The sequence below is a fragment of the Micromonospora sp. NPDC049529 genome (assembly GCF_055586685.1).
In genome coordinates this window covers 1-115,343 of sequence record NZ_JBVJHT010000007.1, presented here as the reverse complement: position 1 = coordinate 115,343, position 115,343 = coordinate 1, and the positions used below count along the sequence as shown (strand labels likewise).

At 71.4% G+C, this 115,343-nt stretch carries 97 protein-coding genes, 1 tRNA gene and 2 pseudogenes (1 of these 100 running past the window's edge); 44 read left to right on the top strand and 56 right to left on the bottom strand.

Translation table 11 applies throughout. The annotated features are described in order from the left end of the window. The 4 genes from ACZ6QQ_RS13920 to ACZ6QQ_RS13905 all read right to left on the bottom strand — a co-directional run. Window positions 1-939 carry the 5' portion of an ABC transporter permease gene (locus ACZ6QQ_RS13920; protein WP_465876425.1) on the bottom strand. The gene continues 387 nt to the left of window position 1, outside the view, so the window shows 939 of its 1,326 coding nt (coding positions 1-939); it begins with the start codon at window positions 937-939; its stop codon lies off the left edge, out of view. Next, window positions 936-1,670, bottom strand: coding sequence for an ABC transporter ATP-binding protein (locus tag ACZ6QQ_RS13915; protein ID WP_465876423.1), 735 nt, complete (start codon window positions 1,668-1,670; stop codon window positions 936-938). The genes ACZ6QQ_RS13920 and ACZ6QQ_RS13915 overlap by 4 nt, the downstream gene beginning before the upstream one ends. Next, window positions 1,667-2,560 (bottom strand): efflux RND transporter periplasmic adaptor subunit, encoded by an 894-nt coding sequence (locus tag ACZ6QQ_RS13910; RefSeq protein WP_465876422.1) that lies wholly within the window; start codon window positions 2,558-2,560, stop codon window positions 1,667-1,669. Before ACZ6QQ_RS13910 ends, ACZ6QQ_RS13915 begins: the two co-directional genes overlap by 4 nt. A 447-nt stretch (window positions 2,561-3,007) precedes the next feature. Beyond that, window positions 3,008-3,877, bottom strand: coding sequence for an SDR family NAD(P)-dependent oxidoreductase (locus tag ACZ6QQ_RS13905; protein ID WP_465876420.1), 870 nt, complete (start codon window positions 3,875-3,877; stop codon window positions 3,008-3,010). Between the two features lie 134 nt (window positions 3,878-4,011). Here ACZ6QQ_RS13905 and ACZ6QQ_RS13900 point away from each other — a divergent pair, with 134 nt between their 5' ends. The 3 genes from ACZ6QQ_RS13900 to ACZ6QQ_RS13890 all read left to right on the top strand — a co-directional run bounded on the left by ACZ6QQ_RS13900 (window position 4,012) and on the right by ACZ6QQ_RS13890 (window position 6,713). After that, the gene (locus ACZ6QQ_RS13900) at window positions 4,012-4,578 is read left to right on the top strand and encodes a TetR/AcrR family transcriptional regulator (RefSeq protein WP_465876418.1); all 567 of its coding nucleotides are present in this window, start codon (window positions 4,012-4,014) and stop codon (window positions 4,576-4,578) included. A gap of 105 nt (window positions 4,579-4,683) precedes the next feature. Further along, window positions 4,684-5,484, top strand: a complete 801-nt coding sequence (locus ACZ6QQ_RS13895; protein ID WP_465876417.1) for a class I SAM-dependent methyltransferase — start codon at window positions 4,684-4,686, stop codon at window positions 5,482-5,484. Window positions 5,485-5,549: 65 nt separating this feature from the next. Next, window positions 5,550-6,713, top strand: coding sequence for an NADH-quinone oxidoreductase subunit D (locus ACZ6QQ_RS13890; RefSeq protein ID WP_465876415.1), 1,164 nt, complete (start codon window positions 5,550-5,552; stop codon window positions 6,711-6,713). A gap of 14 nt (window positions 6,714-6,727) precedes the next feature. Here the strand turns inward: ACZ6QQ_RS13890 and ACZ6QQ_RS13885 are convergent, their stop codons facing one another. The 4 genes from ACZ6QQ_RS13885 to ACZ6QQ_RS13870 all read right to left on the bottom strand — a co-directional run bounded on the left by ACZ6QQ_RS13885 (window position 6,728) and on the right by ACZ6QQ_RS13870 (window position 11,733). Continuing rightward, complete coding sequence (locus ACZ6QQ_RS13885) at window positions 6,728-8,689, bottom strand: hypothetical protein (RefSeq protein ID WP_465876413.1); 1,962 nt, start codon at window positions 8,687-8,689, stop codon at window positions 6,728-6,730. A 126-nt stretch (window positions 8,690-8,815) separates the two neighbouring features. Beyond that, window positions 8,816-9,820: a glycine betaine ABC transporter substrate-binding protein gene (locus ACZ6QQ_RS13880; RefSeq protein ID WP_465876412.1), complete on the bottom strand. Its 1,005-nt coding sequence runs from the start codon at window positions 9,818-9,820 to the stop codon at window positions 8,816-8,818. A 504-nt stretch (window positions 9,821-10,324) separates the two neighbouring features. Continuing rightward, window positions 10,325-11,047 carry an ABC transporter permease gene (locus ACZ6QQ_RS13875; RefSeq protein WP_465876410.1) on the bottom strand — a complete coding sequence of 241 codons (723 nt, stop codon included), beginning with the start codon at window positions 11,045-11,047 and terminating at the stop codon, window positions 10,325-10,327. After that, on the bottom strand, window positions 11,044-11,733 hold the full coding sequence (locus ACZ6QQ_RS13870; protein ID WP_465876409.1) for an ABC transporter permease: 690 nt from the start codon (window positions 11,731-11,733) through the stop codon (window positions 11,044-11,046). Before ACZ6QQ_RS13870 ends, ACZ6QQ_RS13875 begins: the two co-directional genes overlap by 4 nt. A gap of 110 nt (window positions 11,734-11,843) precedes the next feature. Here ACZ6QQ_RS13870 and ACZ6QQ_RS13865 point away from each other — a divergent pair, with 110 nt between their 5' ends. Then, entirely contained in the window at window positions 11,844-12,806 is a 963-nt protein-coding gene (locus tag ACZ6QQ_RS13865; protein WP_465876793.1) for an ABC transporter ATP-binding protein, read from the top strand. A 171-nt stretch (window positions 12,807-12,977) separates the two neighbouring features. Here the strand turns inward: ACZ6QQ_RS13865 and ACZ6QQ_RS13860 are convergent, their stop codons facing one another. The 7 genes from ACZ6QQ_RS13860 to folP form a co-directional block, all read right to left on the bottom strand. Continuing rightward, window positions 12,978-13,460: a hypothetical protein gene (locus ACZ6QQ_RS13860; protein ID WP_465876407.1), complete on the bottom strand. Its 483-nt coding sequence runs from the start codon at window positions 13,458-13,460 to the stop codon at window positions 12,978-12,980. Window positions 13,461-13,625: 165 nt separating this feature from the next. After that, window positions 13,626-13,940: a hypothetical protein gene (locus ACZ6QQ_RS13855; RefSeq protein ID WP_465876406.1), complete on the bottom strand. Its 315-nt coding sequence runs from the start codon at window positions 13,938-13,940 to the stop codon at window positions 13,626-13,628. A gap of 76 nt (window positions 13,941-14,016) precedes the next feature. Next, window positions 14,017-15,429, bottom strand: coding sequence for an ABC transporter permease (locus ACZ6QQ_RS13850; RefSeq protein ID WP_465876404.1), 1,413 nt, complete (start codon window positions 15,427-15,429; stop codon window positions 14,017-14,019). 183 nt (window positions 15,430-15,612) lie between these two features. Then, window positions 15,613-16,080: a DUF3180 domain-containing protein gene (locus ACZ6QQ_RS13845; protein WP_465876792.1), complete on the bottom strand. Its 468-nt coding sequence runs from the start codon at window positions 16,078-16,080 to the stop codon at window positions 15,613-15,615. A gap of 239 nt (window positions 16,081-16,319) precedes the next feature. After that, on the bottom strand, window positions 16,320-16,844 hold the full coding sequence (gene folK / locus ACZ6QQ_RS13840) for a 2-amino-4-hydroxy-6-hydroxymethyldihydropteridine diphosphokinase (RefSeq protein WP_465876403.1): 525 nt from the start codon (window positions 16,842-16,844) through the stop codon (window positions 16,320-16,322). A 3-nt stretch (window positions 16,845-16,847) separates the two neighbouring features. Next, a complete protein-coding gene (gene folB / locus ACZ6QQ_RS13835) occupies window positions 16,848-17,207 on the bottom strand; it encodes a dihydroneopterin aldolase (protein ID WP_465876402.1) in 360 nt (119 codons plus the stop codon). Beyond that, window positions 17,204-18,067 carry a dihydropteroate synthase gene (gene folP, locus ACZ6QQ_RS13830; protein ID WP_465876791.1) on the bottom strand — a complete coding sequence of 288 codons (864 nt, stop codon included), beginning with the start codon at window positions 18,065-18,067 and terminating at the stop codon, window positions 17,204-17,206. Before folP ends, folB begins: the two co-directional genes overlap by 4 nt. A 483-nt stretch (window positions 18,068-18,550) precedes the next feature. On the opposite strand from folP, the gene ACZ6QQ_RS13825 reads away from it, so the two are divergent. The 7 genes from ACZ6QQ_RS13825 to ACZ6QQ_RS13795 all read left to right on the top strand — a co-directional run bounded on the left by ACZ6QQ_RS13825 (window position 18,551) and on the right by ACZ6QQ_RS13795 (window position 27,336). Continuing rightward, window positions 18,551-18,865 carry a hypothetical protein gene (locus ACZ6QQ_RS13825; RefSeq protein ID WP_465876400.1) on the top strand — a complete coding sequence of 105 codons (315 nt, stop codon included), beginning with the start codon at window positions 18,551-18,553 and terminating at the stop codon, window positions 18,863-18,865. 16 nt (window positions 18,866-18,881) lie between these two features. Continuing rightward, a complete protein-coding gene (locus ACZ6QQ_RS13820; RefSeq protein WP_329106283.1) occupies window positions 18,882-19,244 on the top strand; it encodes a hypothetical protein in 363 nt (120 codons plus the stop codon). 127 nt (window positions 19,245-19,371) lie between these two features. Then, the gene (locus ACZ6QQ_RS13815; protein ID WP_465876399.1) at window positions 19,372-22,992 is read left to right on the top strand and encodes an ATP-binding protein; all 3,621 of its coding nucleotides are present in this window, start codon (window positions 19,372-19,374) and stop codon (window positions 22,990-22,992) included. 1 nt (window position 22,993) lies between these two features. Beyond that, a complete protein-coding gene (locus tag ACZ6QQ_RS13810) occupies window positions 22,994-24,955 on the top strand; it encodes an MFS transporter (RefSeq protein WP_465876397.1) in 1,962 nt (653 codons plus the stop codon). 3 nt (window positions 24,956-24,958) lie between these two features. Then, window positions 24,959-25,507 carry a hypothetical protein gene (locus ACZ6QQ_RS13805; RefSeq protein WP_465876396.1) on the top strand — a complete coding sequence of 183 codons (549 nt, stop codon included), beginning with the start codon at window positions 24,959-24,961 and terminating at the stop codon, window positions 25,505-25,507. Window positions 25,508-25,526: 19 nt separating this feature from the next. Further along, entirely contained in the window at window positions 25,527-26,681 is a 1,155-nt protein-coding gene (locus ACZ6QQ_RS13800) for a peptidoglycan DD-metalloendopeptidase family protein (RefSeq protein WP_465876394.1), read from the top strand. A gap of 37 nt (window positions 26,682-26,718) precedes the next feature. Next, window positions 26,719-27,336 carry a hypothetical protein gene (locus tag ACZ6QQ_RS13795; RefSeq protein WP_465876392.1) on the top strand — a complete coding sequence of 206 codons (618 nt, stop codon included), beginning with the start codon at window positions 26,719-26,721 and terminating at the stop codon, window positions 27,334-27,336. A 7-nt stretch (window positions 27,337-27,343) separates the two neighbouring features. On the opposite strand, the gene ACZ6QQ_RS13790 is transcribed toward ACZ6QQ_RS13795, so the two are convergent. After that, window positions 27,344-27,910, bottom strand: a complete 567-nt coding sequence (locus ACZ6QQ_RS13790) for an Rv0361 family membrane protein (RefSeq protein WP_465876390.1) — start codon at window positions 27,908-27,910, stop codon at window positions 27,344-27,346. 218 nt (window positions 27,911-28,128) lie between these two features. Between ACZ6QQ_RS13790 and ACZ6QQ_RS13785 the strand changes: the two genes are divergently transcribed. Together ACZ6QQ_RS13785 and ACZ6QQ_RS13780 are read left to right on the top strand one after the other, a co-directional pair. Then, complete coding sequence (locus ACZ6QQ_RS13785; protein ID WP_465876389.1) at window positions 28,129-30,096, top strand: FtsK/SpoIIIE domain-containing protein; 1,968 nt, start codon at window positions 28,129-28,131, stop codon at window positions 30,094-30,096. Continuing rightward, window positions 30,093-30,390: pseudogene (locus tag ACZ6QQ_RS13780) on the top strand (hypothetical protein); the annotation flags it as partial. The gene ACZ6QQ_RS13785 and the pseudogene ACZ6QQ_RS13780, both read left to right, overlap by 4 nt. A 169-nt stretch (window positions 30,391-30,559) precedes the next feature. Here ACZ6QQ_RS13780 and folE read toward each other — a convergent pair. From folE to ACZ6QQ_RS13760, 4 genes are all read right to left on the bottom strand, one after another. Continuing rightward, complete coding sequence (gene folE, locus ACZ6QQ_RS13775; protein ID WP_465876789.1) at window positions 30,560-31,228, bottom strand: GTP cyclohydrolase I FolE; 669 nt, start codon at window positions 31,226-31,228, stop codon at window positions 30,560-30,562. A gap of 29 nt (window positions 31,229-31,257) precedes the next feature. Next, window positions 31,258-33,285, bottom strand: a complete 2,028-nt coding sequence (gene ftsH, locus ACZ6QQ_RS13770) for an ATP-dependent zinc metalloprotease FtsH (protein ID WP_465876388.1) — start codon at window positions 33,283-33,285, stop codon at window positions 31,258-31,260. A gap of 486 nt (window positions 33,286-33,771) precedes the next feature. Next, on the bottom strand, window positions 33,772-34,347 hold the full coding sequence (hpt, locus tag ACZ6QQ_RS13765) for a hypoxanthine phosphoribosyltransferase (protein ID WP_465876386.1): 576 nt from the start codon (window positions 34,345-34,347) through the stop codon (window positions 33,772-33,774). A gap of 98 nt (window positions 34,348-34,445) precedes the next feature. Next, window positions 34,446-34,580, bottom strand: a complete 135-nt coding sequence (locus ACZ6QQ_RS13760) for a hypothetical protein (RefSeq protein ID WP_465876384.1) — start codon at window positions 34,578-34,580, stop codon at window positions 34,446-34,448. Between the two features lie 153 nt (window positions 34,581-34,733). Here ACZ6QQ_RS13760 and ACZ6QQ_RS13755 point away from each other — a divergent pair, with 153 nt between their 5' ends. Further along, complete coding sequence (locus ACZ6QQ_RS13755; protein ID WP_465876382.1) at window positions 34,734-35,687, top strand: GlxA family transcriptional regulator; 954 nt, start codon at window positions 34,734-34,736, stop codon at window positions 35,685-35,687. 30 nt (window positions 35,688-35,717) lie between these two features. Here ACZ6QQ_RS13755 and ACZ6QQ_RS13750 read toward each other — a convergent pair whose 3' ends face one another. The 4 genes from ACZ6QQ_RS13750 to dacB all read right to left on the bottom strand — a co-directional run bounded on the left by ACZ6QQ_RS13750 (window position 35,718) and on the right by dacB (window position 41,220). Then, entirely contained in the window at window positions 35,718-37,370 is a 1,653-nt protein-coding gene (locus ACZ6QQ_RS13750; protein WP_465876380.1) for a gamma-glutamyltransferase family protein, read from the bottom strand. Window positions 37,371-37,379: 9 nt separating this feature from the next. Continuing rightward, the gene (gene tilS / locus ACZ6QQ_RS13745; RefSeq protein ID WP_465876379.1) at window positions 37,380-38,378 is read right to left on the bottom strand and encodes a tRNA lysidine(34) synthetase TilS; all 999 of its coding nucleotides are present in this window, start codon (window positions 38,376-38,378) and stop codon (window positions 37,380-37,382) included. A 10-nt stretch (window positions 38,379-38,388) separates the two neighbouring features. Then, window positions 38,389-39,459 (bottom strand): zinc-dependent metalloprotease, encoded by a 1,071-nt coding sequence (locus ACZ6QQ_RS13740; protein ID WP_465876377.1) that lies wholly within the window; start codon window positions 39,457-39,459, stop codon window positions 38,389-38,391. Between the two features lie 75 nt (window positions 39,460-39,534). Beyond that, complete coding sequence (gene dacB / locus ACZ6QQ_RS13735) at window positions 39,535-41,220, bottom strand: D-alanyl-D-alanine carboxypeptidase/D-alanyl-D-alanine endopeptidase (RefSeq protein ID WP_465876788.1); 1,686 nt, start codon at window positions 41,218-41,220, stop codon at window positions 39,535-39,537. A gap of 608 nt (window positions 41,221-41,828) precedes the next feature. Here dacB and ACZ6QQ_RS13730 point away from each other — a divergent pair. Continuing rightward, complete coding sequence (locus ACZ6QQ_RS13730; RefSeq protein WP_326561590.1) at window positions 41,829-42,338, top strand: inorganic diphosphatase; 510 nt, start codon at window positions 41,829-41,831, stop codon at window positions 42,336-42,338. Window positions 42,339-42,400: 62 nt separating this feature from the next. Here ACZ6QQ_RS13730 and eccD read toward each other — a convergent pair whose 3' ends face one another. Beyond that, the gene (gene eccD, locus ACZ6QQ_RS13725; protein WP_465876376.1) at window positions 42,401-43,828 is read right to left on the bottom strand and encodes a type VII secretion integral membrane protein EccD; all 1,428 of its coding nucleotides are present in this window, start codon (window positions 43,826-43,828) and stop codon (window positions 42,401-42,403) included. Between the two features lie 113 nt (window positions 43,829-43,941). Here eccD and eccCa point away from each other — a divergent pair, with 113 nt between their 5' ends. The 3 genes from eccCa to ACZ6QQ_RS13710 all read left to right on the top strand — a co-directional run bounded on the left by eccCa (window position 43,942) and on the right by ACZ6QQ_RS13710 (window position 50,036). Continuing rightward, window positions 43,942-47,952, top strand: a complete 4,011-nt coding sequence (gene eccCa, locus ACZ6QQ_RS13720; protein WP_465876374.1) for a type VII secretion protein EccCa — start codon at window positions 43,942-43,944, stop codon at window positions 47,950-47,952. A 153-nt stretch (window positions 47,953-48,105) separates the two neighbouring features. Continuing rightward, window positions 48,106-49,461: a type VII secretion-associated serine protease mycosin gene (mycP, locus tag ACZ6QQ_RS13715; protein ID WP_465876787.1), complete on the top strand. Its 1,356-nt coding sequence runs from the start codon at window positions 48,106-48,108 to the stop codon at window positions 49,459-49,461. A 35-nt stretch (window positions 49,462-49,496) separates the two neighbouring features. Next, the gene (locus ACZ6QQ_RS13710) at window positions 49,497-50,036 is read left to right on the top strand and encodes a GNAT family N-acetyltransferase (RefSeq protein WP_465876372.1); all 540 of its coding nucleotides are present in this window, start codon (window positions 49,497-49,499) and stop codon (window positions 50,034-50,036) included. Window positions 50,037-50,064: 28 nt separating this feature from the next. On the opposite strand, the gene ACZ6QQ_RS13705 is transcribed toward ACZ6QQ_RS13710, so the two are convergent. The 5 genes from ACZ6QQ_RS13705 to ACZ6QQ_RS13685 form a co-directional block, all read right to left on the bottom strand. Beyond that, entirely contained in the window at window positions 50,065-51,243 is a 1,179-nt protein-coding gene (locus tag ACZ6QQ_RS13705) for a MarP family serine protease (protein WP_465876371.1), read from the bottom strand. Window positions 51,244-51,316: 73 nt separating this feature from the next. After that, window positions 51,317-52,036 carry an NUDIX hydrolase gene (locus ACZ6QQ_RS13700; RefSeq protein WP_465876370.1) on the bottom strand — a complete coding sequence of 240 codons (720 nt, stop codon included), beginning with the start codon at window positions 52,034-52,036 and terminating at the stop codon, window positions 51,317-51,319. After that, on the bottom strand, window positions 52,033-52,635 hold the full coding sequence (locus tag ACZ6QQ_RS13695; protein WP_465876368.1) for a TlpA family protein disulfide reductase: 603 nt from the start codon (window positions 52,633-52,635) through the stop codon (window positions 52,033-52,035). Before ACZ6QQ_RS13695 ends, ACZ6QQ_RS13700 begins: the two co-directional genes overlap by 4 nt. Further along, entirely contained in the window at window positions 52,632-53,438 is an 807-nt protein-coding gene (gene nth, locus ACZ6QQ_RS13690) for an endonuclease III (RefSeq protein WP_465876367.1), read from the bottom strand. The genes ACZ6QQ_RS13695 and nth overlap by 4 nt, the downstream gene beginning before the upstream one ends. 24 nt (window positions 53,439-53,462) lie before the next feature. Then, window positions 53,463-54,662 carry a CapA family protein gene (locus ACZ6QQ_RS13685; protein WP_465876366.1) on the bottom strand — a complete coding sequence of 400 codons (1,200 nt, stop codon included), beginning with the start codon at window positions 54,660-54,662 and terminating at the stop codon, window positions 53,463-53,465. A 326-nt stretch (window positions 54,663-54,988) separates the two neighbouring features. Between ACZ6QQ_RS13685 and ACZ6QQ_RS13680 the strand changes: the two genes are divergently transcribed. The 9 genes from ACZ6QQ_RS13680 (at window position 54,989) to ACZ6QQ_RS13640 (ending at window position 64,962) form a co-directional block, all read left to right on the top strand. Then, on the top strand, window positions 54,989-55,666 hold the full coding sequence (locus tag ACZ6QQ_RS13680) for a Crp/Fnr family transcriptional regulator (protein ID WP_326561599.1): 678 nt from the start codon (window positions 54,989-54,991) through the stop codon (window positions 55,664-55,666). 109 nt (window positions 55,667-55,775) lie between these two features. Then, entirely contained in the window at window positions 55,776-56,525 is a 750-nt protein-coding gene (locus ACZ6QQ_RS13675; RefSeq protein ID WP_465876364.1) for a metallophosphoesterase family protein, read from the top strand. 61 nt (window positions 56,526-56,586) lie between these two features. Beyond that, window positions 56,587-57,240, top strand: a complete 654-nt coding sequence (locus ACZ6QQ_RS13670) for a TetR/AcrR family transcriptional regulator (RefSeq protein ID WP_465876363.1) — start codon at window positions 56,587-56,589, stop codon at window positions 57,238-57,240. Beyond that, on the top strand, window positions 57,228-58,094 hold the full coding sequence (locus tag ACZ6QQ_RS13665) for a TIGR03084 family metal-binding protein (protein ID WP_465876362.1): 867 nt from the start codon (window positions 57,228-57,230) through the stop codon (window positions 58,092-58,094). The genes ACZ6QQ_RS13670 and ACZ6QQ_RS13665 overlap by 13 nt, the downstream gene beginning before the upstream one ends. Further along, window positions 58,091-59,827 carry an acyclic terpene utilization AtuA family protein gene (locus ACZ6QQ_RS13660; RefSeq protein WP_465876360.1) on the top strand — a complete coding sequence of 579 codons (1,737 nt, stop codon included), beginning with the start codon at window positions 58,091-58,093 and terminating at the stop codon, window positions 59,825-59,827. The genes ACZ6QQ_RS13665 and ACZ6QQ_RS13660 overlap by 4 nt, the downstream gene beginning before the upstream one ends. 86 nt (window positions 59,828-59,913) lie before the next feature. Beyond that, window positions 59,914-60,078, top strand: coding sequence for a hypothetical protein (locus ACZ6QQ_RS13655; RefSeq protein WP_465876358.1), 165 nt, complete (start codon window positions 59,914-59,916; stop codon window positions 60,076-60,078). Between the two features lie 64 nt (window positions 60,079-60,142). Continuing rightward, window positions 60,143-61,708 (top strand): acyl-CoA carboxylase subunit beta, encoded by a 1,566-nt coding sequence (locus ACZ6QQ_RS13650; protein WP_465876786.1) that lies wholly within the window; start codon window positions 60,143-60,145, stop codon window positions 61,706-61,708. Between the two features lie 10 nt (window positions 61,709-61,718). Next, window positions 61,719-63,776 carry an acetyl/propionyl/methylcrotonyl-CoA carboxylase subunit alpha gene (locus tag ACZ6QQ_RS13645; protein WP_465876357.1) on the top strand — a complete coding sequence of 686 codons (2,058 nt, stop codon included), beginning with the start codon at window positions 61,719-61,721 and terminating at the stop codon, window positions 63,774-63,776. Between the two features lie 22 nt (window positions 63,777-63,798). Beyond that, the gene (locus ACZ6QQ_RS13640; protein ID WP_465876356.1) at window positions 63,799-64,962 is read left to right on the top strand and encodes an acyl-CoA dehydrogenase family protein; all 1,164 of its coding nucleotides are present in this window, start codon (window positions 63,799-63,801) and stop codon (window positions 64,960-64,962) included. Between the two features lie 13 nt (window positions 64,963-64,975). On the opposite strand, the gene ACZ6QQ_RS13635 is transcribed toward ACZ6QQ_RS13640, so the two are convergent. Together ACZ6QQ_RS13635 and ACZ6QQ_RS13630 are read right to left on the bottom strand one after the other, a co-directional pair. After that, the gene (locus tag ACZ6QQ_RS13635; RefSeq protein WP_465876355.1) at window positions 64,976-66,115 is read right to left on the bottom strand and encodes a hypothetical protein; all 1,140 of its coding nucleotides are present in this window, start codon (window positions 66,113-66,115) and stop codon (window positions 64,976-64,978) included. Beyond that, window positions 66,112-67,095, bottom strand: a complete 984-nt coding sequence (locus ACZ6QQ_RS13630) for a transporter substrate-binding domain-containing protein (RefSeq protein WP_465876354.1) — start codon at window positions 67,093-67,095, stop codon at window positions 66,112-66,114. Before ACZ6QQ_RS13630 ends, ACZ6QQ_RS13635 begins: the two co-directional genes overlap by 4 nt. Window positions 67,096-67,398: 303 nt before the next feature. Between ACZ6QQ_RS13630 and ACZ6QQ_RS13625 the strand changes: the two genes are divergently transcribed. From ACZ6QQ_RS13625 to ACZ6QQ_RS13615, 3 genes are all read left to right on the top strand, one after another. Then, window positions 67,399-67,878: a hypothetical protein gene (locus tag ACZ6QQ_RS13625; protein ID WP_465876352.1), complete on the top strand. Its 480-nt coding sequence runs from the start codon at window positions 67,399-67,401 to the stop codon at window positions 67,876-67,878. A gap of 73 nt (window positions 67,879-67,951) precedes the next feature. After that, entirely contained in the window at window positions 67,952-68,476 is a 525-nt protein-coding gene (locus ACZ6QQ_RS13620) for a helix-turn-helix domain-containing protein (protein ID WP_465876350.1), read from the top strand. A 12-nt stretch (window positions 68,477-68,488) separates the two neighbouring features. Continuing rightward, on the top strand, window positions 68,489-69,079 hold the full coding sequence (locus ACZ6QQ_RS13615; RefSeq protein ID WP_465876348.1) for a PIN domain-containing protein: 591 nt from the start codon (window positions 68,489-68,491) through the stop codon (window positions 69,077-69,079). 17 nt (window positions 69,080-69,096) lie between these two features. Here the strand turns inward: ACZ6QQ_RS13615 and ACZ6QQ_RS13610 are convergent, their stop codons facing one another. The 5 genes from ACZ6QQ_RS13610 to ACZ6QQ_RS13590 all read right to left on the bottom strand — a co-directional run bounded on the left by ACZ6QQ_RS13610 (window position 69,097) and on the right by ACZ6QQ_RS13590 (window position 74,205). Beyond that, window positions 69,097-69,501, bottom strand: coding sequence for a hypothetical protein (locus ACZ6QQ_RS13610; protein ID WP_465876346.1), 405 nt, complete (start codon window positions 69,499-69,501; stop codon window positions 69,097-69,099). Window positions 69,502-69,726: 225 nt separating this feature from the next. After that, window positions 69,727-72,255 (bottom strand): alkaline phosphatase D family protein, encoded by a 2,529-nt coding sequence (locus ACZ6QQ_RS13605; RefSeq protein WP_465876344.1) that lies wholly within the window; start codon window positions 72,253-72,255, stop codon window positions 69,727-69,729. A 295-nt stretch (window positions 72,256-72,550) separates the two neighbouring features. Continuing rightward, on the bottom strand, window positions 72,551-73,345 hold the full coding sequence (locus ACZ6QQ_RS13600) for a hypothetical protein (protein ID WP_465876343.1): 795 nt from the start codon (window positions 73,343-73,345) through the stop codon (window positions 72,551-72,553). 47 nt (window positions 73,346-73,392) lie between these two features. Continuing rightward, window positions 73,393-73,659: a hypothetical protein gene (locus ACZ6QQ_RS13595; protein ID WP_465876341.1), complete on the bottom strand. Its 267-nt coding sequence runs from the start codon at window positions 73,657-73,659 to the stop codon at window positions 73,393-73,395. Between the two features lie 324 nt (window positions 73,660-73,983). Then, the gene (locus ACZ6QQ_RS13590) at window positions 73,984-74,205 is read right to left on the bottom strand and encodes a winged helix-turn-helix domain-containing protein (RefSeq protein WP_465876340.1); all 222 of its coding nucleotides are present in this window, start codon (window positions 74,203-74,205) and stop codon (window positions 73,984-73,986) included. 368 nt (window positions 74,206-74,573) lie between these two features. Here ACZ6QQ_RS13590 and ACZ6QQ_RS13585 point away from each other — a divergent pair, with 368 nt between their 5' ends. From ACZ6QQ_RS13585 to ACZ6QQ_RS13575, 3 genes are read left to right on the top strand one after another with little or no spacing between them, the layout of a single operon-like run. After that, a complete protein-coding gene (locus ACZ6QQ_RS13585; RefSeq protein WP_465876785.1) occupies window positions 74,574-74,906 on the top strand; it encodes a DivIVA domain-containing protein in 333 nt (110 codons plus the stop codon). After that, entirely contained in the window at window positions 74,903-75,166 is a 264-nt protein-coding gene (locus ACZ6QQ_RS13580; protein ID WP_465876338.1) for a hypothetical protein, read from the top strand. Before ACZ6QQ_RS13585 ends, ACZ6QQ_RS13580 begins: the two co-directional genes overlap by 4 nt. After that, entirely contained in the window at window positions 75,163-77,127 is a 1,965-nt protein-coding gene (locus ACZ6QQ_RS13575) for a hypothetical protein (protein ID WP_465876336.1), read from the top strand. Before ACZ6QQ_RS13580 ends, ACZ6QQ_RS13575 begins: the two co-directional genes overlap by 4 nt. Window positions 77,128-77,148: 21 nt before the next feature. Here ACZ6QQ_RS13575 and ACZ6QQ_RS13570 read toward each other — a convergent pair whose 3' ends face one another. The 9 genes and pseudogenes from ACZ6QQ_RS13570 to ACZ6QQ_RS13530 all read right to left on the bottom strand — a co-directional run bounded on the left by ACZ6QQ_RS13570 (window position 77,149) and on the right by ACZ6QQ_RS13530 (window position 89,923). Further along, window positions 77,149-78,831, bottom strand: coding sequence for a hypothetical protein (locus tag ACZ6QQ_RS13570; RefSeq protein ID WP_465876334.1), 1,683 nt, complete (start codon window positions 78,829-78,831; stop codon window positions 77,149-77,151). Window positions 78,832-78,985: 154 nt separating this feature from the next. Beyond that, entirely contained in the window at window positions 78,986-80,800 is a 1,815-nt protein-coding gene (locus ACZ6QQ_RS13565; RefSeq protein WP_465876333.1) for a pentapeptide repeat-containing protein, read from the bottom strand. A 155-nt stretch (window positions 80,801-80,955) separates the two neighbouring features. After that, window positions 80,956-81,930, bottom strand: a complete 975-nt coding sequence (locus ACZ6QQ_RS13560) for a GNAT family N-acetyltransferase (RefSeq protein ID WP_465876332.1) — start codon at window positions 81,928-81,930, stop codon at window positions 80,956-80,958. A gap of 66 nt (window positions 81,931-81,996) precedes the next feature. Continuing rightward, entirely contained in the window at window positions 81,997-83,748 is a 1,752-nt protein-coding gene (locus ACZ6QQ_RS13555; protein WP_465876330.1) for a serine/threonine-protein kinase, read from the bottom strand. Between the two features lie 30 nt (window positions 83,749-83,778). Then, window positions 83,779-84,246 (bottom strand): hypothetical protein, encoded by a 468-nt coding sequence (locus ACZ6QQ_RS13550; RefSeq protein WP_465876328.1) that lies wholly within the window; start codon window positions 84,244-84,246, stop codon window positions 83,779-83,781. A 291-nt stretch (window positions 84,247-84,537) separates the two neighbouring features. Next, window positions 84,538-88,263 (bottom strand): annotated as a pseudogene (locus ACZ6QQ_RS13545) (adenylate/guanylate cyclase domain-containing protein); the annotation flags it as partial. After that, window positions 88,260-89,153: an MBL fold metallo-hydrolase gene (locus ACZ6QQ_RS13540; RefSeq protein WP_465876327.1), complete on the bottom strand. Its 894-nt coding sequence runs from the start codon at window positions 89,151-89,153 to the stop codon at window positions 88,260-88,262. The pseudogene ACZ6QQ_RS13545 and the gene ACZ6QQ_RS13540, both read right to left, overlap by 4 nt. Window positions 89,154-89,309: 156 nt before the next feature. Continuing rightward, a complete protein-coding gene (locus ACZ6QQ_RS13535) occupies window positions 89,310-89,771 on the bottom strand; it encodes a RidA family protein (protein WP_465876325.1) in 462 nt (153 codons plus the stop codon). Continuing rightward, a complete protein-coding gene (locus ACZ6QQ_RS13530; protein WP_326561638.1) occupies window positions 89,768-89,923 on the bottom strand; it encodes a DUF4177 domain-containing protein in 156 nt (51 codons plus the stop codon). The genes ACZ6QQ_RS13535 and ACZ6QQ_RS13530 overlap by 4 nt, the downstream gene beginning before the upstream one ends. 989 nt (window positions 89,924-90,912) lie before the next feature. On the opposite strand from ACZ6QQ_RS13530, the gene ACZ6QQ_RS13525 reads away from it, so the two are divergent. The 3 genes from ACZ6QQ_RS13525 to bagB are packed head-to-tail and all read left to right on the top strand — an operon-like array spanning window position 90,913 to window position 93,729. Further along, the gene (locus ACZ6QQ_RS13525) at window positions 90,913-91,509 is read left to right on the top strand and encodes an Rv0361 family membrane protein (RefSeq protein WP_465876784.1); all 597 of its coding nucleotides are present in this window, start codon (window positions 90,913-90,915) and stop codon (window positions 91,507-91,509) included. 39 nt (window positions 91,510-91,548) lie between these two features. After that, entirely contained in the window at window positions 91,549-92,523 is a 975-nt protein-coding gene (bagA, locus tag ACZ6QQ_RS13520) for an ATPase BagA (protein WP_465876324.1), read from the top strand. A gap of 57 nt (window positions 92,524-92,580) precedes the next feature. Beyond that, window positions 92,581-93,729, top strand: coding sequence for an ATPase BagB (gene bagB, locus ACZ6QQ_RS13515; protein WP_465876322.1), 1,149 nt, complete (start codon window positions 92,581-92,583; stop codon window positions 93,727-93,729). On the opposite strand, the gene ACZ6QQ_RS13510 is transcribed toward bagB, so the two are convergent. Then, window positions 93,716-94,012: a WhiB family transcriptional regulator gene (locus ACZ6QQ_RS13510; protein WP_326561641.1), complete on the bottom strand. Its 297-nt coding sequence runs from the start codon at window positions 94,010-94,012 to the stop codon at window positions 93,716-93,718. The genes bagB and ACZ6QQ_RS13510 overlap by 14 nt on opposite strands. 408 nt (window positions 94,013-94,420) lie before the next feature. Between ACZ6QQ_RS13510 and ACZ6QQ_RS13505 the strand changes: the two genes are divergently transcribed. Continuing rightward, window positions 94,421-96,853: a penicillin-binding protein gene (locus ACZ6QQ_RS13505; protein WP_465876783.1), complete on the top strand. Its 2,433-nt coding sequence runs from the start codon at window positions 94,421-94,423 to the stop codon at window positions 96,851-96,853. 137 nt (window positions 96,854-96,990) lie between these two features. Here ACZ6QQ_RS13505 and ACZ6QQ_RS13500 read toward each other — a convergent pair whose 3' ends face one another. Then, entirely contained in the window at window positions 96,991-97,446 is a 456-nt protein-coding gene (locus ACZ6QQ_RS13500; protein ID WP_465876321.1) for a GatB/YqeY domain-containing protein, read from the bottom strand. A gap of 25 nt (window positions 97,447-97,471) precedes the next feature. On the opposite strand from ACZ6QQ_RS13500, the gene ACZ6QQ_RS13495 reads away from it, so the two are divergent. Together ACZ6QQ_RS13495 and ACZ6QQ_RS13490 are read left to right on the top strand one after the other, a co-directional pair. Next, a complete protein-coding gene (locus ACZ6QQ_RS13495; RefSeq protein WP_465876319.1) occupies window positions 97,472-98,365 on the top strand; it encodes a metallophosphoesterase in 894 nt (297 codons plus the stop codon). Window positions 98,366-98,523: 158 nt separating this feature from the next. Next, a tRNA-Pro gene (locus ACZ6QQ_RS13490) sits at window positions 98,524-98,597 on the top strand. Between the two features lie 120 nt (window positions 98,598-98,717). Here ACZ6QQ_RS13490 and ACZ6QQ_RS13485 read toward each other — a convergent pair. Next, window positions 98,718-100,295, bottom strand: a complete 1,578-nt coding sequence (locus ACZ6QQ_RS13485; RefSeq protein WP_465876317.1) for an ArnT family glycosyltransferase — start codon at window positions 100,293-100,295, stop codon at window positions 98,718-98,720. A gap of 516 nt (window positions 100,296-100,811) precedes the next feature. Here ACZ6QQ_RS13485 and ACZ6QQ_RS13480 point away from each other — a divergent pair. After that, window positions 100,812-102,239 (top strand): GGDEF domain-containing protein, encoded by a 1,428-nt coding sequence (locus ACZ6QQ_RS13480; protein ID WP_465876782.1) that lies wholly within the window; start codon window positions 100,812-100,814, stop codon window positions 102,237-102,239. A 122-nt stretch (window positions 102,240-102,361) separates the two neighbouring features. Here ACZ6QQ_RS13480 and ACZ6QQ_RS13475 read toward each other — a convergent pair whose 3' ends face one another. Both ACZ6QQ_RS13475 and ACZ6QQ_RS13470 read right to left on the bottom strand, forming a co-directional pair. Next, complete coding sequence (locus ACZ6QQ_RS13475; protein ID WP_465876316.1) at window positions 102,362-103,429, bottom strand: aspartate-semialdehyde dehydrogenase; 1,068 nt, start codon at window positions 103,427-103,429, stop codon at window positions 102,362-102,364. Between the two features lie 6 nt (window positions 103,430-103,435). Beyond that, window positions 103,436-104,701, bottom strand: coding sequence for an aspartate kinase (locus ACZ6QQ_RS13470; protein ID WP_329106171.1), 1,266 nt, complete (start codon window positions 104,699-104,701; stop codon window positions 103,436-103,438). Window positions 104,702-105,009: 308 nt separating this feature from the next. Between ACZ6QQ_RS13470 and ACZ6QQ_RS13465 the strand changes: the two genes are divergently transcribed. The 3 genes from ACZ6QQ_RS13465 (at window position 105,010) to leuA (ending at window position 108,636) form a co-directional block, all read left to right on the top strand. Next, window positions 105,010-105,912 (top strand): hypothetical protein, encoded by a 903-nt coding sequence (locus ACZ6QQ_RS13465; protein WP_465876314.1) that lies wholly within the window; start codon window positions 105,010-105,012, stop codon window positions 105,910-105,912. Window positions 105,913-105,997: 85 nt separating this feature from the next. Then, on the top strand, window positions 105,998-106,543 hold the full coding sequence (locus ACZ6QQ_RS13460; RefSeq protein WP_465876313.1) for a nitroreductase family protein: 546 nt from the start codon (window positions 105,998-106,000) through the stop codon (window positions 106,541-106,543). A 344-nt stretch (window positions 106,544-106,887) separates the two neighbouring features. Continuing rightward, a complete protein-coding gene (gene leuA, locus ACZ6QQ_RS13455; RefSeq protein WP_465876311.1) occupies window positions 106,888-108,636 on the top strand; it encodes a 2-isopropylmalate synthase in 1,749 nt (582 codons plus the stop codon). A 68-nt stretch (window positions 108,637-108,704) separates the two neighbouring features. Here the strand turns inward: leuA and ACZ6QQ_RS13450 are convergent, their stop codons facing one another. Beyond that, on the bottom strand, window positions 108,705-110,219 hold the full coding sequence (locus ACZ6QQ_RS13450; protein ID WP_465876309.1) for an MFS transporter: 1,515 nt from the start codon (window positions 110,217-110,219) through the stop codon (window positions 108,705-108,707). A gap of 136 nt (window positions 110,220-110,355) precedes the next feature. On the opposite strand from ACZ6QQ_RS13450, the gene ACZ6QQ_RS13445 reads away from it, so the two are divergent. Next, window positions 110,356-110,982 carry an HNH endonuclease family protein gene (locus ACZ6QQ_RS13445; protein ID WP_465876307.1) on the top strand — a complete coding sequence of 209 codons (627 nt, stop codon included), beginning with the start codon at window positions 110,356-110,358 and terminating at the stop codon, window positions 110,980-110,982. 56 nt (window positions 110,983-111,038) lie between these two features. Here the strand turns inward: ACZ6QQ_RS13445 and ACZ6QQ_RS13440 are convergent, their stop codons facing one another. From ACZ6QQ_RS13440 to ACZ6QQ_RS13425, 4 genes are all read right to left on the bottom strand, one after another. Continuing rightward, window positions 111,039-112,172 (bottom strand): ABC transporter ATP-binding protein, encoded by a 1,134-nt coding sequence (locus ACZ6QQ_RS13440; RefSeq protein ID WP_465876306.1) that lies wholly within the window; start codon window positions 112,170-112,172, stop codon window positions 111,039-111,041. After that, complete coding sequence (locus ACZ6QQ_RS13435; RefSeq protein ID WP_465876305.1) at window positions 112,169-113,152, bottom strand: ABC transporter ATP-binding protein; 984 nt, start codon at window positions 113,150-113,152, stop codon at window positions 112,169-112,171. The genes ACZ6QQ_RS13440 and ACZ6QQ_RS13435 overlap by 4 nt, the downstream gene beginning before the upstream one ends. Window positions 113,153-113,219: 67 nt before the next feature. Then, window positions 113,220-114,176, bottom strand: a complete 957-nt coding sequence (locus ACZ6QQ_RS13430; protein ID WP_465876781.1) for an ABC transporter permease — start codon at window positions 114,174-114,176, stop codon at window positions 113,220-113,222. A 32-nt stretch (window positions 114,177-114,208) separates the two neighbouring features. After that, window positions 114,209-115,216 carry an ABC transporter permease gene (locus tag ACZ6QQ_RS13425; RefSeq protein ID WP_465876303.1) on the bottom strand — a complete coding sequence of 336 codons (1,008 nt, stop codon included), beginning with the start codon at window positions 115,214-115,216 and terminating at the stop codon, window positions 114,209-114,211. Window positions 115,217-115,343 lie beyond the last annotated feature (127 nt).

Here is a 115,343-nt window from a genome sequence, read left to right as displayed (position 1 = left end):
GATCCAGCGCATCAGCGCCAGTTCCTTGGCGATCTCCTTGCGGGCCTGGATCGTCTCGGCATGGATCTGCTCGGCGGGCATCCCGGTGGCCACCAGCCGGACCCGGAGCAACTGTTCGGCGTCGAGCGCCGTCGGTGCCAGCATGATCTGCAAGCCGGGCCCGAAGTTCCCGCTGCCGGTCGGCGTCGGCAACCAGTTGCCCAGTTCGTCCGCGCGACCGTACGCGGCCGGCTGTGGGTTGCCGTCGTCGACCACACCGATGATCCGGGGAGTCGGGTTGGCGGTCGCCCCGGTGATCCGCATCTCGGCCGGCACCCGGTTGCGGCTGAAGCCCTTGGCGGCTTCGAGGTTGACCACGAGCCCCGGCGACATCGACGGTGCGGTGGAGAACTCCAGCCAGTCACCGGCAACGAAGCGGAACGGCCGGAACTGGCGGATGTCGCCGGTCAGCGCGTTCAGGCTCAGCTCGATCGCGGCACCGGGGACCGGCGCGGGGCCGTTCTGTCCGTCCATCGGCACCGGCCAGCAGTTGCCGTTCTGGTCGCACTGCATCGAGTAGCTCGTAGCGCCGTAGCCGCCCGGCTGGTCGAACGGGGCTCCACCGGGGTTGATCGGGGTCACGTCCGGCTCGCCGATGATCGCCTGGAGGTTGATGATCGCGACCGCGTCCGGCCGACCATCGAGCGTGTCCCGGCTGACCTTGATCGCACTCGGCGAGCCTTGCAGGTACATCTGCCGGGTGCCGTCCTTGCCGGCGTGCAGTTCGAGGTCGGCCAACCGGGCGCTCTTGGCGGTCTCGGCACCGACCTGGACCACCACCACCGCCAGTACGCCGAGGAAGAGGCTGACCATCGAGAGCAGGGTGCGGGTCTTGCGGGCCCGGATGCCCTGACCACCGATGATCAGCGCGGACCGGAACCGCCCGGACAGCCGGATCACCGGTACACCGCCGGGACGGGCTCGACGGTGTCCGCCGCCGGTCTGGTGTCGACGGCCGGTTCGAGCAGGCCCTCGTTGAGGCGCAGAACCCGCTGCATCTTCCTGGCGTGGTCCCAGTCGTGGGTGACCAGGATCAGCCCGCAGCCCCGCTCCGTCGCGGCCCGCATCACCTCGATCACCAGGTTGCCGGTCTCGGTGTCCAGCGCCCCGGTGGGCTCGTCGGCCAGGAGCAGGCGCGGCTCGCGGACGAGCGCGCGGGCGACCGCGACCCGCTGCTGCTCGCCGCCGGAGAGCCGGGCCGGCCGGTGCTTGGCCAGGTGCGCGATGCCGACCTGGTCGAGCGCGGCCATCGTCCTGGCCTTCCGCTTCCGGCGCGACATCCAGCCCTGGCCGTTGACCAGCGCCATCGCCACGTTCTGCGCCGCCGTCAGATGTTTGAGCAGGAAGAACCGCTGGAACACGAAACCGAACTCGGCACTGCGCAGGGCCGCCGCCCGACGCTCGGAGAGCCGGGTGATGTCCCGGCCGCCGAACAGGTACTGCCCGCCGTCAGGCCGGTCGAAGAGCCCGATCAGGCTCAGCAGCGTGCTCTTGCCCGAACCGGAACGGCCGAGGATCGCCACGCTCTCACCCCGGTCGACGGTCAGGTCGGCACCGGCGAGAATCGTCCGTGGGGCCTGCTGTCCCTTGAGGGTCTTGGTGATGCCGTTGAGCTCCAGCAGCGCCGTCATTTGCCGACCATCGGCGCGTTGGGGTCGCCCTCGCCGGGTTTCGCCGCCGGCAGGTTGGGACCGGGTACGGCGACGGTCTCCGTACCGGCCAGACCGGACTTGATCTCCACGACCTTGCCGTCGCTGAGCCCCAGCACCACGTCCGTGGTCTGCCGTACGCCGTCCGGGCCGACGATGTCCACCTTGCCCTTGCCCTGCACCCCGGCGACCGCCTCGACCGGCAACGTCAGCACGTCGTCCGCCCGCTGGGTCACCACTTCGAGGGTGGCCGCCGCCCCGTTGATCAGCTTGACGTCGGCCGGGGCGGTGCAGACCACCCGCAGCCCGGTCGGCTCGGACGGCTCGGTGGGATTGCGCTCGTCGGGGCGTACCGGAATCGGCGGCGCGGCCGGCGCACCCGGCGCACCCGCCGGCGGCGCGGCGGGCGGCGCGGCCGGCGGATCCGGAATGGTGCCGGCGGGCAGCGCGGCAATGGTGCCGAGGACCTTGCACGGGAACGGTCCGGGGCCGTTCTTGATCTGGGCCTGAACCGTCGCGAGACCCTCGGAGATCTGGTACGCCTGGGCACCGTCCAGATCGGCGACGAGCCCGTAACCGATCATCTTCGCCGAGACGATCGGCATTCCGACCGTCACCGTGGAACGGTCGTCCACCAACCGACCCGCGAACACCGCTCCGGCCGGCACCTCGATCCGGTGTGCCTTGCCGGACACCCAGACACTCGCCACCCGGGTCGGCTTCGTCGGCGTGCTCTGCGGTGCCTTCACGTTCAGGTAACGCACCTGTCCCTGCACCGGCGCCACCAGCCCGAACACCGGATTGATGGTGACCTTTCCGGTGAGGCTGACCTTGTTGGCCAGGTCCTGTCGGGTGGGCTGCACCGTCGTCATCGTCGTGCCCCTGGCTTCGAGCCCCGGCGTCTGCGTTTCCGGCCCCGACTCGCTGCACCCGGCAGCGGCGGTCACCACCAGGGCGAGGACGCACGAACGGAGTAACAATTGCCTTCGCACCGGTGCCCCTATCTCGACTGCTTCAGGCGTACGACTGAAAGACGCGTGGTGACGGCGATAAGTTGCGGTGCACACGCAACTGTCCTTGATGGCCATCGAAGCTCGGCAAAGACTACCTTCGACGGTCGTTTCCCGATGCCCTGTCAGCCCGCTCTTCACAGGAAACGCACGGCTTGTGAACGCATTCGCAGCACGAGCACACCGGCGGTGACGGTGAACAACACCGCCGGCAACGGACCGGCCCGGGGCAGGCACCGAACCACCAGTGCGGCAATTCGGGTGACGTGAGCGCGTCGACGTCACCCGGCCGAGGTCACCGTGCGGAGGTCAGTGGGTCGAGGCCAGCGGGTCGATTTCGGTGGCGGTGACGTCGTCGTGGTCGGTGGAGACGCTGAGCGCGCGCCACTCGGCGTCGGCCTCGGCACGGAACTGCCGGGCCTGGTCGGCGTAGTTGACCGCGTCGGTGCCGAGCAGTAGCCGGACCGGGGGCCGGTCGAGGTCGGCGACGGTGAGCACCACCCGGGCGACCTTCGCCGGGTCGCCGGCCGCGTTACCGGTGCCGCTGCGGAGCAGCTGCGCGATGGCGCCGACGGTTTGCCGGTAGGGCTCGCTGACCGGCGGGATGGCCATCGACGAGCCGGCCCATTCCGTACGCATCCCTCCCGGCTCCAGCACGGTGACGTTGATGCCGAGCGGGCCGACCTCCTGGGCCAACCCCTCGGAGAATCCGCCGACCGCCCACTTCGCGGCCTGGTACGCGGACAGTCCGGGAGTGGCCATCCGGCCGCCGAGCGAGGAGACCTGGATGATGTGGCCGGAGCCCTGCGCCCGGAGCACGGGCAGCGCCGCCTTGGTGACGTTGACCACGCCGAACAGGTTGGTGTCGACCTGGGCGCGGAAGTCCTCGGCGGTGATGTCCTCGATCGAGGCGAGGTTGGCGTAGCCGGCATTGTTGACGACGACGTCGAGCCGGCCGAAGGTGTCGACCGCCACCCGTACGGCTGCCTCGGCGGCCTGCGCGTCGGTGACGTCGAGGGCCACCGGCCGGATCCGGTCGCCGTACCGGTCGACCAGGTCGGCCAGTTGTTCGGGCTGGCGGGCGGCGGCGACCAGATGGTGCCCGGCCCCGAGTACGGCTTCCGCGATGTGCCGGCCCAGGCCGCGTGCGCTGCCCGTGACCAGGAAGACTTTTGGCATGTTCTGTTACCCCTTGTCATGATCCCACGGATCGGTCCCGAACCATGGGCGGCCATGCGACTGACCAGTTAGTTGAAGTGAAGCACGGGCTCACGAGATCGTCAACTGGATGGTTAGTGAGCTAAGCTCCGATCATGGCGGGAGATGCGCAGGCGACCAGACAGCGCCTGCTGGACGCGGCGACGAAGGAGTTCTCCACGTACGGCATCGCCGGTGCGCGGGTCGACCGGATCGCCGCCGAGGCCCGCTCCAACAAGGCGCAGATCTACCACTACTTCGGCAGCAAGGACGGGCTGTTCGACGCGGTGTTCGGCGCCCTCGTCGTGAACACCGTCCGCGAGGTGCCGATCGACGCGACCGACCTGCCCGGCTATGCCGGTCGACTCTTCGACGGCTACGAGGCCAATCCCGAGATCATCCGGCTGGCCACCTGGTACCGCCTGGAACGGGCCGGGTCGCAGGCACCGCTGGAGCCGATCCTGGCCAGCAACCGGCACAAGATCGCAGAGATCGAACGGGCCCAGCAGGCGGGTCAGCTGACCACCCGCTATGCCGCCGTCGACCTGCTCGCCCTCGTGGTGCACCTGGCCGCACTCTGGACCGCCGTCACGCCCGAGTACGCCACCCTGCTCACCACCCACTCGCGGGCCCACCGCCGCAGGATCGTCACCGACGCGGTCACCACCCTGCTGGCCCCGTAACGTCGGACCCTGCGCCGTAGATCGGCAGCCTCGTCCGACCACGACCGCTGCTGCCCTGAGCAGAATCGATGTCCGGATCCGGGAACCGGCTGCCAGGCTGTGGCGATGACACCGGGGCTGGGCTTTAGCGGCGAAGTTGTCGACTTCTACCACCGCTACCGACGAGGCTATCCGTCCACGGTGATCGACGCCCTGGTGGCGGCGTTCGCGCTGACCCGTGACGACACCGTCATCGACCTCGGTTGCGGCACCGGCCAGCTGACCATCCCGATCGCCCACCGGGTACGCGCCGTGGTCGGCGTCGACCCGGAGCCGGACATGCTGACCCGGGCCCGATCCGCCGCTGCCGAACAGGGCGTCACCAACGCGACCTGGATGATCGGCACCGACGCCGACCTGCCCGCGTTGGGCCACCTGGTCGGCGCGGGCAGCCCGGCTGCGGTCACGATCGGCCAGGCACTGCACTGGATGCGCCCCGACGAGCTGTTCGGCACCCTGTTCCCGCTGCTACGCACCGGCGGCGGAGTGGCCGTGGTGACCAACGGATCGCCCCTGTGGCTCCAGGACGCCGAGTGGTCACGAGCCCTGCGCGGCTGGCTGGAGACGTGGCTGGACCGGGACCTCGACTACGCCTGCGGCACCGACGCCGACAGCCAACTCCGCTACCGGGAGGCGCTGACCACCGCCGGCTTCGACGTACGCGAAACCCACGTCGACTACGCCGCCGAACTGGACCTGGAACAGCTCGTCGGCGGCATCTACTCGGCACTGCCGGTCGACCAGTTGCCCCCGCCGGACCAGCGCCCCCGGTTCGCCGAACAGATCCGGCACGCCCTACGCCCCGACGAGCGTTTCGTGGAACACGTCCGCGTCACCCTGCTGACCGGCAGCAGGGCCCACCCGTAGCGGAACGCTGTCTGTGCCACCAAGACTGGCGGCCCGATCCCCCCGGACCGGTGGGGCGTGCCACGATGACGGGTATGACCACCGAAACCGGCGCCTTGCGGGAGCTGACCGTCGGCACCGGGGCGGGCCTCGACACCGCCGACATGGTGCTCAACATCGGACCGCAACACCCGTCGACGCACGGCGTACTCCGGCTCAAGCTGGTGCTCGACGGCGAACGCGTGGTCGCCTGCGAGCCGATCGTCGGCTACATGCACCGGGGCGCGGAGAAGCTGTTCGAGGTTCGCGACTACCGGCAGATCATCGTGCTGGCGAACCGCCACGACTGGCTGTCGGCGTTCGCCAACGAACTGGGCGTGGTGCTGGCGGTCGAGCGACTGATGGGCATCGAGGTGCCGGAGCGGGCGATCTGGCTGCGTACCGCCCTGGCCGAACTGAACCGGGTGCTCAACCATCTGATGTTCCTCGGGTCGTACCCGCTGGAGATCGGGGCGATCACACCGGTCTTCTACGCCTTCCGGGAGCGGGAGACCCTCCAGGCGGTGATGGAGGAGGCCTCCGGCGGCCGGATCCACTACATGTTCAACCGGGTCGGCGGGCTCAAGGAGGAGGTGCCGGCCGGCTGGACCGGGCGGGCCCGAGCCGCGATCGGCGAGGTACGCCGCCGCATGCCCGACCTGGACAACCTGATCCGGCGCAACGAGATCTTCCTGGCCCGTACGGTCGGGGTGGGTGTGCTCTCCGCCGCCGACGCGGCCGCGTTCGGTGCCTCCGGCCCGGTGGCCCGTGCCTCCGGCCTCGATCTGGACCTGCGCCGGGACGAGCCCTACCTGGCCTACGGGTCGCTCGACGTGCCCGTCGTCACCCGGACCGCCGGGGACTGTCACGCCCGGTTCGAGGTCCTGCTCGACCAGGTGTACGTCTCACTCGACCTCGCCGAACAGTGCCTCGACCAGGTCGACCGGATCAGCGGACCGGTCAACGTCCGGCTGCCCAAGGTGGTGAAGGCCCCCGAGGGGCACACCTACGCCTGGACCGAGAACCCGCTCGGCATCAACGGCTACTACCTGGTCTCGCGGGGCGAGAAGACCCCGTGGCGGATGAAGCTGCGGACCGCGTCGTACGCCAACGTGCAGGCGCTGGCCACCCTGCTCCCCGGTTGCCTGGTGCCGGACCTGATCGCCGTACTCGGGTCGATGTTCTTCGTGGTCGGGGACATCGACAAGTAGTTCCGCCGGCCGGCTCAGCGCCAGCGCGCCCCACCGGCGCGCGGGGTGTCGTCGTCGGGCGGATAGCCGTACGCCGGCTCCTCGGCACGACGACGGCCCGGACCGGCCGGGTCACGGCCGGGTTCGTCCCGGTTCCCGCGCCGGGCCGCCGACGACCCCGCGCCTCCGGCCGGCAGCGCCGGGGCTCCGCCCCACCGATCCTGGCCGCCACCCGCCCACGCCCCGGCATCCTGACCGGGCCAGTGCGCATCACCGGAGGCTCCCGGACCGGGCCAGTGCGCATCGCCGGAGGCTCCCGGACCCGGCCGGTAAGCATCACCGGAGACTCCTGGGCCCGGACGGTAAGCATCACCGGAGACTCCTGGGCCCGGACGGTAAGCATCACCGGAGGTTCCTGGGCCCGGACGGTGCGCGTCGTCGGAACGGGGCCACTCCCCGGCCCGGCGCCGCCCGCCCGGCGCCCGGTCGTCGGCGGCCCGATGCCCGGCGCCGCCCGGCTCGTCCGGCCGCACCCCAGCCTGCCGCGCATCGGCCTGCCGGAAATCCTCCCGGCGAGGATCGTCCCGCCGGGGGTCCGGCCGCCACGCCTGCCCCCGCTGGGGCTCGTCCCGGCGGGAATCCGCACGTCGGGGCTCATCCCGGCGCATGCTCGCCCAGCGGTCCTCCACCCGCAGCTCGGTGCCGGAATCGTCGGCCCGGACCGCTGCCCGCCGCTCGCCCATCCGCAGTTCGCTGCCCCGCTCGTCCCGGCGTACCGAGGCCCAACGGTCGCCCGCGCGGCCGGACCAGTGCGGGTCGCCCTCGTAACCGACGTCGTCCGGCTCCTCCGGCTCGTACCGGCCGCCGCCGCGCTGCCCCGCGCCGTCGCCACGGTCCTCCTGTGGCCACCGCTGCGACCAGGAGTCTCCGTCCGGTCCCGCCGCCCGCCGGCCCCGCACCGGTTGCTCGGCCCAGTCGTCCTCCCGGCCGTCGCCCCTCCCGCCGTGGACGTTGCCGGGCGGGTAGCCGGCATCGTCCCGGGCATAGCCGCCCCCTGACGAATACGCCGGACCGGAGCCGTAACCGGAGCCGCCGCCGTAGACACTGCCGGCCCCCGCGTCGTCACCGGGCGGGCCGACGATCGTCTGCCGGGTGGTGACCTTCACCGTCTCGGTGTGCCGGACCACGCCACCGGCCAGGTGCGGCCGATGCGGCGGCGGAACGGCTCCCGGCGGTATCGCCGCGCCCCGACCACCCCGGTCGCCGCCGTAGCCCGGTTCGGGCTCCCCGGCCGGGAACTGACCGCCGCCGTACTGCCGGTCGCCGTACTGGGTGGGGCCGCCGTACTGGGTGGGGCCGCGTTGGGGGCCGCCGTACGGGCCGGTGGCCTCGGGTCGTCGGTGGTCGGCCCGGCCGTAGTCACCCGGCTCAGGTCCCGGTTCGCGACCGGTCGGCCCGCTGGCAACCCGTTCGGGGGCGGGACGTGCCGGTGTGCCGTAGGTGCCGTCCCGGGCCGGCTCACGGTGGTCCGGCTCGACCGGACCACGGGCGGGACGCCCGGCCGCCGGGTGGGCCACGGCCGCCGGCTCCGGCACACCGGCCCGACCGGGTACGCCGTCCGTCCGCCCGTCGAGCTGCCGGCGCAGCGCCTCCACGTTCTGCTGCACCGCCTGCAACTGCTCGCCCACGGACTGGTGGGTGGCGCGCGCGGCGGTGCTGATGTCCTTGCGCAGGGTGCCGCGAAGCTCCTCGATCTCTTCGAGGAGGCTCTCCTCCAGATCCGAGCGTACGGTTTGCATGTCAGCACGGAGGGTGATTGACAGTCCAATCAGGACAACCGCCAGTACGGCCAGCACGGCGGCGATCCGCAACGGCCCGTTGCTCTGCCCGAACAGCAGCATCAGCGCAGCCAGCGGGGCCAGTCCGACGCCGACCCAGAACAGCACGGTCAGGAGTTGCCGGCGCTGCGGCTGCTCGGTGTCATCCCCGGCGGGCATGGCACTGGAGCCTACCCACAGTTGCCGAGTCCGGGGAGAGTGCCACTCACCCCGACCCGTACGCGACGCGGGGGCCGCCACCGCTGAGCGCGGCGCCGACCCCCACGGGCGGTTCGTACGGTTGGATCAACCGACGGCGAGTTCACCGTCGGAGGAGAGCACCAGACCCACACTGATCGAACCGGTCGTCAGCGCGGACTTGGTCTGCGGGCCACCGGCGTCCAGCGAGCTGAACGAACCGGCCTTGAAGTTGTAGACCTCGACCAACCCGGCCTGGCACTTCGGCCGCTGCGGGCACTCCGGCGGCCCACCGAGGATGGTGGCCGTACCGGAGCACTTGGCGGCCAGGTCCGACAGGGTCTTGAGCCCGTGCTGGTCGGCGAAGCCCTGGGTCACCGCGAAGGCGTTCTGGTCCTGGGCGGTGGAGGCGGCACCGAAGGTCAGACCGACCTTCTCACCGAGACCCTTCAGGTTCGTGACCGTCTGGGTCAGGTCGGAGGAGGCTACCGGGGTGGTGCTGCCCTGGTTGACCTTGCCGTTGAGGAAGGTGGCGAGGGTGGCGGCGTACTCCGGCACCACCTGGATCTCACCCTTCTCCAGCGCCGGCTCGTACAGTTCCCGGTTGCCGATCGTCTGGACCTTGACCTGGAATCCGGCCGCGGTCAGGGCGATCGAGTAGAGCTCACCGAGGGTCTGGTTCTCGCTGAAGTTGGCCACCCCGACCGTGATCGGTCCACCGGCACCCTTGGTGATCCCACTGGTGAGGTTGTTCGCGGCGGCGAATTCCTCGGCCGCCACCTTCGGGGTCTTCCGGTCGACGTCGACGGCCTTGTTCAACTGGATCAGCTTCGGCGTGTCGACGGCGGCGGAGACCTTGTCCAGCGCGGCGACCAGCTCCGGCGTGGCGGCCTTCGCGTTGATCGCCGGAATGATGTTGTCCGTATCCTGCAGTTTCTTGTCGTCCTCGAGAACCACCAGCTTCTTGCCGGCCACCGGTGCGCAACCGGCACCCGTCGCCGCTCCCTGTGGTGCCTCGGTCCCGGACGATCCCGATTCCCCGCATCCGGCGAGGAAAGTGGCCGCCGCGAGTGCGCCGACCGCTCCCACCGCCAGCCGTGTACGTGCGCGCATGACGCCCGCCTTCCGTGTCCCGGCGCGGCCCGAGGGCCGGCCGCGTGTCCGACGGACGATCTGACAAGGCGATCGCCCGCGACCTCCCACCCAACATCGTCGCGCACTCGCCGACAACTCGGGGGAGATGTCGTCACCGGATCGTCACACTGTTAGCCAGGCCCGATAACGGGTAAGCCGGGCACCGGAATCGGGCTGACCCGGAGGTCAGGATCGCCGGACGGGAAGGCTGGATCCCTGACTGGCACTCGGCGTACGGATCCGGGAGGGGCACGCCGGCGGGCCACCGTACGGCGCTCGCGCGGGCGGTTACGCGGCCCGGCGGACCCCGTCGGGCCGACCGCCCGGCGGTGGCCGGGATCACCTCGCCCAAACGGTGCGAGCAACGCCACTCGTGGATCCCCCACCCCCGCCGACGTCGGCGAACGTGGCGCGGTCAGTCCGACGCCCCTGAGCGTCGGCACTCGGGTCGACGCCCCTGAGCATCGGCACCCGGGGCGAGGCTCAGGAGCCGCCGACAGCGGCGGCGGCGCGGCGCTCGGCCCGCCGACTCCGGCGGCGCAGCGGACGCGGGGTGACCAGCCGCTCGACGCCGGCCAGGATCAGCTCCACCAGCACCGCGAGCAGCGCCACCAGCAGACCGCCGGCCAGGATCTGCCCCCCGCCGACCGCGATGCCGAGCCCGAACCCGGCGCTGATGATCTGCCCGAGGCCACCACCGTTGACGAACGAGGCGAGCGCCGCCGTGGCCACCACCTGCACCGCCGCCGTACGGAACCCGGCGGCGAGGTACGGCACCGCCAGCGGCAGTTCGACCCGCCGCAGCAGCTGTCCCCCGGACAGTCCCATCCCCCTGGCCGCGTCCCGGGTCTGCGGGTCGACCTCCCGCACCCCCGTGTACGCGTTCGCCAGCAGCGGTGGCACGGCGAACACCGCCAGCGCCACGATCACCGGGCGTTGGCCGAAGCCCAGGGCGGTCAGCGGCAGGATGGTCAGCAGCGCGATCGTCGGGATGGCCAGCGTCACGTTCGAGATCAGCAACACGAAGCCGCCGCCCCGGCCGATGTGCCCGAGCCAGAGCCCGATCGGCCACGCGACCAGGCAGCCGAGCGCGACCGCCGCCGTCGAGATGGTCAGGTGCTCGCCCAGCCGGTCCAGGACACCGCCGGGGTTGGTCCAGTTCAGCGGGTCGTTGAGCCAGACCACGGCCTGTTCGAGCGCGTTCATCGGGCCCTCCCCCGGACGATCCACGGTGTCAGCAGCTTGCCGATGCCGGCAAGGATCAGGTCGAGCACCAGGGCCAGGACCACGCAGAGCACGGTGCCGGTGAAGATCTCGGCCTTGAAGAAGTTGTTCCGGAAGCCACCGAGGATGAGCTGACCGAGCCCGCCGTGCCCGACCAGCACGCCGACCGTGACCAGCGCCACGGTGGAGACGGTCGCCAGCCGTAGCCCGGTGAGGATGCCGGGCAGGGCCAGCGGCAGGTCGATCCGGAGCAGGCGGCCGAGCCGGCCGTACCCCATGCCCTCGGCGGCGTCGCGTACCTCGGTCGGGACCTGGTTGAGCCCGGCGAGCGTGTTTCTGATGATCAGCAACAGGGCGTAGAGAACAAGACCGACCAGAACCGTCGTGGTGCCGATGCCGAGCACCGGTGCGAGGAAAGCGAAGAGCGCGAGCGAGGGAACCGTGTAGAGAATCCCGGACAGTGCGAGAATCGGGCCGGCGAGAGCACGGAACCAGTACGCCGCGACCGCGAGCGGTATCGCAATCAGTGCGGCGAGTAACACCGCCTGCGCGGTCAGGCTCGCGTGTTCTCGCAGTGCGGCAAGAATGGTGTCAGAGTTGTCCCGCACGTACTGCCAGGAGAACCACGGATTGCCCGGGGCTTCCCGGTAGAGCAGGTGGAAGGACATAGGTGAACGCTACCCCGAAGGACGATTCCACGGCGTCGCACCGCAGCGCGTCGGACGGCTCGCCCCGTACCGGCAGGACACCGGTCGGCGGGTCGGCGAGTGCCGCGTCGATCCGACTGGAGGGGGTCCGCAAGCAGTACCCGGACGGGACCGTGGCGGTCAACGCACTCGACCTGACGGTGCCCGCCGGGGAGCTGGTGGTGCTGATCGGGCCGTCCGGCTGCGGCAAGTCCACCGTCCTGCGCATGATCAACCGGCTGATCGAGCCGTCCGGTGGGCGGGTCCTGCTCGACGACGAGGACGTCACCCGGGCCGACCCGGTCGAGCTCCGCCGCCGGATCGGGTACGTGATCCAGAACGTCGGACTCTTTCCACATCAGACGGTGCAGGCCAACGTCGGCACCGTACCGCGCCTGCTGGGCTGGTCCCGGGCCCGGATCCGGAGCCGCTCCGACGAGTTGCTCGAACTGGTCGGGCTCGACCCGAGCAAGTTCGGCCGGCGCTACCCGCACGAACTCTCCGGTGGTCAGCGCCAGCGGGTCGGGGTGGCCCGCGCCCTGGCCGCCGACCCGGTGGTACTGCTGATGGACGAGCCGTTCTCGGCGGTGGACCCGATCGCCCGCGCCCGACTCCAAGAGGAGTTCCTCCGGCTCCAGGCCGAGGTACACAAGACCATCGTGCTGGTCACCCACGACCTGGACGAGGCGGTCCGGCTCGGCGACCGGATCGCGATCCTCTCCCAGGGCGGCCGACTGGAGCAGTACGCCGCACCGGCCACCCTGCTCGGCGAGCCGGCCTCGCCGTTCGTCCGGGAGTTCGTCGGCGCCGACCGGGGCATCCGCCGCCTCGCCGTCACGCCGATCACCCGCGACCTGCTCAAACCACCGCCGAGCGGACCGGCCGACACCTCACTGCCCCGGGTGGCGCTCGGCTCGTCGCTCTACGACGCGCTGGCCACCCTGCTCGTCACCAACGCCGACGAAACCTGGGTGACCGAGAACAACACCCCCGTCGGCCTCCTCAGCCGCCACCGAATCCTCAGCATCGACTACCCCGCCGACCCCATCACCTAACCCACCCCCTCTCCCACCCCTCTCTCCCCCCGCGCCGCCCGCGCCCCCGCCAGGGCGCAGGCGTGGCCTCATGTAGAGAAAGAGTGGCTATCCCCGCCGGAATTTCCACTCTTTCTCTACAACAGCGCGAACGGCCGACGGGAGGGGTGGGGACGCACGGGGCGATGGGGGCTAGCGGCGGGCGCCGAGGGTGGCGAGGCCGATGATCCAGCCGGTGAAGAGGCCGTAGGCGGCTCCTTCGCCGGCTGCGCGGAAGGCGCCGAGCAGCGTCGGGTCAGCCTGGATCAGCGTGGTGAGCAGCGCCGCGAAGGCACCGGCGAAGACGTACGCCGACCAGCCGGCGAACAGCTGGCTGAGCGTGCCCCGCGCTCGGGCGAGTTGCGAGCCGGGCAGCAGATAGAGGAAGAGCGCGGTGAGTACGACGACCAGGATCGCCCTGAGGTCGGCGGCGATGACGTTCTGCACCGAGTCGTCGGAGTCGAACCGCCAGGCCGGCCAGGAGAGCAGCCGCAGGAACCAGCCGCCCGCCGTGTTCGGATCGGTGTTGTCCCCGGCCCAGTCGACGTACCAGGGGCTGCCGAAGATCAGGACCAGGATGAGCGCGGCCACGGTGCCCGCACCCGTTGCGGATCTGTAGCGATTGGTGAGAGCCATGGCGCGTTAGTTCCCAACGCGCTCCGGCGGACAAACCTGAGCCTGACTCACCCGATGATGCCCAGCCCGATGATAGGCATCAAGGCGAAAATCACGCCACGATAAGCAGATGTCCGAAAGACCGGATATCCGGCAGGTGCCGGCATTCAGTGGCGATACTGCCGGTCAGTGCTTCAGCAGGTAGTCGATGAAAGCGGCCCGGAGCAACGGTTCGGTGTCGGGTTCCGCGTACCCGTGTCCGGTGAGCTGCCGCCAGAGCGCCACCGCCTCGTCCACCGTCGGGCCGACCGAGTTGGGCGAGCCGTCCAGGACCGTGGCCTCGTCGGCGTTCGGCAGGTGGCGCAGCACCGACCAGAAGAAGGCGACATCGAGCCGCTCTCGGGCACGGGCGAACGCCCGCTCCCGCAACTCCTCAGTGGACAGCGCATCGAGCTGCGCGAACGCGGATCCGTTCCGGGCACCGGCTGACGATTCGGTCATAGCGCCGAGCCTAACCGGCTCCCGTCCGGGCGGCACCCGGAGTACCCAGGTGACGCGCCGACCACCCCGGCCTGGATCAGCGGTCGGAGCCCCAGCGGTCGTTGCCCCACGGGTCCGTACGCCCGGCCGGCGGCTGCTCCGGCAGCACGGAGGACCACTCCGGTCGCTGCGGGGGCTCCTCGCTCCAGTTCGGTGCCGGCGGTGGCGGGCCGGACCGGGCGGTCTCCGGCTGCCACTGCTCCTCCACCTCACCACCGGCCGAACGGGGCCGCCCGAACGTCTCCACCAGCCGGGTCACGACCAGCCCGGCGGCCACCGTGACGGCGGCGGTGGCGGCGAGCGCGATATTCCAGTTCGCCTGGTTCTCGTACGCGAGGAAGAGCGTGAGTGCGGTGACCGCGAACAGGGTGCCGAAGACGCCGCCCCGGCGGCCGTACGCGCTGGTGCCGCCGACCAGTGCGGCGCCGATCGCCAACCCGGACCACTCCAGCCCGGAGGTCGGCGCCACCCGTCCGGTTCCGTCTGCGGCCAGCAGCACACCGGCCAGGGCCGCCGCGACCATCGAGATGACGATCGACAGCATGGTGATGGTGGCGGCCACCCCGCCGCGACGGCGGGCCGGGTCACCGACCGGTCGGAACCGGCCGACCGAGCGGCGTACCGCTTTGATCATGCCCAGCAGGCCGCCCAGCAGCGCCAGCGCGGCGAAGCCGCCGAACAGGTAGAGGGCGTGCCGGGTCGGGTCGTAGTTCCCTTGGACGTCGACCGGGCCGGACCGCTGCTGGATGAAGACCAGCACCCCGAGCGCGACCGCCAGGCTGGCCCCCCAACCCGGCACGTGGAAGCCCACCACCAGCAACGCGATCACCAGGCCGGCGGCGGCCGCGAACAGCACCGCCGGGATCATGACGGCGATGACCCCCCGGTCCCCGTTCTCGGCGAAGTGCAGGGCCGCCGCGACGGCGACCGGGCCGACGGCGAGGTTCGGCGCCCCGGCGCGCAGCGTCAGACCGGCGCCGAGGGTCAGCGCGCCGATCGCCGCCCCGTCGACCAGCAGCCGGTCCAGCGCGGCCCCGCGCAGCAGGTCCGGGTCCGCCCGGTAGAGCGCGTACGCCAGCAGGCCCCCGACCAGCAGCAGCACGAACTCCCAGCCGAAGTGCACACCCAACCGGTCACGGCCGGGCTCGCCGTGTGCCGGGTCGTCGAAAACATGGTCGAGTACGGCCGGCGACACACTCTGTCGGGGCGCGGTCATCGGCTCCGGGGCGGCGGAGAACTCGGCCGTCGCCGATCCCCGGCGGTAGCCACCGGAGTACGTGTCGGGCGGGTAGTCGTCGGCCGGGTAACCGGTGGAGTGGCCGGGCTGGTATCCGGCGGTCTGGCGGGAAGCGGGATCGTCGGAGTAGTCGTACTCGCCGTACCACGGGTCGTCGCGCTGACCCGGTCCGGTCGGCTCGTGCCGCCGATAGATCGACTCGTCGTACGCCATATCGCACGCCTCCCGCGGTCGTCGTGCCGACCATCCCCAGCCCCGCGACGGTCGCCGGGGCCGAACCGGTCACAGCGCCGGACCCGACCCGACGGAAAATCGAGTTTCCACCGGTCGCAGGCACGCTACTCGGATCCGGCACCGGCGTCACCCCCTGCGCCGGCGACGATCCACGCCGTCCCGTCAGGGCTCGCGGTCGGTGTTTTCCCGCTCGTCGTCGGGGCGCTTCGGCACCCGGCAGGCCCGTTCCAGCAGGAGGGCCGCCACGACCAGTCCCAGGGACGCGACCAGCCCGGCGGTGGCCGCCGGGATGTCGTTCCCCGCCGCCCGGGTCGGCTCGACCAGCAGCCAGGCGTCGACTCCGGCGTAGAACCCGGCGAAGATGGCCGCGGCCATCGAGGACGCCTTGGCCAGTACGACGTAACGCGCCACGGTGAGCGGGTCGACCGGGTCCCGGCCGGGCCGGCGGTTGATCCGCAGGCGGGTGTCGATCGCGGCGTAGCCCTCCAGCACCGCGAGCGCCGCGATGGTCGCCGGCGGCAGCCACGGCAGCGGCGGGATGTCACTGTAGAACAGACTGATCAGGAGCCAGGCCAGGGCGGCGGCGGCCAGCGCGGCGACCACCAGGGTGGAAATCCGGGTCGGGCCCATCCGGGGACGCTCGTCCGTCGGCCCGCGCGGCGGGGACTGCCGCTCGGTCATGCCGTCTCCTCGCTGCGCTCGTCGTCGTCATGACCTGAACGGCTGAGCCGACCGGTGACCTCGCTCCGCTCAGTCATGCCGTCTCCTCGCTGCGCTCGTCGTCGTCATGACCTGAACGGCTGAGCCGACCGGTGACCTCGCTCCGCTCAGTCACGGCGTCTCCTCGCTCCACAGGACTCGTCAACTTGTCACATCGACTCTAACTGGAGATCCGGTCGGGGGCGCACGTCCAGCACGTCGGTCGCGACGGGTTCGGTGTTCATCACGTCGGTCAGCCAGCCGTGGCCGGGGAGCTTGCCGTACGGCTGGATGTCGATCCACGGGCGTAACACGAACGCCCGCAGGTGTGCCCGTGGGTGCGGCAGGGTCAGTTCCGGATCGTCGCTGTGCACCGGCTCACCGTCCCCGGTCCAGACTCCGATCACGTCCACGTCCAGGCTGCGCGGCCCGTACGGCCGGTCCGGGTCGCGGGTCCGGCCGGCCGCGTCCTCGATCGCGCGGGTCCGGTCGAGCCAGTCCCGTGGCCCCGCCGCCGGGTCCGCGGCGAGCAGCGCCGCGTTGAGGTACGCCGGCTGGTCCGGGTCGCCCCACGGCGGCGTCTCGTAGACCCCGGAAACCACCAGCAGTACGTCCTGGAGCGCGGCGACGGCCGAGCGCAGGTGCCCGAGCCGGTCGCCGAGGTTGCTGCCGAGTGAGAGCACCACCTGGGTCACGGGTTACCTCCGCCTGGTCAGGGTGACGGCCACGTCCGCGAACTCGTGCGGGATGGGCGCCTGTGGTTTGTGCACGGTCACCGTGGCCGAGGCGACCCGTGGGTCGGCGAGGCAGGCGGCGGCGAGCCGCTCGGCGAGCGTCTCGATCAGGTTGACCGGTTCGCCGCCGACGATGGCGACCAGCGCCCCGGCCAGTTCCCCGTAGTGCACGGTGTCGGTCACGTCGTCCGAGCGGGCGGCCGGGGCGAGGTCGAGTTCCAGCACCACGTCGACGACGAAGTCCTGCCCCTGGGCCCGTTCGAAGTCGAAGACGCCGTGGTGGCCCCGGGCGCGCAGGCCGGTCAGTTCGATCCGGTCGGTCATCGCAGCGGCTCCGCATCGGATCGGACGGCTTCCGGATTGGCCGGCGCGGCTACCGGGCCGACCAGGCGCGGGCGGCCGCTGGCCTGCCAGACGGCGAGCGCGTCGGTGGTGCCGCGTACGTCGTGCACGCGTACCCCCCAGGCGCCGGCGGCGACGGCGAGAACGCTGGTGGCGATGGTGGCGGCGGCGCGCTCGTCGGTCGGGCGTGGGCTGCCGTCGGGGCCGGCGAGCAGCGCACCGAGGTACGACTTGCGGCTGGCGGCGAAGAGGACCGGGTAGCCGAGCGCCAGCAGCTCGGGCAGCCGGGCGGTGAGCTGCCAGTTGTCGGCCGGCCGTTTGGCGAAGCCGAGGCCGGGGTCGATCACTATCCGGTCGGCGGCCACCCCGGCGGCCAGCGCGTCGGCGATCCGTTGTCCCAGCTCGTCCCGTACGTCGGTCACCACGTCGGTGTAGTTGGCCAGGTCACGCATCTGCTTGGCGTGCCCGCGCCAGTGCATCAGCACCCAGGGGCAGCCGGCGGCGGCGACGACCTTGACCATGTCCGGGTCGGCCAGGCCGCCGGAGACGTCGTTGACCACCGTCACGCCGGCCTCCAGCGCCGCCGCCGCCACGCTGGCCCGGTAGGTGTCGATGCTCATCGGTACGCCGTGTGCCGCCAGTTCGCGGATGACCGGCAGTACCCGGGCGGCCTCGGTCTCGGCGTCGACCCGGTCGGCGCCGGGCCGGGTGGACTCGCCGCCGACGTCGATCAGCCGGGCACCGTCGCGGTACATCCGCAGGCCGTGTCGTACGGCCGCGTCGAGGTCGGCGTAGCGGCCACCGTCGGAGAACGAGTCGGGGGTGACGTTGAGGACCCCCATCACGACCGGTCGGTCCGTACGCAACAGGTCGTCCGCGCCGGACGGGTCGACGCCGATGCTCGGGGCGGGGTCGGGGGCGGTCGGGGTCTCCGCCGAGGGCGGGGCCGGCCGCCGGCCGGGAGGTTCGGCGGGGCCGGGAGCCAACTCAGTCACGGCTAGACGTTACCCACCGGCACTTGGCGTACCGCGCTCCACCTGGGCAGCTGGTGGTCAACTAGACCGGACATCCGAGCCGTAACGGTGACACTCCACTTGGCTTGTTCCAAGCAGGCACGGGCCGTACCCTTTGGAATTGCGCAACAGCCGGACGTCGAAGCTTGAGGAGATGGGCCGAAGCGGACCAAAACGCCCAGAAACCGTCACCGCTCGCGGTGAAGGTCGAGACAGAGGGTCAACCCGGCACCGCATGGCCGACCCCCTGGATCGGCCGGGTTCGACAACTGGAGTGCGGCGACTCGGGTCGCCACACCGGGGAGGATTCCGATGGTCGCCATGGAGCTGGCGGAGACGGCGTGGGCCAGCAGCGCGCACGCGTTCCAAACGGTTGCCGCCGTGCTCGCCGCCGAGCCGGCACCCAAGGGCATCAACACCGAAGGCATGGTCCAGTTCTTCGCGAGCAAGATCGCGCCGATCCTGCTCGCCGTGCTCGGAGTGATCTTCATCGGTCGGGCCAGCCGGGGTGAGATCTCGAAGGTACTGACCAGTTCGGCCATCGCCATCGTCGGCCTGGCCTTCATCGCCGGTGCCGCCACGCTGTTCTTCGTCGGCGAATACCTGATCGAACTGATCTTCGAGTAGACCGCGGAGCATCCAGATGCGGCTGCGTACCGACGACGACATCTACCGAGCCCGTCTGGTCTATCTCGGGCCGCCCGGCTACACCCTGCCGGTGCACCTGCCCTACGCCCAGTACGGCCTGTTCATGCTGCTGGTGCCGCTCTACATCTTCATCCACTGGCTGTTCACCCTGAAGGTCGAGCTCTTTCCGGCCTGGGAAATCGCACTCGCGATCGTCACCACGTCCTTCATCTTCCGGCACGTCGACCCGGACCGGCCCGCCCGCATGGTCATCCGCACCGCGCTGACCGACTGGCGGCGTACCCGTGAGCCGGCCACGGAGCAGCGCGATCCCCGGCTGATCGCGACCCGGATCCGGATCCGGGAGGACCTGGCATGAGTAGGCAGCGGACGAGCGTAAGGCTCGGGGTGGCGGCCGGACCGGCCGTGTGGAACGAATCGAGGCGGCGCGTGGACATCTGGTCGAGGCCTGTGACGGGAGCTTTCCGGTTGGGCGAGGCAACGGCATGACCCGCCCCGCCACGCCGGGTTCCGCTCACCCGGCCGACGGTCCGGCCGGCCCCAGAGGTAACGGTACGCGACCGATCAGCTACGCCGAGCCTGATCTTGACGAGAACGAGACCGTCAACGACGCGCTCGTCAGCACCCCCGGAAACGGTGGCGTCGCGGTCTTCCAGGCGCCCCAGCCGGCCCGGGGGCGACCGGCCGCGCCGGCCACCCCGAGCGCGGCTCCGCCACCGGCCGACGGACCCGACATCGACTCGCCGTTCCTCGACCTGTTCGGCGGCGCGCTGCCGGTCCCGCCGCCACCCCGGCCCACCCCCGCGCCGGCCCTACCACCCGCCGGTCCACCGCAGCCGCCGATCGCACCGCACCAGGGGCCACCACCCCGTCCGGCCGGCACCCGGCCCACACCCGGCCGCCCCGTCACCAACCAGCCCGAACCGCACCGGACGGCCCCGGACGCCATCGCCCCGGCGGACCCCGATTGGGCGGCGCACCCGGCGGAACTGCCCTCCTGGGAACCCGACGATCTGCCCGAGCCGACCCCACGACCCCGTACGCCGGAGACGGCCGTACCCGCGATCGACCCCGCCCGCCGACGGATCGCCACCGGCCCACCCACCCAGCGGGCCGTCACCTCGGCCGGCGCGGGCACCCGTCGACGCATTCCCGAGCAGTCGGCCCACCCGGTGACGGTTCCCGAGGCCCCGCACCCGCAGTCGCCCGGCGATCCGTACGCCGACGACCAGTGGGACGCCGTCCGTGGCGCCGAGGCACCGACCGCCCGCAGCGGAGTCCGCCCGGCCGACACCGGCACCGGCGCCCCCGGACCCGAACGCCCCGCCGACACCGGCTTCCGGCAGAGCCGCCCCGACCCCCAGCAGGCCCCGGACCCACGGCAGGCCCAGGCCGAGCAGCCGCCACCGGAGGACGAGCCCCGTGGGCGGCGGGACGGCACCGGGTCACGCCGGGGCCGGGAGCGCTCCGGATCGGGCGAGCGGACCGGCCGGTCGCGGCGCCGCGAATCCGAACCGAACCCGACCCAGGTACGCCCACCGAAGGTCAAGTTCACCGACCGCGATCCGGCGATCGAACTCGCCATCACCGAGATCGCCGGTCACCTGACCTTCACCCCGAACACGGTGACCGCCTGGTACTGGCTGCCCGAGGTGCGCTGGGCGTTCCGCCCCGACGCCGAACGGGAAGCGCTGCTCGCCGCCATCTCCGAGCAGTACGCCGGCCTCGCCGGGTTCCGGCTGCACCTGCGCCGGACCACCCGCCCGTTCCCGGCCGACGAGTGGGCCCGGACCGTCGACGCGCACACCCCGAACCCGCTCGCCGCCGTGGCCGGTGCGGCGAGCTGGTCGGATCACCTGGTCGCCGCCCAGCGGCACCTGCTCTCGGTGAACCACGCCGAGGGTCAGACCTATCTCGGCGTCACCTTCGCCCGCCGCTCGCTCGGCAACTCGCTCACCGAACGGGTTCTGCGCACCTTCGGCCGGGGGGTGGCCGACGGGGAGCGGCGCAAGCTCGGTCGTACCGTCGAGCAGTTCGACGAGGTGCTCGGCGCGTTCGGCATGCGTGGCCGGCGGGTCACCGCCACCGAGCTGGAGTGGCTGCTCTACCGCTCGGTCGCCCTCTGCATGGCCCCGCCGGGCACCCTGTCGCCGGTCACCAACGGCCAGTGGGAACGTGGCGACCTGCTCGCCCTGACCGAACAGGTCGAGCGCTACCGCAGCCCGTACGGCTCCACGGTGAAGCTGGTCAACCGGATGACCGGCGAGGAGCGGCACGTGGCGGTGCTCGCCGTCGGCCGGATGGAACCGCTGGAGATCCCCGAGCGGCACGAGCCGTGGCTGCACTTCCACGAACGGCTACCGTGGCCGATGGAGCTCTCCACCCGGATCGACATCCTCGGCTCCGGTGACTCGTTCCGTAACCTCGAACACCGGCTCCGGATGATCCGGTCGCAGCAGCTCGACTACGCCGAGCACGGCATCGACGCGCCGCCGGAGTTGGAGCGGCTCGCCAAGCGCGCGCTGATCATCGGCGACGAGATGACCACCGGCCTGCCGGTCGACTCGGCCCGCGCGCACGGCTGGCACCGGATCGCGGTCGGCGGGCGTACCCGGGAGGAATGCCTCGAACGGGCCCGGCGGTTGATCCAGCTCTACTCGCGGGAGCTGCGCATCTCGCTGCAACACCCGAAGAACCAGGACTGGCTGGCCCGCGAGTTCATCCCCGGCGAACCGATCGCCAACACCGGCTACATCCGGCGGATGCCGGTCAACCTGCTGGCCGCCGCGCTGCCCCAGGCCGCGTCGACGGTCGGCGACCGCCGGGGCGACCTGATCGGGCGTACGGCGGGAACCTGTCGCCGGCCGGTCTTCCTCGACCTGCACTTCCCGATGGAGGTACGCGAACGCTCCGGGCTGGGGGTCTTCGTCGCCGAGCCAGGTGGTGGCAAGTCGACTCTGCTCGGGGCCCTGGGTTACCTGGCCGCCCGGCGCGGGGTGCAGGTGACCCTGCTCGACCCGTCCGGCCCGCTGGCCCGGCTCTGCGCCATGCCGGAGCTGCGGCCGTACTCGCGGGTGCTGAACCTGACCGGGTCGGAGCAGGGGACGCTGGCGCCGTACGCGCTGATCCCGACGCCGCTGCGGTCGGAGTTCCCGACCGGGGCCGGCGGTGACCGGGAGTTCGAGATCGCCATCTCCAACTCCCGCGCCGAGCGCCGGATGCTGGTGCAGGACATCTGCATGATGCTGGTGCCGCCGCAGGTCGCCCGCGAGGCGTCCACCGCCACCCTGCTGCGGCACGCCGTACGCCAGGTGCCGGCGGAGGAGACGTCCACCCTGGACGACGTGGTCGCCTGCCTGGCCACGCTCGACAACGACGAGGGCAAGGAGCTGGCGAACCTCCTGCTCGACACCGCCGAGATGCCGTTGGCGCTGCTCTTCTTCGGCCGACCGCCGGCCGGGCTGCTCGGCGCCGACGCCGCGCTCACCGTGATCACGATGGCCGGGCTGCGGCTGCCCGACCTGAAGATCGAGCGCGAGTACTGGTCGGCCGAGGAGGCGCTCGCGCTGCCGATGCTGCACACCGCGCACCGGCTCGCGGTCCGCCGCTGCTACGGCGGCTCGATGTCGTCGCGGAAGATGGTCGGGCTGGACGAGGCGCACTTCATGGAGGGCTGGCGCTCCGGCCGGTCGTTCCTGGTCCGGCTCGCCCGCGACTCCCGCAAGTGGAACCTGGCCGCCCTGGTGGCGTCGCAGAACCCGCGCGACATCCTCGGGTTGGACGTGCAGAACCTGGTGTCGACGGTGTTCGTGGGCCGGATCGCCGAGGACACCGAAATCGCCTCCGAGGCGTTGCGCCTGCTCCGGGTGCCGGTCAACGACGGCTACGAGGCCACCCTCGCCTCGCTGTCCAGTGTGGACGCCTCGTCGGCCGCCCGGCTCGGCTTCCGCGAGTTCGTGATGCGGGACGTCGACGGACGGGTGCAGAAGATCCGGGTCGACGTGTCGTACGTCGAGGGCCTGCTCGACCATCTGGACACCACTCCGGCGAGCGCGGCCTCGACTCCGGCCAACCTCCCCATCCCCCTCGCGGACCTGGAGGCTTGACATGGCGCGGGCCGGCGTACGCAGCATCGCGTTCCTCCTCGCCCTCGCCGTACTCGCGGTGGCGACCGTGTCCTGGCCCCTGTTCGGCGCGGCCACGGCCACGGCCGCGCCGCCCGCCGGGCTACCGGCCCTGGCACCGACCGACCTCTGCACGACCGAGGAGTGGCAGGCGGACTTCCGGGCCTGCGTGGACAAGCTCCAGGACGTCACCGGGGCCACCGCCGACTGCCTGGACCCGCCGACGCCGGGCACCCCCGACTCGGGCCTGGCCGGCTGGTTCGCCGCCCGCCCGGACTCGGTCAAGGAACCCGGCGTACGCGGGCTCTACAGCGACTACGGCTACGCCGGCTACAGCTACGAGACGTACGACCAGGAGGGCGGCTGCGCCGCCGGTGTGGTCAACCCGGCCAGCCTCGCGCTGACCAAGGTGGCCAGCGGTGAGCTGATGGCGGCGACCTCGGTCATCGGTGCGTCGAACGCGCTGCGCGAGCGGGCCTGGGATCCCCGGACCATGTGGGAGTGGGCCAACCCACTGGTCGAACAGGCGACGAAGGCGGTCTACGAGAAGGTCTTCAGCGTCTTCGGCATCATCACTCTCTGTATTGTCGGGCTCTATCTGCTGTGGCGGTCCCGGCAGTCCGAGATGAGCCACGCGATGACGACCGCCGCCTGGGCGCTGCTGGTGATGGTCGCGGTGACCGCCCTGGCCGCCTGGCCGGTGCAGTCCGCGAACATCGCCGACAACTCCCTGATCACCACCCTGAGTGTGGTGCACGGCGCGGTCGGCCCGTCGTCGAAGGACGTACCGCCGGACGAGTGCGCGCTTCCCGACCCGAAGTGGTGCGCCGACAACCGGCCGCCGGCCGTACGGGCCAGCGACATCTCGACCGAGACGATGCTCTACCGCAACTGGCTGCGTGGCCTGCTCGGTTCGGCCGACAGCGAGACCGCCAAGAAGTACGGCGAGGCGCTGTACGACGCCAAGTCGCTGACCTGGGAGGAAACCGAGCGGCTGCGGGCCAACCCGACCACCCGGGACACCATCTTCGAGGCGAAGAAGAACCAGTGGAACAAGGTCGCCCAGCAGATCAAGGTGGAGGACCCGGAGGCGTACGAGTATCTCCAGGGCACCCGCGACATGGAGCGGATCGGGGCCGGTTTCATCGCCCTGCTCGCCGCCCTGCTCTTCGCCATGTTCGACCTGACCGCGTCGCTGCTGGTGCTGCTCGGCTTCCTCATCTTCCGGTGGGCGGTGATCGCCGCCCCGGTGCTCGGCACGGTCGGTCTGATGCGTCCGGCCAGCGCCGGCCTGCGCCGGCTGGCGAACGCGGTCGTCGCGGCGGTGTTCAACATCGCCATCTTCGGCACCGGGGCCGCGATCTACCTCTTCGCCGTCGACCTGGTGATGAGCACACCGACGCTGCCCGGTTGGCTCCAGGTCGTGCTGGTCTTCCTCACCGGCGTGGTGGGGTGGCTGCTGCTGCGGCCGTACCGGCGGATCACCCAGCTCGGCGGCAAGACCAGCACCCGTACGGTCGAGGCGGAGCAGTCCTGGCATCGCCGGTTCCTGCGCGACCTGCGGGAGTCGTCCCGGTCGGAGGACTCCGACTCCCGTGGTGACCGGGCGGTGGGCAAGCGCCGGGAGGTGGTCGCCGAGCAGAGCAACCTGCGCCCGGAGGCGCGGTTGGAGGATCCGTCGCACGGCGCGGAGACCCGCTCGAACGAGCGGCCGGACGGCCGCGAGGATGTCGGTGGGTCGAGCGGGCCGGGCGACGACAGGCCGACGAGGGAGTCGACGACCGTACCGGGTCCCCGGCGCAGCCGGGCGGGCGAGTGGACCGAGCCGGACGTGCCGGCGGAGAAGCCGACCTACGTGCTCTACCGCCCCGACTCGGCGAAGCGGCCGGAGACGGCTCCGACCCCGACCCCGACCGCTCCGCGAATCCGGACCGAGGCGAGGTGAGCCGTGCGGCGTGCGTTTGAAACCCTGGTCATCGGGATCCTGCGGTCCCGGCTCGGGATCGCGCTGGCCCTGGTGGTGGTGATCCTGGGTGTGGTGGGGGCGGCCCGGCTCCTCTCCGGCGTGAGCGGCGACGACCCGGGGTTGTCCGGCGCGCCGGTCGAGCCGATCTCCACGGTCGATCCGACCACCGGCGACGACGGTCTCCTCGCCAGCGAGCCGCCGCCCACGCCCCGGACCAGTCCGGGGGCGGCGGCGCCGGAGGAGATCGCCCGCAAGTTCGCCACCGCCTGGCTCAAGCACGACGGGGTCCCGGCCAAGCAGTGGTACGAGGCGCTGCGACCGTTGTCGACGAGCGGGCTGGCCGATCGGCTCAGCGGGGTGGACCCGGCCGGGGTACCGGCCGAGCGGCTCACCGGCGAGCTGGCGGTGATCACCCGCAGTGCGGAGTTCGTCGAGGTGACCGTGCCGGTCGACGCCGGCACGCTCCGCCTCGAACTGGTCGCGCCGCAGGGGCGGTGGCTGGTTGACGCGGTGGACTGGGAGCGCGGATGACCACTGTCCGGGGTGAGGGATGAGCGACGAGCAGGGTGAGAAGGATCCGGATGTCCCCGCTCGACAGAAACGGTTGCCGGCCCTCGCGATCGCGTTGACCGCCGCGCTGGCTCTGCTCTGCTGCACCGGGGGCACCGGCGCGCTGCTGCTGTCGGAGTTCATCGGGTCCGACGACCGGTTGGTGACCACGCTCGGCTGCGGTCAGGACAAGCCGATCGAGATCAAGGACGGTCTGCCGATCGTCGAGCCGTACGACGCGACGCAGATGCGCAACGCGGCGGTGATCATCAACGTCGGGGCGCAGATGCGGATACCACCGCGCGGCTGGGTGATCGCGGTGGCGACCGCGATGCAGGAGTCGCGGCTGAGCAACCTGGGCCACCTGGGCGCGAACAACGACCACGACTCGATCGGCCTGTTCCAGCAGCGCCCCAGCATGGGCTGGGGTACGCCGACCCAGCTGCTGGATCCGGAGTACACGTCACGGAAGTTCTACGAGAAGCTGGTCGGGGTCAGCGGCTGGCAGCAGAAGCGGCTGACCGACGCCGCCCAGCGGGTGCAGCGCAGTGCCTTCCCGGACGCGTACGCCAAGCACGAGGCGATCGCGACCCAGATCGTGAACGCCCTGACCAAGGGCGGGGCCAAGGCTGCCGGACTGCCGGCGAACGGCAACGATCTGCAGTGCGCTGCCGGCCCGGACATCGCCGCGTCGGGCTGGACGTTGCCGATTCCCGGTTCGGTCGGCTCCGGGTTCCGTACCGCCCAGCGGCCGGCGCACAACGGGGTCGACATCGGCGCGTCGAAGGGCACCGAGATCCGGGCCACGGCCAGTGGTCGGGTGCTGGTGTCCAGATGCGACCCGGACCGGCGCGGGGTGCACAGCTGTGACGTCGACGGTTATCCGGGCAAGGGTGGCTGCGGCTGGTTCGTCGACATCCTGCACGCCAACCAGATCATCACGCGTTACTGTCACATGGTCAGGAAGCCGCTGGTGAACGTGAACGACATGGTGGAGGCCGGTCAGGTGATCGGGCTCGTCGGGTCGAGCGGCAACTCGTCCGGTCCGCACCTGCACTTCGAGGTGCACGTGAAGGCCGACCGGAGCAGCCGGGGTGCGATCAACCCGGTGCCGTTCATGCGTGAACGCGGTGCGTCGTTGCAGGGCAATGGATGAGGTTGGTCGGCGTTGGCACGTTGTACGGAGCACGACCGTGACCGGTGATCCGCTGCCGGACCCGTTCGCCGGTCAGCCGGACTGGGCGCCCAAGCCACCCCGGCCGGTGGTGCTCACCTCCACCGGGGACCAGCTCGATCTGCGCGGTCGGCGGGTCCTGGTCGGGCTGCCGGGACTCGGTTGGCGGGCCGACCTGCGCTCGGACGAGCGGGTGGTGCAGGGCAGTCGGACGTACGTTCCGGTGATCGCCGAGCACGAGTGGTACCGGGCCGAGGCCGAGCAGGTCGAGGTCTTCGCGCCGCTCGTACCGGCGGACCGGGTCTGGGTGGAGACCCTGGGCGAGCCGGCCGAGCCGGTGTTGGGTGGCCGGGTTCCGGCCGGTGACGTGCTCTCCCGGCTGGTGTCGCTCGACCGGCCGGCGCACCGTCCGCCGTTGCCGGTGGTCGAGGCGGACTCGGTGGCCGGTCGCCGGGTGGTGCACGTGGCGGACACGGTCGAGCGGCGTGATCTCCGGGCGGTGACCGAGGTCTACGCCGGCACGGACGGCGACATCTGCGTACGGGTTACACCGGAGCTGGACTGGTACCGCTGGGGGTGGAGCGGGCAACCGCCGACCACGCTGGAGATCCCGGTGCACCTGCTCTGGCTGGAGTGACCGGGGATCACTTGACCTGCGTAGCTTCGCAGACCCGCCACTTGTCGTCCCGCTCGGTGACGAACCGCCAGGACTGCCGTCCACTCTGGGTCAGGTTGTTGATCCTGGTGGAGATGACCAGGTCGACGAGGACTTCCGCGCTGTCGCCCCGCTCGGTCACGTCCAGTTTGCCCCAGCTCACCCGGAAGGTGTTCTGGAACCGCCGCTCGCGCTCGGCCAGATCGGCCCGCAACGCCGCCAACTCGGCCAGTTTGGACGTGTCGTCGCAGGCGAGTTCCTTGGCCCGGACGTCGTTCTGGTCGGCCATGTACGCCTGGAGGTAGTTGTTCACCGTGATGTCCGGCGCGCTCTGGTCAGGTGCGGTGTAGCGGTCGTACGCGACGTAGCCGATGACCGCCCCGGCCGAGCCGAGCACCGCGAGCGCCCCGACGATCACGGCGAGCACCAGCCGCCACCGCCGCCGCTTCGGCGCGGGTGGAGTCGCGACCGGATCGGGGGCGTCCTGACCCGGCCTGGTGCGTTGCACCGGCACCCGCGACACCTGGGAACCGGCGGGGGGTTGCACTGATTCCACACCCCGAGGCTATCGGTTGCCGAGTCTCCACCCAATGGGCGAGAAGCACAGCTTGATAACTCAATGGCAGCAAAACATGACGATACGCAGTTGATGCGACAAGCTCCCCATCGGAGCGCCGCCAGACGTCCGCGAAGATCCGCTCCGGCTGGGATAACGTCTGCACCCAGAAGAGGTACCCACCCCGGGTGACCCGCCACGAGTGAGAGGTGGAGGGGGTGACCCAACTGAAGACGCGTACCAGCCAGGCCGCCGCGTTGCACCGGCAGGCAGCGGCCGCCGCCGTGGCCGCCGCAGCCACCCTGGACGCCACCCAACCGGCCCCGGCCGACCAGCGCGAACAGCACGAACTCGCCGAACGACTGCGGGCCGCCGCAGCCGCCCTGGTGCCCGGCTGGCTGGGTGCGCCGCTGGCCGCGCAGGCGGCGGACACCCCGCTCGGCGGCCCACGGCTGCCCGAGTTCGTCCGGATCGGCACCGCACAACCGCTCGACGACGCCCGGTTCCCGGCGGTCGTGCCGCTGCTCGGCACCGGCCACCTCACCATCGACGCCGACACCCGCGATCCCCGCGTCGCCGGGCTGGTCCGCGCGGTGCTGCTCCGGTTGCTCGCCGCCGCACCCGCCGGCTCGCTGCTCGTACGGGCGGTCGACGCGGCCACCGCCGGGCAGGTGTTCGCCCCGTTCGCGCCCCTGGCCGACGCGGGACTGATGCCACCGCCGGCCACCGACCGGACCGGCCTGCGGGCCATCCTCGCCGAGGCCGAGCAGTGGGTACGACCGGCCCGCCCGAGCGCCGCCCGACATCACCACCACGAGCGCACCCTGTTGCTGGTGATCGCCTCGCTGCCCGAGCTGACCGAGGCGGCGGACCTGAACCGGATCTCGGCCCTGGCCCAGCACGGTCCCTCCGCCGGACTGCACCTGATCATCGCCGGCTGGCCGCCGCCACCGCTGACCGCGGAGACCACCCAGCCGCCCCTGCCGGACACCACGATGATCGCGCTGCGGAACCCGTACGCCCTGGTCGGCGATCCGCCCGGTGCGTCGTTCGGCAATCCGGGCCCGCATCTGCCGTCCACCGGGCTCAACTCACCGGTCTTCCTCGACGAGGATCCGCCGGCCCAGCTCTTCCACCGGGTCTGCCGGGAGCTGACCGAACGGGTCAACGCCAACTCCCGCCCCCGGCTCGCCGAGCTGCTGCCGGACGGGGCGGACACCCTGTGGGAGTCCGACCCGACCGACGGGCTGGTGACCACGGTGGGCCGGGACGGAGAGATCCCGGTGACCGTACGGTTCAACGACCTCACCCCGCACTGGCTGGTCAGCGGCCGCCCCGGCGCCGGGAAGTCGGCGTTCATGGTCAACGTGCTCTACGGCCTCTGCGCCAGGTACTCCCCCGACGACCTGAGGTTGTACCTGGTCGACTTCGCCGACGGCGCCTCGTTCGGGGAACTCCTGCCGGCCGGTGCCGACCCGTCGTGGCTGCCGCACCTGCGGGTGGTCGGGATGGAGGCCGACCGGGCGTACGGGCTGGAGGTGCTCGGTGAGCTCGACGCCGAGGTGAACCGACGGGCCGCACTCGCCGAGGCGGCGGGGGTGACCCGCTTCGCCGACCTGCGCGCCCGGCACCCGATGCCCCGGATCCTCTGCCTGCTGGACAGCTTCCGCCTCCTGCTCGACACCGACACCGACGGCGGCAGCGACAGCACCGACCCGGCCGTCCGGGAGCCGGATCCGCTCGCCGCCGAGGCGCTGAGCCTGCTGGACTCGCTGGCCCGGCGCAGCCGCCCGTACGGCGTCCACCTGGTCCTGGTCAACCGGGCGGTCCCCGACGCCGGCTACGGCCAGCGGGACTCCGTCTACGGCCAGTTCCCGGTCCGGATCGCGCTGCCCGGCGGTGGTGAGGTGCTGGAGCCGACCAACGACGCGGCGGCCGGACTGCCGATGGGCAGCGCGGTGGTCAACACCGCCGGTGGCCTGGGCGGGCCGCGCGGGGCGACCCGGGGGCACGAACGGGTGGTCCGGTTCCCCGATCCGCAGGCCGATCCGCTCGCCCTCGGTACGCTGCGCCACCGGCTCTGGCAGGCCCGCCCGGCGGACGCCGTACCGCCGGTGGTCTTCGCCGGCTACGCCGAACAGCGACTGGACGACGATCGCAACGAGCGCAGCGGGGTGGTCCGGTGAGCGCCTGGGACGACTACCTGGCCGCCGCCCAGCGCCTGGACGCGGTCCGTCGGGGCGCGGCGACCGCCGCCGGGGAGCAGGCTGAGGCGGTTCAGGACGCCCGCGAGGAGCTGACCGCCGTACGGGCCCGCCTGGTGCCGCAGCAGGCCCGGTTGCGGGCGTTGGGCGTACCCGAGCCCGAACTGGTGCCGGCGGCGGCCGAGGTGGCCGAGGCGGGCCGGGCGATGGCGGCCGGTCCGGCGGCGGTGCTGGCCGGGCTGCGTCAGGCCCGGGGTACGGCAGACGTCGCCGACGTCATGGTCACCGCGACCCGGCTGCCACCGTCGAGCGGCGGGCGGAGCCACCGCCAGCGGACCTGGGTGCACGGACTGGTGGTCTACGGACCGTTCGCGCTGGCGGTGGTGGTGTTGCTGAGCTGTCTGGGGGTGGGGGCGTTCGCCCTGTTCGGCGGGTAGGTGCCCGGTCAGGAGTGCATGATCAGCGCCATCGCCTCGGCGCGCGACTTCGAGTCCTCCTGGAGCAGGCCCCGGACCGCCGAGGTGATGGTCTTGGCGCCGGCCTTCTGGATGCCCCGCATCGCCATGCACATGTGCTCGCATTCGAGCACCACGACCACACCACGCGGTTGCAGCCGCTCGGTGAGCAGCTCGGCGATCTGGGTGGTCAGCCGTTCCTGCACCTGCGGACGCCGGGCGAAGACCTCGACCAGCCGGGCCAGCTTCGACAACCCGGTGATCCGGCCACTGGGTCCGGGGATGTAGCCGATGTGGGCCAGGCCCCGGAACGGCAGCAGGTGGTGCTCGCAGAGGCTCATCACGTCGATGTCGCGGACCAGCACCAGCTCGCTGTGGTTGGCCTCGAACGTGGTACGGAGCACCTGGGCCGGGTCGACCCGCAGCCCGGCGAAGAGTTCCGCGTACGCCCGCGCGACCCGGGCCGGGGTCTTCACCAACCCGTCCCGGTCGGGATCCTCGCCGACGGCGATGAGGATCTCGCGTACGGCCTTCTCGATCCGGGCCAGGTCGACCGCCTGCTCCACCGGGGTTCCGGTCAGCTTGCCGTCGACCAGCCGGGCGGCCAGGTAGTCCAATGCGTCGTCGCCATCGGGCTCGGTGGACGAGGCATCGTTCACCTCGTCCACCGGGCCGGCGATGTCACTGCTCAGTGTGGGCCGTCCGAGTTCGGCGGGGGCGTCGTGCCGCCGCCACCGCCCACGGTCGCCTCGGCGCCGTCCGCCTCGGCCTGCGCCTTGAGCTTGTCCTTCTCGGCCGGGGTCAGCACCGGCGGCTCGGTCGACGGCTGCCGCTTGCCGAACCCGTTGTACGGGGCCAGCGGCGGGCGCTTGACCACGCGGGCGCAGATCCGGGCCATGTCGGCGGTGGAGAGGGTTTCCTTCTCCATCAGCTCCAGCACGATGTTGTCCAGGACGTCCCGGTACTCGACCAGGATCTCCCAGGCCTCGTCGTGCGCCAGCTCGACCAGGGCCCGCATCTCGGCGTCGATCTCCGCGGCGACCGAGTCGGAGTAGTCCCGCTCGTGGCCCATGTTGCGGCCGAGGAACGGTTCGTCACCGGTGGTGCCGTACTTGATCGCACCGAGCTTGGAGCTCATGCCGTACTGGGTGATCATCGCGCGGGCCAGTGCGGTGGCCTTCTCGATGTCGTTGCCGGCACCCGTGGTCGGCTCGTGGAACACCAGTTCCTCGGCCGCCCGACCGCCGAGCGCGTACGCCAGCGTGTCGACCATCTCGGCCCGGGTCTGGGTGTACTTGTCCTCGGTCGGCAGCACCAGGGTGTGGCCGAGCGAGCGTCCCCGGGACAGGATCGTCACCTTGTGCACCGGCGCCGAGTGCGGCAGCGCCCAGGCGACCAGCGCGTGCCCACCCTCGTGGTACGCGGTGATCTTCTTCTCCTGGTCGCTCATCACCCGGGTCCGCCGCTGCGGTCCGGCGATGACCCGGTCGATCGACTCTTCGAGCTGGTCGTTGCTGATCGCGCGCAGGTTGCCCCGGGCGGTCAGCAGGGCCGACTCGTTGATGACGTTGGCCAGGTCGGCACCGGTGAAGCCGGGCGTACGCCGGGCGACCGCGTCGAGGTCGACGTCGGGCGAGAACGGCTTGCCCTTGGCGTGCACCCGCAGGATGGCCTTGCGGCCCTCCATGTCCGGGGTGTCGACCGCGATTTGCCGGTCGAACCTGCCCGGCCGCAGCAGTGCCGGGTCGAGGATGTCCGGCCGGTTGGTCGCGGCGATCAGGATCACGCCGCCCTTGGTGTCGAAGCCGTCCATCTCGACCAGGAGCTGGTTGAGGGTCTGCTCACGTTCGTCGTGGCCACCGCCCATGCCGGCGCCCCGGTGTCGGCCGACGGCGTCGATCTCGTCCACGAAGACGATCGCCGGTGCGTTCGACTTGGCCTGTTCGAACAGGTCACGCACGCGGCTCGCGCCGACGCCGACGAACATCTCGACGAAGTCGGAACCGGAGATCGAGTAGAACGGCACTCCCGCCTCACCGGCGACCGCCCGGGCGAGCAGCGTCTTACCGGTACCGGGCGGGCCGAAGAGGAGTACACCCTTAGGGATCTTGGCGCCGAGCGCCTGGTATTTCGCCGGGTTCTGCAGGAAGTCCTTGATCTCGTGCAGTTCCTCGACAGCTTCCTCGGAGCCGGCGACATCGGCGAAGGTGGTCTTCGGCGTGTCCTTGGTGATCACCTTCGCCTTGGACTTGCCGAAGTTGAGCACCCGGGAACCGCCGCCCTGCATCTGCGACATGAACAGCAGCAGCAGGATGACCAGCACGGCGATGGGCAGCAGGTTGACCAGGAGCGTCAGGAACACGTTGTCGCTGGAGACCTTGGTGTCGGCCGGACCGGTGATCCGGTTCGCCGCCTTGGCCGCCAGCACGTCGTTCCAGATCTCGTCGCCGACCTCGGCCGGGAACTGCGCCTGGATGCGGTCGGTTTCGGTGTCGCCGAACTTGGCCTTGTTGGCCAGGTCCAGCTGGAGCGTCTGCTCCTTGTCCTGGAAGACCGCCTTCTTGATACTGGCCGTGTGGAGCTGATCAAGGGCGACCGAGGTGTCGACCTTGTGGTAGCTCGGGCCGCCGGTGAAGAACGAGCTGAGCGCGATCGCACCGATGATCACCAGGATGATCCAGACCACCGGGCGGCGGAAGAAACGCGTACGTTCCATACTGTTGTCGAGCGCCGCGGCGCCCGGACCCTCCTGATCGACGTCCTGACCGTCTGGCTTGGCTTGTCGCCGCGGGTAGCGGCGGCCGGGGCCGCCTTGCGGGCCGGCCTCGACCTCGACGCGAATATCTCGCCGGGGTGATTCGACGGTACACCGTGACCGCGAGGAGTGAGCTTGCGAGCCCCGCAGTCGCGATCCGATGCCGCTCCGTGAGCGCTGGAGGAAACCCTCCGGGGACGCCCGCGGTTCGCCCGTCGTGCCAGCGTGACGGCGGATTCGCGCCCGGTTCCCGACCTGTACGGTCAAACAGGGCGGAAAGACCCGGCGCGGAAAATACATCCGCGCCACCACCGCATACCGTAGCCGGTGATCCTGAGAGCGCGCTGTACGTCCGCTCGATATTTCCTCACGCCAATGTTGGCGATCCTCGGCTCCGGGCCGCCCCCAACGGGCAAACCGGGCCCGATCGGGCGCCTGGCGGCCGGGTCAGGCGCGGGCGTAGACCTCCGGCTTGAGCACCCCGACGAAGGGCAGCTCCCGGTAGCGCTCGCCGAAGTCGAGCCCGTACCCGACGACGAACTCGCTCGGGATGTCGAAGCCGACGTACTTCACCGGGACGGTGACCTTGATCGCGTCCGGCTTGCGGAAGAGAGCCACCACCTCGACGCTCGCCGCCGAGCGGGACTCCAGGTAGCGCAGCAGCCAGGAGAGGGTCAGGCCGGAGTCGACGATGTCCTCGACGACCATGACGTGCCGGCCGGCGATGTCCCGGTCCAGGTCCTTCAGGATGCGCACCACGCCGGAGGAGGTGGTGCCCTGGCCGTACGAGGAGACGGCCATGAACTCCAGCTCGGCCGAGGGGCCGTGCTTGCCGAGGGCCCGCGCGAAGTCGGCCATGAACATGACCGCGCCCTTCAGCACGCAGACCAGCAGCAGTCCGTCGGTCACCGAGGAGTAGTCGGCCGCGATCTGCTTGGCCAGTTCCTCGGTCTTCTCGCGGATCTGCTCCTCGGTGATGATCACGTGGTCGATGTCGGCGTCGTACCAGGAGCCGTCAGCCATGCACCTAGCCTGCCGTACGCCGGTAGCGGCCTGTCGTCGGGGCGGCCAGTTCGTGACCTGACCACCCCGACGGGGTCGCGGAGCACCGGACAGACCGGTCAGCAGGGGCCGGAACGGGGACCGGGGTGGGCGTCGAACGGCACCCGACCGGTCCACTCGCGGCTGTCGGCGGTCAGCCCGAACACCGACGTGAGAGCGAGAAACAGCAGGAAGAGCAGGAGGAAGAGTTCCATGGCGGCGTGGACCTTTCGAAGTGTCTCTGCGGGTTCGCCGCCGGTGCGCACCGGACGTCTGATTTCAGTCTCCGCCCCGCACCACCCCCGGGACAGTGGCAGAAATGCCATGGAGGCTCGATTTCCTGCCAGTGTCCGGGTTACCCTCGCCACATGCTGAGCAAAGTCGCGGTGATCGCCCTCGACCCGGTGGCCGCGTTCGAACTGGGCGTGCTCTGCGAGGTGTTCGGCACCGACCGGAGCGCGGACGGTTTCCCCACCTACCGCTTCGACGTCTGCTCCGTCGACGGGCGACCGGTCCGCAGCCGCTCCGGCTTCGACGTCGTACCGCACGCCGACCTCACCCCGACCGAGGACGCCGACCTGGTCGCCGTGCCCGCGTACGGGGACAACGCGCCGTTCCCGGAGCCCGTACTCGACGCGCTGCGGCGGGCCCACGAACGCGGGGCGTACGTCCTCAGCGTCTGCTCCGGCGCGTTCGTGCTCGGCGCCGCCGGGCTGCTCGACGGGCGCCAGTGCACCACCCACTGGAAGTACGCCGACCAGCTCGCGGCGCGCCACCCGCTGGCCCGGGTCCGCTGCGACGAGCTCTACGTCCAGGACGGCAACCTGCTCACCGGTGCCGGCACCGCCGCCGGCATCGACGCCTGCCTGCACCTGGTACGCCAGGAGCACGGCTCCGCCGTCGCCACCAAACTCGCCCGACGGATGGTGGTCCCCCCGCACCGCGACGGCGGCCAGTCCCAGTACATCGAGGCACCGATCCCGCGTACGCCGGACGCACCCACCCTCGAACCGGTGCTCCGCTGGCTGGTGAGCCACCTCGACCAGAACCTGACCGTGGACGAACTGGCCGCCCGGTCACACATGGCCCCGCGTACGTTCGCCCGCCGGTTCCGGGCCGAGACCGGCACCACCCCGCACGACTGGCTCACCAACCAGCGGATCCTGCTCGCCCGGCGGCTGCTGGAGGAGACCGAACTCGGCGTCGACGCGGTCGCCACCCGAGCCGGCTTCGGCGACCCGGCGACCCTGCGCCACCACTTCACCCGCCGGGTCGGCACCACCCCGCACGCCTACCGCACCCTGTTCCGCGAACGGGTCTGACCGGCCGTTCCGGAACGGGCCTCACGGGCGTCAGTAGACGACGGCGCAGCCGTCGGCACGCGGGTCGGAGCCGGCCACGTAGCCGCCCTCCGGCAGCCGCCAGATCGCCTGGCCGTAGCCGAACGGCGGCGAGTCGTCGTCGTCCGCGACGCTCAACGAGTGGCCGCGCTGGCGCAGCTCCCCGATCGCCATCGGCCCCGACCGCAGGTTCAGCAGATCCGGCTCGACCAGCACCGACCGGTCGGCGTGCCAGTACCAGCGGGGCGCGTTCAGCGCCGCCTGCGGATCCAACCCGTCGTCGATCGTGTGCGACACCAGTTGCAGGTGCCCCTGCGGCTGCATGTGCCCGCCCATCACCCCGAACGGGCCGACCGGCGCACCACCACGGGTCAGGAAACCCGGAATGATCGTGTGGTACGGGCGCTTGTTCGGCGCCACCACGTTCGGATGCGCCGGGTCGAGACTGAACCCGGTGCCCCGGTTCTGCAGCCCGAAGCCGAACCCCGGCAGCACCACGTGCGAACCGAAGGTCAGGTAGTTGGACTGGATCAGGCTCACCATCATCCCGCCCGCGTCGGCGGTGCAGAGGTAGACCGTCCCACCCCGGCCGGGACTTCCCGGTTCGGGCGTACCGGCCCGGTCGCCGATCAGCGCCCGGCGGGTGGCCGCGTACCCGGGGCTGAGCAGTTCCTCGGTCGGCACGGCGACCTTGTCCGGGTCGGCCACGTACGCGTGCGCGTCGGCGAAGCCGAGCTTCATCGCCTCGATCTGCCAGTGCAGCCGGTCGGCCAGCGACATCCCGGCCAGGTCCACGCCGTCGAGGATGTTCAACGCCAGCAGCGCCGCCACCCCCTGCCCGTTCGGCGGCAACTCCCAGACCTCGTGCCCCCGGTAGTCCGCCCGGATCGGCGCGACCCAGGTCGACGAGTGGGCGGCCAGGTCGTCGGCGGTGAGCAGGCCACCGGTCCGGGCCGCGTACTCGGCCAGGGCCTGCGCGATCTCGCCCCGGTAGAAGGCGTCCGCGTTGGTCGCGGCGATCCGGCGCAGGGTCCGCGCCGCATCCGGGTTGCGCCACCGCTCACCCGGCCGGGGCGCCCGGCCACCGTCGACGGTGAAGACCCGGGACCACTCCGCGAACTCCGGGCCGGTCAACTTGGCCTGCACCTCGACCGAGCGGGCCCAGCCGGCGGCCACGTTCGGCGACACCGGGTAGCCGTTCTCGGCGTAGCCGATGGCGTCGGCGAACAGGTCGGCGAAGGGCAGCACCCCGAACCGGTCGTGCAGGTCCCGCCAGCCCGCCGGGGCGCCCGGCACGGTCACCGGCAACCAGCCCCGCGCCGGCATCGCCGGACCGGACCCCTGGGCCCCGCCGAGCGCGTCCACCGGCTCGGCGCCCCGACCGCCGGTCGCGGCCAGCACCGCCTCGCGGGTCAGCGCCGCCGGTGACCGCCCGGAGGCGTTCAGCCCGTGCAGCCGTTCCCCGTCCCAGACGATGGCGAACAGGTCGCCGCCGATGTCGTTGGAGCCGGGCTGGACCACGGTCAGGGCGATCGCAGTGGTCAGGGCGGCATCGACTGCCGTCCCACCCTTGCGGAGTACGGCCAACCCGGCGGCGGCGGCAAGGGGTTGGCTGGTGGCGACCGCACCGTGCGGTGCGAAGAGCGGTTGACGGGGATGTGCCATGCCCCCTGTCTACCCCCTGCCCAGAGTGTCACCGCGTCGGGCCACCGTTATTGCCCCCGGCAGGTGCACCGGGCCCTGCCCGTGCCAGTCGGTGAGCAGCGCGTCGAGGGCGGCCACGTGCCGGGCGGAGAGCGCGGCCGGCGGTACGCCGAGCTCCAGCGCCCACCGGTGCAGCACCCGCGTACGCACCGCCACCGGCAACCCGACCAGCTCCGGCACCGCCAACCGTCCGCCGTTGTCCGCGGACGGGTCCGCCCGCGCGGCGGACAGCGCGCTGACGGCCAGCCCGTCCAGTACGGCGGTGTCCTCGGCGACCAGTCGCGCGGTCCGGGCCAGGTTCGCCACCACACCGGGCCCGAGGGCGGCGACCAGGGCCGGCATCAGGTCGGACCGGACCCGGGCGCGGGCGTAGCCGGGATCGGTGTTGTGCGGGTCCTCCCACGGGCTCAGCCCGAGCGCAGCGCACGCCTTGCGGGTCTGCTCCCGGTCCACGTCGAGCAGCGGTCGGAGCAGTGTGACCCCGTCCAGTTCCCGCCGGACCGGCATCCCGGACAGGCCGTGCGGCCCGGCTCCCCGGGCGAGCGCGAGCAGCACCGTTTCGGCCTGGTCGTCCCTGGTGTGCCCGAGCAGCACCTCCGCCGCGTCGTAGCGCCGGGCTACCTCGACCAGTGCCTGGTAGCGGGCCTGCCGGGCGGCCGCCTCGGGCCCACCCGGACGGCCGGCGACCTCCACCGTCGCCACCTCGACCGGGGCGAGTCCCGCCTCGGTCGCCCACCCGGCCACCGCCAGGGCACGTTGCGCCGAGCCGGGCTGGAGACCGTGGTCGACCGTGACCAGCCCGGCGGTCAGCCCCAGCCGGGGGGCGACGAAGGCGACGGCGGCGGCCAGGGCCAGCGAGTCGGCGCCGCCGGAGCAGGCGACCAGGATCGGGCCGGGTGGGCGTACCCCGGTCAGGGCCGCGCGGACGGCAGCCCGGACGGCCGCGACCGGCGGGGCGAGCGCGGCCACCGTGGTCGGGTCAGCCGGCGGCCGGCGAGCGGCCGGCCGCGCCGTGCACCCGCGCCACCCAGGCGTCCGGGTCGGCGAGTTCCTCCAGCCGGGGCAGGGTCAGCGGTGAGCTGAAGACCCGGTTGAAGCCCTCCATGCCGACCCGGTCCACCACGCCGTGGACGAACTTGCGGCCCTCGGCGTACTGGCGCATCTTCACGTCCACACCGAGCAGTTTGCGGATCGCCTTCTCCAGCGGGTTGCCCGACTCGCGACGACGGTTGAACTTGGACCGGATCCGCTCGACGCTCGGTATCACCTCCGGGCCGACGCCGTCCATCACGAACTCCGCGTGCCCTTCGAGCAGGGTCATCAGCGCGGTCAGCCGGTCCAGCACGGCCCGCTGGCCGGGCGTCTGCACGATGTCCAGCACGCTCGCCCGGCTGTCCGGGTTGCGGACCGAGTCGGCCAGCGTCGCCACCCCCCGGCGCAGCCGGTCGGTGAAGTGCTCGCCCCCGGCCTGGGAGGCGTCGACGAACGCCTGCACCTCGCCGAGGAAGTGGCCGCGCATCCACGGCACGGCGGTGAACTGGGTCCGGTGGGTCACCTCGTGCAGGCAGACCCAGAGCCGGAAGTCGCGGGGTTCCGCCTCCAGCTTCCGTTCCACCTCGACGATGTTCGGTGCGACCAGGAGCAGCTGACCGGGGTCGGCGGAGAAGACCTCATATTGGCCGAGCACCCGGCCGGAGAGGTAGGCGAGCACGGTCCCGGCCTGCACCCCGGTCAGGCGGGAGCCGATCGCGTCGCTGATCGCGCCCGGCTGCTTGTCACCGGAGAGCCGGTTCACCAGCGGGGTGATCACCTCACGCAGGCCGGCGATGTTGGTCGCGGCCCAGTCCCGGCGGTCGACCACCCGCACCGGCGGGTGCGCGACCTGGGACCGCAGCCCGGTGTACGCGACCACGTGTCCCGCCGCCTCGTCGGTGAGCTGCCGCAGGTCGGCGACGACCTCGGTGGCCTCGTCGTACGAGACCTTCGGTCCCGACTTTCCCAGCGCGCCCGCGGTGGCGGCGGCCAGATCCCAGTCCACGAACTGCGCCATGGCACCCACCGTACCCGCGCCCGCACAACCGCACCCTTGTCGTACGCGGATGGGTTCGGTGCCCGTGCCCCGTCGTCAGCCGCAACCGCAGGCGGCGAGGGCGGCGGCGATCCGGTCCAGCGGCGGCTGCGCCTGTTCGAGCCCGACCGGCACCTGATCGGCGAGTACGGCGAACGCCAGCAACCGGCCCTGTGCCGTGGTCACCACACCGGCGATGGCGTGCACACCGGTGAGCGTGCCGGTCTTCGCCCGGACCACCCCGACGGCGGCGCTCGCGGCCTGGTTGCCGAACCGTTCGGTGAGGGTGCCGGACCAGCCGGCCACCGGCAGTCCGGCGAAGATCCCGGCCAGTTCGGGTCGGGTCCCGTCGGCGGCCAAAGCCAGTACGTCGGTGAGCAGTTCCGGACTGATCCGGTTGTTCCGGGACAGGCCGCTGCCGTCGCTCAGGGTGCTCTGGTCGGCGGCGAGTTTCAGGTCGGCCACCACGGCGTCCATCGCGGCGGCGGCGCCGTCGAACGAGGCCGGCTGGTTGCGGGCCAACGCCACCTGCCGGGCCAGCGCCTCGGCGACCACGTTGTCACTGTCGGCCAGCATGAACTCGACCAGTCGACCCATCGGCGGCGACTCGACCCGGCCCAGTTCGGTGCCGGGGGTAACGGTGGCCCCGGTGCCGACACCGGCGGAGGGGTCGGTGGCCGGGGCGCCGGTGGCCGAAGAGGCGACGGCCGGGACGCCGGTGGCCGAGGGATCGGCGGGCGGGGCGCTCGCATCGGCCGGGTTCGTACCGGCCGGGGCGCTACCCCGGGCCACCGCGTTCACGACGGCCGTCGGCGCTCCCAGCGCCTTGGCGAAGGCGCGGCCGGCGGCCACGTCCGGGTTGTCGTACCGGGTGGCGCCCTTGACGATGTCCCTGGGGTCGATCCGGGCGCCGTCGGTCATCAGCGCCGTGATCGGCGACGCGAAGCCGCCGGTCGGGATGTCGTCGTCCCAGCCGGGGCCGTAGACCGGCTTCGGGAACAGGGACGCGTCGACGGTGACCCTGGTCGGCACGGCCCCGCCCAGGGCCGCTTTCACCAGGGCGGCGAGCTGGTCGAGCCGGCCCGCGCCGGGGTAACTGCCGGTGGCGTTGATCGCGAGCGTCGGGTCACCGCCGCCGACCAGCACCACCTCGCCCGGCGCCGCCCCGGCGACCACCCTCGTCGGGATCCGGTACGCCGGGCCACGGGTGGCCAGCACGGTCGCCGCGGTGATCAGCTTGGTGGTCGAGGCGGGCACGGTCGGGGTCTGCGGACCCTGCCCGTAGAGCAGTTCACGGGTGGCCACGTCGACCACGGCGACGTGCACCGAGGGTCCCAGCACGTCCGCACCGACCAGCGGTTCGAGCACCGCCCGCAGGCCGTCCGGGGTGGGGGTGGGCGCGCCGGTCCCGAAGGCGGCGAGCACGGCACCGGGTGCCGGCTCGGGCGGGTCGGCGCTGACCGTCGGCGTGGGTTCGGCCCGTCCCAGCCAGCCGGCGACCGGCCCCGGCTTGACCAGGACCACCCCGGCGGTGGCGAGGGCCAGCGCGAGCACGACGCCGAGCCCGACCAGCAGCCCGCTCCGGCGCCGGGCCGGCGGGGTCGGTGCCGGCGGCGTGACCGGAGCCGGCGGATCGGCCGCCGGGGGTGCCGGCGGCACGGGCGCCCGCCCCGATCCACCGTCCTCCGGGGAGCGCATGGCCGGCACGGTCGCCCGGCCCGGTCCGCCGCCGGGCGGTGGCATCGGCTGGGCCGTGTCCCGCCCCGGTCCGGCACCGCCCGGTGGCGGCATGACCTGGGCCGTGCCCCGGCCCGGTCCGCCGCCGTCCGGTGGCGTCGGGCGGACGGTCGGGTACTGGGCCGACGGGTAGGTGGTGCCGGACGGGCGGGCGGCGGGCGGCACGGTCGCCCGAGCCGCCGGTGGGCCGGGAGGGTGCAACTGCGGCGTCCCGGCGCCGGGCGGGACCGGCCGCGCCGACCCCGACGCCGTCGGCGGTCCCGGACGGTACGGGCCCGCCGGCGGTGCCCCGTCATGGTTCGGGGCGGGCGGCGGTACGCTCGCCCGGCCCGGCGTCGCCCGACCGCTCGGCACCCGTGGGTCTGCCGGCGGCTGATGGGGTAGTGGCTGCTCGGGCCAGGAGGGCCCGGCCGGTGGTGGCTCGTTCACCCACCCCGAGTGTGAATCTTCACTCTCCACCGGCCCCTCCTCCCAATCAGTAAATGGCTCTAGGTGACACTACTTCCGTCCGAACACTATGCGGCGCCCGGATCAAGCGAGTGGGACAACACTCCTCCCGGTACACGCCGCCTAGATTCCGTTAGCCAGCGTCGGCGAACGAGGGAGCGTGGAAGATGGATTTCGACGTCACGGTTGAGATCCCGAAGGGTCACCGCAACAAATACGAGGTCGACCACGCGACCGGCCGGATCCGGCTGGACCGTACCCTCTTCACCTCGACCCAGTACCCGGCGGACTACGGCTTCATCGAGGGCACCCTCGGTGAGGATGGCGACCCGCTCGACGCGTTGGTGCTGGTACCCGAGCCGACCTTCCCGGGTTGCCTGATCCGCTGCCGGACCATCGGCATGTTCCGGATGACGGACGAGAAGGGCGGCGACGACAAGGTCCTCTGCGTTCCCTACGAGGACCCGCGCCAGGAGCACCTGCGCGACATCCACCACCTGGGCGAGTTCGACCGGCTGGAGATCCAGCACTTCTTCGAGGTCTACAAGGACCTCGAACCGGGCAAGTCGGTCGAGGGCGCCACCTGGGTCGGGCGCACCGAGGCCGAGGCGGAGATCCGGGCGTCGTACCGGCGCCAGCAGGAGGCCGTGGAGCGCGGCGAGGGCCTGCCGCACTGATCGGGCACGAGGACTGAGCACCACCGAACCCGCCGGCCGGACTCCGACCGGCGGGTTTCGTCTCAGCCGAGCAGGCCGCGTACCTGGCTGTAGAGGCCGAGGACGGCGCAGGCCACCGGCACCACCGAGACCACCATCAGGGTGTCGACCAGGTCGGCGGCCCGACCGAGGTACGGCGAGGGCACGCGGGTCGCGTACGTCGCACCCGCCGCCACGGTCACCAGTGCGAGCACCAGCCCGGCCCCGGTCAGCAGCAGCAGACCGTCGGCACCGGAGCGGGTGACCAGCGCCAGCCCGAGCACCACGAAGCCGAGGATGCCGGCGGTGGTCAACGGCAGCCGCTGACGGAACGTGACGAACAGCCGGGAGCGCAGCAGCAGCGCCGCCGCGGCGACCGCCACCAGGAGCCGGCCGGCGAAGCCCCCGGCGAGCACGAGCAGCCCGGACGCCACCGTGGCGAGCACGGCGTGCCCGATCAGCATCCCGGTCAGCAGCTCCTCGGTCCGGGCGACGGCGGCGAAGACCCGCTGCCGCTCCGGCCGCTCCCGGGCTCCTTCGAGGGCACCACCGGCGGCGGTGAAGCCCTCCGAGCCGTCGGTGCCGGCCGGCAGGGTGATCGGCGGCATCGGCAGCTTGCCGAACCGGATCGCCAGCAGCGGCAGCACCCCGATCCCGCAGACCAGCACCGAGAGCAGGATCGCGGCGGCACCACCGGCGTCGAGCACGAACCCGGCCAGTGCGGTCAACGCACCGAGCAGGCCGACCGTCGCCCCCGCCGCGAAGACCCGCAACCCGGCGGCCACCCCGACCGCCCCGAGTACGGCGACCAGCAGCACCGCCACCGAGCCGGCCAACGCCTCCGGCGCACCGAGCCAGCGCACCGGGGCGAGCACCCCGGCCGGATCCCCGGAGGCGATCAGCATGGCGCCGCCGAGGAACGCGTACGGCAGGGCGTAACCGCCCAGCGCGGCACCGGCCGGGGCGTCCCCGTACGCGCGCGAGGCCACCACCCCGGCGAGCGCGAGCAGGACGGCGATGACGAGGGCGGCGATCGCGGCACCGCGCGCCCCCGGCCCACCGGCCAGTACGGCGTGCAGCCCGACGGTGAGCAGGGCGCCCGCCCCGGCGAGGCTGGCCGCCCGGGTGGCCGCCCCGGACCAGGCGGCGCCCCGGCGTCGGGCCCCGTCGGCGATCGCCTCGACCACGTCGTCGTACTCCAGTTCGGGCCACTGCGCCCGAGCGGGTACGAGGTGCAGCACGTCGCCGTCGCGTACGCCCTGGGGTAGCAGGGCCTGGCCGGCGACCAGCGCGGCGCCGTCGGTACGCCGCAGCACCCAGCCGCCGTGGCGTTCGCCGTCGTCGGCGAGCCCGTCACCGGCGTGTCGCAGCACCTCGGGCAGCAGCTCGGCGAGCGGGAGGTGTTCGGGCAGGGCGACGTCGACCCGGCGTTGGGGCGCGCTGATGGTGACCCGGGCGAGGCCGCTACTCATCGACTTTCCTCCATCACCGGACGGTCACGGCTGCGCAGACGACCGCACTTTACCTACCATGGGCCGGGCTTGGACGACCGAGCATCATCAGGGGGAGATCGGATGAGCGGCGCATGAGCACAGTGGTCATCAAGCGGCCGCCTCGGCGGCCGGCACCGGAGATCCCCACGGGCGAGCTGCCGGTCGACCCGCCGCCGGAGATCCCGGCCGCCACCGGTGGCCGGATGCAGCAGCTGATGATGGTGCTGCCGATGCTCGGCGGCTCGGTCGCGATGGCGATGATGTTCGGGCGCGGCGGTGGCGCGTACTCCTACGTGGTCGGCGCGATGTTCGGCGTGTCGTCGCTGGCGATGCTCGCCTCCTCGTGGGGCAGCGCCTCCGGCACGCCGAAGAAGGCCGAGATGATGGCGGCCCGGCGGGAGTACCTGCGGCACCTGGCGACCCTGCGCCGCAGGGTCCGGGAGACCGCCGGCAAGCAGCGCGCCGGCCTGTTCTACCGGCACCCCGACCCGGCCCGGCTCTGGTCCACGGTGGGCAGTCACCGGGTGTGGGAGCGCCGCCCCGGTGACCCGGACTTCGGCGTGGTCCGGGTCGCGGTCGGCCCGCAGACCCTGGCGACGCCGCTGATCCCGCCGGTGACCCGGCCGCTGGAGGACCTGGAGCCGATGACCGCCGGTGCGCTGCGCCGGTTCCTGGACGCGTACGCGGTGGTGCCGGACCTGCCGGTGGCGCTCTCCCTGCGCGCGTTCGCCCGGGTCTTCGTCCGCGGTGAGGTCAACCGGGTCGAACTCGGTCGCCCCGAGCTGGGCTGGACCGACTCGGGCCGGATCGACCCCGGCACCGGGGCCGAGGGGCCGCAGGCCCTGGCGCGGGCGATGCTGACCCAGCTCGCCGTCTTCCACGCCCCGGACGAGTTGCTGATCGCGGTCTGCGCCGGACCGGAACGCCGGGCACTGTGGGAGTGGCTGAAGTGGCTGCCGCACGCCCAGCACCCGGACCGCTCCGACGCCCTCGGCCCGGTACGCCTCGTCGCCAGCTCCGCCGTCGAACTCGAAAGCCTGCTGGAGGACGTGCTCGGCAACCGGTCCCGGTTCAGTCCCGCCGGACCGGCGACCGACGGGCCGCACGTGGTGGTCGTCCTCGACGGGGGTGACCTGACCGGGGCCGCCGCGTTGGTCAGCGACGGTGGCATCGACGCGGTGACGATCGTCGACCTGGACAGCCCGCCGCCCCGACTGCTGGACCGGTCCATGCTGGTCCTGGAGGTGCGCGGCGGCCGGCTGAACACGTACACGATGGACGGGCAGGCCGAGGTCGGCACCCCGGACCGGCTGACCGTGGTCGAGGCGGAGGCGGTCGCCCGACGACTCGCCCCGCTGCGGCTCGCGGCGGCCGGCAAGGGCGGCGCCGACACCCCGCTCAACGCCGAGATGGGCCTGGCCGACCTGCTCGGCATCGGCGACCCGGACAACTTCACCACCGCCCAGGGCTGGGCGCCGCGACCCGGCCGGGACCGGCTGCGGGTGCCGATCGGGGTCGCCGGTGACGGCGGCGCGATCGAACTGGACCTGAAGGAGTCGGCGCAGGACGGCATGGGCCCGCACGGGCTGCTGATCGGCGCCACCGGCTCGGGCAAGTCGGAGCTGCTGCGTACGCTCGTGCTCGGGCTGGCCGCGACGCACTCGTCCGAGGCGCTGAACTTCGTCCTGGTCGACTTCAAGGGCGGCGCCACCTTCTCCTCCCTGGACCGGCTGCCGCACACCGCCGCCGTGATCACCAACCTGGCCGACGAGCTGCCGCTGGTCGACCGGATGGTGGACGCGATCAACGGCGAGCTGATCCGCCGGCAGGAACTGCTCCGCCGGGCCGGCAACTTCGCCAGCCTGCGTGACTACGAGAAGGCCCGGGGCGGAGGAGCCGCGCTCGCCCCGCTGCCGTCGCTGCTGATCATCTGTGACGAGTTCTCCGAACTGCTCTCCGCCAAGCCCGACTTCATCGACCTCTTCGTCCAGATCGGCCGGCTGGGCCGGTCGCTCGGCGTACACCTGCTGCTGGCGTCGCAGCGGCTGGAGGAGGGGCGGCTGCGCGGGCTGGACACGCACCTGTCGTACCGGATCGGGTTGCGGACGTTCTCCGCCCTGGAGTCGCGCGCCGTGCTCGGCGTCCCGGACGCGTACGAGCTGCCCCGCTCACCGGGGCACGGCTACCTGAAGTTCGGCACCGAACCACTGGTCCGGTTCAAGGCCGCGTACGTCTCCGGCTCGTTCCGCCGCGCCGGGCTCGGCGGTGCCGGCGGCGGCCAGTCCGGTGCGCCGCGCCTGCTGACGTACTCGACCCACTTCGTGCCGGTGCCGGACCCGGTGACCACCGCCGAGCCGGTGCCGCAGGAGGTGCCGGCCGGGCAGAGCCTGCTCGACGTGATGGTCTCCCGGCTGGTCGGCCAGGGCCCACCGGCGCACCAGGTGTGGCTGCCGCCGCTGGCCCAGGCACCCGCGCTGGACGAGCTGCTCGGCCCGGTCACCACCGACCCGGTGCGCGGGCTCACCTTCGGCAACCCGGAGCTGCACGGTGGTCTCCAGGTGCCGGTGGCGCTGATCGACAAGCCGTTCGAGCAGCGGCGGGACCTGCTCTGGCTGGCACTGGACTCGGCCGCCGGGCACGTCGCCGTCGTCGGCGGTCCGCAGAGCGGCAAGTCGACCCTGCTGCGGACGCTGATCTGCGGGCTGGCGCTCACCCACACCCCGGCCGAGGTGCAGATCTACTGCCTCGACTTCGGTGGCGGGGCACTGGCCGCACTGCGCGACCTGCCGCACGTCGGCGGGGTGGCGAGCCGGCTCGACACCGCAGCCGTACGGCGCACCATCGGCGAGATCTCGACCCTGCTCGCCGAGCGGGAGCGGCGCTTCGCCGACCTCGGGGTGGACTCGATGGTGGCGTACCGCAGGCGCCGGGCGGCCGGGGGCACCGGCGGCGGCACCGACCCGTTCGGGGACGTGTTCCTGGTCGTCGACGGCTGGCCGACCCTGCGCGGCGAGTACGACGACCTGGAGCCGATGATCACCGACCTGGCCACCCGTGGCCTGTCGTACGGCGTGCACGTGGTCGCCGCCGCGCCACGCTGGATGGACTTCCGGCCGGCGATCCGGGACCTGTTCGGTTCCCGCCTCGAACTGCGCCTCGGCGACCCGACCGACTCGATCGTCTCCCGGCGTGCCGCGGCGAACGTGCCGGAGAAGACGCCGGGGCGCGGCATCACCGCCGAGAGCCTGCACTTCCTGACCGCGCTGCCGGGACTGTCCAGCCTCGGTGGCGACACCCCGTCACTGGTCAAGGCGGTCGCCAGTGCGTGGTCCGGGGCGCCGGCTCCGCGCGTACGACTGCTTCCGCCGGTGTTGCCGTACACCGAGTTGGACCTGGCCGGGACGTCCGGCCTGCGGTTGCCGATCGGCATCTCCGAGGCGGACCTGCGGCCGGTCTCGATCGATTTCGCGACCGAGCCGCACTTCCTGCTCTTCGGTGACGCCGAGTGCGGCAAGTCGTCGTTCCTGCGGGCGCTGGCCACCTCGATCACCGGCCGGTTCACCCCGGAGCAGGCCCGGGTGATCCTGGTCGACTACCGGCGCAGCCTGCTCGGCACGATCCAGACCGAACACCTGATCGGGTACGGCACCGCCGCCGCCGCGACGGTCGAGTTGATCGAGTCGGCGGCCGGGTACATGTCTCGGCGCCTGCCCGGCCCGGACGTCACCCCGCAGCAGTTGAAGGACCGGTCGTGGTGGACCGGCCCGGAGCTGTTCGTGCTGGTCGACGACTACGACCTGGTCGCCACCGGCCCGGCGAACCCGCTGCGCCCGCTGGAGGAGTTCCTGCCGCAGGCCCGCGACATCGGCCTGCACCTGGTGCTGACCCGCCGGTCCGGTGGCGCGTCCCGGTCGCTCTACGAGCCGATCATCCAGCGGTTGCGCGAGCTCTCCTCGCCCGGCCTGGTGATGTCCGGCGACAAGGACGAGGGCGCGTTGGTCGGCGCGGTGCGCCCGTCGCCGATGCCGCCCGGCCGGGGTCGGCTGGTGACCCGCAAGGAGGGAGTGCGCCTGATCCAACTCGCCCATCTGCCCTCGGCCTGATCGATTCGTCGCGAACGCCCCGCCACCACAGTGAAAAGGGGTAACCTCCGTGGCATCACGTGTCCGCCGGGGTGAAATGGCCAAGCTGTGACAGGGCTGGTGTATCGAGACCATCGTGCCGGGCCACGGGCTGCCGTGGCGGCGCTGCTCGCCATGCTCGGGGTCGGGGTGACCCTGGCCGGCCCGGCCGTGGCGACGGCGGCTCCACCACCCCCCGACGGGGTCCTGCGGGCCCAGCCGGCGGCGCTGCCGATCCGGGCCGACTCGGTCCGCGACGAGCAGTGGCAGCTGGACGAGTTCAACGCGAAAGCACTGTGGAAGGTCTCCACCGGTAGGGACGTCACCGTCGCGGTGATCGACTCCGGGGTGGACGGCAGCCACCCGGACCTCGCCGGCCAGGTGCTGCCCGGACTCGACCTGGTGCAGCCGGGCGGCGACGGGCACACCGACCCGGTCGGCCACGGCACGACCGTGGCGGCGCTGATCGCCGGCCGCAACGACGACAGCCGGGGGGTCGCCGGACTCGCCCCGAACGCGAAGATCCTGCCGGTCCGGGTGCTCGACGCGGAGAACCGCTACGACGACGCGATGATCGTGGCGAAGGGCCTGCGCTGGGCGGTGGACAGTGGCGCGCGGGTGGTCAACCTGTCGCTCGGCGGCGCCGGCAACAGCCCGGCACTGGCCGCCGCGCTCGACTACGCGTTCGTCCGGGACGTGGTCGTCGTCGCCTGCACCGGCAACCGGGGCGTGTCCGCGTCGACCGACGTCTGGTACCCGGCCCGGGAGCCGGGCGTGGTCGCGGTCTCCGGCATGGAACGCGACACCGACGGGCTCTGGTCGGGTGCGATCAGCGGGCCGCAGACCGTACTGACGGCACCGGCGACCGGGCTGCTCGGCGCCGGCCGCGACGGCGGCTACTGGCGGGTCCAGGGGACCAGCTTCGCGGCCCCGCTGGTGACCGCCTCGGCGGCACTCGTCCGGTCGAAGTTCCCGCAGATGTCGGCCGGCGACGTGGTGAACCGGTTGACCCAGACCGCCCGTGACCTGGGCCCCGCCGGGCGGGACGACCGGTTCGGCTTCGGCCTGGTCGATCCGCTCGCCGCCCTGTCGAACCAGGTGGGCCCGGTGGCGAGCAATCCGCTCGACGACAACCTGTCGCCCGGCGAGGCCGGCTTCGGCCCGGCTCCGGGCGTGAACGCCGCGAGCGGGTCGGGCAGCCAGCAGACGGATCAGCTCAAGGTCAGCCCGCCGGGCAACCGGATGCGCTGGTCGGCGCACCCGGCCGGTGGGCTGGAGGGTTCCGCCGGGCAGCAGGGCGTCGTCTGGACCGGCACCGTGGTCCTGCTGGTCGTACTCACCGGCAGTGGGCTGCTGGTGAACCGGCTTCAGCACGCGCACGGCGTACGGAACCGCTGGTGGCGGCCGCGCCGGCAGGACGACGGGGTGGCGCAGGCACCGGCACCGCCGACCGGTGCCCGACCCGACGAGCGGTCGTCAGGGGAATCCTGACACCACCGGGCCGGTGTGCGGGCTACTGTTCGCCCGTGACGGAGATCGACACTGAGCGCCTGATCCTGCGCGACTGGCGCCGGTCCGACCTGGCGCCGTGGGCGGCGATGAACGCCGACCCCGAGGTCAGGGAGCATCTCGGCCCGGTGCTCGACGCCCACCAGGCCGCCGCCTCGATCGCCAGTTTCCAGGCCGACCTGGACCGCAACGGCTTCGGTTTCTGGGCGGTGGAGGTCCGGGCGACCGGGGAGTTCATCGGCTTCACCGGCCTGGACCCGGTCGACGAGGGAATGCCGTTCACCGGTGTCGAGGCCGGCTGGCGGCTGGCCCGTACGGCGTGGGGCCACGGGTACGCCACCGAGGCGGCCCGCGCCGTCCTGGCGTACGGCTTCGACACGGTCGGCCTGCCGGAGATCCTGGCGATCACCACGAAGACGAACCTGCGTTCCCAGGCGGTGATGCGCCGACTCGGGATGACCACCGATCCGGCGGACGACTTCGACGACCCGGAGTCGGACCCCGGCCCGTTGCGCCGCCAGGTGCTCTACCGCAAACGGCGCGATCCGCGGGGCTGATCCGCGCTGATCCCCGCAGGGGCGGCGGTCAGGTGCAGGCGCCGGTGTCGGTGGCCCTGGTCCGCTCGGTGCCGGCGGTCGCCGTCGACCTGGCCTCGTTCGCGGTCACCGCGAAGCCGGTGTTCGGGTCGTCCGCCGCCGCCGCGAAGATCACGCCGAGCACCTGGCCGTTCGGTGCGACCAGCGGCCCGCCGGAGTTTCCGCTGCGGACCAGCGCCCGGATCGTGTAGATCTCGCGGGTCACGTCCCCGGAGTCGTAGATGTTCGGCCCGGTGATCTTGCTGACGTCCCGGACCCGCGCCGACTGCGCGTTGTACGGCCCGTCGAGCGGGAACCCGAGCACGATCGCGTCGGCCTCGCTCGGCGCCTGCCGGGCCGCGAACGGCATCACCGGCGCCGAGAGCCCCGGCACGAAGATCACCGCCAGGTCCCGTTCCGGGTCGTAGACGACCACCCGCCCGTTGTGCCGGTCGCCGTCCAGCTCGACCGAGACCGACCGGGTCCCGGCGACCACGTGCGCGTTGGTCATCACCCGGTCCTCGGCGTACACGAAACCGGACCCCTCGATCCGGCGGGAACAGGCCGGCGCGGAGCCGAGCACCTTCACCACCGAACGCTGCCCGTTCACCACCACCTGCGACCCGGCCAGCGCCGGATCGGGCGGCGAGACCTCGCGGGCACGGGTCGGGGCCAGCCGGCCGAACGGATCCGGGAACCCGTTGGTGTCGACGGTCTCCCGGAACTGGTTCGACAGCGCCTGCGCCTGCTCCGGCAGCACCCGGTCGACCGCGTTGATCAGCGCACTGTGGCGTACGGCGCTGGCCACCCACGGCACGGACGACGAGCCGAGCGGGACCGCCACCAGCCAGGCCGCCAACAGCAGCGCGAACAGCGACACGAAGGCGCCACCGATGTCGTCGGCCTTGCGGCCCACCGGGCTGCTGATCGCGTGCCGCAGGTGCGAGCCGACCCAGCCGGAGAGGGTCTGGCCGAGCACCGCCAGGCCGAAGATCGTAATCAGCGCGACCAGGATGCGCATCGCCCCACCGTTGAACTGCTCCGCGAGCAGCGGGCCGAGTTGCAGCCCGATCAGCAGCCCGGTGAAGAACCCGGTGAGGGAGAGCGCCCCGATGACGAAGCCCTGCCGGTATCCGGTGATCGCGAACACCAGCATGAGCAGGATGAGGACCACATCCACCACCGACACGCCCCCAGCGTACGGGGACGGGGCCCGCCAGATGACAGGCCGCTCGCACAGACCCGTAATCGGCGCCCGAAAATCAGCGTCCGGGGACGACCTTCCCGCTTCCCGGGCCGGGCCCGGCGAGTTCCCCGTCGGTGCTCGCGTGGGGCGCCGGGGCGGCACCGACCGGTGGGAGTTCCACCACCCGGTCCTGCGGCCACGGACGGTCCCAGCCACCCATGCCGAGCAGGGCGGTGAGCACTCCGGCGGTAAAGCCCCAGACGAGCATGCCGCGGACCTGGAAGGCGGGACCGACCCAGCCGCTGGGGTGGCGGACGCGTACCCGGTTGGCCGGGTCGACGAGCTCGGCGATCGGTAGCCGGGCGACGTGGGCAACCTCACCCGGCTCCCGGGCGTGCACCGGGTGCGGCGCGTGCCACCAGCCGAGGATCGGGGTGACCACGAAGTCGCTCACCGGGATCCAGAGCGGTGGCAGTTGCGCCAGCACCGTCACGCTGGACCGGTCGAGGCCGACCTCCTCCTCCGCCTCCCGCAGGGCGGTCGCCGCCGCGTCGGCGTCACCGGGGTCGGCGGCACCGCCGGGGAAGGCGGCCTGGCCGGCGTGGTTGCGCATGGTCGCGGCCCGCTGGAGCACCAGTACGTCGGGCCCGTACGCCGGGTCCTCGCCGAGCAGCACCAGCACGGCGCTGGCCCGGCCACCGCTGGTCGGCGTACGCAGCCGGGTGAAGTCCTCGGTACGCGCGGTGCGTACCCGGCTGACCAGCGGTTCGCACCACGGGGGCAGTTGTCCGCTCATGCCGGGACCACCACCCCGAGGTGCTGCTCGACCAGGGTGGCGAGGGTGGCGTCGTCGAGTGCGCCGGAGATGTCCAGGTGCCGGATCCGCCCCTGCGCGTCCACGAAGACGGTCGCCGGCAGGCCGGGGGCGGCGATCCGGGTGCGCAGCTTCTCCCCGGGGTCGAACAGGGTCGGGAAGGTCAGGTCGAGTTCGGCGCCCAAGTCGCGCGCGTCGTCCCGGTCGTCGCGGGTGTCGACCCCGATGACGTGCAGTTGCCCGCCGGCCCGGTCGGCGAGCCGCTGGAAGGCGGGCAACTCCTTCCGGCACGGCCGGCACCAGGCGGCCCACAGGTTGATCACGGCCGGTCCGCGTACGGCGGCCAGCGACACCTCGGCGCCGCCGGTGAAGCAGGGCAACCCGATCTCCGGCAGCGGTTCGGTCGACCCGTCCGGTCGGCCGACCCCGGTGTCGGGTGCCGTGGCCGGTGGCGTGGTCAGTGCGGCGCAGTCGGCGAACGGTGCCGGCGGCTCGGGCTCGGGCGGGCCGGACGACCGGCCGCAGGCCGCGACGGTGACCAGCAGCAGGGGCAGGAGCAGCCCGGCGAGCGGACGTCTCACGGCGCCTCCGCGGCCACCGCCGTGGCCGGCACCAGCGCGGGGTCGAGCCCGGCCTGGATCGCGAGTTCGCGGGCGCGGGGCCCCTTGAGCAGCTTGGCGGCGGCTGCCGGCTCGGTCGGGCCGGTGCCGTACGAGGGGCAGAGCGGGGCCAGCGTGCAGGCGCCGCAGGCGGGCTTGCGGGCGTGGCAGACCCGCCGCCCGTGGAAGATCACCCGGTGCGAGAGCATCGTCCAGTCGCGCTTGTCGAAGAGCGCCCCGATCGCGTGTTCGATCTTCACCGGGTCGGTCTCGGTGGTCCACCTCCACCGGTGCACGAGCCGCTGGAAGTGGGTGTCGACGGTGATGCCCGGTACGCCGAACGCGTTGCCGAGGATGACGTTGGCCGTCTTGCGCCCGATTCCGGGCAGGGTCACCAGGTCGGTGAGCTTGCCGGGCACCCGGCCGTCGTACCGCTCGACCAGCGCGCGCCCGAGGTTGATCAGCGAGGTGGTCTTGTTCCGGAAGAAGCCGGTCTGCCGGATCAGGTCCTCGACCTCGGCCCGCTCGGCGCCGGCGTAGTCCTCGGCGGTCCGGTAGCGGGCGAAGAGCTTCGGCGTGACCTCGTTGACCTTCTTGTCGGTGGCCTGGGCGGAGAGGATGGTGGCCACCGCGAGTTGCAGCGGGCCGTCGTGGTCCAGCTCGCAGTGTGCGTCCGGGTGGGTCTCGGTCAGCACCCGGCCGATCCTGCGAGCCCTTCGCTTGCGGCCGAGATCGGTTTCGGCGACGGGAGTACGGCTCACGTCGGTCAGCCTACGTCGACCCACCGACTCTCCGGCCGGTCCCGCCGGTCAGACCGGCGCGCTGATCTTCCCCTCCGCGTCGAGTTTCGCCGCGGTGGCGTCGAAGTCGGCGCCGGAGAGGTCCTGGACCGCCTTGAGCCCGCGCTTCTGGGTGTCCACGGTCGGCTTGCCGGCGCTGTTCATGTACGTCGAGACGAACTCACCACCGGTGAAGGTGCCGTCGGCGGCGAGCGACACCTTGAGCACCCCGCCCCAGCCGAGCCGGCCGCTGTTGTTCAGCGCCCCGGCGCCGCCGGCGAAGTTGCCCAGGCTGTACGCGATCAGCCGGCCCTGGTAGAACTCCATCCCGCGCAGCACGTGCGGCCCGTGCCCGACGATCAGGTCGGCGCCCGCGTCGACCATCGCGTGGGAGAACTTGACCGGGTCGCCACGGTTCTCGCCGAGGAACATCTCGGTGCCCGGCTTGACGTGGGTCTTGTCGGTGCCCTCGCCACCCATGTGCACCTGGACGACCACCAGGTCGGCCTGGGTGGCGGCCTTCTTGACCACCTCGGCGCCGGCCGGGATGTCGACCAGGCTGTTGTTCCACGGGTACGACGAGAAGCCGACGACCGCGACCTTGACGCCCTTGACGTCCATCACGGTGATCTGGTCCGGTGCCCCGGTGTGGGCGAGGCCCTGCGCCTCCAGGTGCTTCTGGGTGTTGCGGTAGCCGGCGGCGCCGTAGTCGTAGCCGTGGTTGTTGGCCTGGTTCAGCAGCCCGAATCCGGCTTCCTTGAGGTGTACGGCGTACGACGGGGGGACCCGGAACTGGTGGCACTGGGTGGAGTCGGCCCCGCACTTGGAGGTGCCGGTGTCGTCCGTTATCGGCTCTTCCAGGTTTCCCATCACCAGGTCGGCGGCGAGTGCCTCCCGGACCGAGTCGAAGAAGCCCTTGCCGCCGTTGGCCGGCAGCCGGGCCGGGGCGTTGCCCATGACGATGTCGCCGGTGGCGGAGAGCGAGACGACCTGCGCCGTCGTCGGGACGGGGCTGGGCGACTCCGCGCCGGTGGCGCCGTCGCCGCCGGCCGGTTCGGACGACTGCCACCGGGACGGCTCGGGGTCGTCGCCGAGCAGGCGGGTGGCGGCCACCCCGGCCAGCCCGACACCGAGCAGGAGGGCCACGACCGCGCCGACCACGAGGACGAGTCGGCCGGGACCGCGGTGCCTGCGGTTCGGGCGGGGGGCGGGTTGGCTGCTGTCGTACATCGCTCGCGACGCTACATAACCTGTTCACCGGGCGGGTCGGCCGTTCGGCTCGGGAAAACCGGGCACCGGGCCCATCCGGGCTGTTCGACGGCTCGGTCAGCGGTCCCGACCTGCTCTATCGGGGCGGGTTGGCGGGGTCGGGTGGACGCAACCGCCTGGCGCGCGGATGATAGCCGCTGTCATGGTCGGACGGGTTACCGTGCCGGATCAAGTTTCCAGGGGTGCACCCCCGGATCCCGTTGACGTGCGCTTAGACTTGGCGGCGCGCGACGGATCATCGGCCGGCGGACCCGGCCGACGGAGGTGCGCGCAGTCGGAGGTGCGCGATGGACGAGGTACTGGCCCGCAGCGGGATCTTCCAGGGCGTAGACCCGGAAGCGGCCGAGGCGCTCGCCAAGGAGATGGAGACGATCGACGTCCGCAAGGGCGAAATCGTCTTTAACGAGGGCGAACCCGGTGACAGCCTCTATATCCTACTCACCGGCAAGATCAAGGTTGGTCGACGCGCCGCGGACGGCCGCCAGAATCTGATCGCCGTGATGGGTCCGTCGGACATGGTCGGGGAGCTGTCGCTCTTCGATCCGGGTCCGCGTACGGCCACGGCGACGGCGGTGACCGACACGAGGTTGGTCCGGCTGCGCAAGCAGGCCCTGCGGCCGTGGCTCAACAACCGGCCGGAGATCGCCGAGCAGTTGCTGCGGGTGCTCGCCCGCAGGCTGCGCCGGACGAACGACTCGCTGGCCGACCTGATCTTCACTGACGTACCGGGCCGGGTGGCGAAGAACCTGCTCCAGATGGCGGGCCGGTTCGGCACCCGCGACGGCGGGGTCCTGCGGGTCACCCACGACCTGACCCAGGAGGAGATCGCCCAGCTCGTCGGCGCCTCCCGGGAGACGGTGAACAAGGCACTGGCCGACTTCGCCTCGCGGGGCTGGCTGCGGCTCGACGGCAAGAGCATCATCATCCTCGACCCGGAGCGCCTGGCCCGACGCGCCCGCGTCTGAGCCGACCGGCAACGAGCGAGCAAGCGGGGGCGGCCACCGGCCACCCCCGCTTTCTGCTGCCCGCTAAACCCTCTCGACCCGGACCGTACGGCCGGGCGAGGCTGGACCGATGCCACAGACCATCGCCGTCCTCTCCGACATCCACGGCGTCCTGCCGGCGCTGGAAGCGGTGCTGGCCGAGCCGGACGTCCGCTCGGCCGACCGGATCGTGCTGACCGGTGACATCGCCGCCGGTCCGTTACCCGTGCCGACCCTGGACCTCCTGACCTCCCTCGGCGACCGGGTGACCTGGGTGCGCGGCAACGCCGACCGCGAGCTGGTCGAGCTGCGCGCCGGCCGGCAACCCTCGATCCCGGACCCGATCGCCCCGTGGGCCGCCGCCCAACTCCGCGACGACCAGGTGGAACTGCTGGCCGCGCTCCCCGAGACGGTGACGTTGCCGGTGGACGGGTTCGGCCCGGTGCTGTTCTGCCACGCCACCCCGCGCGACGACGAGGAGGTCGTGCTGGTCGACTCGCGGCTGGACCGGTGGACCGAGGTCTTCACCGGTCTGCCGGACGAGGTCGACACGATCGTCTGCGGCCACACCCACATGCCGTACGTCCGGCTCGCCCACCGTCGATTGGTGGTGAACCCCGGCAGCGTCGGGATGCCGTACGGGCGGGCCGGTGCGCACTGGGCGCTGCTCGGGCCGGGGGTGCAACTGCGGCGCACCGGGTACGACATCGAGGCGGCCTGTGTCCGGGTCGCCGCCGAGTCGACCTATCCGGAGGCCGCCACCTGGGCCGACTACTACCTGCACTCGCGGGCCAGCGACGCCGAGGCGCTGACCGTGTTCGGCCCCCGCGACGGCCGCTGACGTCCAGTATCAGAAAAAGTCAGGCTTGACTGTTTGTTTCCCCGGCGGGCACGCTGTCCCCGTGTCCACCCCCACCCGAGTGCCGCAACAGGAGCGCAGCCGCGCGACCCAGGCCCGGCTGCTCGAAGCCACGGTGGAATGCCTGGTCGAACACGGCTGGTCCGGCACCACCTCCACCGTGGTCGCCACCCGGGCCGGCGTCTCCCGAGGTGCCCAGCTGCACCACTACCCGACCAAGGCCGCCCTGGTCATGGCAGCGGTCGAGCACCTGGCCGAGCGCCGGGCCACGGAGATCCGGGCCGAAGCCGCCGCGCTGCCGTCCGGGCCGGACCGGCTCGACCGGGTGATCGACATGCTCGCGATCGCGTTCACCGGGCCACTCTTCGTCGCCGGCCTCGAACTCTGGCTCGCCGCCCGAACGGACCCGGAACTGCGCGACGCGCTGGTGCCGTTGGAGGCGCGGGTCGGCCGGGAGATGCACCGGCTCACCGTCGAACTGCTCGGCGCCGACGAACGCCGCCCCGGCGTACGCGAGTCGATCCAGGCCACCCTCGACCTGCTGCGCGGGCTCGGGGTGGCGAACCTGCTCTCCGACGACTCGGCCCGGCGTACGCCGCTGCTGGCCCTCTGGAAACGCCAACTCGCCACCATCGTCAACCCGCCGTCCCCCGGGGACACCCCGACAGCCGCAGCGGAGGCACCGTGGTCGACCTGAGCCAACTGCTGACCGACCTGACCGACGAATCGAGCGAGCTGGACGCGCTGGTCGCGCAACGGCCGGCGGTCGACTGGGCCGAGCCGACCCCGGCACCCGGCTGGACCATCGCCCACCACATCGCCCACCTGACCTGGACCGACCACGTGGCGCTGCTGGCCGCCACCGACGTACCGGCGTTCCACGCCTCGCTGGAGTACGCGGCGGCCGACCCCGGCGGTTTCGTCGACCGGGGCGCGAACGAGATCCTCGACCAGGTGATGGCCGGTGCGCCGGAGAAGCCGACCGACCCCAACAGCGCACCCGCCGCACTGCTCGACCGGTGGCGTACCGGCCGGGCCGCGCTCGCCGCCGCGCTGGCCGCCATCCCCACCGGCACCAGACTCCCCTGGTACGGCACCAGCATGTCGCCGGCCTCGCTGGCCACCGCCCGACTGATGGAAACCTTCGCGCACGGCCAGGACGTGGCCGACACGCTCGGCGTCGCCCGTACCCCGAGCGGGCGGCTGCGGCACGTGGCGCACCTGGGCTTCCGTACCCTCGGGCACAGCTTCGCCACCCACGGCCGGGCCGTGCCCGACGTGCCGGTCCGGGTCGAGCTGCGCGCCCCCGACGGTACCGAGTGGAGCTTCGGACCGGCCGACGCCGCGGACCGGGTGGCCGGGCCGGCGCTGGACTTCTGTCTGCTGGTCACCCAGCGTCGGCACCGCACCGACCTGTCCCTGGTGGCGACCGGTCCGGTGGCCGACGAGTGGCTGGACCTCGCCCAGGCGTTCGCCGGCCCGCCCGGCGCCGGCCGGGAACCGCGCGCCGGCCGCGACCGGGCGGCTCGCCGGGCCGGCGTCCCGTCATGAGTACGCCCACCGACCGGCACCTGTCGACGCAGGCCGGACCGCTGCGAATCGGCAACGCCTCCGGTTTCTACGGCGACCGGTTCGACGCCTGGCGGGAAATGCTCGACGGTGGTCGGCTCGACGTGCTCACCGGCGACTACCTGGCCGAGCTGACCATGCTGATCCTCGGCCGGGACCGGCTCCGGGACCCCGGCCTCGGCTACGCCCGCACCTTCCTGCGCCAGCTCGAATCCTGTCTGGGCAGTGCGGTGGAGCGCGGCGTCGCCCTCGTCACCAACGCCGGTGGCCTGAACCCGGCCGGACTCGCCGACGCGATCCGGACCCTCGCCGAACGGCTCGGTGTGCCGGTCGAGGTCGGGTACGTCATCGGCGACGCGGTCGACCGGCCGGACGCGTTGACGGCGAACGCGTACCTGGGTGCGTTCGGGATCGCGCGCTGCCTGGCGGGGGGCGCGAACATCGTGGTGACCGGCCGGGTCACCGACGCGTCGCTGGTCGTCGGCCCGGCGATCGCCCGGTTCGGCTGGACCCACGCGGATCTCGACCAGCTCGCCGGGGCCACCGTCGCCGGTCACCTGCTCGAATGCGGCGCGCAGGTCACCGGCGGAAACTTCAGCTTCTTCACCGAGCTGCCCGACGGTGGCCGCCGCCCCGGCTTCCCGGTCGCCGAGTTGCACGCCGACGGCTCCTCGGTCATCACCAAGCATCCCGGCACCGGCGGTGGTGTGACCCGGGAAACCGTTGTCGCGCAACTGCTCTACGAGATCGGTGGACCGGACTACCTCGGCCCGGACGTGGTGACCCGCCTCGACACGGTCAGGCTGACCGACGACGGCCCGGACCGGGTACACGTCACCGGCGTCCGGGGTCTGCCGCCACCGCCCACCCTCAAGGTCGGCGCCACCTCCCTCGGCGGCTACCGCAACACCGCCACGTTCGTCCTCTGTGGACTCGACATCGAGGCGAAGGCGGAACTCGTCCGTACCCAGCTCGTCGACGCGGTCGGCTCGACCGGGCTGGAGTTCACGCTCGCCCGTACCGACCATGCGGACGCGGTCGACACCGAGTCGGCCAGTGCGCTGCTGCACGTACACCTGCGCGACGCTGACCAGAAACGGGCCGGGCGGATGTTCTCGGCCGCCGCGATCGAACTGGCGCTCGCCTCCTACCCCGGTTGCACGCTGACCGGGGTGCCCGGCGACGCCACCCCGTACGGCGTCTTCACCGCCACCGACCTGCCGCAGCACGCGGTCGAACAGGTGGCCGTCCTCCCCGGCGGCGAACGGGTCACCATCCCACCCGCGCCCGTCACCGCCACCCCGCCGACCCGCATCGCGCCGCCGCCGCAGCCGTGGCGGGAGCCGGGCGAGGTGCGCCGGGCACCACTGGGGACGGTGGTCGGCGCGCGTTCCGGTGACAAGGGCGGCGACGCGAACCTCGGCGTCTGGGTACGGCCCGCCGAAGGCTACGGCTGGTTACGCGACTGGTTGACCGTCGCCCGGCTGCGGAAGCTGCTGCCGGAAACGGCCGACCTCGACGTGCAGCGGTACGAGCTGCCGAACCTGGCGGCGGTCAACTTCGTCATCCGGGGACTGCTCGGTGCCGGGGTGGCCGCGTCGACCCGGTTCGACCCGCAGGCGAAGGCGCTCGGCGAGCTGCTCCGGGCCCGGATCGTCGACCTGCCGGCCGATCTCCCGGCGCTCGCCGGCGCACGCCGAACGGGTACGCCATGACCTCGTCGGCGTGTCCCACTCGCACACACGTCCACCCGCTCGGGGTCCGTATCGCCACCGGTGAGCCGCTCGTTGCAGAGGTGGCGATGGATCAGTCCATCGCCATCGTCATGACGGCGGTCAACCCCCACGGGTTGGCGGTCGGCCGGGAAGACAGGCGTTACACCGGCGTCGGCGGCGGCACAGGCAGCAGCGCGGGCAGCACCACGGAGATCATGGACAGGATCATCGCGAAGGGCATGGGAAGCTGACGTGGCCGTTCTGGAGACCGCGGTGCAGCCGCGACAGTCGGCGTACCAGGAGAACCGGGCGGCGATGCTGGAGCGTCTCGCCGAACTGGACGCCGCCGTGGCGACCGCCCGCGCGGGCGGTGGCGAGAAGTACGTGACCCGGCACCACGCGCGGGGCAAGCTGCTGCCGCGCGAGCGGATCGAGTTGCTGGTCGACCGGGACTCGCCGGTGCTGGAGCTGTCCCCGGTGGCGGCGTGGGGCACCGACTATCCGGTCGGGGCGAGCGTGGTGACCGCGATCGGGGTGATCGAGGGCGTCGAGTGCGTGATCGTCGCCAACGACCCGACCGTACGCGGCGGTGCGGTGAACCCGTACACGCTGCGCAAGACCGTACGGGCCGGGGAGATCGCGCTGGCGAACCGGTTGCCGCTGGTGAACCTGGTCGAGTCGGGCGGGGCGGACCTGCCCAGCCAGGCGGAGATCTTCATCCCCGGTGGGCAGGTGTTCCGGGACCTGACCCGGCTGTCGGCGGCCGGCATCCCGACCGTGTCGGTGGTGTTCGGCAACGCGACCGCCGGGGGCGCGTACGTGCCCGGCATGTCCGACTACACGATCATGGTCCGGGGGCGGGCGAAGGTCTTCCTCGCCGGCCCACCGCTGGTCAGGATGGCCACCGGCGAGGTGACCGACGACGAGTCGCTCGGCGGTGCGGCGATGCACGCCGGCACCTCCGGCCTGGCCGACTTCCTCGCCGAGGACGAGCGCGACGGGATCCGGCTGGCCCGGCAGTGCGTACGCCGGTTCAACTGGCGCAAGCACGGCCCGGCGCCCCGGACCGCCGTGGCGGATCCGCCGAAGTACGACCCGGAAGACCTGCTCGCCATCGCCAGCGCCGATCCCCGGATCCCGTTCGATCCGCGCGAGGTGCTGGGCCGGATCCTGGACGGCTCCGAGTTCGACGAGTTCAAACCCGGTTACGGCGGCGCACTCGTCACCGGCTGGGGCGAGCTGCACGGCTACCCGGTCGGGGTGCTGGCGAACGCGCGGGGTGTGCTCTTCTCCGCCGAGGCGCAGAAGGCGACGCAGTTCATCCAGCTCGCCAACAACGCCGACACCCCGCTGCTCTTCCTTCAGAACACCACCGGCTACATGGTCGGCGCCGAGTACGAGCAGGGCGGCATCATCAAGCACGGCGCGCTGATGATCAACGCGGTGTCGAACTCGACCGTGCCGCACCTGACGGTGAACCTCGGTGCGTCGTACGGGGCGGGCAACTACGGCATGTGCGGCCGGGCGTACGACCCGAGGTTCCTGTTCACCTGGCCGAACGCGAAATCGGCGGTGATGGGGCCGACCCAGTTGGCCGGGGTGCTGTCGATCGTGGCGCGGCAGGCGGCCGAGGCGAAGGGCCAGCCGTACGACGAGGACCGCGACCGGGCCATGCGCAGAATGGTCGAGGGACAGGTCGAGTCGCAGTCGGCCGCGCTCTTCCTCTCCGGTCGACTGCTCGACGACGGGGTGATCGACCCGCGCGACACCCGTACGGTGCTCGGGCTCTGCCTGTCGGCGATCCACAGCGGCCCGGTCGGCTCGTCACCCTCGTCGCTCCACAGTGCACGAAACGCCGGCTTCGGCGTCTTCCGGATGTGAGGGAATCCCCATGATTCGCAGGCTGCTGGTGGCGAACCGGGGCGAGATCGCCCGCCGGATCTTCGCCACCTGCCGGTCGGTCGGCGTCGAGACGGTGGCGGTCTACTCCGACGCCGACGCCGACGCGCCGTACGTCGACGAGGCGGACTTCGCCGTACGGCTGCCCGGTCAGACCCCGGCGGACACCTACCTGCGGGCGGACCTGCTGGTCGCCGCCGCCCGCCGGTCCGGCGCGGACGCCGTCCACCCCGGTTACGGCTTCCTCGCCGAGAACGCCGACTTCGCCACCGCCGTCTGCGACGCCGGCCTGACCTGGGTCGGCCCGCCGGCCAAGGCGATAGCGGTGATGGGTTCGAAGATCGACGCGAAGGCGCTGCTGGCCGACGCCGGGGTGCCGATGCTGCCGACCGAGACCGACCCGGACCGGGTGACCGCCTTCCCGGTCCTGGTCAAGGCGTCGGCCGGAGGTGGTGGTCGCGGCATGCGGGTGGTCCGGGACGCGGCCACGCTGACCGAGGCGGTCGCCTCGGCCCGCCGGGAGGCGGCCGGCGCGTTCGGCGACGGCACCGTCTTCGTCGAGCGGTACGTCGAGCAGGCCCGCCACATCGAGGTGCAGATCTTCGCCGACAGCCACGGCACCGTGCTGCCGCTCGGTGAACGAGAGTGCTCGATCCAGCGCCGGCACCAGAAAATCATCGAGGAGACCCCGTCGACGGCGGTCGGCGACGACCTGCGCGCGGCCCTGTTCGAGGCGGCGGTCGCGGCGGCCCGCGCGGTCGGTTACCTCGGCGCCGGCACGGTCGAGTTCCTGCTCGCCCCGACCGGCGAGTTCTTCTTCCTGGAGATGAACACCCGGCTCCAGGTCGAACACCCGGTCACCGAGGCGGTCACCGGCCTGGACCTGGTCCGCTGGCAGCTCCTGGTCGCCGAGGGCGGCGCCCTGCCGGCGCCGGGCCCGCCGACCGGTCACTCGATCGAGGTACGACTCTGCGCCGAGGACCCGGCGAACGTCTGGTTGCCGGCGACCGGCACCCTGCACCGGTTCGCGGTGCCGGAGGTGGTGACCGAGTTCGAGCCGGTCCCGACCGGTGGCGCCGGCCGGGCCGGGCTCCGCCTCGACGCGGGCGTACGGGACGGGTCGGTGGTCGGGGTGCACTACGACTCGATGCTCGCCAAGCTCGTCGCCTGGGCCCCGACCCGTTCCGAGGCCGCCCGGCTGCTGGCGTCCGCCCTGTCCCGGGCCGAACTGCACGGCGTACGCACCAACCGTGACCTGCTGGTACGCGTACTGCGGCACCCGGAGTTCCGCAGCGGGGCGATCGACACCGGGTTCCTCGACCGGCACCCGGAACTCTTCGCGCCGCTGCTCTCCTCGGTCGACGCGGTCCGGATCTCCTGCCTCGCCGCCGCGCTCGCCGGTGCCGCCGACCGCCGACGAGCGGCCCCGGTCCTCGCCGGCCTCCCGTCGGGTTGGCGCAACGTCCCGGCCGGCGCCCAGACCAGCGTGTACGACGGACCGTCCGGCCCGGTCGAGGTCGGCTACCGGCTGGACCGGACCGGGGCGCTCGCCACCTGGTGGGTCCGCCCGGTCGACCCGGACGAACTCGACCTGGCCGGTCTGTACCCGTCCGCTCCCGCCCCGGCCGAGAAGCCGCCCGCGGTGACGATCCTGTCCGCCGCCGGAGACCGGGTGGTGCTCGACGTCGCCGGGGTGCGGACGGCGTTTGCCGTACACCGGGCCGGTTCGGACTCCTTCGTGGACGGCCCGGACGGTTCGGTGACCCTGTCGGAGCTGCCGCGCTTCCCCGAGCCCGCGTCCGACCTGGCCGAAGGTTCGCTGGTCGCGCCGCTGCCCGGTGCGGTCAGCCGGGTCCTGGTCGTCCCCGGTCAGCGGGTCGCGGCCGGCGAACTGCTGCTCACCCTCGAAGCGATGAAGCTCGAACACCCCGTGCACGCCCCCGCCGCCGGCATCGTCGCCGAGTTGCCGGTGACCGCCGGCAGCCAGGTCGACACCGGCGCCGTGCTCGCGGTGCTCACCGACGCGCAGGCGTGCTCAGCGACGCCGTAGCAGGAAGGAAGGCCCACCCCTCATGGACTTCGACCTCACCCCGGAACAGGTTCAGCTCCGTGACGCGGTGCGCGCGTTGGGCCGCCGGTACGGGCACGAGTACTACGTGCGGAAGGCGAAGGCCGGCGAGCACACCACCGAACTGTGGCAGGAGGCCGGCCGGCTCGGCTACCTCGGCGTCAACATCCCCGAGGAGTACGGCGGCGGTGGCGGCGGCATCACCGAGCTGGCGATCGTCTGCGAGGAGTTGGCCGCGACCGGCTCCCCGCTGCTGATGATCGTGGTGTCGCCCGCGATCGTGGCCACCATCGTCACCCGGCACGGCACCGAGGAGCAGCGCAAACGCTTCCTGCCCGGAATGGCCGACGGCACGTTGAAGATCGCGTTCGCGATCACCGAGCCGGAGGCGGGTTCCAACTCGCACAAGCTCGGCACGGTCGCCCGCCGCGACGGCGACGACTGGCTGCTGTCGGGCCGCAAGTGCTTCATCTCCGGGGTGGACGACGCCGCGTACGTGCTGGTGGTCGGACGTACCGAGGACGCGGCGACCGGCAGGCTCAAGCCGGCGCTGTTCCTGGTGCCGACCGACGCCCCCGGCTTCACGAAGTCGAAGCTCGACATGGAGATCCTGTCGCCGGAGAGCCAGTGGATGCTCTACCTCGACGACGTCCGGCTGCCCGCCGACGCGCTGGTCGGTGGCGGGGTCGACGTCGGGCTACAGGCACTCTTCGCCGGGCTGAACCCGGAACGCATCCTGGTCGCGGCGCTGGCCGCCGGCTCCGGCCGGTACGCGATCGAACGCGCCTCGTCCTACGCGGCGAACCGGAAGGTGTGGGGCGGTCGGAGCATCGGCTCCCACCAGGGCCTGTCACATCCGCTCGCCCACGCGGCCGTGCAGGTCGAACTCGCCCGACTGATGATCGCCAAGGCGGCCGCCCTCTACGACGCCGGCCGTGACCTGGACGCCGGAGTCGCCGCGAACATGGCCAAGTACGCCTCGGCCGAGGCCGCCGCACTCGCCGTCGACACCGCCATCCAGGTCCACGGCGGCAACGGCATGACCACCGAGTACGGCGTGGCGACCCTGCTCGGCACCGTACGCGCGACCCGGATCGCCCCGGTCAGCCGCGAGATGATCCTGAACTTCGTCGCGCAGCACGTGCTGGGACAGGAGAAGTCGTACTGACCTTTGTGGTGTGCTAGCCGGGAGCGTTCTGGTCGTCCACGATTCGGCAGGCCGCGCCGACCGGTGCCAGTGGTCGCTCCCGGCGGCCGATCGCCTCCAGGATGGAATTCTCGACGTGCACGCCGTGCACCCACAGCCGGTAGCGGGCCAGTTCCTCCTCGCTCGGGCAGAGCACCTGCGACTCGACGTCGTCCACCGGGACGTACCGCACCCCTTCCTCTTCGAGGATCACCGTGTGGATGTCGTTGACCGTGATGACGTGGCCGCGAATCTCCTCGGTCGGCGTGGTGCCGTCGGTGTTGCGCACCGGCCCGTCGGTCACCTCCACGGTGGTCACGGTCAACGGCAACACCGGCGTGGTGAGTACGGAGTACGCCGTCCAGCCCACCGCGATCCACATGATCAACGGTCCGACGATCATCAGGAGTCGGACGCTCGCCGGATGGATCGTCCCGGTGATCGCCACGCCCAGCAGTGGCGGCACCACCAGTAGGGCGATCACCAGCGGCTCTCCCTGCCGCGCGGCGTCCAGCAGCGTGGGCCCGATCAGGAACACCCCGTACGCCACCAGCAGCAGCCCGACGCTGCCGTAGGCCACGATCGGGTTCGGGTGGATGCGCACCGGGGAGAGTTGGAACATCGCCATCACCGCCGGTACGAGAAACGGCAGGTAGAGAATCTCCCAGGTGAAGATCGCCACCACGATGACAACGCCGACGAACCAGGTCGGGGCAGCGGTCTTCCACCGTACGATCAGCGATCGACGCGCCTGGACACCCTGATCCCCGTCCCAGCCCTGCACGCTGGCGGTGAGAACCGCGCTGAGCGCGAAGAGCAGGATGAGCAGCGCCGAAACCATCTGGGTGGAGGTGATGATGAACGCGGCCACCAGGTTCACCGGGTTGACGTTGGCGACCAGCAGCAACGTGGTCTGCAGTTCACCGCCTGCCTCCACCACCAGTCGCATCACGGAGACGACGGCGGGCACACCGACCGCCACCGCCCAGAACGACTGGGTGGCCCGTTCCCGGCGCTCGGCTTCCTCGTCCCTGCGTCGCTCCTCGCCCTTGCTGACGGTCCGCGACCCGGATGCCGACGGTTCCGTCCGCTTTCCGGACCCCGAGGGTGACAGCTCGTCGGCAACCGAGGTCACCGGGGATTCCTCACGTCTTGGTCCCCCAGGTTGAGCGGGGTGCCGTCGGGATGTGGCTGCCCGACCGCGCCCAGCCACGGGTAGAGATTGCTGCGGTAGGCAACCTGCCAGTCGGTGGGATCACCGTCCTGCTCCGCCTGGTAGATCTGGTGCAGGTAGTGGGTGACCAGTTGCTCCAGCACCTCGTCGTGCTTGGGTACCCCGACCCCGAGCAGTTCGTCTCCGCCGAACGGCATCTGCACGATCGCCAGCTGCTTCTCGTTCCGGGAGAGAAACCCCGCCAGGATGGTCCGGTCGGAACTCATCGCCGAGTACTTGCCGCTGAGCAGGCCCGACACGCATTCCTCCCGCCTGGTGAGCGTCGCGACCCGGACGCCCTCGGCCTCCAGTTGTTCCTTCGTCGTGGTGGCACCGCTGACGCAGACCGGCGAGGACAACTGGCTCAGGTCGTCGATCTCCCTGATCCGGTCCCGATCCTCGGCCCGGATCAGCACCGCCTGTTTGGTCACCAGGTAGGGGCCGGCGAACCGTACCCGCTCCTTGCGTTTGTCGGTGATGGAGAAACTCGCCACGACGAGGTCCGCCCGACCGTCGAGCAGGGCCGTCTCGCGCTCCGACGTGGTCAGCTTCACCCAGGAGATCCTGCTTTCCTCGAAGCCGAGGAATTTGGCGATGCCACGCGCGAGATCGATCTCGAATCCACTGCGATTGCCCGAGCTATCAACAAAGCCCATCAACGGCACATCCTCATATACGCCGATATTCAGCTTCGTCTTCTTGGCAATCGAGGTCTCCGCGATCTTGTCCTGTACGGTCGGCAAACTCTCCTTGGTCACAGAGGTGCAACCGGCAACAACCACCAGGACCAGCGCCGCGAGGACGGCACCGGTGGCGAGAAGATCGGATCGGCGAGTCGCCGCAGGTGGACCAAGGGGGCGAGGCATGTACGTCATCGGTAACCTCCGGCCCGGAACTGACACGTGAAAGGGCAGAAAGCGCAGCGGCCGCCCGACACGAGCGGCCTACACCGACTGTATGTCGCTCGCACACCCAACGGACAGTCCCCTTTCGACGAAGACCTCCCACCGGTACGCGTACAAACACGCACGTTCCAATGCGCCACGTGGCCAAATTGACGCTTGCCTACCAATCCTCTCCCGCACGGGCAACATGCCGTTCGCATTTGCGGGCCGAAAAGGTGATCAAGGGACCCGACGTACTCCCGGGTCAGAGGACCCTGTCGGCGTACCCGGAGTAGGGCACTCGATCTCTACGATGGCTCGATGACGTCACCCGAGAGCAGGACTGCCCGCCAGGCATCCATCGGCAGCGGGTCGCGGCTCGGTCACCGGGTCACCGCCGTGCTGTGCTGGCTCGTCGCCCTGCTCATCGCCGGTCCGGTACTCCTGGGCGCACCCGACTGGCCCTGGTGGATAGGGCTACCGGTCGGGGTCGTCGTACTGCTGGTCATGGCGGTACTCGGCCTGATGATCTGGTCGGGAGCAGAAGACCGGATAGCCGATACCAGGCGGCTGCGAGAGGCCGGGCGGCCGGCGACCGCCGAGATCCTCGCCCTGGAGTTGGAGGAGCATCATGACGGCAGCGACGACATGGCGCTGCTGACCCTGCGGATCAGCGGCGACGGCGTGCCGGCCTTCGAAGCCACCTACCGCTGCACCAACGAGCCGGTGCTACGGGTCGGCGCCCAACTCGACGCCACCGTCGACCCGACCGACAACCTGTTCACCCTCCGACAGCTGTGACAACGGGATCCGCTCGTTTCGTAGACGCAAGAAACGAAGGTGGTTACGCTTGTTGTGACCGAGGAGGGAAATCATGAGCGCAGCGGCGCTAAGGGAAGAGACGTACCTGCCAGGTGCCGCCGAGCAGGTCGCCCAGGTCTTCGACTTCCTGGCGGCACACGCGAGCGCTGGTCGAGGGCGCCCCGAACCGCGTTACTTTCTCGCCGGCCCCACGCCGGGTGACCGGGTCGAGCTACCGGCCGAGGTCCACCGTGTGCTGCAACAGGTGGTCACAGCGCTACGGCAGGGTCTTGCGGTGACCGTGGCGCCGACGACACAGACGCTGACCACACAGCAGGCCGCCGACTTACTCGGCGTCAGCCGACCCACCGTCATCAAACTGCTGGACAGCGGCAAAGTTCCCTTCGAACGGGTGGGCAGCCACCGTCGGGTGCTGCTTCGGGACGTCCTCGACTACCGGGAGCAGCGCCGGGCCGAGCAGTATGCAGCGCTCGAAGCCACCGCCGTCGACCTGGACGACGAGGAAGATCTAGAGACGGTACTCGAACAATTGCGCGAAACACGGCGCGCAGTGGCACGCCGCCGCAGGGGCGCCTGACAAGATAGCGCGGTGTTCACGGCGCTTCTCGACACATGTGTCCTGTGGCCCAGTTTGCAGCGCGACTTCCTGCTCTCACTCGCGGTTGAGGACGCCTACCGGCCAGTGTGGAATGAAGTCGTCCTCGACGAACTGCAGTACGAGGAAGCCGCGAAGCTGATCAAGCGCGGTACGGACGAGGACGAGGCGACCAGACGCGCCCACCGACTCGTCGAGCAGATTCGCCACGCGTTTGACGATGCCGAGGTCCACGGTTGGGAGGGTCTGGACGGCACCTACGGCCTGCCGGATCCCGACGATGAACACCTGGTTGCCGCTGCTGTGGTAGCCGGCGCTGGCGCGATCGTCACCCACAACGTTCGAGACCTGCCACGAGCCGGGATACCGGTAGGGATCGAAGTGCTCAGGCCAGCGGAGTTCGCCGCGAACACCGTGGCATTGAATCCGATCCGGGCGAGGGCCGCGGTCACGGCCATCGCCCAACGGTCGGGCCGCCACGGCCTGCCCCTGACCGAGGACGATGTCCTCGACGCACTGGTCAAGCGCTACCGGATGACCGTCGCCGTCGACGCGATGCGCCGAGCTTCGGAAACGAGTCCCTAGCTGCTGACTCCGGTCGTTCAGAGTCCGACGAGATAGTTCCTGAGCATCAGCGGAGGCCGTGCCGCAAACAGGATGATGAAGCCCGTGGCGAGCGCACCCAAAGCTCCGCTGGAGAAGCCGACGCCGAGGGTGATGACCGTCCAGATCACCCAGACGAAGAAGGCGAGCCCGACGAGGGCGGGCGTGGCCCAGCGCCGGTTGAGCAGGGCGGCTCCGGTGGCCATGACCAGGAGCAAGGAGCTGCTGATTCCCCCCGCGCAGGCGAAGAACCTCGGGGCATCGTCACCATGGAGAACATCGCTGGCACTCAGGACGACGCCGACCACGCAGATGGCGCCTGTAAAGAGGAAACGGAAGAAGCACAGGACCACGTAGCGGCGGGCTATCTTCGGGCTGGGTGGGTGGCGGTGAAGGGTGATCATCAGCGGACAACCGGACCCGATGAGTTGTCGAGCGCGTTATCGATCTTCAACACGGCAGTAGCGTACGTGGGCCCGGGCATGACCTGCTGCCCCTGATGGCATTCCGGCGGCCCCCGTGCGGGACGACACCTGCCGGAGCAGGGCGGGCGGACGCACGAAGCGAAGGCGTTGGTCTGCCTCGATGGTTCGCGCGGGCGGCCGGTCTGACCGACCGCCCGCGCGGACTCAGAGCCGGCCGAGCACCTCGAACGGGTCGGTGCCGGTGCCACTGTCCACGGCGGCGATCCGCCGACGCAGGGTGTACGTCTCGCCCGGGGCGAGGGTCACCTGACGCTGGCTCATCACCCAGTTGTACGCCGCATAGGCGCCGAACCCACCCTCGTCGTAGAGCAGCCCGTACGTCTGCCGGTCGGTGCCGGTCATGCCGATCCAGGGTGCGGTCGGCGGATAGTCGGCCGGGTCGCTGGCCTCGATGGTCCCGTGCCCCGCGATGCCACTGCGCTGCCCGGCACCGTCGTGATCGAGTGCGTCACCGCACCAGAAGGTGCACGGTGCGGTGCCACGGTTGGTGAAGGCGCTCTCGGCCGCCACCCAGGGTTCGTTCGCCCGGATCGTGTACGTCGTGACCACCTCAAGGTTCGCCACCGTGGTGCTCGCCCCGATCGCCCGTACGGTCGCCGCCGGACCGCTCGCCGACAGCACCTCGATCGACGTGGTCCGTACGGTCCGCTGCTGCCAGGCGTTGCCGCCGCGCGGCTGGGTGGTCGAGGCGTACGGCAGGTTGATCCAGTCGAGCTGGTCCAGCCGGCCGACCATCGCCATGTCGAGGGGCTTGCCGACGGCGACCGGGGTCAACTGTGGGTCGTCCGTTCCGGCGGAGACGGCCAACGCCACCAGGTCGTTGCTGAGCACGATGTCGGAGGTGGTGGCCGACGCCTGCGGGCCGGGGACCGTACGCCCGGTTCCGGCGCGGGTGGCGGCGCGGTCGAGCCGCAGGTCAAGCTTGGCCGGCGTACCCTCGACGACCGTGACCGGGCGACTGGCCGGCTCGTAGCCGACGCCGTTGACCGCGACGGTGTAGGTGCCGGGCGGCGCGAAGGCCAGCACCTCGCCCGACGGGTCGGTGAAGCTCGCCACCAGGCGACTGCCGTCCTCCCGGGTGACGATCACCTCGACGTTCGGCAGGGCCCGACCGGTCGCCGCGTCGGTGACCTGCCCGACGATGCCGTCCCCGGCGTCGACCCGCTGCGCGCCCGGCTTGCCGTCACGGACCGCGAAAGCCGCGATCGTGTACGCCGGAGAGGCAGCATCCCGCGCGTCGAGCACGATCCGCAGGTCGGCCCGCCAACGCTTCTGGTTGACGTCGCAGATCACGTAGCCCCGGTAACTTCCGTTGTAGAACCTGACGTGCGGATTCGCCGCAAGTCCAGCCCGTACGTCAGCGTCCCAGCTCGCGCCCGACGAGATCGACGTGCCGACGAACTCGGTGGCGACGACCATGGCGCGCGGGTCGTCAAAGTCGGTTTTCAGGTCGTTGACCCAGTGGGTGTGCCAGTCACCGCCGAGCACGATCGGGTTGCCGATCTGGTGCTTCACAATGTGGTTGAGGATCCGGTTGCGGGCCGGCGGGTAACCGTCCCACTGGTCCAGGTTCACGATCTTCGTCGGGCCGAGGTCGTAGTCGAACTGGGCCATGATGGTCTGCTGGGCGATGACGTTCCACTGGGCGTCGGACGCGCGCAGCCCGTTGAGCAGCCAACGTTCCTGCTCGGGGCCGGTCATCGTCCGCGCCGGGTCGAAGACCTCACCGGCCGGCTCCTTGCGACCGTCACCGAGCGCCTGGTCCGATCGGTACTGCCGGGTGTCGAGCACACTGAACTGCGCCAGCTGGCCAAAATCGAACCGGCGGTACATCAGCATGTCGGCACCGTCCGGCCGGTGCACGGGCCGCAGCGGCAGGTGCTCGTAGTACGCCTGGTAGCCGTTGGCCCGCCGCTCCAGGAACGGCCGCCCGTCACCGGCGTTCGGCGGGATGTCACCGGCGTAGTTGTTCTGCACCTCGTGGTCGTCCCAGGTCATGACGAACGGGAACCGGGCGTGCGCGGCGCGCAGGTCGGGCGAGGTCTTGTAGAGCGCGTGCAGCCGGCGGAACTCGGTCAAACTGCCGTTGGTGGTCTCGTAGATGTAGTCGCCGAGGTGCACGACAAAGTCCAGCTCCTGGTCGGCCATGTCCCGATAGGCCGGGTAGGGGCCACCCACCCACGACTGGCAGGACGCGAAGGCGAACCGCATGTGTTCGACGTTCGCGCCGGGCCGGGGAAACGTCCGGGTACGACCGGTCCGGCTGTAGACCCCGTTCGCCTTGAACCGGTACCAGTACCAGCGGTCGGCCGCCAGGTCAGAAACAAGAATGTGTACGGAGTGCGCCGACGCCGGGTCGGTCATCCGCCGACCCGACTGCACCACCCGCCGGAACTCCGGATCGGTGGCGACCTCGAAGTTCACCGCGACCGGCTCCGCCGGCATGCCACCGTCTTCGATGTTGAGCGGATCCGCCACCAGCCTCGTCCAGAGCACCACACTGTGGTCGTCGGGCTCACCCGACGCGACCCCGAGGGTGAACGGCGCCGGGTCCAGTTCGTCCGCGTACGCCGGGGGAAGTTGCGCGATCAGTTGGCTCACGGCGACCGCACCCGCGGTCCCTCCGGCCAGGGTCAGGAAATGTCGACGGCTGATCGGGAAGGCATCCGGCACGGGGCACACCTGCTTCGGGTAGGCACAAAGTTGTGCCCGACACCCTGTTCACCCCGCCTGCCCATCTCCTGAAGCCAACATGAAGCCCGGCCGTACGCCAGGTGGCAAGATCGCCGTACGCGCACGGACTCGGGGCGGTTAGCTCCACTGGTAACGATGGTTTCGGACGAATGCAGCGCCACGTCGCCTCGCAAGCGCATGGGCTCGCTCGCGCCGCCGACCTTGAAGAACAAAGGAGATTTGAGGTTTCACCTCAACTACCGCTTCGGGTTCCACCTTTCTCCTAGCATCATCTTTAGTCTCCCTCTTCCGAATATTTGTCAAGGAGCTCAGCGGCTACAGTCGACGGAAGAATGGTCGACCAGATAATCTCACCCGGCTCCGGCGCCAACCCAACGACCCCGCCAGGCTCAGCTAGCCATGCATCACTACCTATACCCGGCACAGCATCCAAGATTACTGCAAAGATCTTCGGGTCAGCGATATTTTCCGTGCCGATCGCCAAGTACGTCTCGCCATCCGCAGCTCGCGCCAACACCGTTATGCTATAGCCCTGAAAAGCAGCCTGATACGAGTGTCCAGTACGGAGCGAACGCACGATCAACTCGCAGACAATCCTGCGGACCTTCCAAACCCAAGCGGTCGCATGCTCCAGTTCGAGACGCTTCCAGTCCCATGCATCCGGCAACCAGCGATCGGAAGACACGCCCTCCTGATACTTACCGTCTCGCCGTGCCACAGCCGCCATGGACGCGTAGAAGTCGGAAGGATCGCCATCTCTCCGGTAGCCTGCAGCACCCAACCACCAGGGAGCCAACTGAACCCGGGGCTCCCGTGGAGGTTGATCCCCGTCGGGCAGACGAATTGCTGCCCCCCGCCACCGACCCGCCTTAACCTTGAACCAGACTCGATCAGTGAGGGCGAGAATGCGCTCCACACCACCGGCCGCATGCGTGTCGGGCAGCCGCTGCGCTTCCTTGATCAGAAGGTGGTCAAGGTCAGACATGCGCACATCGAGGCTCGGAATCGGCAGGTCGAGTGCTCGCGCGCACGAACGAGTTGGTCGCACAGGCAGGGGCTCGTCGTTCATTCGAATGACCCTAAGGTCCTAAGGCGACTAAATCCAGACGTGACAGATCAGTCCGTCTCAGGCATCCCGCCATATTGATCAAGCTCGTCTGCGGGCACACCCGTCAGCAACGCGACGGCAGCTTGTGGCGAACCGTCCAGTTGACGCAGCGCAGCCCGAACGCCTTCATTGATCTCAGCCCGATGTGCATCGATATATTCGCGCACAGCAGCGTCAACGACTTCCTTTTTTGCCTTGCCAAGAAAGTGGGCAGCGTGCGAGATGAGTTGGTCAGTATCAACATCAACTTTGATGGGAGCGGACGTAGCGGCCATATGAGCCCCCTTCCAGCGACCAGAGTACCGTGGTACCAAAGTACCCGACAACACCGATCTCTAAACCGACACAGCACAACCTCAGATGCCGATCAGCGCAGGTCAGGCCATTTTGGGCGCTTCGTCATGTTTCTCGCGGACTACCGCTCGCCCCCAGAAGGGATACACGTGACGCGAATCACAAAATCTCCTGGCGTGTCGCGGACTGCGGCGCCTATACACACCACTTCACGACTGCATGGTGACGCTGCCTGACGACACGCCTTGAGCACAGAATCACGCCACCGCGCACAGCGAGAGCATTCTGATGGCCGATCCACTCCTTCAGGCACCTCGATCCACAACGTAGACGCCTCTGCCTTGCTGGCCGTAGACGAGGCCTTGCGCCTTGAGCTGGATCATGACGAACCGGATCACGGTCTCGCTGACCTCGTACCGCTCCATGAGTTGCTTGGTGCTCGGTAGCCGGTCACCGGGCTTGAGCACACCGCTGTTGATCTGCTCGGCGATGTCGTTGGAGATCTGTTGGTACAGGGGTGTGGACATACGTCGCTCCCTCGGTCGGCAGCGTCAACACACCACACGCCCGGGGGAACATGCGTTACGGGGTAGCCTTACGTTACTCCGTAACGTAAGTTGAAGAGCGAGATCGCTCGGTCGGCACTGAGCCTCTCTTGCTCAGGTTCCACCGGCACAGGCAGCCCAACCAACTGTGCCGTTCGGCTCTCTACCAGCGGCTTTGTCGGCGTACGGCGACCCGAAGGGCGTACGGCGGCAGAGGCGGGGACGGCCTGTCCGTGCTCGGCACACGGGCAGGCCGTCCCCGGTCACCTCGTACCCGAAAGGCAGGTCTGCCCGTGCGTACGTTCCTCCGTCGCCTCTTTGCGCGCTTCTCCCGCCCACCGACCCGAACCCTGACCACCATCAGCACCCCACCACCCCCGCCCCGCCCCGACACCACCCCGTACCACCGGAACTCACGCGGCTCCACCTACCGCAGCACCGCCCAACTCCCCCTGCGCCCCTGGCACGTACGCAACCAGCGCTTCCACCCCACCCGCCTCGGTCGACGTGGACTCGACCCCGCCGAGGTGCAGGTGTTCCTCGACCGGGTGGCCGACGACCTGAACCGGGTCTACGCCGAGTTGGCCGCCAGCCGGGACGAGAACGTACGCATCAAGGACACCCTGCGGGAGTGGCAGTCCCAGCAGGCCCCGCACCCTCGTTACCTGGCGAGGCACCGGTGAGCGGCAACCGCCGGCAGTTCACCGTCCACCTCCCGATCCACGCCCCGAACCCACAGACCGCAGCCGTCATCGCCCGCACGATCGGCCACTCCCTCGCGCAGGCGTTCCGCGCGCTCGACACCCGCGACATCACGCTCACCTCGCCGGACGAGCCGGAGGTCGTACACCGGGTGTTCTGCGGTCGAGCGTTGACCACCGGGCGGCGTTGCGTGCTGCGGACCGACCACACCGGCGACTGCAATCCCCGGACCGCCCGATGACCGGACCAGCAGCCCCGGTCGAGTGCCCGGACTGCGCCGGCACCACGTTTCTCCTGGTCGGCTGCCGGTGCACCCGAGGCGGCAACCGCGTCCTGGTCGACAATCTCAACCCCACGATCCCCGAGCCGTACGCAGACTGCCGGCTCTGCCACGGCATCGGTACGGTCGCCGTCCCCTGCCACGAGTGCCGACAACTCGGCGTACGCCGCGCCCAACTCGTGCTCACCGTCGTCAACCTCGACACCGGTGCCGTCGCCTCCGCCAGCGTGGTCCCCGGCAGCGTCGAACCCACCCTCGACGGTGACGGCCACCCGGCCCTCGACCTGACCCCGCTCGTCCTGGACCTGGCCGCCCAGGTCAACGTCGCCTCCGTCCACGAGCTGACCACCCCCGACCGCCCGCTCCGGGAGCTGACCATCCTGCTCCCCGACACGTGGCAACCACACCTGCCGACCCCGCAACGACGAAGCCTCGAAGCCGCCGCCCTGGCCCGCCGCTCCGACGACCCGTGGCTCGTCCACCTCGGCCGTTGCACCCCGGCCCCACCACCGCCGAGCCTGCCCGAACGGCTCGCGCCCCTGGTGACCTTCGCCGGTCAGCTCTGCCTGGACCTGGTCATCGAGGCCCGCCGGCATCCGTCCGGCGAGCTGACCTGGGCGATCCGCTACGACACCCCCGCCGCGCCCATCCCCACCGACCAGCATCGCCGCTTCGCCAGCCTCGCCGCCGCCGTCGAGTCGACCACCGTCGCCGACGCCCTGTACGGGCTGCACGAACGCGCCCGCGACGCCCCCGCCCACCTGATCGTGCCGAACGGCCCACCGCAGCCACCCGCCAGTCACGATCTCGACCTCGACCGACTCGAACAACGGACCCGGGCCGACTGTGTCGACGTTCGCACAGCACAACCGCTGCTCGGCGCGCAGTCGATCTGGCGGGACGGCCGCTGGTGGCACACCGGGTTACGGCAGGCGGGCACCTGGGAGACGTACAGCGCCTCCGACACCGGGCAGATCGTGCGGCGCCGGCACGTCCGCGCCGAGCGTGGCTGGGAGCCGCCGGAGCCGAGCTGGCAGGGCCCGGTGATCCCGCACCTCGACTGCCCCGACTGCACCCACGATGGCACCGGCCTACAGGTACCCCGACCGGGGTGCCGCACCTGCCGGGGCAGTCACCGCCTGCACCTCGGCACGGTGGTCACGATCACCGACCTCGATCGTAAGGTCCTGCACCTGAACTGGCTGGTCGACCCCGAACGGCCGGTGTCCGCGCCGCCGGTCGCCCTGCAACCCGACGGCACACCGGTGGTCGCCCTCCCCGGTCACTGCCGGCTCGCGCACTGGGCCAACATCCTCGGCGTACGGCCGGAGCACCTGACCGAGCTTGACACCCGTGCCCCCGTCGACCCGGCCAGTGTCGACGGGATGATCGCACTCGACCACCCCGACGACGACCCGCTCACCCGACACGTGACCCGGATCAGCGCCGGCCGCCCCGCCGCCCGCCTGCTCGTACGCAGCAGCCTGCCGGCGGCGCCCCCACTCAGCGAGCTGATCCGCCTGGTCCACGGGCTGCACCTGACCCTGGCGGTCACCATCGAGGTTGCCCGACCGCAGCCGACCCCCGCACTCCGCCAGGGTGCCGAAGCGTGGCAGGTGGACGTGCTCCGGCCGGACCAGGTGCACGGTTTCGCGCCGCAGCGCCCGTACCATCCGAGTCTGGATTCGGCGGTTGCCGCGTGTTGGGCGTACCTCGAACTGTCGATCGCGGCGGCCGTGCCGACGGACCCGGCCCAGCCGATTCCGGTGCCGCAGTCCGCGCCCCTGCCGGCCGCACCGGCCGACAATCCGGCGGAGGCGGTCCGCGCGCTCGGTCACCGTCATCCCGGGCAGCCGGTCGCGGCACTGCTCACCCCCACCGGCTGCCACGTCCACCTGGGACAACCCGATCGCGGCTGCTGAGCGGGCTCGCCCGGCCGAGGGTCAGCAGCCGGGCGGGCGGCTCACCGTGCCGGACGTGCTGATCCGGGTGCCGGTGAGCATGTCGCCGTTCACCCACACCTCCAGGCTCCAGCTCGCCGACGCCGCCGTCAGGTCGTGGCCCGGCCCGTAGGACTTCGGCACGCTTCCGGAGAACCTGGTCGAGCCGTCGCCGTCGATCGGATAGCCGTACGAACTGCCGGTCCCCTGGTCGACGTACCCGTGCGGGTCGTAGCCGACCGACGCGTTGTGCAGCGCCCCCGAGATGTTGTACGCCCAGCTCCCGCCACCCCGGCAGTAGGTGCTCACCGAGCCGGTCAGGTACGGCGTCGCCGCCGGCTTCGGCTTGGGCTGCTCCGGTGGTGGCAGTGCCGGCGCGGTGGTGGCCGGTCGAGTTGTCGTGGGGCGTGCGGCGCTCGGGCTGGCCGGTGGCTGGGTGGGAGTGGCTGCGGGTGGGGTCGGGGTGGCACCCGACGGGTTCGTGGCCGGCTCCGGCATTGCGTCCGTCCCGCCCTGCACCGGTACGTCGTCGACCTCCCCTTCCTCCTCTGCCGGCAGATCGTCCAGCGCGAGTGCGCCCTCGACACCGGGGGTCTGCCCGTTGCCAGCATCGGGGCGGAGGTAGCGCACCACCGCTCCGGTGCTGATCAGCACGAGGATCATCACCAGTGCCCCGGAGAGCACCCGCGCCGCCCAGCCGGTCCGATACATGATCGGTGGGATCAGCCAGCGCAGTCCCGCCGGCCGGGGCACGTCGACCGCCGGGTCCCGCCGGTGTACGCCCGTCCACCGGTACCGCTCCTGTAGGGCCGTCGCGGCGGCCAGCGGCCGTACCGGGGGCTGGCTCGTCGGCCACGCGTCCCCGATACCGTCGCCCTGCCCGTCCTCGACCGTCGCAGCTCCAGCCGCTACGGACACCTCGCCGACCGACGGCTCCGGCTTCCGCTCCGATACCGGCTCCCGATCCCGCTTCCGGTCCGACTCCGGATCCCGCGTTTGCTCCGACTCCGGCTCCGGCTCCCGATCGCGCGTTTGCTCCGGGTCCGGCTTTCGGGTGCGCTCCGGTTCTGACACCGCAGGAAGCCTTTTCGCCGACGAGGAGCCGGAGGAACTTTTCGACTTCTTCTCCGGCTCGTCCAGCGCCGCCGCCCAGCGTGCCAACGGGTCGTCCAGCGCTGCCGCCGGGTCGTCCAATGCCTCCGCCCAGGCCGCCCGCGGCGGGTCCAGCGTCGTTGCCGGCTCGACCGCAGTCTCCGCCGCTGACCCGACCGCCGACCCGATCACCGGCTCGACCGCAGGCTCAGCCGGCCATTCCGTCGCCGTCGCCGGCTCGGCCAGCTCCGGAAATTCCGACTGCTCGGTACGGGCGGCGATGCTCTTGCGGACCGCGACCCACTGCTCGACCGCCTCGTCGGAGCCACCGCAGGCGCGTACGAACGCGCGCAGCAGTTCCTCGCGGGGCAGGGTGCCCCGGCCGAGAACCGCGGCGAGGGTGCTGTGCGGCAGGACGTCTCCGACCGCCTGGGCCCGGCCCTGCAACTGCCGGTAGGTGAAGCCCGACCATTGCCGTAACACCCGCATCGCCCGGACGAACGCCACTGCGGACGCCATCACGTCCGGCGGCCCCGGCAGGGCGTTTCCGTCGCCGTCGGTCTTTCCGGGCGCACCACTATCGTGCGTCGACACGATTACCTCACCCCCGTGATGGTCCGCCCGCCTGCCGGTTTCGCCGGACAGAAAGCGGCTTCGATGCCACGGAACAGTTCACCCTTGTTGCGCACCGCTGTAAAGGACCGATCGGCCGACGTCGCTCGGCCGGACTGACGGCACCGCCGGCAGTTCATCGCGCTTCGAAGACGAATACCTGGTGCTTGCCGCCGTCGCACCGGGTCTGGATCAGTTGCGCCCCCACGTCCCGACTGCCCCGGTAGACACCGATGCAGAAACTGCTGCCGGCCACGGAACGGACCAGGTGACCGACCGCGGGTGTGGTCACCGGTTCGAGGGTGAACTGCTGATCCTTCCGGCTCGCCCCGCAATTGTCACCGGCGAGCAGCAGGCCGTCACCAGCGGCGCCCTCGTCCACTGTGGCGCAGCCGATGCCGTACGTCGGGTGGTCGAGTTTGATCCGGTAGGTGCTGCCGCTGACCCGTTCGAGGATTGTCGGCGGACCGGCCTGCGCGCAGCTGTGTTGGCCGAGCACGATCCGCTGCGATTGCTTGTACAGTTCGGGCCCCTCGCCGACGCAGAGCGAGGTGTGCGCCGGGCGGATCGCGTACACCCCGGCGAAGGTGGAACCGGTGTTGTTCGCGGCAGCGGCGCCAGTGGTGGTGGCGGGTTTCGCAGTGGTGGGCTTCGGGGTGGTCGGTTTGGCCGGCGGCTGGGCCGGTGCGCTGCCCGGAGCCGGGGTCGGCGTGGGTGCCGACGCCGGGACCGAGGGCGTGGCGCCCACCGCACCGTCATCGAGCGCGCCGTCGGTCTCGATGCCCTCCTCGTCGCCCTCCAGGGCCCCCTCCGGGGCCTCCGCCTGGGTCGACGGCACGGCGGGATCGTCGCGCATCTCCCGGATGACCCCTACGGTCACCGCCGAGGCGACGAGGACGAGGATGACGACGAGTCCGGCGGAGAGTACGCGGGTCGCCCAACCGGTCCGGTACATGATCGGCGGCACGAGCCAGCGCAGTCCCGCCGGACGCGGCACCTCGACGGCGGGGTCGTACCGGTGCGTGCCGACCCACTCCTCCCGCTTGCTTCGCGCGACCGTCGAGGCGAGGGCGCCCGAGGCGAAGGAGGGGACAGCAGGCTCGGCGCCGAGCCTGCCCCGTACCGGGCCGTCCCGCTGGTCGGGGTCCCGCACCGGGTCGTCCTGTTCGGCGGCGTCCCGGTCCGTGCTACTCAGGTCGGTGCTACTCAGGTCGGTGCTACTCAGGTCGGTGCTACTCAGGTCGGTGCTACTCAGGTCGGTGCTACTCAGGTCGGTGCTACTCAGGTCGGTTCCGGCCGTCGACGCTACGGCCGGCGGCGCCTGATCGACCGGCTCGATCACGTCGGCTGGATCGGTCGGGCCGGCCGGATCACGAGCGTCGGACAGATAGGACGGATCACCAGCGTCGGACGGGTCGAACGGATCAACGGCGTCGGACGGGTCGGGCGGATCGACGGCACGGCCGGTGGCCGCCGCCGGAAGCGCCGGAGCCTGGTCGTCCACCGCCTGCGCCGCCACGGGTACGGACCACGCGGCCACGGGTACGGGCTGCGCCGCCACGTCCTGCGGTGCCCCCGTGCCGGAGGGTCCACCCGTACCCGGAAGTGGCGCCGGTGCCGGTGGCACGGGCAGGCCGGCGGCGATCCGCTTGCGTACGATGAGCCAGCTCGCGGCGGTCGCCTCGTCCTGGCCGCAGGCCCGCACGAAACCGGTGACCAGTTCCTCGCGGGGCAGGGTGTTGCGGGCGAGCGCGGCGGCGACCGTGCTGTGCGGTAGCAACTCGTCGAGGGCTTCCGCCCGGCGCTGGAGCTGCCGGTAGGTCAGGCCGGACCACTCCTTCAACGCGCGCATCGCCGCGACGAACTCCGCCGGGGAGGTGACGCCGTACGGGTCCGGGGCTCCTACCACCTCGCGCGCCGGGTTGACCTCCCCACTGTCGATCCCCCGCATAACCGCCTCTTCTTGTCGTACCCGCCGGTCGGCTGCCTTCGCATAGGTTAGGGTCGTCGTTCCCATGTGGCTAGCCGCGTCGTCCGAAGGCATTGCAGGATCATGCAAAAGCGGGATCGTGCCTGGACAACAACCGCCAGTGGCGGGAACGGCGTTCACCGTACAATGTTCGAACCAACCATTGTCGATATCGCCTCCGGAATAGGCGCGGGTATCGGCCGGCGGAAGCCGTAGGTCCGGTGGCGGCGCCGAAAACCGAGTGACTCGTACAACCGGGCGGCGGGCACGTTCTCGGCATCGTGGTTGATCGTCACCGTGGTCATTCCGGCGGTTCGCATCCGGCGCATCGCGTACCGCATCGCCGCCCGCGCCAGCCCCCGCCGCTGGAATTCGCGGCGGGTGCCTACCGGCTCGAAGTGCCCGGTCCCGTTGCGTACGTCGACCCAGTAGACGGCGAACGCGGCGATCCGGCCGTCCGGCGCCTCGACCACGATCTCCTGCTCCGGCCGGTAGCCGGGCTTCTCCATCACCGCCGTCCGATACAGCTCCCCGGTCCAGTCGTCGTCGAACGAGTGGTTGCGGGCCAGCGCGAGTTGCCCGGCGTCACCGATCCGAGCCGGGCGCACCACGAAACCAGCGGGCAGCGGGGCGTCGCCGAGCGGTTCGGACAGGTCCCGTTCGCGGCTGTCGTCCCAGGTGCGGAACCGGGTGAAGCCGAGTTCACCGAGCAGCCCGATTCTGATCGTGTCGCAGTCGAAGGCGTCGGTCAGCACGTACCCGTCGCCGGATTCGTGGCCGGTCAGGTGGGCGGCCGTGGTCTCGTACGCGGCCCGCAGCATCCGCGCCTCGGCCGGCGTACCGCGCAGGGCGGGTGCGGTGAGCACGTCGAACGCGGCGCCGAAGCGAAGGTTGATGGCGAGGCCGACGATGCCGTTCCGGTCTTCCCACAGATGTACCAGTTCGCCGACCGGGCGGTGACCCCGGAGATTCTCGTAGATGCGATGGGGCAGCTCGCCGATGTGGTCGTAGCCGCACCGACCTGTTTCGGCGATCCAGCCGGCGACGGTCTCCTGGAGGCGGGGCAGATCGTGGTCGGAGTAGGGACGCCTGGTCACTTCCGGTTCGGTCACGACTACGGAACATAACGCCGGCCGCCGTCCGGGGCCCACCGGATTTCCGGTCCGCGGGCCGGAGGTTCAGCGGGCGAGGGTGGGTTCGGTCAGGCTGTTGGTGCCCTTGCCGGCCAGGCACCGGAACGTGCGCTCGCCCGCCGCGAGTTCGTCGTCGCCGTTGGGCGGCAGTATCTGGAACTGCCAGCCGCCGATGCTGCGCAGCTGGGTGGTGGTCCGGAAGGTGTTGACATTGCAGACCTGCTGCACGGTCGAGTCGCGCCAGATCGCCTGGTGGTCGGCGGCGTCGACCTCGGCCGGCAGGTCACCCGCCGCGTACGTCTCCCAGCTGTGCCGGCCGGTGCACGCCACGCGGGTGGCCGTGGCCCGGGTGCCGTCGATCCGCATCGGGCCGAAGCACTCCAGTTCGCCGGTGCAGCGGCCGCCGTCGGGCAGTGGCACCCCGCAGCCGGGCAGCGCACCGCCGGGCGCCACCTTGGTTCCGGAGGCGATCGGTGGCGGGGGTGGCTCGGTCGTACGGACGTCGCTGCTCGGCGCCATCGTCGGGCCGTACCGGGTCAGGTACCAGGAGCCGGTGGCCGCCCCGACCATCAGCACGAGTACGCCGAATCCGCCGAAGAGCCAGCGCAGCCGGCGGCGGCGCGGGTTGGCCCGTACGGTCGGGTGGTCGTCGTCGTAGCGGGCGGCGGACGGCGGACGGGGTGCCGGCACCCGGTCCCGCCCGGCCGGGCCGTGGCCGTGGGTCGTCGCGCCGGGCGCCGTGGCACCCCCGGTGTCGGGCGAATGCGGGCCGGTCGGCCCGGTGGAGGTGTTGCCGTAGGCCGGTGAGCTGGTCACGGGCGGGCCGGTGTCCGGGGAGCCGGGCCTGCCGAAGACCGGGGAGGCGGGGTACGGCGACGCGGGGAACGAGGACGCGGGGAACGGGGCGCCGGAGATCGGCGCACCGGATACGGGGATGCCGGAGACCGGGGCGCCGGAGATCGGCGCGACCGGGCCGAGCGGCAGTGCGGCGAGCAGGTCCCGGAACTGTTCGGCGGACGGCCGGGCCTGCGGGTCGTTCGCCATGCCGAAGCGGAGCACCTCGACCAGCTCGGGCGGGACGCCGGGCAGCTCGGGGATCGGTTCGTCGAACAGCTCCATCAGCGTGATCAGGCTCGGGTTGCGGTCGGCCCGCCAGCGCGGCGGCTTGCCGTGCATGACCGCGTAGAGGGTGGCGGCGAGGGCGTAGACGTCGACCGCAGGGGAGGGCGGGCTGTGCCGGAACATCTCCGGCGGCGCGTACGCCGGGGTCAGCACCTCCAGGGTCACCGACGGGTCCCGGACCTCGGCGAGTACGGCGAGCCCGAAGTCGGCGAGGACCGCCGGGTTGAAGTGCGAGTGCAGGATGTTCGCCGGTTTGACGTCGCGGTGCAGTACGCCCATGGCGTGCGAGTGGGCCAGCGCGTCGGCGATCTTCACGCCGAGGTCGCGGGCCTCGGCCGGGCCGAGCGGGGAGCTGCGCATCCGTTCCGCGTACGAGCCGTCGCAGAGTTCCATGATCAGGTACGGGTGCTGGTCGACGGTGACCCCGGCGTCGAAGAGGTCGACGACGTGCGGGTGCGACGACATCCGGCCGGCGGCCCGCGCCTCGCGGAGGAAGCGGCGTTGGTCGCGTTCGCTACCGAGGGTGCGGTTTTCCACCTTCACCGCGACCTCGCGTCCCACCGAGCCCTGGGTGGCGCGGTAGACGGTCGCGTAACCACCCCGGGCAAACACGTGCAAATCCGTCAGGCCAGGCACTACGGGCTTCGGTAGCGCGCCTGGCGGGGTGTCGGTCACAGTACGAAAATACCGAATAGGGCGGACGCGTCAGCGGCCCGCATCGGTCGGCGACCGGACAGCACCGGTCGCCGGGGAGGTCACAGCCGCCGCCGGGCGCCGCGAATCGAGCCAGAGCCCGACCCCGGTGGCCACCGCACCGAGCCCTTCCCAGGCGGCCACGCCGAAGAATTTGCCGGGTGCGGAACCGGTCAGCACCAGGGTGGTGAAAACGCTGAACGTGACCAACCGGAAAACCACCGTGAAGCGGAAGAATGCTCGCCATTCAGTGTGCGCCGCGACCAGGTAGTAGACCCCCATGTTCACCGCCGCCATGGACGACGCCGCGATGTACGTACGGGTGTAGTCGCCACTTGCCCGGTCGGCCGCGTCGATCACCTCGAAGCCCAGCATCCGCAGCAGCGCCTCCGGCCGGATCAGCCCGACCAGCCCCAGCACCAGAGCGAGCACGCCGAAGACGGCGATCGTCCAGCCGGCAGCCGAACGCGGCAGCTTCATCCGTCTCCTCCAGACACCCCGACACGCACAGACGATCCGGCATGCACAGACAGTCCGGCATGCGCAGACGGTCCGGCAGCCGACGGGCACGGGTGAACACCCCGACGCCGTCCGCTGTGGACCGTGGAAGATCTACGCTAGCGGCTGCGCGGAAGCCCCGGACTCGGCCAGACCGGCAGAGTCGGCCAGACCGGCGACATCGGCCAGCCGGGCCGCGTTCGTCAGCGCCGCCCCGTCCAACGAACCGTCACCGTCCGTTGCCGCACCAGTGATCGGGGCGGGCAGGTGCGGTGCCAGCTCGGCACAGAGCGCGTCCACCCCGGCCCGCTCACTCGTCTGCTGCGTCGAGTACGCCAACCGCACCGCCCGCGCGGCGGCGACGCCCGCCTCGGCGTACTCGCCCGTCGCGGCCAGTGTCTCGGCCAACGTCCGACTCGCCAGCACCAGACTGCGTACGTCCTCCGCCGGTGCGGCGACCGCCCGACGAGCCCAGTCCAGCGCCTGCACCGGCTGACCCTCGGCGAGCAGCGCGGAGGCGTACCGGGCCAGGGTCTGCTGGCGGGAGAAGAGCAGCGACGGGGTGCTCGCCGAGGTCGCCAGCGGCGCCAGCAGGCCCACGGCGGTACTCGGGTCACCGGCGGTCAACCGGGCGGTGGCCAGCAGCACCCGGGGACCGACCTGCGCCGGCGCCAACGGATTGTGCGGCTCGACCGCCGCCAGCACCGCCCGCGCGTCCCGCTCGGCGGTCTCCACGTCACCGCGCTCCAGCGCCACGAACCCGCGCAGCGTGCCGGCCAGGCCGGTCAGCAGCGGATGCGCGGTTCGGTCGCCGTACGCCAGGGCGTCGCTGAGCAGGTCGGCGGCGTGCTCCGGCTCGCCCAGCCCGCGCGCCACCACCCCACGTACGACCAGGGCGAAGCCCCGGCCCCAGTCGTCGGAGACGGCGGCGAAGTCCCGGTACGCCCGGCGGGCCGCCCGGTCGGACTCGGTCAACTCGCCCAGCTCGGCGGCGGCGAACGCCTCCACCGCGCGCAACGTGCCGACCGCCCACGCCTCCCCGACCCGTTCGCCGAACGGCAGGAAGACCCGGGCCAGCCGGCGGGCCTCGGCGAGCCGGCCGGCGAGCAGCCGGGCGAACGCGGTGGTGCCGCGCAGCCACGCCTGACCGACCGGATCGTGGGTCTCGGCGAAGAGTCGCGCCGCCCGGCCGAGCACCGCGTCGGTGCCGGCGAAGTCGCCCCGGGTGGTGGTCACCCAGGCCAGGTTCTGCAACGACCAGGCCTGCCCGCGCCGGTCGTCGGCCGCCAGGTTGACCTGGTACGCCCCGGCGAACCGGCTGCTCGCCTGGCTCAGCCGGCCGTTGAAGAAGTCCGTCATGCCGAGCCGGCGCATCGCCGACGCCCGGGGTGCGGGCAGGTCGGCGGCGGTCGCCACCTGCAACGCCTCCTGCCAGGTGTCGACCGCCCGCCGGTGGTCCCCGATCGCCTGGTACGCCTGCCCGGCGACGAGCAGAGCGCCGGCCCGCCGGACCGGATCGTCACCGGCGTTGGCGCCGATCTTCTCGGCGAAGGTGAGCGCGTCGGCGGGCCGCCCGATCTGCAACAGGGCGCGGGCGTGCACCAACTGGTCCGAGCCCGGCACCTCGTCACCGGCGAGCGCGATGGCACGTTCGGCGTACTCGACCGCGAGGGCCGGTTCCCCGGCGGCGATCGCCTTGCGGGCCGACCGGTTCAGCGCGCTCACGCCCAGCGGGGCAACCGTACGGGCCACCGAGTCGGTCCGCAGGCCGACCGCGTCGGCGAGCGCGGCGGCCCGTTCGACGTGCTCGGCGACGAAGACGTCCCGGAGTTCGTCCGGCAGCCCGGACCGGTCCCGGACCGGACCGAGCGCACCGCCGAGGGTGACCGCGACCGCACCGCCGACGGTGACCGTGCCGTCGGCCGGCCTGAGCCCGTCGGCCGTACGCAGCAGTCCGTCCGCCGCGCGGGGCGGCTCGACGGGGGCGGCCCAGCGGGCCAGGGCGGCGTGCCGTTCGGCGAGGTCGGCCTTGCCGATCCCGGCGTACGCGGCCTCGCGCATCAGTGGCGTGGCGAAGGTGTAGCCGTCGCGGGTGCGGTGCAGCATCCGGCGTTGCAGCAGTTCCTCGACGGCCCGGTCCAGTTCGGTGGTGTCGGCCGGGGCGGGACCACCGTCGCGTTCGGCCCGCCGCTCGCGCAGTGCCTCCAGCGCGCCGGCCGGCACGGTGTCGCCGATGACGGCGGCGTCGCGCAGCACCGAACGGGCGTCGGCCGGGAGCGCGTCGATCCGGGCGGCGAGGACGGCGGCCAGGTCGCGGGAGAGCAGCCGGCTGCCCAGCGACCCCGGCACCAGCCGCCAGGTGACCGCGGAACCGGCTGCGGCGGCGCCCGGCAACGCGGCCTCGGCCGCCTGCTCGCGCTCGCTGATCTCGGTGAGGGCGCCGCGCTCGATCAGCAGGGTGACGAGTTCGGCGAGGTAGAACGGGTTGCCCTGGGCGGTGGCGAGCAGCCGGTCGGTGTCGGCCTGCGGCAGCCGGCCGCCGCCGAGGTAGGTGGTGAGCAGGCGGGCGGCGTCGGCACCGCGCAGCGGCGGCAGGGCGTTGACCTCGGCGTCGGCGACCCCGGTCAGGGCTCCCGCCGTACGGACCAGCTCGGGGCGGCCGAGCAGGAGCGCCAGGACCGGTCCGGACAGCCGGGACAGGGTCTGGCCGAGGGCGTCGACGGTTTCCGGGGTGGCGTCGTGCAGGTCGTCGACGATGACCACCATCGGGGTCTCGATGGCGAGCGCGCTGAGCAGGTCGGCGACGGCGGCCGGCACCGCGCCGGCGTCGGGGGCCGGTCCGCTCGGCGCCCACTCGGCGGCACCGACCGGTACGCCGGCAGCCGGGGTCAGGTCGGCGTAACCGAGCAGGGCGAGCAGCAGGTCGGCGGCGATCGGTGGTTGGTCGACCCGGAACCGGGCCAGTCGCTGGCCGAGCCGACGCAGCCGTTCCTCGACCACCGGCCGGGTCAGCGCCGGGTTCCCGCCGCTGGGCAGGCCGACGGCCGCGCGTACGAGGTCGGCCAGCGGCGCCAGCCGGCGACGTTCGCCGAAGGCGGCACAGCGTACGGAAAGCACCCGCGCGCCGGTGTGCGCGGCGAACCGGCCGGCGCCGACGTCGTAACCGGCGGCGAGCCGTTCGACCTCGGCCGCGAAGCGGGACTTGCCGACCCCGGCCTCGGCGGTCATCAGCAGCACCCGCGACTCGCCCCGGTCGATCACCTCGGCGAGCCGACCGGCGACCCGACCGATCTCGGTTTCCCGGCCGACGAAGGGTGCCTCGTCGCCGAGCCCGGACCGGGTGCCGGGGGCGTCGAGCAGCCCGAGCAGTTCGTACGCCTCGACCGGTTGCCGTTTGCCCTTGAGTCGCAGCGGGCGCAGTTGCCGCCAGGAGGAGACGTGCCGGGTGACGGCGGCGGTGCTGGCTCCGGCGTAGACCGCCCCGATCGCGGCGGCGTCGGCGAGCCGGGCGGCGGTGTTCACGGTGTCGCCGATGACGGTGTACTCGATCGCGGCCTGGATGCCGGCGACCACGTCACCGGTGTTGAGCCCGACCCGCAGGCCGAGCGGGGCGCCGCCGCCGCGTTCGTCGTCGAGCACCCGGCGGACGGCCCGCTGCATCGACAACGCGGCCCGGACCGCGCGTTCGGCGTCGTCCTCGTGGGCGACCGGCGCGCCGAAGACGGCCATGATGCCGTCACCGGTGAGCTTGTCGACGTGTCCGCCGAAGGTCTTGACCGCACCGGCCAGCGAGGCGAGCACCCGGTCGGTGACCGCGCCGACCCGTTCCGGGTCGAGGTCCTCCGACCAGGAGGTGAAGTCGGACAGGTCGCCGAAGAGGACGGTAACCACCCGGCGTTCGGCCGCCGGCAGGGTCGCGGCGGCCGGCAGCGCGGCGCCACAGTTGTGGCAGAACCGCGCGCCGGGCACGGCGACGGTTCCACACACCGGGCAGGTCACGGGAGGTCCAACCCACCGGCCCCCGGCCCGGATTCCCGAATTCCGGGACCGGACCCGTTTTCCCGAGCGGGGGCGGGGGCGTCTTCGCGGGCGAGGTAGTCGAGTTGGGCACGGACCGACCATTCGGCGGCCCACCAGAGCGCCCGGTCGACGTCGGCGTAGACGACGGCGACCACGTCGGGCGCGGTGGTCGCCCCGTTCGCGACCGCCTGCCGTACCTGGTCCAGCCGGGCCCGCCGGTGGGCCAGGTAGAACCGGGCCGCGACGGCGCAGTCGGCGAGCGCCGGGCCGTGTCCGGGCAGTGCCGGCAACCCGTCGTACGCGCTGAGCAGTTCCAGACTGTCGAGGTAGTCGCCGAGGTCGCCGTCGGGTTGGGCGACCACGGTGGTGCCCCGACCGAGGATGGTGTCCCCGGTGAACACCGCCGCCGGTGCCTCGCCCTCGACCAGGGTGGTTGGTTCGACCAGGTAACAGACCGAGTCGCCGGTGTGTCCCGGAGTGTCCAGTGCGGCGAACTCCAACCCGTACGCGTCGAAGCTCTCGGTCGCCTCCAGCGGCTCCGTGCCGACGCAGTGCTCCGGGTCCGCCGCCAGTACGCGGACTCCGCCGAGCAGGTCGGAGAGGCGGCGGGCGCCCTCGACGTGATCGGGGTGCCCGTGGGTGATCAGGATGAGGCCGATCGGCCCGTTCGCGGCGATCGTGGCGAGGTGTCCCTCGTCCAGCGGACCCGGATCGATCACGACCCCGACCCGCTGGCCGGCGGCACGCAGCAGCCAGGTGTTGGTGCCGTCCAGGGTCATCGGACCGGGGTTGGGCGCGCGCAGCAGCGTCACCCAGCTCGGTAGCTGGTCGGCCAGCGCCGCAGCCGGCGCGATCACGTGGCCAGTCATGGCTGGAATGGTACGACCAGCCCGTGACGCACCCGTGTCGAGTTTCCTTCAGCTATTGCTCAATCGACGCGCGACCTTGCGCCTGCGGCGGTGGGCGTACCGCCCGCGGGCGACGATCCCGGCACCACAGGCGCAAGATCACGACAGTGGTACGGGTCAGGCGACCTCGACGATGACCTCTACCTCGACCGGCGAGTCCAGCGGCAGTTCGGCCACGCCGACGGCGCTGCGTACGTGCCGACCGGCCTCACCGAAGACGCTGCCGAACAGGTCCGAGGCCCCGTTGAGTACGCCCGGCTGCCCGGTGAAGCCCTCCGCCGAGGCGACGAACCCGGTCACCTTGACGATCTTGACGACGTTCTCCAGCCCGACCAGCGAGTCGACGGCCGCCAGCGCGTTGATGGCGCACCGCTCGGCCAGGTCCTTCGCCTGCTCGGCCGAGACGCCGTTGCCGACCTTGCCGGTGGCGAGCAGCTTGCCGTCGACGACCGGCAACTGCCCGGAGACGTAGACGTGGTGGCCGGACTGCACCGCCGGGACGTACGACCCGAGCGGTTGCACCACCTCGGGCAGGCTCAGGCCCAGCTCGGCGAGCTTGGCGTGTGGCCCGTTGCTCACGACTTCGGCCGCTTGAGGTACGCGACGAGCTGCTCCGGGTTCGGACCCGGCACCACGCCCACCAGCTCCCAGCCGTCCTCGCCCCAGTTGTCGAGAATCTGCTTGGTCGCGTGCGTGAGCAGCGGCACCGTGGCGTACTCCCACTTCTGCATCGCTGGCTGGCTCCCTCGTTCTTGGCTGCTTCGCCGGACGGCGTACGGATGTGCCGGTCAGCCTACGGGCAGCGGCGCGCCGGGCCCGGTCCCGCCACCCCCGGAATGGTCCAACTGACACCGGACGGCCGGGGCAACGGCGACCGACGCGACCCCGACCGGGACCGCCTCGTCCCGTCCACTTCGGTGTGCGTAGCCGGGACCTGACGGCTGGTGCACGACGGCTACCCTCAGCCGCGGGCGGGCACGTATGCTCTCTCGCCAAGCCTGATCACTGCGCCAGCTCCGCGCGGCCCTGCCGGTGAGCGGTAGGGCGGCCGTGGGGATCGGCGTACCGAGGCCCTACGGGGGAGACGATGACTCAACCGCCCAACGGCGGCTCCACGCAACCGCCGGGCGGTCAGCCGCCCCACGACGACGAGCCCACGCAGCCGGCCCCGGTGCCACCGGAAGCCGGACCCGCCGCGAGCGACGACACGACGGCCACGGTGCCGGCCACGACGACCGAACCGGACGCCACCCCGACCGCCGCCACTCCACCCGCGAACGCACCAGACCAGGCGCAGCCCACGCCAACGCAGGCGGCAGACCAGGCGCAGCCCACGCCAGCCCAGGCGGTGGACCAGTCGGAGCCCGTGACAAAGCCGGCGGTGGACCAGGCACAGCCCACGCCAACACAGGCGGTGGAACAGTCGGAGCCCGCGCCGTCACCGTCAGTGGACCAGGCGCAGCCCGCGCCGGCCGGGCCGGTGGATCAGGCGCCGCCGGCAGACGCGGTGCCGGCGCCACCGACCCCGGAGCAGACCGCACCGGTCGCGGAGCAAACCGCACCGGACACGGAGCAGACGCCGCCCACCCAGCCGATCCCGGCCCAGACTCCGTCCGCCCAGACTCCGCCCACCCAGCCGATCCCGGCCCAGTCCTGGGCGGGGCAGCCCTCGCCCGGCACGCCCGATCAGGGGCAGGGCACGCCCCATCCGGGACAGCCGGTGTTCGGCACGCCGTACCCGGGGCAGCCGGTGCCGGGACACCCGGTTCCGGGGCAGCCGCCGTACCCCGGACAGCCGTTTCCGGGGACGGCCGAATTCGGGCAGCCGGGTTATCCCCTGCCGCCGGGCTACCCGCCGCCGGCCCAGCCGCCGAAGAAGAGGCGCGGCCTGCTGATCGCCTCGATCGTGCTGGCGGTGGCGGTGGTGCTCTGCGGCGGCGGTGGGCTCGCCGCGTTCCTGCTGCTGCGCAACGCGGAGACCGGTCAGGGTGCGCCCAACGCGGCCACGGCGGTGGACAGCTTCCTCAAGGCCGTCTACACCGAGAAGGACGCCGACAAGGCCGCCGCACTGGTCTGCTCGCAGGCCAACGACAAGGCGGCCGTCGTCGACAAGGTCGACGAGGTGAAAAAGCTCTCACAGACCTACAAGACACCCCGGTTCAAGTGGAACCCCCCGAAAGTGGATGAACAAACCGGTGACCGGGCAATTGTCTCGGTCCAGCTCACCATGCTGACCGCCGACGAGAAGACGGCGGAGCAGCAGCTCACGTTCACCGTGATACAGAAAACCGGCTGGCGCGTCTGCGAGGTGGGCTAGCTCGTGGCGTAGCCGCTACGGCTGGTTACGCTCGTATACGTGCGAGCAGGTGAGGGTTCGGTCGGTCAGCCCCATACGGGCTGGCCGGCCCGTCTGCATGTGGTAACCGGCAAGGGTGGCACGGGGAAGACCACCGTCGCCGCCGCCCTGGCCCTCGCGCTCGCCGCCGAGGGGCGGCGCACCCTGCTGGTGGAGGTCGAGGGCCGACAGGGCATCGGGCAGCTCTTCGGCACCGGGCCGCTGCCGTACGAGGAGCGGCGCATCGTCGAGCTCCCCGGTGGCGGGGAGGTGCGGGCGCTCGCCGTCGACCCCGAAGAGGCGCTGCTCGAATACCTGGACATGTTCTACAAGCTCGGCGCCGCCGGCCGCGCGCTGCGCAAGCTCGGTGCGATCGACTTCGCCACCACCATCGCGCCGGGCCTGCGGGACGTGCTGCTCACCGGCAAGGTCAAGGAGGCGACCACCCGGACCGCCGACAAGCGCCGGGTGTACGACTCCGTGGTGCTGGACGCGCCGCCCACCGGCCGGATCGGTCGCTTCCTGAACGTCACCGCCGAGGCGGCCCGGCTGGCCAAGGTCGGCCCGATCAAGACCCAGAGCGAGGGGGTGGCGGCGCTGCTGCGCTCCCCGATCACGGCCGTGCACGTGGTCACGCTGTTGGAGGAGATGCCGGTCCAGGAGACCATCGACGCGATCGGCGAGTTGACCAAACTGCGCATCCCGGTCGGCCGGCTGATCGTCAACAGCAGCCGGCCGCCGCTGCTGGCGGCCAAGGTGAGCCAGGCGGAGCTGCGCGGGGGGCTGGCCGCCGCCGGGCTGCCGGCCGACCGGGCCACCGTCGCCGGCCTGCACACCGAGGCCCGGGACCAGCTCACCCGCCGGGAACTGGAGGAGTCGCTCCGGTCGGACCTGGTCGAACTGGGGCTGCCGTTGGTGGAGTTGCCCCTGTTGCCGGACGGGGTTGACCGAACGGCTCTCGATCGGCTCGCAACGGTGTTGGCCAGCGCCGATTGACTCACACCTGAGCGCTGCCCTGGGCAGTTGACGGGGCAATCCCGATACGCTCGGAAGGTGCCTGCCGATCAACCAGCGCCGCAGCTGGACGTCGACCAGATCCTCGCCGATTCCGGCGTACGGATAGTGGTCTGCTGTGGCTCGGGCGGCGTCGGGAAGACGACCACCGCGGCGGCGCTCGCGTTGCGCGCGGCCGAGGTGCACGGACGGCGTACGGTCGTGCTCACCATCGACCCGGCCCGCCGGCTGGCGCAGTCGCTCGGCCTGACCGAGCTGGACAACACGCCCCGGCAGGTCAAGGGCATCGACGTGGAGTCCAGCGGCGGCGAACTGCACGCCATGATGCTCGACATGAAGCGGACCTTCGACGACGTGGTGCTGGCGCACAGTGACCCCGCGAAGGCCGCCGAGATCTTCGCGAACCCCTTCTACCAGGCGATGAGTTCCACCTTCGCCGGTACGCAGGAGTACATGGCGATGGAGAAGCTGGGTCAGTTGCACGCTCGGGGCGAGTGGGACCTGATCGTGGTCGACACCCCGCCGTCCCGGTCGGCGCTGGACTTCCTGGACGCGCCGGCCCGGCTGTCCCGGTTCCTCGACGGGCGGATGCTGCGGTTGTTGCTGGCTCCGGCCCGGTCCGGTGGGCGGAGCATGTTCAGCCTGGTCACGGCGTCGTTCGGGATGTTCTCGCGGGCGGTGCAGAAGGTCTTGGGCGCCCAGTTGCTCACTGACCTGTCCGGCTTCGTGGCGGCGTTGGACTCGATGTTCGGTGGTTTCCGGCAGCGGGCGGAGCAGACGTACCGGATCCTGCAGGCCAGGGAGACGGCGTTCCTGCTGGTCGCGGCGCCGGAGCCGGACGCGGTCCGGGAGGCGGCCTATTTCGCCGGGCGGCTCGGTGAGGAGCGGATGCCGCTGGCCGGGCTGGTGATGAACCGGGTGCACCGCACGGCGGTGGACGAGCCGACGGCGCAGGAGAGCCTGGCCGCCGCGGATCGGCTGGCCGAGCTGGGCGGTCACGAGACGACGGTGGAGACGCTGCGGGTGCACGCCGCGCTGGCCCAGCAGGCGGCCCGGGAGCAGCGGGTGGCGTCGGCGTTCACCGAGGCGTACCCGCGGGTGCCGACGGTGTCGGTCACGGCGCAGCCCGCCGACGTGCATGACGTCGACGGGCTGCGAACGATAGGCGCCGCGATCAGCCGGTCGTGACCAGGGACTTGTCCTTGTTCTTCAGCGCGGCTTCGAACATTTTGCGCCAGCTGGCCACCTGCGGGTGTCGACGCAGCAGGGCCCGCCGTTCCCGCTCGGTCATGCCGCCCCAGACGCCGAACTCGATACGGTTGTCGAGCGCGTCGGCCAGGCACTCGTAGCGCACCGGACAACTTCGGCAGATCCGCTTCGCCACGTTCTGTTCCGCGCCCTGTACGAACAGCGCGTCAGGGTCACCGTTCTGACACGCTGCCAAAGTGGGCCAGTCTGTGATCATGCCCATCTGTTCACGTCCCCCCTTGCTTTCCCGCTACCGACTCGTGCCGATCAGCCGGCCACTAACCCCCCGGCCATCCGTCGCGCCTGCCCCCAGGCGGCACGGACGACGTGCGATTTCCCTCGCCGGACCATCATGCTCTGTAGTCGACTGATTACGCAACGTTGTCGGCCAAATTCATTAATCCGGACACTCCGGGCTTCTTGCCCGGTCGTCTGTGCTGTCTACCCGGCTGCGATGTACGAAAACGCTGCGGAGATCCGTCGGATGGAGGAGACTCGGCAGCACGGTGCCCGCAACCGCACGCCTGGGTCCGTGCGTTTAGCACAACGAGACCAGCGCCCGCAGGAAATGGGGAAAGTACGCGGAGCGCGACCTCGATGCTGACTCACGTACCCTGACGAGGTGACCCGGATGCGGAAACGCGACCACAATGTCTTTGCCAACGGCGCATCGCTGCTCATCTGTGGCCTGCTGGCCGGGGTGGTGGTCGCCGCGGCCGCCTTCCCCGCGGTAGCGATGTCCGGCCTGGCCGCCAAGGCCGGCGCCGAGACCTTCGACAAGCTACCGACCGAGCTGACGGTCAAGATGGCGCCACAGATCAGCTACCTGTACGCGTCCGACGGCAAGACGGTGCTCGCCACCATGTACGACGAGAACCGACGCGACGTCCCGCTGAAGGACATGTCGCCGTGGATGCCGAAAGCCATCATCGCGGCCGAAGACCACGACTTTTACGAGCACAACGGCGTTGACATGAGGGGCATCGCCCGTGCCTTCGTCGCCAACAACAGCGCCAACCAGACCACCCAGGGCGCCTCCACCCTCACCATGCAGTACGTCCGGCAGGCGATCGCTTACTCGGCGACGCACCCGCAGGACGTGGTGGCGGCCACTGAGGACACCACCGCCCGCAAGCTGCGCGAGATGCGCTACGCCCTCCAGATCGACAGCGAGCTCTCCAAAGAGGAGATCCTGGAGCGCTACCTGAACATCGCGCCCTTCGGCAACGGCGCGTACGGCGTCTTCGCGGCCAGCCAGGTCTACTTCAACAAGCACCCGAAGGACCTGACGATCGAGGAGGCGGCGCTGCTCGCCGGCCTGGTCAAGGCGCCCTCGGAGTACAACCCGACCACCGCCAGCGGCTACCCGCAGGCGGTCACCCGGCGCGACTACGTCATCAAGAACATGGTCGACATCGGCGCGATCACCCAGCAGGAGGCCGACACCGCCAAGGCGGTCAAGCTGGTCATCACCGGCAAACGCGCCCCGAACGGATGCGTCGCCACCAGCAAGAACCACTGGGGCTTCTTCTGCGACTTCTTCTACCGCTGGTGGATGGACCAGGAGACCTTCGGCGCGACCACGTACGACCGGGAGCGGCGGCTGAAGTCCGGCGGCTACAGCATCGTCACCACCCTCGACATCCAGGCGCAGGAAGCGGCGAAGAAGTCGGTCGAGAAGTACCTCCCGACCTCGCGCAAGGAAGCGTTGATGCTCGCCGGCATCGAGCCGGGCACCGGTCGGGTACGCACCCTGGCGGTCAACCGGAACTTCAAGCTCGACGACCCGGACCGGCCGGCGAACGGGCCCTCCACCAACCCGAAGGCACCGAAGGGCACCCGGGGCACCTACCCGAACACCACGAACCCGCTGCTCACCGGCGGTGGCGACATCACCGGTTACCAGGCCGGCTCGACGTTCAAGATGTTCACATTGGTGGCGGCGCTGGAGAAGGGCCTGCCGCTGGCGACCACGATCAACGCCCCGGAGGAGTACGTCTCCAAGTACCCGGTCGGCTTCAACAGCGAGGCCGCGTGCAAGGGCACGAACAAGTACTGCCCGCGGAACGCCAGTAAGAGCATGGCGGGTCCGCACAACATGTGGAGCGCGTTCGGGTTCTCGGTGAACACCTACTTCGTACCGCTGGAGGAGCAGGCCGGCGCGCTCAACTCGATCAACGTGGCCAAGCGGCTCGGCATCCAGTTCCGGTCGAGCAAGGATGCCGAGATGGCGACGGCGGAGGGTGGCGGCGACCTCTGGGGCGCGTTCGTCCTCGGTGTCTCCGCGACCACGCCACTGGACCTGGCCAACTCGTACGCCACCCTCGCCGCCGACGGCAAGTACTGCGAGCCGATTCCGGTGCAGGAGATCCGCGACCTGAGCGGCAAGACGCTCGACATCGCGAACCCGCGCTGCGAGCAGCGCTTCAAGGCCGAGGTCGCCCGCGCCGCCATCGACGCCGCCCGCTGCCCGGTCGGCGACAACTCCCCGACCACCCAGTGCAAGACCCGCACCGCCGGCAACGTACGCGGCGTCGTGGGCAAGCCGGTCGCCGGCAAGAGCGGCACCACCGACTCGGACCGGACCGCCAGCCTGGTCGTCACGACCAAGCAGCTCGCCGTGGCCGGCATCCTGGCCGACCCGGACTGGCCCGAGACCACCGAGAAGATGGACCACGACAAGGTCAACCCGGCGGTGTACGAGACGCTGCGGGACGCGATGAAGGGCAAGCCCACCGTCCAGTTCACCCCGCCGAGCGGCAAGCTCGTCCAGGGTGACCAGCGTTCCATCCCGAACGTCGAGTGCCAGTCGATCGACTCGGCCCGCTCCCGGCTCAAGGGCGCCGGCTTCGAGGTCGACGTGGCCCGCTCGCAGGTCAACTCGAAGTGCCCGGCCGGCACCGCCGCCGGCACCAGCCCCGACGGCCGCACCGTCAAGGGCGGCGTCGTGGTCATCCAGGTCAGCAACGGCAACGGTGGCGGTCCGACGCCGGGCGGGAACGGCCCGATCCGACCCAGTACCGGCCCGGACGGCCCCAACGTCGTCCGACCCCCGGGCGACTGACCCGCGGGTACGCGAGACAGTGATGGGCGGGCACCTTCCGGTGCCCGCCCATCGTCGTCATCCCCACCGGTACGGCTTCCACCGGCGTCACACGTTCACCGCCGTCACAAGTTCACCCGGCGTCACACGTTCATCGGTCAGGAACCGAGCTGTCGGCGTACCTCGGCGGCGACCCGACCGCCCTCGGCCCGGCCGGCCACCGCGGCCTGGCTGGCCTTCATCGCCGGGCCCAACTGGGCCTTGCCCTCGAAGCCACCGACGGCGAGCGCGCCCCGGACCAGCTCGGTCAGCTCCTCGTCACTGAGCTGCTTCGGCAGGTAGCGGTCCAGCACCTCGCCCTCGGCCCGCTCCTTCTCCGCCTGCTCGGTACGGCCGGCGTCAGCGAACGCGGTCGCCGCCTCCCGGCGCTTCTTCGACTCCTTGGTCAGGACCGACAGCACTTCGTCGTCGGAAAGCTCCCGCTTCGCCTTGCCGGCGACCTCCGCGTTGCCGATGGCGGCGAGCGCCATCCGCAGGGTCGACGTGGTCAGCTCGTCCCGCGCCTTGAGGGCGGTACGCATGTCAGCGGTCAGGAGGTCCTTCAGCGTGCTCATGACTCGTCAAACTACCCTGGTCGCCATGCAGAAGCGCACCGTATTCCGACTGGCAGCCGGCACCGTCGCGGCCGGAGCGGCCACTCTCGCGTACGCCTCGCTCGTCGAGCGAAACCTGTTCACCCTCCGCCGGTTCGACGTACCGGTGCTCGACACCGACGCGGAACCCCTGCGCATCCTGCACCTCTCCGACCTGCACATGACCCCCGATCAGCGGCGCAAGCAGCGCTGGGTCGCCTCGCTCGCCGCCACCGACCCGGACCTGGTCGTGGTGACCGGGGACAACCTGGCCCACCCCGAGGGCGTACCGGGCGTGCTGCGGGCGTTGCAGCCACTGTTGGACGTACCGGGGGCGTTCGTCTTCGGGTCCAACGACTACAAGGGGCCGGTCTGGAAGAACCCGCTCAGCTACGTGCTGCCGGAACGGGACTACGTGCAGGGCGTCGACCTGCCGACCGAGGACCTCCGGGACGTACTGGTCGGTGCCGGCTGGGCCGACCTGAACAACTCCCGTACGACCCTCAAGGCCGGCGGCCGTACGGTCGAACTGGTCGGAGTCGACGACCCGCACGTCGAGCGGGACGACTACGCGTCGGTCTCCGGGCCGGTGTCGGAGCAGGCCGACCTGACCATCGGGCTGACCCACTCCCCGGAGCCGCCGCTGCTGGACGAGATGGCGGCCGACGGCTTCCAACTGCTGCTCGCCGGGCACACCCACGGCGGCCAGGTCTGCGTACCGTTCTACGGCGCGCTGACGACGAACTGCGACCTGCCGCTGTCGATGGCCAAGGGCCTGCACCGGTGGCCCGGTTCGGACGCCTGGCTGCACGTCTCGGCCGGCGTCGGCACCCACCCGACTGCCCCGGTCCGGTTCGCCTGCCGCCCCGAGGCGTCGCTGCTGACCCTGATTCCGCGCTGACCCTGATTCCGCGCTGACCCTGATTCCGCGCTGACCCTGATTCCGCGCTGACCCGCCGGACCGGACCGGAGCCGTTCACCGCTCCGGTCCAGGTCGGCGCCCCGCCGGGATACCGAATTTGACCACCGGGGCCGGTGGGCTAGTATTTGTCAGCAGCTCGGGGTGTAGCGCAGCTTGGTAGCGCGCTTCGTTCGGGACGAAGAGGTCGTCGGTTCGAATCCGGCCACCCCGACGAGTTGAGGGGTCACTTCCCAGCGATGGAAGTGGCCCCTTCTGCTGTCCTGGATGACCAACGCCCCGGCGGTGCCGTGCTGCCCGCCGGCTCGCGCGGCGCAGCGGTGGTGGGCGGCCGTCAGCCCAGCTGGACCCGCCGGTCGAAGACGTAGACGGCATAACCGGCGACGTGATCGATCTCGGCTCGCTCCCCGGAAGAACGGACGAACAGGGAAAGGCGCTGGTCGGCGGCGCTTCCCGTGGGCATCAGGTAGGCGACCCGGGCCGCCCGACCCACCTCCTCCCGATAGGGCGCGTACCGGTCGAGGCCGGGCTTGAGGTTGTCATCCAGAACAGCGCACCTCACCTTTTCCGCGGTCAAAAAGGTGATCCGGTTGCACGTCCAGTATTCGGAGTACACGTACCGCAGGTCGCGGCGATCGAGGTAGTCCAACAGCGTCCGCTCGGCGACCGCCCGGGACGCGTACTGCTGACGGTGCCCGATCAGCTGCCCGGTCGCCACGACGGTGCTCATGGTGAACGCGACCAGGACGAGCGCGCCGGCGACACCCGGAAGGATCCTCCGGCGCGCATCCGAGGCCGCCTTCCAGGCCGGCCACAGGACTGCCGGCAACGACACCAGTCCGTAGTGCAGGTATCTCGCACTCTCTGTCGGGCTGGTTGCCGACGAGGCGCTCACCACGTACGCCAGCAGGGTCGCAGCTCCGCCGACCGCCAGGGCGAGCCGACCGGCCGAACGGGACCGCTCCACGCCGACGTCACGCCGGACCGACCGGGCGGACACGACCACCGAGATCAGCAGAAGCACCAGGTAGACCGGCCCCCACCACAGCTGCCACGGCCGGCAGTCGCTGGGAGCGCAGATGCCCGAACTGAGGGGCAGTCCGACGACCACCGCTCCGTGAATCCTGTCGATCCAGGGCGCCGCCCCGCCCGCACCACTGAGCGAGAACAGCACCGCCAGGGAGTTCCCCTGCCCGGAGAAGAGGTTGTACCAGATCAGGGGGGCGCTTCCCAGGACGAGGCCGATGACGACCGCCCCGAGGTCCATTTTCCGGAGCCTCGCTCCTCCGACCAGAACCAGGAGCGCCGCGGACACCGCGACGTAGGGCAGCCCGAGCCAGTGCGTCCAGGCGACATAGCCCGCGAGCAGCCCCCACACGAAGTACGCGACGGGTTTCTTCGAAGGCGGGCTCAGCGCAATTCCCACCGCGGCGAGCATCACGGCGGCGGTTGCCACGGCAACGTCCGAATACCCGCCCGCGCCGATGACCTGATTCTTGACGATCCGGTCCGACCCGAACGCCAGGATGCCGACGACGCAGACGCCGAACCAGGGACCGTACAGGGCCCGGACCAGCCGGTAGACCACGACCAGGAACAGCAGATACATCAGCACCGACGGAATCCGCAGCACCCACCACGCGGTCCCGAAGAAATGAACGAACGGCGCGGCAAGGTAGGAGTGCAGTGTGCCCATGTACTGCTGCCCGTAGAAGAATATGGGCCACTCCCGGCCCTGGGCTATGTGCAGCGCGGCGAGGCCGGCGGTTCCCTCGTCACTGTTGGCGGGCGGAACGTCCCCCACCAGCAACCCGATCCGGTACACGAGCCCGACGACCGCGACAACCGCGACGCAGACCGTCGGAGCGGAAAGAACGCGGGACCGCCAGCGCGGAAGGTGCCGGCCCGACACCGCGCCGATCGAACCACCGGTCCGTGGTTCTACCGATCCGGCCGCATCGCCTCCATCGAGCATTCCGCTCTGCCCGGAACCAGTGAGCGACACCGACAACCTTCGTTCTTCGTCTCTACCCGAATGCGGTACCCGTGCTTACACCACCGCCGCGGCAAGCCCCCGATCGACGGTTCGACGGCGACGGCCAGTATGCAGGGCGCGGGCAGGCGTACGGGGGACAGGTCAACCAGCCAGCGGTCCCGGGCTTGCCGGCAGGCCGGGACCGCTGTGAGAGCCACCACACGGGTGGTGGTCACGCCGCGCACCGAGGGTGATGATCGCTGCTCAACAGCGTGTTCACAGGCAGCTATGATGATCGACTTAGGGCAGTGGCTCCAGACCCGTGGGTAATCTTGGTCGTACGCCGTCCGACCTGCCACCGGCCGGCCACCCCTCCCCCAGCCCCTCCTGGAACGACAAAAGGTGCCCCCGGAACACGAACGAGTCATCTCCGCTCTGACGGCCCGCCTGCCGATGGCGTCGACCGCTCTGGAGGCGTGCCAGTTCACCGTCGCCACCCTCGGCCGGCACGTACCGGCGCAGGTGTCCGTCCTCCTGCCGCTGCACGACCGGCTCCGGCGGGTGGCCGCCACCGGCTCCTGGCAGATCTTCGCCACCCTGCCGCTCCACACCGGCGTCGCCGGCCGGGTCTTCACCACCGGCAGGCCCGAAACCATCGAACCCGAGACGGTCGAGGCCGGAACACTCGGGGACACGCCCCGCGCCGAGGCGGGCGGCGACCCGCCGTTGCGCGCCGGGGTGACGGCCCAGACCTGCGTGCCGGTCCTCGATCCGGCGGGTGCGCCGGTCGGCGTACTGACCCTGGAGTGGACCGGGAAAGTCGATCTTTCTGCCTGGCGGGCGACCGCCGAGCAGGTCGGGGCCCGGCTCGGCGCCCGGATCACCGCACTCGGCGGCCCTCCGGCGGAGAGCCGCGACGAGAAACTGCTCCGGCACGCCGCCGCGCTGACCGCCGCGCCCGACGAACCGGAGCTGGTCGCCGCCGCCATCGACGCCGCCCGGGACGTGTCCGGGCTCGGCTCGGCGATCCTGGTCCTCGCCCGCCCCTCCGGCCTGCGGCTGGTCGAACCCGACCCCCGCACCGGCGACGCCGACGGACTCGACTGCCGGATCCGGGCCAGCCTCACCGGCACCGACCGGTACGCGGCGCTGACCCGACTGATGACCCGGGTGCACGGCTGCGGTTCGACGTACACTCTCGCCCAGGCCGGCCCGGCGACCGCCGCCGACGAGTACGACCCGCCGCTGCCGGACGGGGTCGGCACGCTGATCGCCGTACCGCTGGGTCCGACCGACACCGGCGGCCTGCTGCTGGTCGCCGACGAGCGGGTGCGGCGACCGGATCCGACCACGGTCAACCTGCTGGAGTTGCTCGCCGCACAGGCCTGGATCTGCCTGGACCGGCTGCGGAGCCTGGCCGGGCTGCGCGAGCGGGCCGGCTCGGACCCGTTGACCGGGCTGCGCCACTACGGTTCGTTCGGCGAGCGGATCACCGCGACCACACCGGGCCGCACGGCCCTGCTCGCCATCGACGTGGACGACTTCAAGATCGTCAACGACACGTACGGCCACCAGGCGGGTGACCAGGTCCTGGTGGAGCTGGCCCGGGCGCTCGAGTTGGCTCTCCGGCAGGGCGACGAGCTGTACCGGGTCGGCGGCGACGAGTTCATCGCGGTGATCGAGGTCGGGCGCCCCGAGGAGGCTGCCGGCATCGCCGAACGGCTGGTCGCGGCGGCCCGTCGGATCGGCCGCACCATCAGCGTCGGTGTGGCCGTCCAACACGACGCCGAGTCGCCGGAGTTGACCCTGCGCCGCGCCGACGCCGCCCTCTACGACGTCAAACGCGAAGGCCGCGACGGCATCCGCCTCTCCGCCGCCTGACCCACCCCCACAATCGCGGCCTCTTGTAGAGAATGAGTCGCTATTTCCGTGCGGATAACCACTGATTCTCTACAAGAGTGGCGCGCAGCGGCGGGGTGGCGCGCAGCGGCGGTGGGAGGGGGTCAGCGGGGGGTGGATTTGTATTCGGCGGCCAGGAGTTCGGCGATCTGGGCGGTGTTGAGGGCGGCGCCCTTGCGGAGGTTGTCGCCGGTGATGAAGAGGTCCAGGGCGCGCGGGTCGTCCATCGAGCGGCGGATCCGTCCGACCCAGGACGGGTCGGTGCCGACGGCGTCGATCGGCATCGGGAACTCGCCGTGCTCCGGGTCGTCGACCAGGATCACCCCGGGCGCGTTGCGCAGCGCCTCGCGGGCGCCCTCAGCGTCCACCTCCGAGCCGAAAACCGCGTGTACGGCAACCGAGTGCCCGGTCACCACCGGAACCCGTACGCAGGTCGCGGAGACCTTCAGATCGGGCAGGCCGAGGATCTTGCGGGACTCGTTGCGCATCTTGAGTTCCTCGGACGACCAGCCGCCGTCGCGCAGCGTTCCCGCCCACGGCACCACGTTGAGTGCGAGCGGGGCCGGGAACGGGCCCAGCTCGTCCCCGACCGCCTGCCGTACGTTGCCGGACCGGGAGCCGAGCCCCCGGTCCCCGGCGATCTTCGTGAGCTGGTCGTGCAGGGTGTCCACACCGGCCTGACCGGCACCGGAAACCGCCTGGTACGACGCCAGCACCAGCTCCCGCAGGCCGTACTCGCGGTGCAGGGGCGCGATCGCGACGATCATGCCGAGAGTGGTGCAGTTGGCGTTGGCGATGATGCCCTTGGGCCGGTTGCGTACCTGCTCCGGGTTGATTTCCGGGACCACCAGCGGCACGTCCCGGTCCATCCGGAAGGCCCCGGAGTTGTCGACGGTCACCGCGCCCCGGGAGACCGCGATCGGTGCCCACTGCGCGGAAACCTCGTCCGGCACGTCGAACATCGCCACGTCGACGCCGTCGAACGCCTCCGGGGTCAACGCCTGCACGGTCAACTGTTCGCCCCGGCAGAGCCGCTGCTGTCCGACCGACCGCGCGGACGCGATCAGCCGGATCTCACCCCAGACGTTTTTTCGCGACGAGAGCAGGTCGCACATCACGGTGCCGACGGCACCCGTCGCCCCGACGATCGCAAGGGTGGGCAGCTGGCCCATGAGGGGTTACCTCCCGGTTCCGGCGTACACGACGGCTTCCTCAGTGCCTCCGAGGTCGAACGCGTCGTGCACAGCGCGGACCGCGGCGTCCAGATCGGTGTCCCGGCACACCACCGAGACGCGGATCTCCGAGGTGGAAATCATCTCGATGTTCACCCCAGCCTCGCCGAGGGCAGCGAAGAAGCTGGCTGCGACACCCGGGTGGGAGCGCATGCCGGCACCGATCAGCGACACCTTACCGACGTGGTCGTCATAGAGCAGCCCCTTGAACTTGACCGGCTCCTGGATCTTGCTGAGCGCGGCCATCGCCGTCGGGCCGTCGGTCTTCGGCAGGGTGAACGAGATGTCGGTGCGGCCGGTCCCCTCGGTGGAGACGTTCTGCACGATCATGTCGAGGTTTATCTCGGCACTCGCCACGGTCTCGAAGATCCGGGCGGCGGCGCCCGGCTCGTCCGGTACGCCGACAACAGTGATCTTCGCTTCGCTGCGGTCGTGGGCGACCCCGGTGATCAGTGCTTGCTCCACGGCGGGTTCCTCCATCGATCCGGTGACCATCGTGCCGGTGTTGGTCGAATATGACGAGCGGACGTGAATCGGCAGTTGTGCTCGGCGCGCGTACTCGACGCTGCGCAAGTGCAGCACCTTCGCGCCGCAGGCGGCCAACTCCAGCATCTCTTCGTACGTGATCTGCTTGATGTGACGTGCGTTGGGGACGATTCGGGGATCCGCGGTGAAGATGCCGTCGACGTCGGTGTAGATCTCGCAGACGTCGGCGTTGAGCGCGGCGGCCAGGGCCACGGCGGTGGTGTCCGAGCCGCCCCGGCCGAGGGTGGTGATGTCCTTGGTGTCCTGGGACACGCCCTGGAAGCCGGCGACGATCGCGACCGCGCCCTCGTTCAGCGCCCCCTGCAACCGGCCGGGGGTGACGTCGATGATCCGGGCCTTGCCGTGCACCGAGGTGGTCAGCACGCCGGCCTGCGAGCCGGTGTACGAGCGTGCTTCGTACCCCAGGTTGTGGATCGCCATGGCCAGCAGCGCCATCGAGATCCGCTCGCCGGCGGTGAGCAGCATGTCCAGCTCGCGGCCGGGCGGCAGCGGGCTGACCTGGTGCGCCAGGTCGAGCAACTCGTCGGTGGTGTCCCCCATCGCGGAGACCACCACGACCACGTCATCTCCGGCCTTGCGAGCGGCGACGATCCGCTCGGCCACCCGCTTGATCCGTTCGGCGTCGCCGACGGAGGATCCGCCGTACTTCTGCACGACCAGTGCCACGACGGTCTGCTCCTTCCCACGGCCGGTCGCTCACCGGCCACCACGCTGCCGACCGGCCGGTTTCCGCCGGTCGTGGGCAGCCTGCTCCATTCAACCCGGAGCGTGCCGACGCCGCCGGCCACGTACCGGCGGCGCCGTATGAACGACCCTCAGGGTACCGGCCCGACCAGGACCGGGGGCAGCCACGATCCCACCATCCGGCCGGTCGGGCGGTCCGGCGGCCGGGCGGCGGTGCTGCCCGCGACACGCCGAACGCCGCCGACCCGACTGACTGATCAGTACGCCCGGACAGACCCGACAATGGCACGATGCGCTCGGAAGCCGCCCCTCCCGACACCGATCCGGCCGCCGCCCGGCCCGACCGGCCCGACCGGCCCCGGCCGTACGACGGACGTCGGCTGGGCGGCTGGTCGCGGCTGGTGGCGGGGGTGCTGCTGGTCGGCTGGGCGGTGCTGCTCGGCGGCTGTGGGGGCGGCGACGTACCGCCGGTCGCCCCGCCGGTGGTCGACAGTCCGGCCCCGGTGAGTGGGTCGGCGTCGGCCCCGGCCGCGGTGACCGACGCGCGGGCCCAGCTCGCGGGGCTGGCCGCGGCGGCCGAGGACCGGCACCTGACCGCGCGTTACACGTGGTCCCGGTCCGGTCAGCCGAACCGGACGGTGACGTTGGTCAGTGCCGCCGACGGCACCTGGCGGGTGGACGTCCCGGGCGGGGCGCTCGGCGGCACCGCCGACGTCGCGATCGTGCAGACCCGCGCCGGGATCTTCCAGTGCGGGCTGCCCTCGGACCGGCGACCGGACTCGCCCACCTGTGTGAAGGTCGCCGCACCGGACCGGGCGCTGCCCGCCGGCATCGATCCGTTGGTGCAGCACGTGTTCACCGACTGGCGCAAGGTGCTCACCGACCGTCAGGCTTCGTTGGCGATCTCGACCACCCGCGCGCTGCCGAACTCGCGGGGCGCGTGTTTCTCGGTCGACTCGACCGCCGCCTCGCTCAGCGCTCCGCTGGAGATCGGCATCTACTGCTTCGACACCGACGGCACGCTCACCGCGGCTCGGCTGGGGCTCGGCACCCTGCTGTTGACCGGCAACCCGACCTCGGCACCGGCGACGGTCACCCTGCCCGGCCCGGTGGTGTCCGGCTCGCCGCTGCGTACGGCCGCACCGCCGACTCCGAGCGCCGATCCGACGCCCGGCAGCACCCCGAGCAGATGATCTCCGTTCACGTACCGGGTGCGGTCGAACACAACAGGTGACCCCGGCGGTCGCACAGATGGTGCGATACGGCACACTCGGGCGCATGGTGGAGCTATCCCCGCTGCTCGCGGCCAGGTGGAGCCCGCACGCCTTCGACCCCGACGCCACGGTTGCCGACACCGAGGTCCTCTCGCTGCTCGAAGCCGCCCGATGGGCGCCCTCGGCGGGCAACAGCCAACCGTGGCGGTTCATTGTCGGCCAGCGCGACGACGAGACGTACAAGCGGATCCTGACCAATGTCGGCCCGGCCAACCAGCGCTGGGCCGGCAACGCGGCGCTGCTGCTGCTCGGTGCGCACACCGCGACGATCCCGGCCGGCTGCCCGCCGACCCAGGCCGCGTACGACCTCGGTCAGGCAGTGGCGCATCTCACCATCCAGGCGACCGCTCTACACCTGCACGCGCACCAGCTGGCCGGCATCGATCTGGCCGGGCTCCGGATCGACCTGGAGCTGCCGGCCGGCGTACGGCCGCACGTGGTGGTGGCGGTCGGCCGGCTCGGTGACCCGCTCTCGCTCCCGGCGGACCTGCGCCGCTGGGAGACCGGGCTGCGCCAGCGCCGGCCCCTGGCCGACCTCCTGCTCGGCTGACCGGGACGGCGGGTCGCGGCGTCCGGGCCTGCGCGGGTGCGATTCGCGTCCCAGACTGCGGACCGAACTTCACGATCCGAGGATGCTCACGTAGGGTGACCGATGTCATGTGGCAGGCGCTTCTCCTCCTTCGCTGCCGCGACGAGGCCCATCTGGCCGGCACCTCGTCGCGGAGTTGACGCGCGCCGTCCGCCCCGCCGGTTGACCATCGTCGACCAGCCGGTTCCCGCCCGACACCTCGTCCTTCCCGGCGCGAGCAGCGCCATGTTCCCCACCGCGCGAGCAGCGCCCTGAGCGTCCGCTCCAGGACGCCTGACGCCGCATGACCACGGGAGTCTTCGACCATGCCCAACCCAGCCGACACCGACACCGATCCCATCGCCCGGCAGCGCCCGAGCCGGATGCCGTACCAGCGCTACCAGGCGTACCACCAGCAGTTCGCCGTCGACCTGCCGGACCGGCGGTGGCCGACCCGACGGGTCGAGACCGCTCCCCGGTGGTGCGCGGTCGACCTGCGCGACGGCAACCAGGCGCTGATCGACCCGATGTCGCCCGAACGCAAGCGGCGGATGTTCCAGCTGCTGGTGCAGATGGGCTACAAGGAGATCGAGGTCGGCTTCCCGTCGGCCAGCCAGACCGACTTCGACTTCGTACGGCAGCTCATCGAGCAGGACCTGATCCCGGACGACGTGACCATCCAGGTGCTGACCCAGTGCCGGGAACACCTGATCGAGCGGACCTTCGAGTCGCTGCGTGGCGCCAAGCGCGCGATCGTGCACTTCTACAACTCGACCTCGACCCTGCAACGGCGGGTCGTGTTCGGGCTGGACCGGGCCGGGATCACCGACATCGCCACCCAGGGCGCCCGGCTCTGCCAGAAGTACGCCGAGATCCACACTCCGGACACCGACATCTACTACGAGTACTCGCCGGAGTCGTACACCGGCACCGAACTCGACTACGCGCTGGAGGTCTGCGCCGCGGTGATCGAGGTCATCGACCCGACGCCGGACCGGCCGCTGATCATCAACCTGCCGGCGACGGTCGAGATGGCCACCCCGAACGTGTACGCCGACTCGATCGAGTGGATGGACCGGCACCTGCCCCGGCGGGACAGCGTGATCCTCTCCCTGCATCCGCACAACGACCGGGGCACCGGCGTCGCCGCCGCCGAGCTGGGCCTGTTGGCCGGGGCGGACCGGATCGAGGGCTGCCTGTTCGGCAACGGCGAACGCACCGGCAACGTCGACCTGATCACGCTGGGCCTGAACCTCTTCTCCCAGGGCATCGACCCGCAGATCGACTTCTCCTCGATCGACGAGATCAAGCGGGCGGTCGAGTACTGCAACCAGCTGCCCGTGCACGAGCGCCACCCGTACGCGGGTGACCTGGTCTACACCGCCTTCTCCGGCTCGCACCAGGACGCGATCAAGAAGGGCCTGGACGCGCTCGGGGCGGACGCGCGGGCGGCCGGGGTGCCGATCGACGAGTTCACCTGGGGGGTGCCGTACCTGCCGATCGACCCGAAGGACCTGGGGCGGACCTACGAGGCGGTCATCCGGGTCAACTCGCAGTCCGGCAAGGGCGGCGTCGCGTACATCATGAAGGCGGAGCACAACCTGGACCTGCCGCGCCGGCTCCAGATCGAGTTCTCCGGGGTGGTGCAACAGGTCACCGACCACGCGGGCGGCGAGGTCGAGCCGGCCCGGATGTGGGGCATCTTCGCCAACGAGTACCTGGTCGACCACCAGCCCGAACCGGCGCTGTCGCTGGTGTCGTACCGGACCGGCACGGTGGACGGCAAGGTCGAGGTCGAGGCCGACGTCCGCTTCGGTGGCGAGCACCGGTCGCTCTCCGCGGTCGGCAACGGCCCGATCGACGCGTACGTCAACGCGCTGCAGAGCCTCGGCGTACGGGTCAGGGTGCTGGACTACCACGAGCACGCGCTCTCCTCCGGTGGCGACGCCCAGGCGGCGGCGTACGTGGAGGCCGAGGTCGACGGTCGTACGGTCTGGGGGGTGGGGCTGGACGCGAACATCGTCACCGCGTCGATCACCGCTCTGACCAGCGCGGTGAACCGGGTACACGGCTGACGTCGGGGCGTACGACGATCGGGAGGCCGACCGGCGGGTAGCCGGTCGGCCGACCCTGCCGACGACGGTCAGTCGGATCCGGGGGAAGGTTTCTCGGGTCCGGGGGGAGGTTTCTCGGGTTCGGGGCGGTGGATGAGCAGTGCGGCCAGGACCGCGCTGAGGATCAGCAGCCCGGCGCACCAGAGCATCGCCGCCCGGAACGCGGCCGCGAGTTCGGTGGGCATCCGGTACGCGGCCCCGGAGAGGCCGACCAGCAGCGGCAGCGCCGCCACCGCGAGCACGCTGCCGACCCGGGAGGCGGCGTTGTTGAAACCGCTCGCCACCCCGGCGAACCGGTCCTCGGCGGCGGCCAGTACCGAGGTGGTCAGCGGTGCCACGACGAAGGTCAGTCCGAGCCCGAAGAGGAAGACCCCCGGCACCACGTCGGTCCAGATGGACGCGTGCTTGTCGATCCCGCGCAGCAGCAGTACGCCCGCGGCGGCGATCACCGGTCCGACGGTCAGCGGCAGCCGGGGGCCGATCCGGGCCACCAGCGCACCGGCCACGGGTGAGCCGACCAGCAGCAGTGCGGTCAGCGGCAGGTTCGCCAGCCCGGTTTTCAGCGCGGAGTACCCGGCCACGTTCTGCAACTGTACGGAGAGGAAGAAGCTGAGCCCGCCGAGGCTGGCGTACACGATCACGGTGTAGATGTTCAACATCGAGAAGACCCGGCGGCGGAACAGTGCCGGTGGCAGCATCGCGGCGTTGCCCTTGCGCCGTTCGAGCAGGACGAACGCCACCGCCGCGACCACCCCGACCACCGCACCGATCGCGACCAGTACCGCGCCGCCGCTGCTGCCGCGCTGGGCGGCCTCGATCAGGGCGAAGGTGATCCCGGCGAGGCCGAGCGCGCCGAGCAGGGCTCCGGTGATGTCGAAGCGCGGTGCGGTGCTGCCGGCGGCGCCGATGACCGCCCCGCCGGTGCCGGCCGCCGCCTGGCTGGCGGAGCCCCCTGACCGGCTCTCCGGCGCCCAGCGCAGTGCGGCGAAGACCACGACGACCGCCAGCGGCACGTTGATCAGGAAGATCCAGCGCCAGGAGAGGGCGTCGATCAGCCAGCCGCCGAGCAGCGGGCCGAGCGCGGTCGACACGCCGGAGAAGCCGGACCAGGCGCCGATCGCCTTGCCCCGGTCGTCCGGGTGGAAGCTGGCCTGGATCAGGGAGAGCGAGCCGGGTGTGAGCAGCGCGCCGCCGATGCCCTGGAGAAACCGGGCGGCGATCAGCCACTCGATGTTCTGCGCGATGCCGGAGAGGATCGACGCGGCGGTGAAGCAGACAACGCCGATCAGGAAGACGCGGCGCCGGCCGTACCGGTCGCCGAGTGCGCCGCCGAGCAGGACGAACGCGGCCAGGGTGAGCATGTAGCCGTCGATCGTCCATTGCAGACCGGAGACGCTGGCGTCCAGGGAGCGGCCGAGGTGGGGCAGTGCCACGTTGACCACGGTGCCGTCGAGGAAGACCATGCCGGACGCGAGGACGGCGGCGAACAGCAGTCCCCGGCCGGCGGGGCTGGCGAGCCGGATCGGCATTGACGGTTGAGGCACGATGTCCAACATGCCTTGCGTGATACGGCGAATGTCACGAAACGCCGAAACCTCTGCCGGATACTGTGCGGATACCCGGAACAGCCCGCAAGCTTGGCGGGTGTCGTACTCGCGTACAAGATCAGCAGCTCGACGGGTGACCGGGGCCGCGCTCGCCACGGTGCTCGCCCTCGGCGGCGCCGGCTGCGCACCGACCGGGCAGGCCGGCCCGGAACCCGATCCGACCGGCGCGGCCGGGGCGGGCAGCGCGGTGAGCCAGCTCGGCCAGTTGACGGTGGCGCAGGCCGGCTCGATGAAGGGCTACGACCGGGAGGCCTTCCCGCACTGGCGCGACGCCGGCAAGAACTGCGACGTCCGGGACACCGTGCTGCAACGCGACGGTGAGGACATCAAGCTGTCCGGCTGCAACGTGGTGGGTGGGCGCTGGTCGAGCGCCTACGACAAGAAGACCCTGACCGACCCGGCCGACGTCGACATCGACCACATGGTCCCGCTGGCGAACGCCTGGCGCTCCGGGGCGGACGAGTGGAGCGACGCCGAGCGCGGCGACTTCGCCAACGACCTCACCCGGCCGCAGCTGCTCGCCGTGTCGGCGGGCAGCAACCGCTCCAAGGGCGACCAGGGCCCGGAGGAGTGGCAGCCACCGAACCGCGACTACTGGTGCACGTACGCCGAGAGCTGGGTCGCGGTGAAGCACCACTGGAAGCTGACGGTGACCGCCGCCGAGAAGGCCGAGCTGGACGAGATGCTCGGCACCTGCTGAGACCGACGATAAGGGGCCCTCCGTTTTCCGGAAGGCCCCTTTCGCGTGCGGTACGGCTAGACGGTGGGGATCAGGTCACCGGTCTCGCCCGGGGTGGCCAGGTCGGTCGGCCGGATCAGCTCCGGCTCGACCTCGTGCATCCCGATCCGACCGGCCGCGATGTCCTCGGCGAAGTGACACGCCACCCGGTGCCCGGTAGCCAGCTCCCGCAGCACCGGCCGCTCGTCCCGGCACCGGGTCGGCTGTGCCCACGGGCAGCGGGTGTGGAACCGGCAGCCGGACGGCGGGTTGCTCGGCGAGGGCAGGTCACCGGCGAGCAGGATCCGCTCCCGACGGTCCTCGACCACCGGGTCCGGCACCGGCACCGCCGACATCAGCGCCTTGGTGTACGGGTGCATCGGCTCCCGGTAGAGGTCGTCGCTGGACGCCTCCTCCACCAGTCCGCCGAGGTACATCACGCCCACCGTGTCGGCGATGTGCCGGACCACCGCCAGGTCGTGCGCGATGATCAGGTACGTCAGTCCCCGCTCGGCCTGCAGATCCTCCAGCAGGTTGATCACCTGGGCCTGGATCGACACGTCGAGCGCGGAGACCGGCTCGTCGGCGACGATCAGGTCCGGCCCGAGGACCAGCGCACGGGCGATGCCGATCCGCTGGCGCTGGCCGCCGGAGAACTCGTGCGGGTACTTGCGCAGGGCCGAGGCCGGCAGACCGACCGCGTCCAGGGTCTCCCGGAGCCGGCGCAGGGTGTCCGCCTTGTCGTCGGCCAGCCCGTGCGCCTTGAGCCCCTCGACCAGCAGCGACTGCACCGACTGGCGCGGGTCGAGGCTGGACAGCGGGTCCTGGAAGATCATCTGCATCCGGCGGCGGGCCCGACGCATCTGTTCGCCCTTGAGCGCGCGTACGTCGGTGCCGTCGAAGATGATCTGCCCGTCGGTCGGTTCGACCAGCCGGAGCAGGCCCCGCCCGAGCGTCGACTTGCCGCAGCCGGACTCGCCGACCAGCCCGTACGTCTCGCCGGCCCGGATCGACAGGGACACCCCGTCGACCGCGTAGACGTAGCCGACGGTCCGGTCGACCAGCAGGCCGCTCTTGATCGGGAAGTGCACCTTCAGGTCGCGCAGCTCGATCAGCGGCGCCTGGGTCTTCGGCTCCTGCGCCTGCGGCGCCTCGGTCACGGACTCGGTCATGCCGCCACCTCCTCCAGAACCGGGTTGTTGCAACGCAGCCGGCCGCCGACCGCGGTCGGCTCCAGCGGCGGCGAGCCGTCGAGACAGGCGTCGACCACCCGGTCGCAGCGGGGCGCGAACGCGCACCCCTCCGTCCACGGGATGTTGTCCGAGACCGAACCCCGGATCGCGTGCAGTCGCTCGCCGCGCAGCGAGTCCAGGCGCGGCACCGAACTGAGCAACCCGTGGGTGTACGGGTGCCGCGGGTTGGCGAACAGTTCGTGCCGCTGCGCGGTCTCGACCACCTTGCCGCCGTACAGGACGTTGACGGTGTCGCAGAGGCCGGCGACCACCCCGAGGTCGTGCGTGATCATGATCAGGGCGGTGCCGGACGAGTCGACCAGGTCCTTGAGCAGGGTGAGAATCTGCGCCTGGATGGTCACGTCGAGCGCCGTGGTGGGCTCGTCGGCGATCAGCAGCCTCGGCTTGCAGGCCAACGCGATCGCGATCAGGGCCCGCTGGCGCATGCCACCGGAGATCTGGTGCGGGTACTCGCTCAGCCGCCGGTCCGGGTCCGGGATGCCGACCGAGTCCAGCAGGTCGCGGGCCTCGCGCAGCGCCTGCTTGCGGTCCCGGCCCTGGTGCCGTTCCAGCACCTCGGCGACCTGCAACCCGATCGGCAGGACCGGGTTCAGCGACGACAGCGGGTCCTGGAAGATCATGCCGATCTCCCGGCCGCGCCGGTCCCGCATGTCGTTCGGGCGCAGCTTGAGCAGGTCGGTGCCCTCGAAGAGCACCTCACCGCCGACCTTGTTGCCGCGCTTCGGCAGCAGCCCCATGATCGCCAGGCTGGTCACGCTCTTGCCACAGCCGGACTCGCCGACCAGGCCGACCGTCTGCCCCGGCTCCACCGAGAAGCTGACCTTGTCCACGGCGGTGAACGGCCGCTCACCCCGGCGGTTGAAGACCACACTCAGGTCACGTACGTCGAGCAGACTCATGCCGGTTCTCCCTCTTGCCCGTGGTGCCCGGGCGAAGCGACCGGGTGTGCGTGCGTAGGCATCTCGGTCACCGCCGGTTCTTCGGGTCGATCGCCTCGCGCATCGCCTCACCGAGCAGGGTGAAGCCGAGCGCGACGACGATGATCGCGAGGGCGGGGAAGTAGGCCAGTTCGGGCCGTACCTCGAAGTAGCGCTGGCCGTCGACGCCGAGCATCAGGCCCCACTCGGCGCGGTTGATATCCGGGTCGCCGAGGCCGAGGAAGGAGAGCGCCGCCGCCTCCAGAATCGCCACCGCGAACGTGAGCGTGGCCTGGGCGATGACCGGGGTCAGCGAGTTCGGCAGCATGTGCCGCAGCACGATCGCGTGTTCCTTCACGCCGAGCGCGCGGGCGGCGAGCACATGGTCGCTCTCCCGTTGGGCGAGCATCGCCCCCCGGAGCAGGCGGGCGAAGATCGGCACGCTGACGATCGAGACCGCGAAGATCACCGTCCACTGGCTGGACCGGCTGGCCAGCGCGACCAGGGTGATCGCCAGCAGCAGGCCGGGCAGGGCCAGCATGACGTCGGTCAGGCGCATCAGGACGACGTCGACCCAGCCGCCGAACGCGCCCGCGATCGCGCCGATCACCACGCCGAACGCGAGCCCGATCAGCGTGGCCAGGACACCGACCAGGAGCGTCTGCCGGGCGCCGTAGACGAGGCGGGAGGCGAAGTCGCGGCCGAGCGGGTCCGAGCCGAGCGGGAACCCGTCCTGCGCGCCCGGAATGGTGTCCGCGCTCAGGCCGTCGAGCAGTTCGTCGAACCGCTGGTTCGGATCGTGCGGGGCGATCAGCGGGGCGAAGATCGCCACCAGGACGAAGAGACCGACGATCACCGCTCCGGTCACCGCGACCGGGTTGCGGGCCAGCCGCCGTACGATGTCGCGGAACATGCTCACGCCGCCGGGCTCGGCACTCGCCCGCGCCAGCTCGTCCAGCCGGGCCTTCTTCCGCTCGGCCAGGGCGGTGACGCCGCGCCCGCTCATCCCACCCGGATTACCTTGCTGATTCTGCTCACTCATCGCACACGCACCCTGGGGTCGATGACCGCGTAGGAGAGGTCGACCAGCAGGTTGACCACGATGAAGACCAGGGCGGCGACCAGGATCAGCGCCTGCAACACCGGATAGTCGCGACTACCGGTGATCGAGTCGGTGATCAGGGTGCCGAGCCCGCCCCAGTTGTAGACCTTCTCGGTGAGCACCGCGCCGGCCAGCAACGCGCCGGTCTGGAGGCCGATCGTGGTCACCACCGGCAGCAGCGCGTTGCGCAGCACGTGCCGGCCCCGAATGGTCTGGTGGCGCAGCCCCTTGGCCTCGGCGGTACGGATGAAGTCCTCGTTCAGCACGTCCAGCACGCTGGCGCGGGTGATCCGTACGATCACCGCCAGCGGGATGGTGGCCAGGGTGACCGCCGGCAGGATCAGGTGCCAGAGCGCGTCGGCGCTGGCGTCGAACTCGCGGGTGAGCAACCCGTCGAGGACGAAGAAGCCGGTGACGTTGGTGTTGTCCAGTCCGGTGCTGATCCGCCCCGACGGCGGGAACCAGTGGATGTTCTGGGTGAACACGTCCTTGAGCAGATAGCCCAGGAAGAAGATCGGAATCGAGATGCCGAGCAGCGTCCCGCCGACCGTCAGGTTGTCCAGGGTCCGGCCCCGGTGCCGGGCGGCCAGGTAACCGAGCGGGATGCCGAGCCCGACCGCGATGATCATCGCGGCGAGGGCCAGCTCGACCGTTGCGGGGAACGAACGCCCGAGCACGTCGACGACCGAGTCACCGGTACGGATCGAGTTGCCGAAGTCGCCGGTGAGCATTCGCTGCATGAACTTGCCGTACTGAACCAGGATCGGCTGGTCGTAACCGAGCGCCTTGGTCAGAAGTTCCCGCCGTTCCGGGGTGGCCCGTTCGCCGAGCAGTGCGTCGACGGGGCCACCGGGCAGGTTCCGAAGCCAGATGAAGATCAGCGCGGTCAGCGCGATCAGGGTCACCACCAGCTGTAGCAGGCGGCGAACTATGACTCGCAACATCTCTCACACACCATGTTCTCGATGCCAGCAGAGGCGGGGGGGGGGGGGGGGGGGGGGGGGGGGGGGGGGGGGGGGGGGGGGGGGGGGGGGGGGGGGGGGGGGGGGGGGGGGGGGGGGGGGGGGGGGG

Coding starts and splice junctions, on each gene's coding strand:
- ACZ6QQ_RS13905 (WP_465876420.1), bottom strand. CDS start 3,877: ATGCCAAAAGTCTTCCTGGTCACGGGCAGCGCACGCGGCCTGGGCCGG.
- hpt (WP_465876386.1), bottom strand. CDS start 34,347: ATGGCTGACGGCTCCTGGTACGACGCCGACATCGACCACGTGATCATC.
- leuA (WP_465876311.1), top strand. CDS start 106,888: ATGCCCAACCCAGCCGACACCGACACCGATCCCATCGCCCGGCAGCGC.
- ACZ6QQ_RS13855 (WP_465876406.1), bottom strand. CDS start 13,940: ATGACCGAATCGTCAGCCGGTGCCCGGAACGGATCCGCGTTCGCGCAG.
- ACZ6QQ_RS13680 (WP_326561599.1), top strand. CDS start 54,989: ATGGACGAGGTACTGGCCCGCAGCGGGATCTTCCAGGGCGTAGACCCG.
- ACZ6QQ_RS13510 (WP_326561641.1), bottom strand. CDS start 94,012: ATGGGCATGATCACAGACTGGCCCACTTTGGCAGCGTGTCAGAACGGT.
- ACZ6QQ_RS13860 (WP_465876407.1), bottom strand. CDS start 13,460: ATGGCTCTCACCAATCGCTACAGATCCGCAACGGGTGCGGGCACCGTG.
- ACZ6QQ_RS13480 (WP_465876782.1), top strand. CDS start 100,812: ATGGCGTCGACCGCTCTGGAGGCGTGCCAGTTCACCGTCGCCACCCTC.
- ACZ6QQ_RS13625 (WP_465876352.1), top strand. CDS start 67,399: ATGACGTCACCCGAGAGCAGGACTGCCCGCCAGGCATCCATCGGCAGC.
- ACZ6QQ_RS13915 (WP_465876423.1), bottom strand. CDS start 1,670: ATGACGGCGCTGCTGGAGCTCAACGGCATCACCAAGACCCTCAAGGGA.
- ACZ6QQ_RS13760 (WP_465876384.1), bottom strand. CDS start 34,580: ATGGAACTCTTCCTCCTGCTCTTCCTGCTGTTTCTCGCTCTCACGTCG.
- dacB (WP_465876788.1), bottom strand. CDS start 41,220: ATGCCACCGCCCGGCGGCGGACCGGGCCGGGCGACCGTGCCGGCCATG.
- ACZ6QQ_RS13465 (WP_465876314.1), top strand. CDS start 105,010: ATGCGCTCGGAAGCCGCCCCTCCCGACACCGATCCGGCCGCCGCCCGG.
- eccD (WP_465876376.1), bottom strand. CDS start 43,828: ATGAGTAGCGGCCTCGCCCGGGTCACCATCAGCGCGCCCCAACGCCGG.
- ACZ6QQ_RS13565 (WP_465876333.1), bottom strand. CDS start 80,800: ATGCGGGGGATCGACAGTGGGGAGGTCAACCCGGCGCGCGAGGTGGTA.
- ACZ6QQ_RS13610 (WP_465876346.1), bottom strand. CDS start 69,501: ATGATCACCCTTCACCGCCACCCACCCAGCCCGAAGATAGCCCGCCGC.
- ACZ6QQ_RS13475 (WP_465876316.1), bottom strand. CDS start 103,429: ATGGGCCAGCTGCCCACCCTTGCGATCGTCGGGGCGACGGGTGCCGTC.
- ACZ6QQ_RS13820 (WP_329106283.1), top strand. CDS start 18,882: ATGCGGCTGCGTACCGACGACGACATCTACCGAGCCCGTCTGGTCTAT.
- eccCa (WP_465876374.1), top strand. CDS start 43,942: ATGAGCACAGTGGTCATCAAGCGGCCGCCTCGGCGGCCGGCACCGGAG.
- ACZ6QQ_RS13800 (WP_465876394.1), top strand. CDS start 25,527: ATGAGCGACGAGCAGGGTGAGAAGGATCCGGATGTCCCCGCTCGACAG.
- ACZ6QQ_RS13810 (WP_465876397.1), top strand. CDS start 22,994: ATGGCGCGGGCCGGCGTACGCAGCATCGCGTTCCTCCTCGCCCTCGCC.
- ACZ6QQ_RS13530 (WP_326561638.1), bottom strand. CDS start 89,923: ATGCAGAAGTGGGAGTACGCCACGGTGCCGCTGCTCACGCACGCGACC.
- mycP (WP_465876787.1), top strand. CDS start 48,106: ATGCTCGGGGTCGGGGTGACCCTGGCCGGCCCGGCCGTGGCGACGGCG.
- ACZ6QQ_RS13740 (WP_465876377.1), bottom strand. CDS start 39,459: ATGGCGCAGTTCGTGGACTGGGATCTGGCCGCCGCCACCGCGGGCGCG.
- folB (WP_465876402.1), bottom strand. CDS start 17,207: ATGACCGACCGGATCGAACTGACCGGCCTGCGCGCCCGGGGCCACCAC.
- ACZ6QQ_RS13655 (WP_465876358.1), top strand. CDS start 59,914: ATGGATCAGTCCATCGCCATCGTCATGACGGCGGTCAACCCCCACGGG.
- ACZ6QQ_RS13620 (WP_465876350.1), top strand. CDS start 67,952: ATGAGCGCAGCGGCGCTAAGGGAAGAGACGTACCTGCCAGGTGCCGCC.
- ACZ6QQ_RS13750 (WP_465876380.1), bottom strand. CDS start 37,370: ATGGCACATCCCCGTCAACCGCTCTTCGCACCGCACGGTGCGGTCGCC.
- ACZ6QQ_RS13700 (WP_465876370.1), bottom strand. CDS start 52,036: ATGAGCGGACAACTGCCCCCGTGGTGCGAACCGCTGGTCAGCCGGGTA.
- ACZ6QQ_RS13575 (WP_465876336.1), top strand. CDS start 75,163: ATGACCGGACCAGCAGCCCCGGTCGAGTGCCCGGACTGCGCCGGCACC.
- ACZ6QQ_RS13550 (WP_465876328.1), bottom strand. CDS start 84,246: ATGAAGCTGCCGCGTTCGGCTGCCGGCTGGACGATCGCCGTCTTCGGC.
- ftsH (WP_465876388.1), bottom strand. CDS start 33,285: ATGGAACGTACGCGTTTCTTCCGCCGCCCGGTGGTCTGGATCATCCTG.
- ACZ6QQ_RS13650 (WP_465876786.1), top strand. CDS start 60,143: ATGCTGGAGCGTCTCGCCGAACTGGACGCCGCCGTGGCGACCGCCCGC.
- ACZ6QQ_RS13540 (WP_465876327.1), bottom strand. CDS start 89,153: ATGACTGGCCACGTGATCGCGCCGGCTGCGGCGCTGGCCGACCAGCTA.
- ACZ6QQ_RS13595 (WP_465876341.1), bottom strand. CDS start 73,659: ATGGCCGCTACGTCCGCTCCCATCAAAGTTGATGTTGATACTGACCAA.
- ACZ6QQ_RS13870 (WP_465876409.1), bottom strand. CDS start 11,733: ATGTCCTTCCACCTGCTCTACCGGGAAGCCCCGGGCAATCCGTGGTTC.
- ACZ6QQ_RS13900 (WP_465876418.1), top strand. CDS start 4,012: ATGGCGGGAGATGCGCAGGCGACCAGACAGCGCCTGCTGGACGCGGCG.
- ACZ6QQ_RS13850 (WP_465876404.1), bottom strand. CDS start 15,429: ATGGCGTACGACGAGTCGATCTATCGGCGGCACGAGCCGACCGGACCG.
- ACZ6QQ_RS13890 (WP_465876415.1), top strand. CDS start 5,550: ATGACGGGTATGACCACCGAAACCGGCGCCTTGCGGGAGCTGACCGTC.
- ACZ6QQ_RS13675 (WP_465876364.1), top strand. CDS start 55,776: ATGCCACAGACCATCGCCGTCCTCTCCGACATCCACGGCGTCCTGCCG.
- ACZ6QQ_RS13660 (WP_465876360.1), top strand. CDS start 58,091: ATGAGTACGCCCACCGACCGGCACCTGTCGACGCAGGCCGGACCGCTG.
- ACZ6QQ_RS13600 (WP_465876343.1), bottom strand. CDS start 73,345: ATGAACGACGAGCCCCTGCCTGTGCGACCAACTCGTTCGTGCGCGCGA.
- ACZ6QQ_RS13875 (WP_465876410.1), bottom strand. CDS start 11,047: ATGAACGCGCTCGAACAGGCCGTGGTCTGGCTCAACGACCCGCTGAAC.
- ACZ6QQ_RS13425 (WP_465876303.1), bottom strand. CDS start 115,216: ATGTTGCGAGTCATAGTTCGCCGCCTGCTACAGCTGGTGGTGACCCTG.
- folP (WP_465876791.1), bottom strand. CDS start 18,067: ATGGGGGTCCTCAACGTCACCCCCGACTCGTTCTCCGACGGTGGCCGC.
- ACZ6QQ_RS13440 (WP_465876306.1), bottom strand. CDS start 112,172: ATGACCGAGTCCGTGACCGAGGCGCCGCAGGCGCAGGAGCCGAAGACC.
- ACZ6QQ_RS13645 (WP_465876357.1), top strand. CDS start 61,719: ATGATTCGCAGGCTGCTGGTGGCGAACCGGGGCGAGATCGCCCGCCGG.
- ACZ6QQ_RS13590 (WP_465876340.1), bottom strand. CDS start 74,205: ATGTCCACACCCCTGTACCAACAGATCTCCAACGACATCGCCGAGCAG.
- ACZ6QQ_RS13845 (WP_465876792.1), bottom strand. CDS start 16,080: ATGGGCCCGACCCGGATTTCCACCCTGGTGGTCGCCGCGCTGGCCGCC.
- ACZ6QQ_RS13755 (WP_465876382.1), top strand. CDS start 34,734: ATGCTGAGCAAAGTCGCGGTGATCGCCCTCGACCCGGTGGCCGCGTTC.
- ACZ6QQ_RS13505 (WP_465876783.1), top strand. CDS start 94,421: ATGCGGAAACGCGACCACAATGTCTTTGCCAACGGCGCATCGCTGCTC.
- ACZ6QQ_RS13500 (WP_465876321.1), bottom strand. CDS start 97,446: ATGAGCACGCTGAAGGACCTCCTGACCGCTGACATGCGTACCGCCCTC.
- ACZ6QQ_RS13495 (WP_465876319.1), top strand. CDS start 97,472: ATGCAGAAGCGCACCGTATTCCGACTGGCAGCCGGCACCGTCGCGGCC.
- ACZ6QQ_RS13910 (WP_465876422.1), bottom strand. CDS start 2,560: ATGACGACGGTGCAGCCCACCCGACAGGACCTGGCCAACAAGGTCAGC.
- ACZ6QQ_RS13640 (WP_465876356.1), top strand. CDS start 63,799: ATGGACTTCGACCTCACCCCGGAACAGGTTCAGCTCCGTGACGCGGTG.
- ACZ6QQ_RS13885 (WP_465876413.1), bottom strand. CDS start 8,689: ATGCCCGCCGGGGATGACACCGAGCAGCCGCAGCGCCGGCAACTCCTG.
- ACZ6QQ_RS13730 (WP_326561590.1), top strand. CDS start 41,829: ATGGATTTCGACGTCACGGTTGAGATCCCGAAGGGTCACCGCAACAAA.
- ACZ6QQ_RS13825 (WP_465876400.1), top strand. CDS start 18,551: ATGGTCGCCATGGAGCTGGCGGAGACGGCGTGGGCCAGCAGCGCGCAC.
- ACZ6QQ_RS13815 (WP_465876399.1), top strand. CDS start 19,372: ATGACCCGCCCCGCCACGCCGGGTTCCGCTCACCCGGCCGACGGTCCG.
- ACZ6QQ_RS13685 (WP_465876366.1), bottom strand. CDS start 54,662: ATGTACGACAGCAGCCAACCCGCCCCCCGCCCGAACCGCAGGCACCGC.
- ACZ6QQ_RS13430 (WP_465876781.1), bottom strand. CDS start 114,176: ATGAGCGGGCGCGGCGTCACCGCCCTGGCCGAGCGGAAGAAGGCCCGG.
- ACZ6QQ_RS13895 (WP_465876417.1), top strand. CDS start 4,684: ATGACACCGGGGCTGGGCTTTAGCGGCGAAGTTGTCGACTTCTACCAC.
- ACZ6QQ_RS13880 (WP_465876412.1), bottom strand. CDS start 9,820: ATGCGCGCACGTACACGGCTGGCGGTGGGAGCGGTCGGCGCACTCGCG.
- ACZ6QQ_RS13435 (WP_465876305.1), bottom strand. CDS start 113,152: ATGAGTCTGCTCGACGTACGTGACCTGAGTGTGGTCTTCAACCGCCGG.
- ACZ6QQ_RS13460 (WP_465876313.1), top strand. CDS start 105,998: ATGGTGGAGCTATCCCCGCTGCTCGCGGCCAGGTGGAGCCCGCACGCC.